General features: G+C 33.5%; 92 protein-coding genes and 5 tRNA genes (2 of these 97 cut by a window edge). 22 read left to right on the top strand and 75 right to left on the bottom strand.

Annotated features, from left to right (window positions below; genetic code table 11):
* The 12 genes from G6042_RS10240 to G6042_RS10185 form a co-directional block, all read right to left on the bottom strand.
* Positions 1-3,284, bottom strand: the 5' portion of a protein-coding gene (locus G6042_RS10240) for a gliding motility-associated C-terminal domain-containing protein (RefSeq protein ID WP_169524335.1). It extends 169 nt beyond the left edge of the window; the window shows 3,284 of its 3,453 coding nt (coding positions 1-3,284); its start codon is at positions 3,282-3,284; its stop codon lies beyond the left edge, outside the window.
* A 9-nt stretch (positions 3,285-3,293) separates the two neighbouring features.
* Positions 3,294-4,355, bottom strand: coding sequence for a mannose-1-phosphate guanylyltransferase (locus G6042_RS10235; protein ID WP_169524334.1), 1,062 nt, complete (start codon positions 4,353-4,355; stop codon positions 3,294-3,296).
* 549 nt (positions 4,356-4,904) lie between these two features.
* Positions 4,905-5,507 carry a SprT-like domain-containing protein gene (locus tag G6042_RS10230; RefSeq protein ID WP_169524333.1) on the bottom strand — a complete coding sequence of 201 codons (603 nt, stop codon included), beginning with the start codon at positions 5,505-5,507 and terminating at the stop codon, positions 4,905-4,907.
* A complete protein-coding gene (locus tag G6042_RS10225) occupies positions 5,508-6,344 on the bottom strand; it encodes a BRO-N domain-containing protein (protein ID WP_169524332.1) in 837 nt (278 codons plus the stop codon).
* 49 nt (positions 6,345-6,393) lie between these two features.
* Positions 6,394-7,071 carry an SDR family NAD(P)-dependent oxidoreductase gene (locus tag G6042_RS10220; RefSeq protein WP_169524331.1) on the bottom strand — a complete coding sequence of 226 codons (678 nt, stop codon included), beginning with the start codon at positions 7,069-7,071 and terminating at the stop codon, positions 6,394-6,396.
* A 72-nt stretch (positions 7,072-7,143) separates the two neighbouring features.
* Entirely contained in the window at positions 7,144-9,408 is a 2,265-nt protein-coding gene (locus G6042_RS10215; protein WP_169524330.1) for an aconitate hydratase, read from the bottom strand.
* A gap of 165 nt (positions 9,409-9,573) precedes the next feature.
* Positions 9,574-10,686: an acyltransferase family protein gene (locus G6042_RS10210; RefSeq protein WP_169524329.1), complete on the bottom strand. Its 1,113-nt coding sequence runs from the start codon at positions 10,684-10,686 to the stop codon at positions 9,574-9,576.
* 55 nt (positions 10,687-10,741) lie between these two features.
* Complete coding sequence (locus G6042_RS10205; protein ID WP_169524328.1) at positions 10,742-11,092, bottom strand: hypothetical protein; 351 nt, start codon at positions 11,090-11,092, stop codon at positions 10,742-10,744.
* A gap of 68 nt (positions 11,093-11,160) precedes the next feature.
* Positions 11,161-12,114, bottom strand: a complete 954-nt coding sequence (locus G6042_RS10200) for an AAA family ATPase (RefSeq protein ID WP_169524327.1) — start codon at positions 12,112-12,114, stop codon at positions 11,161-11,163.
* 129 nt (positions 12,115-12,243) lie between these two features.
* Positions 12,244-13,668, bottom strand: coding sequence for a peptidylprolyl isomerase (locus G6042_RS10195; RefSeq protein ID WP_169524357.1), 1,425 nt, complete (start codon positions 13,666-13,668; stop codon positions 12,244-12,246).
* Complete coding sequence (locus tag G6042_RS10190; protein WP_169524326.1) at positions 13,631-14,479, bottom strand: hypothetical protein; 849 nt, start codon at positions 14,477-14,479, stop codon at positions 13,631-13,633. Before G6042_RS10190 ends, G6042_RS10195 begins: the two co-directional genes overlap by 38 nt.
* 3 nt (positions 14,480-14,482) lie before the next feature.
* Complete coding sequence (locus tag G6042_RS10185) at positions 14,483-16,447, bottom strand: peptidylprolyl isomerase (protein WP_169524325.1); 1,965 nt, start codon at positions 16,445-16,447, stop codon at positions 14,483-14,485.
* Between the two features lie 222 nt (positions 16,448-16,669).
* On the opposite strand from G6042_RS10185, the gene G6042_RS10180 reads away from it, so the two are divergent.
* Entirely contained in the window at positions 16,670-18,259 is a 1,590-nt protein-coding gene (locus G6042_RS10180) for a peptide chain release factor 3 (RefSeq protein WP_169524324.1), read from the top strand.
* Positions 18,260-18,325: 66 nt separating this feature from the next.
* Positions 18,326-18,547, top strand: coding sequence for a hypothetical protein (locus tag G6042_RS10175; RefSeq protein WP_169524323.1), 222 nt, complete (start codon positions 18,326-18,328; stop codon positions 18,545-18,547).
* An 85-nt stretch (positions 18,548-18,632) separates the two neighbouring features.
* Here G6042_RS10175 and G6042_RS10170 read toward each other — a convergent pair whose 3' ends face one another.
* The 23 genes from G6042_RS10170 to G6042_RS10060 form a co-directional block, all read right to left on the bottom strand.
* Entirely contained in the window at positions 18,633-20,180 is a 1,548-nt protein-coding gene (locus G6042_RS10170; protein ID WP_169524322.1) for a hypothetical protein, read from the bottom strand.
* A 181-nt stretch (positions 20,181-20,361) separates the two neighbouring features.
* Positions 20,362-26,565, bottom strand: a complete 6,204-nt coding sequence (locus tag G6042_RS10165; RefSeq protein WP_169524321.1) for a GEVED domain-containing protein — start codon at positions 26,563-26,565, stop codon at positions 20,362-20,364.
* Positions 26,566-27,111: 546 nt separating this feature from the next.
* Positions 27,112-27,426, bottom strand: coding sequence for a DUF3467 domain-containing protein (locus G6042_RS10160; protein WP_169524320.1), 315 nt, complete (start codon positions 27,424-27,426; stop codon positions 27,112-27,114).
* 116 nt (positions 27,427-27,542) lie between these two features.
* Positions 27,543-31,853 (bottom strand): DNA-directed RNA polymerase subunit beta', encoded by a 4,311-nt coding sequence (rpoC, locus tag G6042_RS10155; RefSeq protein ID WP_169524319.1) that lies wholly within the window; start codon positions 31,851-31,853, stop codon positions 27,543-27,545.
* Positions 31,854-32,175: 322 nt separating this feature from the next.
* Positions 32,176-35,988 (bottom strand): DNA-directed RNA polymerase subunit beta, encoded by a 3,813-nt coding sequence (rpoB, locus tag G6042_RS10150; RefSeq protein WP_169524318.1) that lies wholly within the window; start codon positions 35,986-35,988, stop codon positions 32,176-32,178.
* Positions 35,989-36,250: 262 nt separating this feature from the next.
* Entirely contained in the window at positions 36,251-36,622 is a 372-nt protein-coding gene (gene rplL / locus G6042_RS10145) for a 50S ribosomal protein L7/L12 (protein ID WP_169524317.1), read from the bottom strand.
* A gap of 56 nt (positions 36,623-36,678) precedes the next feature.
* Positions 36,679-37,179 carry a 50S ribosomal protein L10 gene (gene rplJ, locus G6042_RS10140; protein ID WP_169524316.1) on the bottom strand — a complete coding sequence of 167 codons (501 nt, stop codon included), beginning with the start codon at positions 37,177-37,179 and terminating at the stop codon, positions 36,679-36,681.
* Positions 37,180-37,202: 23 nt separating this feature from the next.
* Positions 37,203-37,892 (bottom strand): 50S ribosomal protein L1, encoded by a 690-nt coding sequence (gene rplA / locus G6042_RS10135; RefSeq protein WP_169524315.1) that lies wholly within the window; start codon positions 37,890-37,892, stop codon positions 37,203-37,205.
* 8 nt (positions 37,893-37,900) lie between these two features.
* Positions 37,901-38,341, bottom strand: coding sequence for a 50S ribosomal protein L11 (gene rplK / locus G6042_RS10130; RefSeq protein WP_169524314.1), 441 nt, complete (start codon positions 38,339-38,341; stop codon positions 37,901-37,903).
* Between the two features lie 67 nt (positions 38,342-38,408).
* A complete protein-coding gene (gene nusG, locus G6042_RS10125) occupies positions 38,409-38,960 on the bottom strand; it encodes a transcription termination/antitermination protein NusG (RefSeq protein WP_169524313.1) in 552 nt (183 codons plus the stop codon).
* 13 nt (positions 38,961-38,973) lie between these two features.
* Entirely contained in the window at positions 38,974-39,171 is a 198-nt protein-coding gene (secE, locus tag G6042_RS10120) for a preprotein translocase subunit SecE (RefSeq protein ID WP_169524312.1), read from the bottom strand.
* Positions 39,172-39,186: 15 nt separating this feature from the next.
* Positions 39,187-39,257 (bottom strand) — tRNA-Trp (locus G6042_RS10115).
* A gap of 65 nt (positions 39,258-39,322) precedes the next feature.
* Positions 39,323-40,510 carry an elongation factor Tu gene (gene tuf, locus G6042_RS10110; RefSeq protein WP_169524311.1) on the bottom strand — a complete coding sequence of 396 codons (1,188 nt, stop codon included), beginning with the start codon at positions 40,508-40,510 and terminating at the stop codon, positions 39,323-39,325.
* A 54-nt stretch (positions 40,511-40,564) separates the two neighbouring features.
* A tRNA-Thr gene (locus G6042_RS10105) sits at positions 40,565-40,636 on the bottom strand.
* A 66-nt stretch (positions 40,637-40,702) separates the two neighbouring features.
* Positions 40,703-40,784: transfer RNA gene (locus G6042_RS10100), tRNA-Tyr, on the bottom strand.
* A gap of 39 nt (positions 40,785-40,823) precedes the next feature.
* Positions 40,824-40,897: transfer RNA gene (locus G6042_RS10095), tRNA-Thr, on the bottom strand.
* A 91-nt stretch (positions 40,898-40,988) separates the two neighbouring features.
* Positions 40,989-41,291 (bottom strand): ribosome hibernation-promoting factor, HPF/YfiA family, encoded by a 303-nt coding sequence (gene hpf, locus G6042_RS10090; protein WP_169524310.1) that lies wholly within the window; start codon positions 41,289-41,291, stop codon positions 40,989-40,991.
* Positions 41,292-41,323: 32 nt separating this feature from the next.
* The gene (locus tag G6042_RS10085; RefSeq protein WP_169524309.1) at positions 41,324-42,220 is read right to left on the bottom strand and encodes a tyrosine-type recombinase/integrase; all 897 of its coding nucleotides are present in this window, start codon (positions 42,218-42,220) and stop codon (positions 41,324-41,326) included.
* A gap of 73 nt (positions 42,221-42,293) precedes the next feature.
* A complete protein-coding gene (rpsU, locus tag G6042_RS10080; RefSeq protein WP_169524308.1) occupies positions 42,294-42,488 on the bottom strand; it encodes a 30S ribosomal protein S21 in 195 nt (64 codons plus the stop codon).
* A gap of 241 nt (positions 42,489-42,729) precedes the next feature.
* Entirely contained in the window at positions 42,730-43,902 is a 1,173-nt protein-coding gene (locus tag G6042_RS10075) for an acyl-CoA dehydrogenase family protein (RefSeq protein ID WP_169524307.1), read from the bottom strand.
* A 30-nt stretch (positions 43,903-43,932) separates the two neighbouring features.
* Positions 43,933-44,814, bottom strand: a complete 882-nt coding sequence (locus G6042_RS10070; protein WP_169524306.1) for a helix-hairpin-helix domain-containing protein — start codon at positions 44,812-44,814, stop codon at positions 43,933-43,935.
* Positions 44,811-45,038 (bottom strand): PspC domain-containing protein, encoded by a 228-nt coding sequence (locus G6042_RS10065; protein ID WP_169524305.1) that lies wholly within the window; start codon positions 45,036-45,038, stop codon positions 44,811-44,813. The genes G6042_RS10070 and G6042_RS10065 overlap by 4 nt, the downstream gene beginning before the upstream one ends.
* 29 nt (positions 45,039-45,067) lie before the next feature.
* Positions 45,068-46,336 (bottom strand): DUF2851 family protein, encoded by a 1,269-nt coding sequence (locus G6042_RS10060; RefSeq protein ID WP_169524304.1) that lies wholly within the window; start codon positions 46,334-46,336, stop codon positions 45,068-45,070.
* Between the two features lie 55 nt (positions 46,337-46,391).
* Here G6042_RS10060 and G6042_RS10055 point away from each other — a divergent pair, with 55 nt between their 5' ends.
* Positions 46,392-48,038, top strand: a complete 1,647-nt coding sequence (locus G6042_RS10055; RefSeq protein WP_169524303.1) for a GLPGLI family protein — start codon at positions 46,392-46,394, stop codon at positions 48,036-48,038.
* A gap of 42 nt (positions 48,039-48,080) precedes the next feature.
* On the opposite strand, the gene G6042_RS10050 is transcribed toward G6042_RS10055, so the two are convergent.
* The 8 genes from G6042_RS10050 to G6042_RS10015 form a co-directional block, all read right to left on the bottom strand.
* Positions 48,081-48,254 (bottom strand): hypothetical protein, encoded by a 174-nt coding sequence (locus G6042_RS10050; RefSeq protein WP_169524302.1) that lies wholly within the window; start codon positions 48,252-48,254, stop codon positions 48,081-48,083.
* A 9-nt stretch (positions 48,255-48,263) separates the two neighbouring features.
* On the bottom strand, positions 48,264-48,833 hold the full coding sequence (locus tag G6042_RS10045) for a zeta toxin family protein (protein WP_169524301.1): 570 nt from the start codon (positions 48,831-48,833) through the stop codon (positions 48,264-48,266).
* A gap of 2 nt (positions 48,834-48,835) precedes the next feature.
* Positions 48,836-50,197 carry a pyridoxal-phosphate dependent enzyme gene (locus G6042_RS10040; RefSeq protein ID WP_169524300.1) on the bottom strand — a complete coding sequence of 454 codons (1,362 nt, stop codon included), beginning with the start codon at positions 50,195-50,197 and terminating at the stop codon, positions 48,836-48,838.
* A gap of 192 nt (positions 50,198-50,389) precedes the next feature.
* On the bottom strand, positions 50,390-52,339 hold the full coding sequence (locus tag G6042_RS10035) for a putative porin (protein WP_169524299.1): 1,950 nt from the start codon (positions 52,337-52,339) through the stop codon (positions 50,390-50,392).
* 75 nt (positions 52,340-52,414) lie between these two features.
* Positions 52,415-54,334, bottom strand: coding sequence for a S8 family serine peptidase (locus G6042_RS10030; RefSeq protein ID WP_169524298.1), 1,920 nt, complete (start codon positions 54,332-54,334; stop codon positions 52,415-52,417).
* Positions 54,335-54,452: 118 nt separating this feature from the next.
* Positions 54,453-55,268: a hypothetical protein gene (locus tag G6042_RS10025; protein ID WP_169524297.1), complete on the bottom strand. Its 816-nt coding sequence runs from the start codon at positions 55,266-55,268 to the stop codon at positions 54,453-54,455.
* Between the two features lie 77 nt (positions 55,269-55,345).
* Entirely contained in the window at positions 55,346-56,854 is a 1,509-nt protein-coding gene (locus G6042_RS10020; RefSeq protein WP_169524296.1) for a RagB/SusD family nutrient uptake outer membrane protein, read from the bottom strand.
* An 11-nt stretch (positions 56,855-56,865) separates the two neighbouring features.
* On the bottom strand, positions 56,866-60,090 hold the full coding sequence (locus G6042_RS10015) for a SusC/RagA family TonB-linked outer membrane protein (RefSeq protein WP_169524295.1): 3,225 nt from the start codon (positions 60,088-60,090) through the stop codon (positions 56,866-56,868).
* Positions 60,091-60,278: 188 nt separating this feature from the next.
* Between G6042_RS10015 and G6042_RS10010 the strand changes: the two genes are divergently transcribed.
* Positions 60,279-60,941 (top strand): ribonuclease HII, encoded by a 663-nt coding sequence (locus G6042_RS10010; protein WP_169524294.1) that lies wholly within the window; start codon positions 60,279-60,281, stop codon positions 60,939-60,941.
* Positions 60,942-60,963: 22 nt separating this feature from the next.
* Here G6042_RS10010 and lipB read toward each other — a convergent pair whose 3' ends face one another.
* Positions 60,964-61,665 carry a lipoyl(octanoyl) transferase LipB gene (gene lipB / locus G6042_RS10005; protein ID WP_169524293.1) on the bottom strand — a complete coding sequence of 234 codons (702 nt, stop codon included), beginning with the start codon at positions 61,663-61,665 and terminating at the stop codon, positions 60,964-60,966.
* 237 nt (positions 61,666-61,902) lie between these two features.
* On the opposite strand from lipB, the gene lysS reads away from it, so the two are divergent.
* From lysS to G6042_RS09990, 3 genes are all read left to right on the top strand, one after another.
* Positions 61,903-63,600 (top strand): lysine--tRNA ligase, encoded by a 1,698-nt coding sequence (lysS, locus tag G6042_RS10000; RefSeq protein WP_169524292.1) that lies wholly within the window; start codon positions 61,903-61,905, stop codon positions 63,598-63,600.
* 131 nt (positions 63,601-63,731) lie between these two features.
* Positions 63,732-64,181, top strand: a complete 450-nt coding sequence (locus tag G6042_RS09995; protein ID WP_211161673.1) for a hypothetical protein — start codon at positions 63,732-63,734, stop codon at positions 64,179-64,181.
* Positions 64,182-64,251: 70 nt separating this feature from the next.
* Positions 64,252-64,611 carry a hypothetical protein gene (locus tag G6042_RS09990; RefSeq protein ID WP_169524291.1) on the top strand — a complete coding sequence of 120 codons (360 nt, stop codon included), beginning with the start codon at positions 64,252-64,254 and terminating at the stop codon, positions 64,609-64,611.
* 59 nt (positions 64,612-64,670) lie between these two features.
* Here the strand turns inward: G6042_RS09990 and hemL are convergent, their stop codons facing one another.
* From hemL to G6042_RS14300, 5 genes are all read right to left on the bottom strand, one after another.
* Positions 64,671-65,957: a glutamate-1-semialdehyde 2,1-aminomutase gene (gene hemL, locus G6042_RS09985; RefSeq protein ID WP_169524290.1), complete on the bottom strand. Its 1,287-nt coding sequence runs from the start codon at positions 65,955-65,957 to the stop codon at positions 64,671-64,673.
* Positions 65,958-65,966: 9 nt separating this feature from the next.
* Complete coding sequence (locus G6042_RS09980) at positions 65,967-66,866, bottom strand: glucosaminidase domain-containing protein (protein WP_169524289.1); 900 nt, start codon at positions 66,864-66,866, stop codon at positions 65,967-65,969.
* Positions 66,859-67,770, bottom strand: a complete 912-nt coding sequence (locus G6042_RS09975; protein WP_394352781.1) for a 1-aminocyclopropane-1-carboxylate deaminase/D-cysteine desulfhydrase — start codon at positions 67,768-67,770, stop codon at positions 66,859-66,861. Before G6042_RS09975 ends, G6042_RS09980 begins: the two co-directional genes overlap by 8 nt.
* A 150-nt stretch (positions 67,771-67,920) precedes the next feature.
* Positions 67,921-69,897, bottom strand: coding sequence for a T9SS type A sorting domain-containing protein (locus tag G6042_RS09970; RefSeq protein WP_169524287.1), 1,977 nt, complete (start codon positions 69,895-69,897; stop codon positions 67,921-67,923).
* Between the two features lie 48 nt (positions 69,898-69,945).
* Positions 69,946-70,290 carry a hypothetical protein gene (locus G6042_RS14300; protein ID WP_235933282.1) on the bottom strand — a complete coding sequence of 115 codons (345 nt, stop codon included), beginning with the start codon at positions 70,288-70,290 and terminating at the stop codon, positions 69,946-69,948.
* A 31-nt stretch (positions 70,291-70,321) separates the two neighbouring features.
* Here G6042_RS14300 and G6042_RS09965 point away from each other — a divergent pair, with 31 nt between their 5' ends.
* From G6042_RS09965 to G6042_RS09945, 5 genes are all read left to right on the top strand, one after another.
* Complete coding sequence (locus G6042_RS09965; RefSeq protein ID WP_169524286.1) at positions 70,322-70,522, top strand: DUF5522 domain-containing protein; 201 nt, start codon at positions 70,322-70,324, stop codon at positions 70,520-70,522.
* Positions 70,523-70,542: 20 nt separating this feature from the next.
* The gene (locus G6042_RS09960; protein WP_169524285.1) at positions 70,543-72,519 is read left to right on the top strand and encodes a urocanate hydratase; all 1,977 of its coding nucleotides are present in this window, start codon (positions 70,543-70,545) and stop codon (positions 72,517-72,519) included.
* A 67-nt stretch (positions 72,520-72,586) separates the two neighbouring features.
* Complete coding sequence (locus G6042_RS09955; RefSeq protein WP_169524284.1) at positions 72,587-73,120, top strand: DUF4136 domain-containing protein; 534 nt, start codon at positions 72,587-72,589, stop codon at positions 73,118-73,120.
* A gap of 152 nt (positions 73,121-73,272) precedes the next feature.
* Entirely contained in the window at positions 73,273-75,033 is a 1,761-nt protein-coding gene (locus G6042_RS09950; RefSeq protein ID WP_169524283.1) for an aromatic amino acid hydroxylase, read from the top strand.
* Positions 75,034-75,099: 66 nt separating this feature from the next.
* Positions 75,100-75,408 (top strand): rhodanese-like domain-containing protein, encoded by a 309-nt coding sequence (locus G6042_RS09945; RefSeq protein ID WP_169524282.1) that lies wholly within the window; start codon positions 75,100-75,102, stop codon positions 75,406-75,408.
* Here the strand turns inward: G6042_RS09945 and G6042_RS09940 are convergent.
* The 12 genes from G6042_RS09940 to G6042_RS09885 all read right to left on the bottom strand — a co-directional run bounded on the left by G6042_RS09940 (position 75,403) and on the right by G6042_RS09885 (position 91,294).
* Complete coding sequence (locus G6042_RS09940; protein ID WP_169524281.1) at positions 75,403-76,086, bottom strand: DUF4230 domain-containing protein; 684 nt, start codon at positions 76,084-76,086, stop codon at positions 75,403-75,405. The two genes, G6042_RS09945 and G6042_RS09940, sit on opposite strands and share 6 nt — an antisense overlap.
* A gap of 98 nt (positions 76,087-76,184) precedes the next feature.
* Positions 76,185-79,301, bottom strand: coding sequence for an Ig-like domain-containing protein (locus G6042_RS09935; RefSeq protein WP_169524280.1), 3,117 nt, complete (start codon positions 79,299-79,301; stop codon positions 76,185-76,187).
* 76 nt (positions 79,302-79,377) lie between these two features.
* Entirely contained in the window at positions 79,378-80,832 is a 1,455-nt protein-coding gene (locus tag G6042_RS09930) for an SUMF1/EgtB/PvdO family nonheme iron enzyme (protein WP_169524279.1), read from the bottom strand.
* A 75-nt stretch (positions 80,833-80,907) separates the two neighbouring features.
* On the bottom strand, positions 80,908-81,555 hold the full coding sequence (locus G6042_RS09925; protein WP_169524278.1) for a response regulator: 648 nt from the start codon (positions 81,553-81,555) through the stop codon (positions 80,908-80,910).
* 1 nt (position 81,556) lies between these two features.
* Positions 81,557-83,266 carry a tetratricopeptide repeat-containing sensor histidine kinase gene (locus G6042_RS09920; RefSeq protein ID WP_169524277.1) on the bottom strand — a complete coding sequence of 570 codons (1,710 nt, stop codon included), beginning with the start codon at positions 83,264-83,266 and terminating at the stop codon, positions 81,557-81,559.
* Positions 83,267-83,547: 281 nt separating this feature from the next.
* Positions 83,548-85,461, bottom strand: coding sequence for a tetratricopeptide repeat-containing sensor histidine kinase (locus G6042_RS09915; RefSeq protein WP_169524276.1), 1,914 nt, complete (start codon positions 85,459-85,461; stop codon positions 83,548-83,550).
* Between the two features lie 51 nt (positions 85,462-85,512).
* Positions 85,513-85,791, bottom strand: coding sequence for a hypothetical protein (locus tag G6042_RS09910; protein ID WP_169524275.1), 279 nt, complete (start codon positions 85,789-85,791; stop codon positions 85,513-85,515).
* 124 nt (positions 85,792-85,915) lie between these two features.
* Positions 85,916-86,464 (bottom strand): DUF6252 family protein, encoded by a 549-nt coding sequence (locus G6042_RS09905; protein WP_169524274.1) that lies wholly within the window; start codon positions 86,462-86,464, stop codon positions 85,916-85,918.
* Positions 86,465-86,558: 94 nt separating this feature from the next.
* Positions 86,559-87,983, bottom strand: a complete 1,425-nt coding sequence (locus tag G6042_RS09900; RefSeq protein WP_169524273.1) for a PD40 domain-containing protein — start codon at positions 87,981-87,983, stop codon at positions 86,559-86,561.
* A 69-nt stretch (positions 87,984-88,052) separates the two neighbouring features.
* Complete coding sequence (locus G6042_RS09895) at positions 88,053-89,867, bottom strand: outer membrane protein assembly factor BamB family protein (protein WP_169524272.1); 1,815 nt, start codon at positions 89,865-89,867, stop codon at positions 88,053-88,055.
* A gap of 29 nt (positions 89,868-89,896) precedes the next feature.
* The gene (locus G6042_RS09890) at positions 89,897-90,268 is read right to left on the bottom strand and encodes a hypothetical protein (RefSeq protein WP_169524271.1); all 372 of its coding nucleotides are present in this window, start codon (positions 90,266-90,268) and stop codon (positions 89,897-89,899) included.
* Between the two features lie 75 nt (positions 90,269-90,343).
* Entirely contained in the window at positions 90,344-91,294 is a 951-nt protein-coding gene (locus G6042_RS09885) for a GSCFA domain-containing protein (protein WP_169524270.1), read from the bottom strand.
* Between the two features lie 152 nt (positions 91,295-91,446).
* Between G6042_RS09885 and G6042_RS09880 the strand changes: the two genes are divergently transcribed.
* Entirely contained in the window at positions 91,447-91,911 is a 465-nt protein-coding gene (locus G6042_RS09880) for a hypothetical protein (protein WP_169524269.1), read from the top strand.
* A gap of 82 nt (positions 91,912-91,993) precedes the next feature.
* Positions 91,994-92,476, top strand: coding sequence for a nuclear transport factor 2 family protein (locus tag G6042_RS09875; RefSeq protein ID WP_235933268.1), 483 nt, complete (start codon positions 91,994-91,996; stop codon positions 92,474-92,476).
* 80 nt (positions 92,477-92,556) lie between these two features.
* Here G6042_RS09875 and G6042_RS09870 read toward each other — a convergent pair whose 3' ends face one another.
* The 3 genes from G6042_RS09870 to alaS form a co-directional block, all read right to left on the bottom strand.
* On the bottom strand, positions 92,557-93,351 hold the full coding sequence (locus G6042_RS09870; RefSeq protein WP_169524268.1) for a hypothetical protein: 795 nt from the start codon (positions 93,349-93,351) through the stop codon (positions 92,557-92,559).
* 201 nt (positions 93,352-93,552) lie between these two features.
* Positions 93,553-94,341: a hypothetical protein gene (locus tag G6042_RS09865; RefSeq protein WP_169524267.1), complete on the bottom strand. Its 789-nt coding sequence runs from the start codon at positions 94,339-94,341 to the stop codon at positions 93,553-93,555.
* A gap of 80 nt (positions 94,342-94,421) precedes the next feature.
* Positions 94,422-97,058, bottom strand: a complete 2,637-nt coding sequence (gene alaS, locus G6042_RS09860) for an alanine--tRNA ligase (protein WP_169524266.1) — start codon at positions 97,056-97,058, stop codon at positions 94,422-94,424.
* A 273-nt stretch (positions 97,059-97,331) separates the two neighbouring features.
* On the opposite strand from alaS, the gene G6042_RS09855 reads away from it, so the two are divergent.
* The 6 genes from G6042_RS09855 to G6042_RS09830 all read left to right on the top strand — a co-directional run bounded on the left by G6042_RS09855 (position 97,332) and on the right by G6042_RS09830 (position 100,996).
* The gene (locus G6042_RS09855; RefSeq protein ID WP_169524265.1) at positions 97,332-98,312 is read left to right on the top strand and encodes a peptidoglycan DD-metalloendopeptidase family protein; all 981 of its coding nucleotides are present in this window, start codon (positions 97,332-97,334) and stop codon (positions 98,310-98,312) included.
* Positions 98,313-98,361: 49 nt separating this feature from the next.
* Positions 98,362-98,694, top strand: coding sequence for a MerR family transcriptional regulator (locus G6042_RS09850; RefSeq protein ID WP_169524264.1), 333 nt, complete (start codon positions 98,362-98,364; stop codon positions 98,692-98,694).
* Between the two features lie 49 nt (positions 98,695-98,743).
* Positions 98,744-99,325 (top strand): LemA family protein, encoded by a 582-nt coding sequence (locus G6042_RS09845; protein WP_169524263.1) that lies wholly within the window; start codon positions 98,744-98,746, stop codon positions 99,323-99,325.
* A 9-nt stretch (positions 99,326-99,334) separates the two neighbouring features.
* The gene (locus tag G6042_RS09840; protein WP_169524262.1) at positions 99,335-99,778 is read left to right on the top strand and encodes a TPM domain-containing protein; all 444 of its coding nucleotides are present in this window, start codon (positions 99,335-99,337) and stop codon (positions 99,776-99,778) included.
* Positions 99,775-100,599: a TPM domain-containing protein gene (locus tag G6042_RS09835; protein WP_169524261.1), complete on the top strand. Its 825-nt coding sequence runs from the start codon at positions 99,775-99,777 to the stop codon at positions 100,597-100,599. The genes G6042_RS09840 and G6042_RS09835 overlap by 4 nt, the downstream gene beginning before the upstream one ends.
* 94 nt (positions 100,600-100,693) lie before the next feature.
* Complete coding sequence (locus G6042_RS09830) at positions 100,694-100,996, top strand: heavy metal-binding domain-containing protein (protein ID WP_169524260.1); 303 nt, start codon at positions 100,694-100,696, stop codon at positions 100,994-100,996.
* A gap of 114 nt (positions 100,997-101,110) precedes the next feature.
* Here G6042_RS09830 and G6042_RS09825 read toward each other — a convergent pair whose 3' ends face one another.
* Positions 101,111-103,888, bottom strand: coding sequence for an outer membrane beta-barrel protein (locus G6042_RS09825; protein WP_169524259.1), 2,778 nt, complete (start codon positions 103,886-103,888; stop codon positions 101,111-101,113).
* A 232-nt stretch (positions 103,889-104,120) separates the two neighbouring features.
* Between G6042_RS09825 and G6042_RS09820 the strand changes: the two genes are divergently transcribed.
* Positions 104,121-105,536 carry an AAA family ATPase gene (locus G6042_RS09820; protein WP_169524258.1) on the top strand — a complete coding sequence of 472 codons (1,416 nt, stop codon included), beginning with the start codon at positions 104,121-104,123 and terminating at the stop codon, positions 105,534-105,536.
* Between the two features lie 76 nt (positions 105,537-105,612).
* Here G6042_RS09820 and der read toward each other — a convergent pair whose 3' ends face one another.
* Positions 105,613-106,923 carry a ribosome biogenesis GTPase Der gene (der, locus tag G6042_RS09815; RefSeq protein WP_169524257.1) on the bottom strand — a complete coding sequence of 437 codons (1,311 nt, stop codon included), beginning with the start codon at positions 106,921-106,923 and terminating at the stop codon, positions 105,613-105,615.
* A 99-nt stretch (positions 106,924-107,022) separates the two neighbouring features.
* Here der and G6042_RS09810 point away from each other — a divergent pair, with 99 nt between their 5' ends.
* Positions 107,023-107,529, top strand: coding sequence for a hypothetical protein (locus tag G6042_RS09810; RefSeq protein ID WP_169524256.1), 507 nt, complete (start codon positions 107,023-107,025; stop codon positions 107,527-107,529).
* Here G6042_RS09810 and era read toward each other — a convergent pair whose 3' ends face one another.
* The 9 genes from era to G6042_RS09765 form a co-directional block, all read right to left on the bottom strand.
* Positions 107,530-108,414, bottom strand: a complete 885-nt coding sequence (era, locus tag G6042_RS09805) for a GTPase Era (RefSeq protein ID WP_169524255.1) — start codon at positions 108,412-108,414, stop codon at positions 107,530-107,532.
* A 32-nt stretch (positions 108,415-108,446) separates the two neighbouring features.
* Positions 108,447-108,893: a KTSC domain-containing protein gene (locus G6042_RS09800; protein ID WP_169524254.1), complete on the bottom strand. Its 447-nt coding sequence runs from the start codon at positions 108,891-108,893 to the stop codon at positions 108,447-108,449.
* 111 nt (positions 108,894-109,004) lie between these two features.
* Positions 109,005-109,259, bottom strand: coding sequence for a GIY-YIG nuclease family protein (locus tag G6042_RS09795; RefSeq protein ID WP_169524253.1), 255 nt, complete (start codon positions 109,257-109,259; stop codon positions 109,005-109,007).
* Positions 109,260-109,302: 43 nt separating this feature from the next.
* Positions 109,303-109,375 (bottom strand) — tRNA-Met (locus tag G6042_RS09790).
* 56 nt (positions 109,376-109,431) lie between these two features.
* A complete protein-coding gene (locus G6042_RS09785) occupies positions 109,432-110,388 on the bottom strand; it encodes a glycoside hydrolase family 5 protein (RefSeq protein ID WP_169524252.1) in 957 nt (318 codons plus the stop codon).
* A 7-nt stretch (positions 110,389-110,395) separates the two neighbouring features.
* Positions 110,396-111,628, bottom strand: a complete 1,233-nt coding sequence (locus G6042_RS09780) for a glycoside hydrolase family 27 protein (RefSeq protein WP_169524251.1) — start codon at positions 111,626-111,628, stop codon at positions 110,396-110,398.
* Between the two features lie 76 nt (positions 111,629-111,704).
* Positions 111,705-112,763, bottom strand: a complete 1,059-nt coding sequence (locus G6042_RS09775) for an IPT/TIG domain-containing protein (protein WP_169524250.1) — start codon at positions 112,761-112,763, stop codon at positions 111,705-111,707.
* Positions 112,764-112,777: 14 nt separating this feature from the next.
* Positions 112,778-114,370: a RagB/SusD family nutrient uptake outer membrane protein gene (locus G6042_RS09770; RefSeq protein WP_169524249.1), complete on the bottom strand. Its 1,593-nt coding sequence runs from the start codon at positions 114,368-114,370 to the stop codon at positions 112,778-112,780.
* Between the two features lie 12 nt (positions 114,371-114,382).
* A protein-coding gene (locus G6042_RS09765; protein WP_235933265.1) for a SusC/RagA family TonB-linked outer membrane protein crosses the window boundary here: on the bottom strand, positions 114,383-115,343 show its final stretch. Its footprint extends 2,168 nt past the window's final position; 961 of the gene's 3,129 nt are visible here — the last part of the coding sequence; the start codon falls outside the window, past its right edge; it ends in the stop codon at positions 114,383-114,385.

Below are 115,343 nucleotides of genomic sequence, written 5' to 3'. Positions count from 1 at the left end.
ATTTCGATTTTTTTAACTCCAAAACCTGTTAAATCAAAACTATCATTGGAACCATCATTGTTTGGCGTAATGACATTTGGAATTTCACAAATGGTTCTAATTACATCAATTTCTTTGGTAGCCGAACAACCATTTAAATCGGTAATAGTTAAACCGTAAATTCCGGTTTCGCTTCGAGTAATCGTTACTTGACTTTCAATACTCGAAAAATTATTTGGTCCAAACCACGAAAAATCATAATCAGTTTCTACAGCTGCATCGTTATTTTGGATTTCATAGCTCAAAACATATTCGCTGTTGATGCAATTTTGAAATAATTCAAATTCTGGTAATTCGTTAACGAAAATTTCTATCGATGATGCTTCGGATGGACAATCGTTTAAAACCACATTTACAATATAAATTCCATTGTTCGCACTCGATATATTTTCAATTACAGGATTTTGTTCTGATGATGAAAAACCATTTGGTCCAACCCAATTATACGTTCCGTTTGAAATACTTGTTGCATATAAATTCAGCTCTTTTGTTTCACAAATAATAGCATCGGAACTTGCTGTTGGAACATCTGGAATTTCCTTTAAAGTGATATTGATTATCGCTTCGTCAAACAAATTACAATTGCCATCAACGCGATAAATAAAACTGTAAGTACCAAAAGCAACATTGGTTGAATTCCAAAGATTTGCCGATAATGTTCCGCTGCTAGAAGTTTCTGTCCAAACACCATTTGTGTCAAAAGTTCCTTGAAGTAGCGTGTTTAAATCAACTGTATTTTGAGTACCGCAATAACTGAAATTTCCGCCTTGACCAGCGTTGGGCAAAGTTGTATCAGCATTTATGGTATAAGACAAAACTTGGTTCAAACACGAATTTGGATTATCTGGATACGAAATTCTAACATAGTAAACGCCATTGTGAGTTACTGGATTAAAATTTGGAATTACGAGCGAATTTGCCGTACTTAAAATGATTGTTGTATTGTTACCTTTCCACCATTGGTATTCAATAAATTCAAATGTTGGCACGACTAAAACCACTTCCTCTCCATTACAAAAAACCGAATTACTTGTAATTTCTAACGGACTTGGATTCAGCATTTCAAATTCGGCATTTACCGTATTAAAACATCCATCTTCCACTTCAAAAACATAAATTGCGGGTTCTAAACCTGTGAAAAAACTAGAATTTCCGTTTTCAACTATAAAGGGTTGGTTGTTTTTTGAAACAATTCTATAAATAAGTGGATTTAAACCTTCGGCTTCAACTACCACTTCAAAATTAGTTCCGCATGAAACCGAGTAAATATCGATAATTCTTGGAACACCTTTGAATTCAAATGTATCCAAAACTCGAATGCAATCAACAGTTTGAGTACTATTTTCAGCATAGGCTTTATAAGATTTCACAATTCTAAAATCGCCTAAAGTTGCTAAATTATAGGTAACTTCATCATTTTCAAGTTGAATAGAATTGGAAGTATTTGGCAAACTTCCTTCGATATATGAAACTCCTGTAAACGGATGTTCCCACGAATTTGTGTTAGGATTAAATTTTTGCAACCAAAACTTAACTTCTCCTGTAAGATTAGTGCTGGTGTGTTCTAAACCAATATTAAACGAACCACAATTAGCTTGAACATCAATTTCTGTATCATCAGTATAACCCAAAATTGTTGCGGTTATTTGATGTGTTGTTTGACAATTATCTATAACTTCAAAAGTATAATTTCCTGGTGGCAACATATCCAAAACCAACATTGAACCATTTGAGATCAAACTGTTAGTATAATTAAATGGTAATGTAACAGGAAAAGCACTTGGCGCAGTCATTAACCTAATTGAAGTCATTTGTCCTGAAACTCGCAATGTTCCAATATTATCTTGACAACCTTCGAGCACTGAAACTGTTGGCGGATTTGATATTGGCGTAACTTCAATTGTCATGGGTTGAACTTCACCACATAAATCGGTTACAGTAAAAGTATATGTACCTAAAGACAAATTTAAAAAAGCTGCATAATTGGCAGTATTGATTAAACTAGTATAATTTTGAGGCATTGAAACTCCATAAGCTGGCGGACAAGAAAGCATCGTAATTTGTTGAATTCCAAAAATAAAAGCAGAACTTCGCTGACAATTTCTATCAAATAATATATAATAAGGATCAATTGGATCATCAATATTGACAATAATCGTAATTATTTGTTGTGTTCCACAAAGATTGGTTGCACTAAAAACATAAGTACCTTCGGTAAGGTTTTCAATAATTATTTCGTAATTTTCAATTTGTGACGTATAATTTATTGGCAAAGTAGAAGTAAAACTACTTGGCGCTGATGTTAAAATTAAAGCGGAAACACCAACAAATCGAACTTTCTTATGCTCACAATCTTGATTACTAAGTTGATAATTAATGCTTGGCGAAAGATTTTGAACCGTTCCATTTAAAACATAAGTTGTACCACATCCATCTGTTATCGAAAAAGAATAAGAATAAGGTTGATTTGTAAAATATGGAATTATAGTTGTAAAATTATTTCCTGAAGTAACCGTTTCATTCGTAACAATTGGAGCACCAGTTGGAGGAACAACAGTAGTTACAACCTGAATAGGAAATTTAATTACACCATCTTCAAAAACTTTGGAGAAATTAAACCCAATTCTAACAGAATTACATGAAGCCATAGTTGGTGCAATTATCGACACATTCAAATCAGTGTTTTTGTCAAACATGGTAAACGTTCTTGTCACACCTTGATTACACGCATCAAAAGCTCTAACTTGATAAACTCCAGCCGTTAAACCTGTAAAAACATTGGAAGGTTGCAATGGTTTAATAACTGGTCCAGAAAAAATTTCATATTGAACTGCCGTTCCAGTGGTGACATTAACAGTGATTGTTCCATCAAAGCCACAAACTTCATCTTCGCCAGAAACCGTGTATGTTAACGGAACTAATTGATTGGTAATCGTTACATCTTGTTGTTGCGTGCCTGAGTCGTTACCTAATGATTGTGTTGCAATAACTCGATAGGTTCCAGTTCCTAATCCGCTTAAACTTCCTGTTGATTGAACCGAAACTGGTGTTGTAAGATTGGGTAATTTATAAATAGAATATAAAATGGTTGCTCCAGGTGTTGTATTAGATACTGTAATTGTAATTGTTCCATTAGTCGTACACGTTCCGTTTTGTGCCACAACCGACAAATTAAAATTTGACAATTGACTAAACACAAACTGTGTAAAGAACAATATCAATGCTGTAAGCTTAATTTTTCCCATTAATCTATTTTACAAATCGTTTGCTAAGGCTGTAATTCTTTTAATATCTTGCTCTTTACTTTTTGGATAAATCAAAAGAATACCTTCTTTATCCACTATGATATAATCGTGCAAACCATCTACAACGATAAGTTTATCAGCATCTGAACGAATGATATTGTTAGACGCATTTTCTATCACGACTTTAGCATTGATTACACCATTATTGTTTTCGTCTTTGGTCAATTTTTCATGTAATTGTCCCCAAGTTCCAAGGTCATTCCAATCGAAAGTTGCAGGCAAAACATATACATTATTTGCTTTTTCCATCACGGCATAATCAATCGAAATGTTTTCTGCCAAAGCATAATTTTCATTGATAAATTGCTTTTCGTTTTCGGTATTATAACTTTCAAATCCTTTTTGGAACAAAGCATTCATTTGCGGTTGAAATTTCTCAAATGCTTCTGCTATTGATTTTGCGCTCCAAATAAAAATTCCGCCGTTCCAAAGAAAATTTCCTTGCTCAAGAAATGATTTCGCAGTTTCATAATCAGGTTTTTCTCGAAATTGACTAACCTTTTTTATCGGATTATCATCTGTTTTATCAAATTCAATGTAGCCAAAACCAGTATTTGGGAAAGTAGGATGAATACCTAATGTCATCAACGCATTTTCTTTTTTACAAAAATCAAAACACTGTTGCAAATTTGATGCAAAAGCCGTTTCATCTTCAATCCAATGATCGCTTGGCGCTACAACCATCAAGGCATCAGGATTTTGCTTTTTAATTTTTAGCGAAGCATATAAAATACATGGTGCTGTATTTCGCATTGCTGGTTCGAGCAAAACTTGTCTTTGCGTTACCATTGGCAATTGTTCTAAAACCAAATCGTTGTATTTTTCATTGGTTAAAATCAAAATATTCTCAGCTGGAATTAATTTTGCCAAACGACTGAATGTTTTTTGGATTAAGGTTTCCCCCGAACCCAACATATCGTGAAATTGTTTTGGAAATTCTGTTGTAGAAACTGGCCAAAATCGCGAACCAACGCCACCAGCCATCAATATTGCGTAATAATTTTTATTCATAGTGATTGTGAGAAAAAATCAATCTCTTATTTTTTGCTATAGTTACAAATATATCTAATTCTATAAGGATTTGATAAAATAATAGAAGTAAAATTAATCTATATGTTTTTCAAAAAATTAACCAATGCCTTAATCAATGTAATCAATATGTTTAATAAAAACACTAATTGAAATACATAGAAAAGAATTGCACTTATTGTTAAACACAAATTTATCTTATCGCTATTGTCAAAAAAAGGAAATTCGGATGTTTCAAAAATCAAATAATAAGGAAAACATAAACCTAAAACACTCAATAAAGTTCCCGAAACATGAACAATAATAAATGGTTTTATTAAATCAAATTAAATTTTATCAAAAATCCAATAAACTAAAAAAAATAAAAATGCGACTATAGAAATCAAATAATAGAGATGATTGTAAGCAACAACATAATACGTATCATGAACATTGATATCCAAAATTTCATCAGTTGACAAAAAACCTCCAATCAAAAATGCAATTGATAGTAAAAGAAGTGAAAAATATAATTTCAAATTTTTCATCATCTTACCCTGGAATTATTTCTACCTCAGCATTGGCATTAAACAAAAAAGTTCTGCCTGTTTTTACTTCAAGACATTCATAGCGTTTTACTCGAAGCGCAATTTTTTGAAAAACTCTGCCATTTTTTATTCTGAATAAACTTCCGCTTGGTACTTCATGAATATAATGAACATCGGGTTTTCGTTCGTCAAATTGTTTCAAAGCAAATGCCAATCGCGCATCGGTATCACTACTTGCTGTTGGGTTTCTAAAGTGATTGGCTACCAAAGGCAAAACCGAATGTGGAAAAATTTCTGGTCGGATAAAAGGTATCATCAACCGCTGGAATGTATTTTTCCATTCATCGCCATGAGGTTTTATCATTCGACCGTATTTTTCAAAGGCTACCAAATGGGCAATTTCGTGAACCAAGGTGATCAAAAATCGGTATTTATTTAAACTTCCATTTACGGTAATTTCGTGTTTTCCGTTTAGGTTTCTACGATAATCACCATGACGCGTTTGTCGTTCGTTCACGATTTTTAAATGAACGGAGTTATTTTTGATTAACTCAAAACAAGGAAGAACAGCGTGTTCCGGTAAATATTTTGCTAAAACTTCGCTCATTTATTTATCGATCTTCTTATTTGAGTTCAATAACGATTTGGCATTGAGTGAAGAAACTACTTTTTTCCCTGTTTTGGCTTCCAATTCTTTCATGGCAACTTTGGCTACATTTCCGCCTTGTTTAGCCACTTTTTTGTTTTCTTCAAATGTTTCTGGATTTACAGCTTGAGAAATATCTTTAGTCGAAGCTTCGGCTAACATATTTAAAATCAATTCTGTATTTGTCATATTATCTCGAAGATTTTCTTTTTTCAATCCTTTCAAGATTTTATATTCTTTAGTCGTTTTTCCCGACCAAGATTTTGAAATTATATCGGTTAAAGTAGCAAACTGTTGTCCTTCTTTTAAGCCTCTACTTTTCCATTCATCTGTAAGCTCTTTACGAATTTCAATACTTTTCAATCGATGATTTATCCAATTTTCTGAATAACCTAACTGTAAATATTGTTCTAAAGCTCTATCAATTGTAAGTTCAGGATCTTGAATTTCGTCTAATCTTTCTGAAGCAATTTGAGCTAACCAAAGTTTAAACGGTTCTGCTTTTGGTGATGGAATTGATTGAATTAGTCTAAAAAGCTGTTCAGTATCAGCAACATCTGTTAATCGCATTTTTCCATCTGGAGCTTGCATTTTCAACTGTCCGATTTTTTCGGACACTTGACTTCCTTCTTTTTTAAGTTTAGATTTTAAATCACTCCAATATTTCCTTGAACGATCCGTTTCTGTTAAAACCTCAATTACATCAATAATAGAAACAAACCATTTTTCTTGCTCATCGTCCCAAATGGTTCTTACTTTTTTTTCTTCAAATAATTGTATGGCGTTTACTTGAGTCATAATTAAATGATTTATATGAAGCTACAAATTACAAAAATATTTTTAACAATTAAGGCGTTGTTGATGAAACTTGTAAAACTTTTCCGTTGTAAAATTTATGTCCTGTCAAAGCAAAGTTAAAAATATAATCTGACATTTCTTTCGGAGAAATTGGCGCTTCATATCCCGGAAATGCTTCTTGCAACATTTCAGTATTCACAGCACCAAGTGCCAAAACATTAAACGCAATTCCTTGTTCTTTATATTCTTCTGCTAATAATTCTGAAAGTGTAATTACGGCACCTTTACTCGAACTATAAGCTGCTAATCCTGGAAATTTCATACTGCCTTGAATTCCGCCCATCGAACTAATGGAAACGACATGACTTCCTTTTTGTAAAAACGGCAACGCAATTCTAGTCAAATTTGCCACTCCAAAAACATTGACTTTATATACATTTTCAAAATCAGCTTGCGATAATTGAGCAAAAGGTTTGTTGACTAAACTTCCGGCATTATGGATAATTACATCCACTTTTTTCCATGAGTTTGTCAAGAAATTTTCGACCGAAGTCAAGTCATTTTCATTAGACAAATCAACCGACAAACAAGTTATGTTTTCGTTTTCGATTAAAGCTTGAGGTATTTTTCTGGAAATAGCCAGAACTTGATGTCCAGCATTGGCAAACTGCAACGCTAATTCGTAACCAATTCCTCTTGATGTTCCGGTAATGATAATATTTTTCATTCAGCTAAAATAAAAAACCCTTTCAAAAGAATGAACTTTGAAAGGGTTTAATTTTTATAATTCTTTAGAAAATTATGCTTTTCCTGCTGCGATAAGATTTAAAGCTGAACCAGCTACAAACCAGCCAATTTGACTTGCGTTGTAGGTATGATTTGCTAAAATAATATCTTTTGAACCATCCGCATGAACGAATTCTAACGTTAATGGTTTTCCTGGTGCAAATTCAGTTAAATCTAAGAAATTGATAGTATCATCTTCCTGAATTTTATCGTAATCTGCTTCGTTAGCAAAAGTAAGCGCCAACATTCCTTGTTTTTTCAAATTGGTTTCGTGGATACGAGCAAATGATTTTACTAAAACTGCTTTCACACCTAAAAATCTTGGTTCCATTGCAGCATGTTCACGAGATGAACCTTCACCATAGTTTTGATCACCTACAACAATACTTGGAACTCCAGCAGCTTTATAAGCTCTTTGAACTGCTGGAACAGCATCATAAGAACCTGTTAATTGATTTTTAACCGAATTTGCTTTTCCATTGAAAGCATTTTCTGCACCAATCAACATATTATTCGAAATATTATCCAAATGTCCACGGAAACGTAACCATGGTCCAGCCATAGAAATATGGTCTGTTGTACATTTTCCAAAAGCTTTGATTAATAATTTTGCTCCGGTAATATTTTTTCCATCCCAAGCATCAAATGGTGCTAAAAGCTGAAGTCTTTCCGAAGTTGGAGAAACTACTACTTCAACATTGCTTCCATCTTCTGCTGGTGCTTGAAAACCTGCGTCTTCTACATCAAAACCTCTTTTTGGCAATTCATCACCATTTGGAGGTAATAATTTAACTTCTTCACCATTGTCATTCAACAACGTATCGGTAATTGGGTTAAAATCCAAACGTCCAGAAATTGCCAATGCCGCTACCATTTCTGGCGATGTTACAAAGGCATGTGTATTTGGATTTCCGTCAGCACGTTTTGAGAAATTTCTGTTGAACGAGTGAACGATTGTGTTTTTTTCTTGCTTGTCTGCGCCTTCTCTATCCCATTGACCAATACATGGTCCACAAGCATTAGTAAATACTTTAGTTCCCATTTTTTCAAAAGCTTCTATAATTCCGTCACGCTCAATGGTATAACGAATTTGCTCTGAACCTGGATTAATTCCGAATTCTGCTTTTGGCGTAATATTATTTGCAACCGCTTGATTTACAATAGAAACCGCACGCGACATATCTTCATAAGAAGAGTTTGTACAAGAACCGATTAAACCCCATTCTACTTTTAATGGCCAATCATTTGCGGCAGCTTCAGCTTTCATTTTAGAAACTGGCGTTCCTCTATCTGGCGTAAATGGTCCGTTAATATGTGGTTCTAATTCTGATAAATTGATTTCGATTAATTGGTCGAAGTATTGCTCAGGATTTGCATAAACTTCAGTATCACCTGTTAGATAATCGGCAACTTTATCGGCAGCATCAACTACATCTTGACGACCAGTTGCTGCTAAATATCTTCTCATTGAATCATCGTATCCAAAAGTTGAAGTCGTTGCTCCAATTTCGGCACCCATATTACAAATGGTTCCTTTTCCAGTACACGACATATTGAGAGCACCTTCGCCAAAATATTCAACAATGGCACCTGTTCCACCTTTTACCGTAAGAATGTCAGCAACTTTTAGAATAACATCTTTTGGAGATGTCCAACCGTTTAATTTTCCAGTTAATTTAACTCCGATTAATTTTGGAAACTTCAATTCCCAAGACATTCCCGACATCACGTCAACAGCATCAGCACCACCAACTCCAATAGCCAACATACCCAAACCACCAGCATTTACTGTGTGCGAATCGGTACCAATCATCATTCCACCTGGAAAAGCGTAATTTTCTAAAACAATTTGGTGAATAATTCCCGAACCTGGTTTCCAAAAACCAATTCCATATTTGTTTGAAACAGAAGAAAGGAAATCAAAAACTTCTTTTGACTGAGAATTAGCTACTGCTAAATCTTTCTCTGCACCAACTTTTGCTTGAATTAAGTGATCACAATGAACTGTTGTTGGAACAGCAACTGTCTTTTTCCCAGCGTGCATGAACTGTAATAATGCCATTTGAGCTGTTGCATCTTGACAAGCAACTCTATCTGGAGCAAAATCTACATAGTCTTTACCTCTAACGAACGATTGAGAAGGATTTCCTTCCCATAAATGTGAATATAAAATCTTTTCAGAAAGTGTAAGTGGACGACCAACTATATCGCGTGCTTTATCAACACGTTCAGCCATAGTTGCGTACACTTTTTTAATCATTTCGATATCAAAAGCCATAAATATTTAGGTTATAATGTTTGCAGTGCAAATTTACGAAAACGTTATACTATATAAAACTTTTTAACTGAATAAGTTATAAAAACAACACTTATTGCGAAAAGAACAATTTATAGTATCGTTTTTTATTAAAATCTAATTTTAAAGAATATAAATTATCAAAATTTAATTTTTATCCCTAAAATCCATAATTGGTTTTTCATAAAATCGGTATAAAATTGAGCTAAAAAGAATGGTTGTAAACAAATAAAATGCAGTAAAAAGAAACAATTGAGATGTTGTATCTTCTTTCTCTACAAAAACATACTTCATTATATATAAAATCACACTATAGTGCAACAAATATATCGAATAAGAAATTTTACTGATAAAAGTTATTGGCCGATTAAAAAACGATTTTTCTTCTTTCCAATTTGATAAAAAAGGTAAAAAACAAGCTATACCAATGGAAAGCAATGGCAAATAAAGTACATTCCAAAAAAAAGGATTTTCCTCTATTAAAAGATTAAAATAGCCCAAACAATGAAATAAAAACAGACAAATAATAGTTCCTAACGTAAAAAAACACCATCTATAAACCAGCCAATTTCGGGCATAATTTAGACTTATCCAGCTTGCAATTACACCAATAAGAATGCTATCAACACGATAAATCACAACTGCTTTTAGAGTTTTATTCCAATAGTTCATATCTCTTTCAATCGTATTGACTGAATAATTTACTTTGGTATAAATAAACAACAAAACCAATACTAAAACAGAAGATATGTATAATTTTCTCTTTGCTACGCTTTTAAAACCGAAAGCAACTAGCAGAAGAAAAAAAGGCAAAACAAAATAGGCAAATTCTTCAACAGACAAACTCCAAGACTCGGGAAAAAACATCAATAATGGTGAAGAAAAATTTTGAAGAAAGAAAAAATACTGCCAACTTGCTTTTACTTGATACCCAAAATAGGTAAAAATAGCGAGGTTAATCAATAATACGAGATAATAATTAGGCAAAGTTCTAAACCAACGTCTTTTTAAAAAAACAGCAATATCTTTGATACTAAAATCGTCTTTTTGGTACAGTTGATACAAAATATTTCCTATCAAAAAACCACTTAGAACAAAGAAAACCTCAACACCAAGAAAGCCAGAAAGCAATAAAAGTTGATGAATAGTAGCGTTTCCATTTGGAAAAATCCAAAGACAATGACCCAAAACAACCATTGTAATTGCAGAAGCTCGCATCAAATCGAGACCAAAAACTCTTTGCTTTTCATTTTTCATCATTTCTTAGCTTGACACTAAAATAATAAAAAAATATAGCAATTGCAATTTCTTGCAACTAAAAAAGCTTTGGCAAAAATTTATAAACTAATAAAAACGAGGAAGCAAACATCAAAAAGCAAAACAATAGTCCAACCGAGAGTAATTGCAACGCTTCGGAAGTAACGGAAGGAAAATCATGAAACTCCGAAATCACTGCGAAAACCATGTAAATTGAAAAAAGAGAAATCAAGCTAGCTAAAGTAAAAGCAATATATTTATTTTGAAAAATAATTTGAAAAATCAAAACCATCATTACAGCAAAAGCAAACGAGTTAAAATATTGAATGCCAAACCAATTTTCCAAAAACCAATACGTACTCAAGCCTAATAAAAGTAGTTCAGGTAAAATAGATAAAGCTTTTTTCATTTCTCTGTTTTATTACAACAGAAAACGGAAAAATATAAAATTTAGTATTTTGAGGTTTACCTTTTTTTTTACAAAAGCTTGCTAACGATTACTTCTTCTGTAATTCCTTCGGCATCTGCTTTGTAGTTTTTAATAATTCTGTGACGAAGAATTCCAGTAGCAACCGCTTTTACATCTTCAATATCGGGAGAAAATTTACCATTGAAAGCCGCATTAGCTTTGGCAGCCAAAATCAAGTTTTGCGAAGCTCTTGGTCCTGCACCCCAATCCAAATAATTTTTCACAAAATCATTTGAAAGCGGATTATTTGGACGTGTTTTACTAACCAAACTTACAGCATACTCAATTACATTATCAGTTACAGGAATTCGACGAATTAATTGTTGGAAATCGATAATTTCTTGAGCAGAAAACAATGGATTTACAGTTACTTTTTCATCAGAAGTGGTGCTTTTTACAACCTGAACTTCTTCGTCATAAGTAGGATAATCTAATTTAATAGCAAACATAAAACGGTCGAGCTGTGCTTCTGGCAACGGATAAGTTCCTTCTTGCTCAATTGGATTTTGGGTTGCCAATACAAAATAAGGTAACGACAATTTATAATGTTGTCCGGCAATTGTTACAGCGCGTTCTTGCATCGCTTCCAGTAAAGCAGCTTGCGTTTTTGGTGGCGTTCTGTTGATCTCATCTGCCAAAATAATATTAGAAAAAATTGGTCCTTTTATAAATTTGAATTGACGATTTTCATCTAAAATTTCACTTCCAAGAATATCCGAAGGCATCAAATCGGGTGTGAACTGAATGCGTTTAAAATCTAATCCTAAGGCTTGAGAAATAGTATTTACCATCAAGGTTTTTGCCAAACCTGGAACTCCAACCAACAAAGCATGTCCACCAGAAAAAATGCTCAACAAAATTTGATCAACCACTTCTTCTTGACCAATAATCACTTTGCTAATTTCTTTTTTTAGCTCTATTCTTTTTTGAACTAATCGTTCTATTGCTGCTACGTCTGACATTGTCGATACTAGATTTTAAATATTAGATATTTGATATTCCGATTTTAGACACTTCGACTGCGCTCAGTGTGACAATTTGGAATTTAAAATATTGGAATTTATACACTTTGATAAGCTCAGTGCAACATTCTATTTTTTCAACCAATTGTTAGTAAACACACAATCTTTGTATTCGCCATTAATCTTAATATAGGTTTCTTTGATTTTTTCATCACTCCATTTTCCAATGGCTTTGAACTGTTTTTCTTTTAAGGCTAAGGCTTTAATCTTGGTATAATCTTTAGCATAATCGGCTGTATGTTCTTCAATTCTATTAGTAACTGTGATGATTTTATATTTTTTTCCTGATCTTGGATCATCATCAAGTATTGGCGATGTTACCGCGCCACTTTTTAAATTAGAAACTTCGCTATACAAGCTTGGATCCATTTTGGTCAACTCAAATTTTGTATCTTGAGTTTGCGGATTGATTAAAGTTCCACCGTTTGCTCTAGTTTCTTTTTCGTCAGACATTGTTCTGGCTGCTTCTGCAAAAGTAATTTCGCCATTTTCAATACGTTTTTTTATTAACGTAATTTTTTCTTTGGCCTCTTTTAAAGCTTGATCAGAAACTTTTGGCATCATTAAAATATGACGTAATTCTACTTCTTGACCTTTAATTTTTTCTACCATAATAATATGGTAACCAAATTCGGTTTCAAATGGTTCCGAAATTTCTCCTTCGTCAAGCGAAAAAGCTACATCTTTAAACTCTTTAACGAATTGAGTTTTTCTATTTATTTTGTAAAAACCTCCGCTCGAAGCTGAACCTCTATCGTCTGAATAAATTACGGCACGAGTTTTAAAACTTGCACCTGCTAGAACTTCTGCTTTAATTTCTTTTAATCGATTGATTATTCGCTTTTTTTCATCATCGGTAATTTTTGGCGCAATTACAATTTGGGCAACTTCCATTTCGGCTCCAAAAACGGGTAACTCATCTTTTGGAATAGACTTAAAAAAAGTTCTAGTTTCTTCGGGAGTAATTTCAACTTCGTCAACAATTTTACGTTGCATTTCAGCAGTAAGTTTGTTCACTTTGATAATTTCAAATAATTCTGTTCTTAACTCATCCTCAGTATTTTTTTTGAAATACTCAAGTGCTTTGTCCATTGTTTTTAATTGTTCCAAAATATAAGCCAACTGATCGTTCAATTTTTCTTTTATTTCTTCGTCTTTTACAATAATACTATCTTGAACTGCATGGTGAGCAAAAAGCTTATCTTCCATGAGTTTGCCTAACATTTGGCAACGTGTAATATCTTTTACAGAAGCATTTTGGGAAATCTCAAGAAACATTTTGTCAATATCAGAATCTAATATGGTATAATCACCAACAACAGCAACAATTCCGTCAACTTTTAATCTTTTTGGAGTAGTAGAAACTTTTTTTGGTTTCACGCTGTCTTTTATAATTTCTTGTGCATTAGTAAAAAACACGCAACAAAAAACGGCAGCTACTACTAAAGTTAATCGGTTATTTATAAATTTCATAATCCTTGTTTTTAATGGCATCATCGGTAATTTCTTTTTCAATTTTTTTAATCAATTCTAATTTTCTTTGATTGACAATCACTTCTTTCAACGTTGGTTTTATATAACCAAATGGCGAAGCTTGTTTTTCATCAATAACATCAGTCACTTTTATTAAATACAAATCTTGATTGTCCAAAATCTGTAATTGCTTTCCAGCTCTGATTATTTCATCTCTATTATCTGGATTTACAACGGGCAATTTACTGTAAACTTGTTCCATTGCAACCCAAACGCTATCATTAAATGCAAACTTTTTAAACTGTAAACTATTAGTTTCCCAAAACTTTTTATCTTTTTTGTTGAAGTTAAAAAATTTATCTCTAATCGTTGCAAGCTTTGGATTGTCTTTATCGATGGTGATGTATCGCATTCGAACCAACGTTCCATTTGCTTTAAAATTGGCTTTATTTTCTTTATAATATTTCTTCAATTCTTCTTCAGAAACGATGGTATCAACCGTTTGTTTTACCATTTCTTCCAAATAAGCTTTGGTATATAAATCAATTTTATACTGCTTAATTAAAGCGTTGTATTCCTTTTGTTTGTTTTCGCTCAAATTACGTTCGGCTGCTTCGAAGAGTAATTTTTGGGTTGCCCATCGATCGATGTAACTTTGGACCATCAAAATACTGTCTTGTTTTGATGTTCCTGCTGGAACAAGGTTCAAAAGGTCTGATTTATACAAATAACTTTTTCCAACTCTAGCTACTGATTCCGGCTTTTGTTCTTGATTGAATAACTGACAAGAACTCAAACTCAGCAACAATATGGCTAGCAGAAATCGAATCATGTATTACTTTAATTCTTTTTTTACTTTTTCAAAAACATCATTATTAACCTTAACTTTGAATTCTTTTTTCAAAGTATCAACCCAATTTTGTTCCAAATATTGTTGATATTCATTGGTTAACTTTCCTTTGCATTCTTCTAAAGTTTTAACTCCTTCGGGTAAAACTTTATCGACAACTGTGATGAAATAATATTCGCCATCTTTAACAATATCCGAAACACCTGTTTCTAATTTTAATCCTTTAGGCAAAACTGGATTTCCTTCTTCAAATGTTCCCGAATTACTCATTACATTAACAACTTCTTTGGTGTTGAGCTTATCTTTTATTTCTTGTGCAGAAGCTTTCTTTTTAATTAAACCTTGCACTTTTTTGATAATATCTTGTTTAGTCGATGAATAAATAGTGGCTTCAACACGTTTTTTCCAAACATGCTTTGCTTTTGTTTCATCATAAAACTTTTGCAATCCGATAGTATCATTCTTTGAACGTTCCCAAATTTCTTTTTCCATTAAATCAAAAAGTAATAACCCATCACGATATTCTTCCATTACAAATGAAAATTCTGGAAACTCATTTTCAAGATTATCGTCGTAATATTTTTTTAATTGCTCGTCAACAAATCGCTCAAAAAGAACATCAACCGCTTTATTGATTGGTTTCACTGCAATTCCAGATTTTTGTTGTTTTTCTACAAAATCTAAAAAGGTTTTTCCAGAAACCGACGTATTTTCAATTTTTAAAACTGGTGCTGTAAAAGTATCCGCATTGGTTGGATACACCCATTTACCTTCATAAAAATCATTGGTTACTAATTTAGCAACAGTAGCAAATTCTTTGGTTTCTTTTTTAAACTTATATTTTTTTCTAAGTTTTTCGTTCAGCGAAGCTGTAATTTTTTTTGAACGATCGTCGCGACCAACTTTAGTTTCAAGCTCTGACTTCATTTCTTCCAAAGTTCTAACCGGATGTCTTTCGATTAATTTAACAATATGCCAACCAAATTTAGACTGAAATGGCTGCGAAATATCGCCTGAATTTTTCAATGAAAAAGCTACGTTTTCAAATTCTTCCGAACTCAATTGTCCTGAAGAAAACTTGTTTAAAACACCTCCTTTTCCCGATGATGACTTGTCTTCAGAAAATTGCTTTGCTAAATCTTCAAATTTTTCGCCTTGATTAATTTTTTTATAAATATCATTGATGGTATTTTTTGCCTTATCTTGATCAGCATCTTCTGGCTTTGGATTTAAAGTCATGATATGAGCAACGGTAACTTCTCCTCTATTTGGACGAATGTCGTTTACTTTTAAAATATGATATCCAAAACGAGTTCTGATAATTTTTGAAACTTGACCTCTTGGAGTTGTGAAAGCTGCATTTTCAAATGGATAAACCATTCTAAAAGCAGAAAAATAACCTAAATCACCTTTGTTTTCTTTTGCCGATGGATCTTCAGAAAGTTGAAAAGCCAATTCTTCAAAGCTTTCGCCTTTATCAATTCGATGTTTAATATCCTGAATTTTTTTATACGCTTTTAGCGTATCTTCTGGTGAAGCATTTTCGTCAACCAAAATTAAAATATGTGCAGCTTTTACTTCCTTTTGTAAACGATTATAACCTTCTTCTATTAATTCCTGAGTGATTTTTGTATCGTTAAAATAGTTTTTTGCTAGCTGAGAACGATAGGATTTCAATTCGTTTTGATAGGTCGAATTGTTTTGCAAACCTAATTTATAAGCTCGATTTACTTTTAATTTGTAACCTACAAAAAGTTCCAAATATTGGTTTAAGTCTTTTTGAGACTCATCTTTTACCAAATCTAAATTCTTTTTGTAAACCCTCGAAAATTCGTCAGTATAATAAGGTTTGTCATCAATAGTGAACAATACTTCATTTGTATTTTTTTGTGCATTAGCAGTGAAAGCCGAAAAAAATAAAAATCCGAAAAGCAGTTGTTTTAATTTCATTCTTAATTTCTTTTATCTAAAAAGTTTAATTCTAAAATGTTGTTTATTTTTTCAAAGTAACAATCAACAAAAGTAACAATTCAATCACATTATACAAGAAAGTGACTTACTATTAACAAAAATTTATTAACACATTTTTTGCTTTATAAAATCTTATCGTGTCTATAATTTTAATTACTGAAAAAATAAGTAGTATTTTTGCAACCAATTTGAAAAAAAATCATGAGTTTTTTAAAAGAAATACAGCGCAGAAGAACCTTTGGAATTATTTCGCATCCCGATGCCGGAAAGACAACTTTAACTGAAAAATTGCTACTTTTTGGTGGTGCAATTCAAGAAGCGGGTGCGGTAAAAAACAATAAAATAAAAAAAGGTGCTACTTCCGATTTTATGGAAATTGAGCGTCAAAGAGGAATTTCGGTGGCGACTTCGGTTTTAGCATTTAATTATAAGGACAAAAAAATCAACATTCTGGATACGCCAGGTCACAAAGATTTTGCGGAAGATACGTTTAGAACTTTAACCGCTGTTGATAGCGTAATTGTAGTGATTGACGTGGCAAAAGGTGTTGAGGAACAAACCGAAAAATTAGTTGAAGTTTGTAGAATGCGAAACATTCCTATGATTGTTTTCATCAACAAATTAGACCGTGAAGGAAAAGATGCTTTCGATTTGATGGACGAAGTAGAACAAAAACTTGGATTGAGCGTTACTCCGTTGAGTTTCCCAATTGGAATGGGTTATGATTTTCAAGGAATTTACAATATTTGGGAGAAAAACATCAATCTTTTTAGTGGCGATAGCCGAAAAAACATTGAAGATACCATTGCGTTTTCAGACATTGCTAGTCCTGAATTAGAAAAAATAATTGGCGAAAAACCAGCTACAAAACTTCGCGAAGAATTAGAACTTATTGATGAAGTTTATCCACCTTTTGACAGAGAAAAATACCTTGACGGAACGTTGCAACCTGTGTTTTTTGGTTCGGCGTTGAATAATTTTGGTGTTAGAGAATTATTGGATTGTTTTATTGAAATTGCTCCTTCGCCACGACCAAAAGAATCAGAAACACGATTGGTAAAACCAGAAGAAGAGAAAATGAGCGGTTTTGTATTTAAAATTCATGCTAACATGGATCCAAAACACCGCGATAGATTGGCATTTGTCAAAATTGTTTCGGGAACATTTGAGAGAAACAAACCTTATACGCACGTTCGTTTGAACAAAAACCTAAAATTCTCTAGTCCGAATGCGTTTTTTGCTGAGAAAAAAGAGATTGTTGATATTTCTTATCCTGGTGATATTGTTGGACTTCACGACACTGGAAATTTCAAAATTGGTGATACGCTTACCGAAGGTGAAATAATGAGTTTTAAAGGAATTCCGAGTTTCTCTCCAGAACATTTTAGATACATCAACAATGCCGATCCGTTAAAAGCAAAGCAATTAGACAAAGGAATTGACCAATTAATGGACGAAGGTGTTGCACAGTTATTTACACTAGAAATGAACGGTAGAAAAGTAATTGGAACTGTTGGCGCACTACAATATGAAGTTATTCAATACCGATTAGAACATGAATATGGCGCAAAATGTAGTTATGAAAACTTTCCAGTTCACAAAGCCTGTTGGGTAAAACCAAACGATGCCAAAAGTGAAGAATTTAAAGAATTCAAAAGAATTAAACAAAAGTTTTTGGCACACGATAAATATGGTCAATTGGTTTTCTTAGCTGATTCGGATTTTACTATTCAAATGACACAATCGAAATTTCCAAATGTAAAATTGTATTTTACTTCGGAATTTGAATAATTTAAATGATAAAGATTTTTCAGTTGGAAAATGATTGCTATATTTACAACCTGAAACGCAATTTTTATGAAAAACATTTTTAGAATATATTTACTGTTGTTTTTTCTTTTATCCGATTTTATAGTTTTTGCTCAAGATGATGAAACTGACATCAATCCCTGTGTTGAATGTGAAGATGACACTCAACCAGCTCCAATAAACTCAAAACTTATTTGGTTAGCAATAGCAGGAATTCTTTTTGTATTGTATAAAAGAAATCAATTAAAAAAATTATCTGACAATAATTAAAAAATCATACCCTATTAAAAATGCCCAAAAAAAAATATAGTTTTTTTGGGCATTTTTAATTTTGAAAATTGTTACATACTAGATTTTATCTTAATTGTTGTACTTCAAAAGTAGTTTTACCTCCATAACTATCAATCGCTACTGATTGAGCCGTTCGAATAAAAACTTCAACATAATCGTTTTCTGCTAAATAAACCAAACAATCAACTGCACGAGCAACCAGTCCGTGTTCATGATGGTCATAAGTTGTTTCCTGATAAAAATTCCCATTAATATTGATTGAAATACCATAACGGCTATTATCATTTTGATCATTTTGTATGCAATAGGCAGCTTTAATTCTATAATAACCCGCTTTGTCAGCTCTATAAAGACTATTCGTGGTATCAAATTCGCTGTTACTATCAAAATCTACAGCATTGAAAAGAATTTTTTGCCAATTAGTATCTGCTAAAAATGATTGATTTGCTGATAATTTTGCTTTAGCTATTGACATAGTTGGTAAAGAAAACGTATTTCCCGATAGCGCTAATCCATCACCTGCAGCATAAGTAGTGCTATTCACCCAGTTAGTTGCACCTACTCCATCTGTTTGAAGAACTTGTCCAACTGTTCCTCTATTTGTTGGTAATGAGTATCTTTCTGCAGTAGTATTACTGATTTGTAAGCCACCATTTACCCTTAAAATTTTATTGTCAAATTCTCCATAAATTAATGCCGCATCTGGACCAGTGTTAGAAAGCGTAGTCAAATCTGATCCGTGAACATACAACTTATTACTACCTGTCTCATTGTAACCAGCATTGGCACCAATGAATACGTTATTACCACCTAGTACCTCAAAACCAGCATTAGCTCCTAAAGCAACATTATATTTTCCCGAAATATTGCGTCGTAATGCTGCAAGACCTACACCAGTATTAAAATCATCATTTGTTTTCACCAAAGCGTTTCGCCCAATAGCTACATTACCATTCCCTGAAACATTTTCATTTAATGCACCCACTCCTATTGCTATATTAGCTTGTCCTGTGGTATTTCTAACCATTGTTTGGTCTCCAATAGCAACATTAAGTTGCCCAATAGTATTGACAGGCAAAACATTTGTTCCAATAGCTGTGTTTCTTGTTCCTGTTCCCGCAGGGTTTAAAGCATTCGCTCCAAAAGAAGTATTCCTATTACCACTAGTCGTATCCGGATTTCCAATAAATCCTGCTCTTACATTATTCCTTTTAAATACTATATCAGTGTTATCTGTAGTACCTATAAAATTAGTATTCGGATTTGTTGCTGCATTACCAGTAACATTCCAATCTAAATTGCTACTTCCGGTTTGAATTTGTATCCAATTTGCAGTACCATTATCCCAATAATAAAAACCTGACGGTTTGTTAATGGTTTTATATACTGTTGCCGTAGTTAAATAAACCAGCATTCCTTGTTGATTTAAACCAGGATCTGATATCGGAAATGTTACTATCTTTGGAATAAGAATTCCATCAGTATTTGTTGGCAAAGCTGGGTTACTTGCTTGTATGTCCAACTGAGCATTTGGCGATGTTGTTCCAATTCCTACTTGTGCTAACGATAAAGTAGAAATAAACAATAGTAAAAAACTAATTTTTGATTTCATAAATTCTCAACTTGAATATTTTTTTACAAAAATAAGCAAAATTGTATACATAAAAACTATTCTATGTAAGTTTATACGGAATTTATTAATTTAAACGATTTTCTATGTTATTAAACGGCATAAAATTTAAAAAAAAAGCGAAACTCTTAGAATTTCGCTTTTTATGAATTATGTTATATATTTATTTGATTATTTTCTTGGTAACGGTCATACCATCAACCGAAGTGATTTGAAGCAACAACACTTGTGTCGCCACATCAACTTGTAAATTAGTTTGAGAAGCATTGATATCATCTTGAGTAGTTAACAATCTTCCTCTAAGATCAAAAACTTTTATAGAACTCATTTCAACATTTCCTGTATTAACCACAAACTGACTATTTTCGTTTTTATAAACCACAACTTGATTTTCATTGAAAGTTGGCTTATCAACTCCTAGTGCTGAATTTGCATAAACTACTTCAAAACGCTCAGAAAATGTTCCTGCATTGGTTGTAAAATTATACGCTCCGCCATTGGTTAAATTATGTATTGTTCCCAAAAGATTGTCTTTTAGATAAATTTCCTGTCCATCGGCAAAAATTCCGGAAACATGGTCTATGGCAATACTATGATTTCCGGCTGTAGCTACTTTATAACTTAACGGTACTTCATCTGTATCTTCAAACGACGGTCTTCCCTGAATGGCATAACCTTCACCGTCAATCAAACTCGCTAAATACATGTCTGTATTGATATTTTTTCCATCAATTCCTCGGTCAACTTCCAGCGTTGCTGCGGTGGAATAACCTACCGATATTTGACTTATCGGATTTGAAGCACTTAATAGGTTTAACCAAAGTAATCCTTGTGTTTCATTGGTTGAAGAAGTTCTGAAAAACTGGTCATGGTTGATTTGACTTCTTCTCATGGCATTAGTGAAATATAGTTTTTTGCTGTCGTCGCTATCTTCCTCAATTGCTTCGGGTGATGCCTGTACAAAAAAACCTTGCCCAACGTTTATCGCCCATTCATCAAAATCTACACCATCAAAATATTCGCTGTTACCTCCTACATTTCCACCTGGTGCTTGATTTCCCGCATAACTAAATTCGTTAATTGTTGCATAAGTAGTTTCACTTGCATTATTGGTTTTTCGCCAGAAATAAAGTGTTTTTGTGGTATTATCATCATTAGCATTCAAGAAAGCTGCTATATTGATTTTTGACGGATATGGATTTCCAACAGCATTATAACCTGCTCCAGCTAACGACATTTCTACAGTAATATCACCACTATTTGGAACACCTGTAAATTGACCCGCAAAAACCGCTGGAGCTGTAGGATGATCCCAAGGTACACGAATTAAATATCCTTTTGCGGTAGCAAATTGAATATTGCTCGTATCAGTTCCATTGATACCATCATTAGTATTGGCAGATGTCATTGGTGCTGGATATTGCAAATTAGTTAATGTAAACGGAACAGCACTATATGCATCAGTTGCAGTATTATAGGTATAAAAACGATTTTTTAACGTTGTTGGTGAAAACGCATAAATTTCTTGTCCTGCAACCGGCGATGACCATAAGGTATAATCTAAACGTTTTATTGCTGAGCTATTTCTTTTTACCGTGATGTTACCTGTGTTGGTATTAGTTGTACCGTTTTGCAGTAAAACCGCACCGCTTTCTATGGTTACTGCGGTTGCGCTTCCTGTTTGGTTGTGTAAAGCACCAATAACAGTAACGACATCTTCGTTGCTAACGGTTAATGAACCATTGGTTTGGGTTATTGTATTATTTCTAACAATTAATGATTTTGCGGCAAACTCGCCGTCTTCATTTGTGATGTATTCGCCTTCTATAATGGCATCAATAGTTTCATCAGGACCAGCAGTGTTTGACCATGCTGTACCGTTCCAGATTACTGAGGTTCTTACCGTTATCTCGTTAGAACTAACTGTTTCGCAAGCTCCGTTTATAGCACGAACCACGTAGTGATAGGTTGTGTTATCATTTAAACCGGTAATGGCGTGAGAATACGTTTCCGGTTGTGGATTTTCTGCTGGCATAATAAATGATGGGAAATTGCCTGTAACTGAAACATTTTCAATGCTACTATCTGTTGATTTTAGACTAATACCATCGATTGATACTGGTTCATAAGAACGAATACTTATCTTAATAGAACTTTGGGTTGCTGTAAATTCTTTTTCATATTTAGTCCACTCACTTGCAGCAGGAAGTTTTGGATTTCCAGAATCTATATAGATTGAACCACTTGTTCCTTGTATGGTATAATTTTTTAAACCATTGGTATTAGCTGCTAAATAATCTTTATACCAAAAAGAGAATTTATATGTTTTACCTATTTCCACAGATGCGGTTTGTTCAAGTCTATAAGTAGCCCCACTACCTTCGGGAACTGTTCTTTTTACATAATTATTTCCTGAATAAGGTGTGTCAGTATTTATAACGTAATATTCATTTCCGGCTCCTTCCCAATCAGTTCTATCTCCTGTTTCAAAGTCACCGTTTTTTACTAATTCAGGAGCTTCTGTTCCTCCAACACTCCAAACATCCAACTCATAACTCGTTGCACCAGTAACGGCGTTCCAGTTGGCTGTAAAAGATTCATCTGTAACGTTTGTTGCAACGGTTGCTGTTGGTGTAGTTAATGCGTTTATGGTTAATGTACCGCTTGTTGTCCAAAAATTATTATTTGTACCACCATAACGGTATTCTGTGCTTCCTGTTTTTTGGAAACGTGATGCGTAGTAGTATGTTCCCGCAGGAAGATTTTCTCCGTTTAGATTTGCTGTATATTCATAATTATTACCGTGTTTTGCATTATATGTTGCAGCAATCCAAGTCCAACCTTCATTACTTGGGTTATTATCTGTTGTGCTGTAACCTATCCAAGCTTGTATCTTTGAAGCATTTCCATTTTCAGTATTTGGTTCTACGGTTGTTAGTCCATCTTCATAAACTCGTGCATATACATTATAATCATCACATTGGGTTATTGTTCCTGATAGTGGATGCTGTACATTACACCAATCTACAAGGTTTGAGGTTATAGTAAGCGTACCGTTTTTATAAGTGCTGCCATTCCAGTTTCCTCCGTTGTTGCCAGATTGTATTCCGCCGTAAGTATAAGGTGCATTTTCTCCCATTTGGAAACGTGCCGCATAATAATAAGTACCAACAGGAAGAGGATTGATATTCATATTTGCTGCATACTGATAGTTACTATTGCCATCTGTTCTGGAATTAAAACCAGCAGGTATCCAAGTCCAATTTTCACCATTTGGATTATCAGTATCGCTCACATTGCTGTAACCTACCCAAGCAGAAATTTGGTTTTGATTTCCTTCTGTATCAGTAACTCCGGGTTCGTATGCTTTAATAAAAACATCAAAAACTTCTCCTTCGGGAATTGTTCCGGACATTGGCCAATCTAATTTAGAATGGTCAACCGTATTATACACGTTACCAGAAAGTGAAACTTCGTAAGTTACTGAATCTCCGCCACCAGAAATCAAAACACTACCGTTATAACTGTTTACCGACTGACCTGCTTTTAAACGTACCCAAATGTCTTTGCTTGAACCGTCATAAGCGGTTAAGGTAATATCTTCTGCATAGCCCGAATTTTCATTTTCTGAAATTTCAAATGCACTATCTACTAAAAGCTCTACATCATCTCCATTTAAGTTTGTACCACTTACCTCAAAACTCTGTGGTGCAGAAGCTCCGTTTCCTACAACGTAGTTGAAACCTGATAAAGAAGTTGGAGAAACGGTTAATGCCGGTGGTGGTGCTTGAATGTTTACCGTGTAGTCTTCAACTTCGCCATAGGATGCAGATACACAAGGAGTAATACTGTTTCCTGCGACATTCCATTGATAAATCACTCTCATTCTATGTACACCTATATTACCAGTAGGAATTGTAATCGGTACAGAAACTGTTTGATTTTGTGCTACATTGCTTAGTGTACCAACTCTTTCCCCTGTCTCAAAAATTTTGTTATCATTGAAATCAATCCAAATAGCAACACCGTGATTTCCACTACCAGAAGAACTAGTTAAACTCGCATTATAATTCGTGTTTTCTGTTAAATTGGTTAACAAATGTGTAAAATTACCATAACCTCCAATACTAAATCCGCTACCATTATTGGTAATAGTTTCCAGCCCGAAGTTGACAATAAAATCAGAAGTACCAGAAAACATAGGTGTACAATAAGTCAAACTCACAACAACCGATGCAGATTCTTTGGTGATTTCTCCACAAGTGACTTTACAACGGTAGCTTGTATTGGCTGTGATATTGGTTGCACTATATGTTGCATTTGTTGCCAAACTAATATCTGACCATTCACCGTTTGTTAAACGTTGCCATTGGTAAGAAAGTCCCGAAGCAGCAGAAGCACCTGTTAAAGACAAATTTGTTGAACCACCGGAAACGATTGTTGTTGCACTTGCTTGTGCTGTTCCTGCGGAAAATGTTTCGGGGTTGCAAGGTGCAAGAGCTGTTGTAAAGTTATTGTTTTCTCCGTAACTCGTAACACCATTACTGTTGGTTGCATACGCACGGTAAAAATATTGTGTATTTGGGTACAATCCTGTAATGTTGCTGTCATAATTTGCTGTTCCTGCGCCTTCATTTGTTTTAGTTTCTAAGGCAATAGTTGGACTTTCAGTTGTTCCCCAAACGACACCTTTTGCAGTAATCGTTCCGCAAGTGGTACTTACAGAAGTTCCACCGAAAGATACGCTGTTATGAGTAATCGTCGTAGCGGTTTTGGTGGCTACTGAAACTGTGCCGTTTGTTCCTGTACCTGAAACAGAACGTGTTGCAGTTGCCTGTGTTTGTACAGGTGTTGTTGATGTAGCTGTTATACTTATGTTTCCGCTATATGCCGGAGTTGTTACCGTTGGCTTGAATTTTACATAAATGGTTTTACTTGCCAAAGTTCCTCCTGCGTGAGTAAAACTTAGAGTAGTAGTATATTCTTCATTATCCGCAGTTTCACTATAAGTAAAACCGTTTAATGTCGCCAAAGAAATAGTTCCTGCTTTTAGAACTGTTGAACTTGATATGGTAAATGTTCGGTAGTTTGAAAGTACATTAACACATTGGTCACCAAAACCACTCGACATATTTCCTACTGTCAATGTTTCATTAACCGCAGTAATGGTTAAACTGTTTGAATTTAGAGTACTTGTAGAAACAGACAATTCATCACTATTGATGGCAATATTGAAATTAGTAACACTTGTATCAAAATCGGTTCCGTCATAAGCTAATGTAACAATAGCAGAAGTAGGACTGCTATATTGAACATTTGAAATCGTTACTCCGGCAGGAGCATTATTTAATGTAAAGTTTGATTGTAACAGTGAATTATCACTAAAAGTCTCATTTGCCAAAGTCAAAGTAACCTGACCTCCATTTAAAGTAGTATTTTCTGAAAGAGAACCTGTTATAGTTAAACTAGGCGGTTGATTTGTAGTAACAGAACCTATAAGCTCAGTAGTATTAAAACATATACCGGTTGTATTATATTCATAAACCGCAAAATGATAGGTTGTTCCTGCTGTTAAACTTGTTAAATTAACAGATGTTCCAACTCCTTTATAAACAACATAATTACCTGTCCCGATTTGTGTATCCACCGAACCAAAAGCGGCATTTGCCGTATAGTTAGTTCCGCTTATCGGGTCTGTATTTACAGCCGAACCTGCTCTAGCGACTACCAAAACCTCATTACCATTTCCTCTTGACCAACCAATAGTAGCTGTATTTTGACCTATTGCCGAACCTGAAAAATTTGTAGCTTGGGTTAAAGGAGCTGTACATGACGGTGTAGTTTCGTATGTAATTACTACAGATGTAATATATGAAGCATTACTTACAGCAAGTTTAATTGCAAAAAAAGTGTAATTTGTACTCGTAAAAGCTGTTGAACCCCAAGACGTCCCGGCAGAACCTACTGCAGTACCGGAAACAGTGTAATTACCTGATGTATTATTTACTAAACGGGATGTTCCTCCCGATAAATTATAATTTCTTGCCGTACCATATTGATTAATTGTTATTCCTGTAATTCTTCCCGGAAGCGCAGTAGTATTATAAATAACTCCATTACTAGCTTGAAGTTGAAGCCTTGCTTGATTAGACTCTTTAAATAATGCTTTTCCTCCAAAAGAAACACTATTTTGCGTCCATGTTCGTTCCATTCCACTATCATAATTTCCAGCTGTAATACCTGAAGAACTCTGTGTAATCGTAATCGTCTGCCCGCTGGATACTCCCGCAAAAGCAAAAATAAACATCACGGTAAAAAGCAATTTCCCAATAGCATTTTTACCCAAACAATAAGTAGTTTTATTCATAGTTAGTTAATTTTTGGAACCCGTTTTGTGCGAGCAACAGTGCTTGACACAAGAAAAAATATAGTTTTTTGAAAACATCACACTTTCAATAGATTACTGAAAATCAGACGAAAGTACAACCTGACAAAAGTACATTTATTTTTTAGTTCTGCAAATTAAAACCGTGAGTTTTAATACAAAAGGGTAAAATCATAATGTTTAATTAACATTTAAGATTGGTATTATTCTTTTATCGTTGCTTTGTTTAAAACATGTTTTAGTTATGGGTTGTTTTGGTTATACTATTTATGAGATGCCTCGTTGCTCAGCATGACAAGATTGTGGGTACTTTTTGCTACAGCGTAAAGGTTATGAAATTCAGGTTGGAAAATGGCACACGGACAGAACAGCTAAAATGGGTTTTAATCTGTTTAAAAACATAAAGGTCATATACAATTTACGACAGAGAAAACATAGGAAAGATTTATTGAAAATTGCTGTTATCATAGATAGGTATAACAAAAAACCTCTCATTTCTGAGAGGCTTTTGATAAAAATTTTATAATTCTAAGCTTGTCCTGCCGGACCAAAGTTTAAAGGAATTTGAGGTTGCTCTGTATCCTTTATTTCTCCGTTTACCGCTTCAAAACGATGGATATTATCATTTAATGCTTTAAGAAAACGTTTTGCATGTTGTGGTGTCAAAACAATTCTTGATTTTACTTTTGCTTTTGGCACGCCAGGCATAATGGTAACAAAATCTACAACAAATTCAGAAGCTGAATGGTTGATGATAGCCAAATTGGAATAAATTCCTTCGGCTGTTTTTTCGTCAAGCTCAATGTTAATTTGACCTTGTTGCTGTTGATTATTATCGCTCATTTAATATTAGATATTAGATTTTAAATATTAGATTTTATTTTTTCTTTCAATTTAAAAAAGCCACTAATTTAAAATTTAAAATAGTGGCTTTTATTTAATTACTACTAATAATTAGATTAGTAGATGTATTCTTCTCTTTTAGACATGATTTCGTTGAAATCTTCTTTAGAACCTACAATAGTATGGTCGTAATCTCTCATACCTGTTCCTGCAGGAATTCTATGTCCAACGATAACATTTTCTTTCAAGCCTTCTAATGTATCTACTTTACCTGCAACAGCAGCTTCGTTTAATACTTTAGTAGTTTCCTGGAACGATGCCGCCGAAATAAATGATTTCGTTTGAAGCGAAGCTCTAGTAATACCTTGAAGTACTGGAGTTGCTGTGGCTGTAATTACATCACGAGCCACTACTAGGTTTTTATCGTTACGTTTCAATAAAGAATTTTCATCTCTTAATTCACGTGGTGAAACGATTTGACCTGGTTTCAATACATCAGAATCTCCTGCATCTTCAACAACTTTCATTCCGTATAATTTATCGTTTTCTTCGATAAAATCACTTGTATGAATAAGTTGCTCTTCTAGGAATAATGTATCTCCTGGATCTTCAACTCTAACTTTACGCATCATTTGACGAATAACCACTTCAAAGTGTTTATCATTGATTTTTACCCCTTGAAGACGGTAAACCTCTTGAATTTCATTTACCAAATACTGTTGAACAGCCGATGGTCCTTGAATTCTAAGAATATCTTCTGGTGTAATTGCACCGTCAGACAATGGCATACCTGCTTTTACGAAGTCATTTTCTTGAACTAGAATTTGGTTAGAAAGTTTAACTAAATACTTTTTAACTTCACCAAATTTAGATTCGATAACGATTTCACGGTTACCTCTTTTGATTTTCCCGAAAGATACAACACCATCAATTTCTGAAACTACCGCTGGGTTTGAAGGATTACGAGCTTCTAACAACTCAGTAATTCTTGGTAAACCTCCAGTAATATCCCCAGCTTTAGAAGAACGACGAGGAATTTTCACAAGGATTTTACCTGCTTTAATTTTCTCTCCATCTTCTACCATAAGGTGTGCACCAACTGGTAAGTTATACGAACGAATTAATTCGCCGTCTTTACCATAAATATGTAGTGTTGGAATTAATTTTTTGTTTCTTCCTTCAGAGATTACTTTTTCTTGGAAACCAGTTTGCTCATCGATTTCAACCATGAACGATTGTCCTTGCTCTAAATCTTCATAAGCTACTTTACCGGTAAACTCAGAAATAATAACTCCATTATATGGATCCCATTTACAAATATCAGTTCCTTTTTCTACTACATCACCATCTTTTACATAGATGAATGAACCGTAAGGAATGTTATGAGTACTTAATAATATATCGGTTTTAACATCGATTAATTTTAATTCAGTAGAACGAGAAATTACGATATCAACTGTATTTCCTTCGCTATCTTCACCTTTAACTGTTTTTAAATCTTCGATTTCAAGTCTTCCGCCAAATCTTGCTACAATGCTAGATTCTTCAGAAACTCCACCAGCAACTCCTCCAACGTGGAAGGTACGAAGTGTTAACTGTGTTCCTGGTTCACCAATTGATTGTGCTGCAATAACTCCAACAGCTTCACCTTTTTGTGTCATTTTACCAGTAGCTAAGTTTCTTCCGTAACATTTAGCACAGATTCCTTTTTTAGCTTCACAAGTTAATGGCGAACGAACATCTACTCTTTCTACTGGAGATTCTTCGACTGCTTTTACAATGGCTTCTGTAATTTGCTCACCTGCGTGAACTAATACTTCGTTAGTCAACGGATTGATAACGTCTTGTAAAGCAACACGTCCAAGAATTCTTTCTCCTAATGTTTCAACGATTTCTTCGTTTTTCTTTAAAGCAGAAACTTCAATTCCTCTTAATGTTCCACAATCTACCGAGTTTACAATTACGTCTTGAGAAACGTCATGTAAACGACGAGTTAAGTAACCAGCATCAGCCGTTTTCAAAGCCGTATCCGCAAGTCCTTTACGCGCACCGTGAGTAGAAATGAAGTACTCCAAAATTGAAAGACCTTCTTTAAAGTTAGAAAGAATTGGGTTTTCAATAATTTCACCACCACCAGCAGTTGATTTTTTAGGCTTAGCCATCAAACCACGCATACCAGTTAACTGACGAATTTGCTCTTTAGATCCACGCGCTCCAGAGTCAAGCATCATATATACCGAGTTGAAACCTTGTTGGTCTTCACGGATATTTTTCATAGCTAACTCAGTTAATTGAGCATTGGCAGAAGTCCAAATATCAATAACTTGGTTATAACGCTCGTTGTTGGTAATTAATCCCATGTTATAGTTCATAGAGATACCTTCAACTTGCTCTCTTGCATCAGCAATTAATTTTTCTTTTTGCTCTGGAATTCTAATATCACCTAAACTGAATGATAATCCACCACGGAATGCAAATTTATATCCCATGTCTTTCATGTTATCAAGGAAAGCTGCCGTTGTAGGAACATCAGTTACTGCAAGGATTTTTCCAATAATATCACGTAAGTTCTTTTTAGTCAATACTTCGTTGATATATCCAGCTGCTTCAGGCACTACTTCGTTAAATAATACTCTACCAGCAGTTGTTTGAATAATTTTATAAACCAACTCACCATTTTCATTGAAATCTTTTGCTCTAATTTTCACACGAGCATTCAATTCAATTCTTCCTTCGTTTAAAGCAATATTACACTCTTCAGCAGAATAGAACGTTAAACCTTCACCTAAAATTGGGTGTTCTGGAGTTGATAATCTTTCTTTGGTCATATAATATAGACCAAGAACCATGTCCTGAGAAGGAACCGTAATTGGCGCACCATTCGCAGGATTCAAGATATTGTGTGAAGCCAACATTAATAATTGTGCCTCAAGAATAGCTTCTGGTCCAAGTGGTAAGTGAACTGCCATCTGGTCACCATCGAAATCCGCGTTGAATGCCGTACAAACTAACGGGTGTAATTGGATTGCTTTTCCTTCAATTAATTTTGGCTGGAAAGCTTGAATACCCAATCTGTGCAAAGTAGGAGCACGATTCAGCAATACTGGATGTCCTTTAATTACATTTTCTAAGATATCCCAAACTACTGGTTCTTTTTTGTCGATTATTTTCTTAGCCGACTTAACTGTTTTAACAATTCCTCTTTCGATTAATTTACGAATAACGAATGGTTTGTACAATTCAGCAGCCATATCTTTTGGCAAACCACATTCGAACAATTTCATTTCTGGTCCAACAACAATTACCGAACGAGCAGAATAATCCACACGTTTTCCTAATAAGTTTTGACGGAAACGACCTTGTTTACCTTTCAATGAATCAGAAAGGGATTTTAATGGTCTGTTTGATTCTGTTTTAACCGCAGAAGCTTTACGAGTGTTATCAAATAATGAATCTACTGATTCTTGTAACATACGTTTTTCGTTTCTCAAAATAACTTCTGGAGCTTTGATTTCCATTAATCTTTTTAAACGGTTGTTACGGATGATAACTCTTCTGTACAAATCGTTCAAATCAGATGTTGCAAAACGACCTCCATCAAGCGGCACTAAAGGACGTAATTCAGGTGGAATAACTGGAATTACTTTTAAAATCATCCATTCTGGACGGTTTTCTCTGTTTAGATTTGCTTCACGGAAAGATTCTACAACTTGTAATCTCTTTAGCGCTTCAGTTTTTCTTTGTTTAGATGTTTCATTATTAGCATTGTGACGTAATTCATATGACAAAGCATCTAAATCTGTACGCGCTAATAAATCCATAATACATTCAGCACCCATTTTGGCAATGAATTTATTAGGATCGTTATCATCTAAATATTGGTTTTCCATTGGAAGTGTATCTAAAATATTCAAATACTCTTCTTCTGTTAAAAAGTCTAATCTGTTTAATTCTTCACCATCTACATTTTTAGCAATACCAGCTTGAATTACTACATATCTTTCGTAGTAAATAATCATATCTAATTTCTTAGATGGTAATCCAAGGATATAACCAATTTTGTTTGGCAACGAACGGAAGTACCAGATATGAGCAATTGGCACAACTAGATTGATGTGTCCAACTCTATCACGACGTACTTTTTTCTCAGTAACTTCAACTCCACAACGGTCACAAACGATTCCTTTATAACGGATTCTTTTGTATTTACCACAAGCACATTCAAAATCTTTTACTGGACCGAAAATTCTTTCGCAGAAAAGACCATCACGCTCTGGTTTGTGTGTTCTATAGTTGATAGTCTCTGGCTTCAACACTTCGCCTCTTGACTCAGCCAAGATAGACTCTGGAGAAGCTAAACCAATTGAAATTCTATCAAACCTTTTGATAGTATTTTTATTGTCCTTATTATTTCTATTATTCATCATAGTTTTTACTATTGATTTATTTCTATTAATTGAACTTAGATTTATAGTTCGTAAGTGATGAGTGATGAGTGATGAGTGATAAGCTATTGAAAATACTCTTTGCTAATTACTATTTACTCTTTACTAATTACTAAAAAAACCATTAAGTTACTACCTCGAATTACTTCTCAAAACTTCAAGTCTCTTTCACCTTGAAGTGCTAGTTATACAATTTAATATTGCATAAAAAATCGGAACGGTTTACGGGTATAAATCTTTAAAAACTTATTAAAAAATATTATAGAAAGCGTTGCGATGCAACGCTTCTACAATAAATCATGATTTATTCTTCTAATCTGATGTCTAATCCAAGACCTTTCAATTCATGCATTAATACATTGAATGATTCTGGTAATCCTGGTTCTGGCATAGTTTCTCCTTTTACGATTGCTTCGTAAGTTTTAGCTCTACCAATTACGTCATCCGATTTAACAGTCAAAATTTCTCTAAGCGTACTTGATGCTCCATAAGCTTCAAGTGCCCAAACCTCCATTTCTCCAAAACGCTGACCTCCAAACTGAGCTTTACCTCCAAGTGGTTGTTGCGTAATCAACGAGTATGGACCAATTGAACGAGCGTGCATTTTATCATCAACCATGTGTCCAAGTTTCAACATATAGATAACTCCAACAGTTGCTGGTTGATGGAAACGTTCTCCTGTTCCACCATCATATAAATAAGTATGACCAAAGCGTGGAATTCCAGCTTCATCTGTCAACTCATTAATTTGGTCTAATGTTGCTCCGTCAAAAATTGGTGTAGCATATTTTCTACCTAATTTTTGTCCAGCCCAACCAAGAACGGTTTCATAAATCTGCCCAATGTTCATACGTGAAGGTACACCAAGTGGGTTCAATACGATATCAACTGGCGTTCCATCTTCAAGGAAAGGCATATCTTCGTCTCTCACGATACGAGCAACGATACCTTTATTTCCGTGACGTCCTGCCATTTTATCACCAACTTTTAACTTACGTTTTTTAGCGATATAAACTTTAGCCAATTTCAAAATTCCAGCTGGTAATTCGTCTCCAACTGTAATAGTGAATTTTTCTCTTCTTAACGCACCTTGTAAATCGTTTAATTTGATTTTATAGTTATGGATTAAGTCATTAACTAAAATATTAGTTTCATCATCAGAAACCCATTGACCTTTTGTTAAGTGAGCAAAATCTTCAACTGATTGTAACATCTTTTTAGAGTATTTTTTACCTTTTGGAAGCACTTCTTCTCCTAAGTCATTCATTACTCCTTGTGACGTTTTACCATCAACGATTTCGAATAATTTTTCGATTAATCTGTCTTTTAATTCAACAAATTTAGTTTCGAATTCCATTTCTAAAGCCGTCAAATCGTCTTTATCTTTGGTACGTTTCTTTTTATCTTTTACCGCGCGAGCGAATAATTTTTTATCTAAAACTACACCGTGTAATGATGGAGAAGCTTTTAACGAAGCATCTTTTACATCACCCGCTTTATCACCGAAGATTGCACGAAGCAATTTCTCTTCTGGAGTTGGATCTGATTCTCCTTTAGGTGTAATTTTTCCGATTAGGATGTCACCAGGTTTAACTTCGGCACCAATTCTAATCATTCCGTTTTCATCTAAATCTTTAGTAGCTTCTTCAGAAACGTTAGGAATATCATTAGTTAACTCTTCGTTACCTAATTTAGTATCTCTAACTTCTAATGAATAATCATCTACGTGGATTGAGGTAAAAATATCATCACGAACTACTTTTTCTGAGATTACGATTGCATCCTCGAAGTTGTAACCTTTCCATGGCATGAACGCTACTTTAAGGTTTCTTCCAAGTGCTAATTCTCCGTTTTGAGTAGCATATCCTTCACAAAGTACTTGACCTTTTGTAACTCTGTCACCTTTTCTAACGATTGGTTTCAGGTTGATAGATGTACTTTGATTTGTTTTTCTAAATTTGATTAATTGGTATGTTTTTTCGTCAGCATCAAAACTTACCATTCTTTCTGCATCAGTTCTGTCATATTTAATGGTAATGATATTAGCATCAACATATTCAACAGTTCCGTTACCTTCAGCATTAATCAATACTCTCGAATCTGAAGCAACTTGTCTTTCAAGACCTGTTCCAACGATTGGAGATTCTGGACGTAATAATGGTACGGCTTGACGCATCATGTTTGATCCCATCAACGCACGGTTCGCATCATCATGCTCCAAGAATGGAATTAATGAAGCCGAAATAGATGCAATTTGGTTTGGAGCAACGTCAGTATAATGAACAACATTTGGTTCAACTACTGGGAAATCGCCTTCTTCACGAGCAATTACTTTATCAGCAGTAATTGTTCCTTTTGCATCCATTTCAATGTTTGCCTGAGCAATCATTTTTCCTTCTTCTTCTTCTGCACTTAAATAAATAGGTTCAGAAACTAAGTCAACTTGTCCGTTGGTAACTTTACGGTAAGGCGTTTCGATGAATCCCATTCCGTTTACTTTAGCATAAACACCAAGAGATGAAATCAATCCAATGTTTGGTCCTTCAGGAGTTTCAATTGGACAAAGTCTTCCGTAGTGCGTATAGTGAACGTCACGAACCTCGAAACCAGCTCTTTCTCTAGAAAGCCCACCTGGTCCAAGTGCTGATAATCTTCTTTTGTGTGTAATCTCTGCTAATGGATTGGTTTGATCCATAAATTGAGATAACTGGTTAGTTCCAAAGAAAGAGTTGATAACCGATGATAATGTTTTAGCATTAATCAAATCGATTGGTGTAAACACCTCGTTATCTCTAACGTTCATTCTCTCACGAATGGTTCTTGCCATACGAGCCAAACCAACACCAAATTGTTGAGAAAGTTGTTCACCAACTGTTCTAACACGACGGTTTGACAAGTGGTCGATATCATCAATCTCAGCTTTTGAATTGATTAACTCAATCAAATATTTTACGATAGTAATGATATCTTCTTTAGTTAAAACTTGTTTTTCCATAGGAATATCAAGGTTTAACTTCTTGTTCATTCTATAACGACCTACTTCACCTAAGTTATAACGTTGGTCAGAGAAGAATAATTTATCTATAATACCACGAGCAGTTTCTTCATCAGGCGGTTCTGCATTACGCAACTGACGATAGATGTGCTCAACAGCTTCTTTTTCAGAGTTTGTTGGGTCTTTTTGCAACGTGTTGTGGATAATAGCATAATCTGCTTGGTTATTATCCTCTTTGTGTAACAAAATAGATTTTACATTAGAGTCAATGATTTCTTCTACATTATCTTTATCAATAATAGTATCACGATCTAATATAATTTCATTACGCTCGATAGATACTACTTCACCTGTATCTTCGTCAACGAAATCTTCATGCCATGTATTCAAAACACGTGCAGCAAGTTTTCTACCGATGTATTTTTTAAGACCTGTTTTTGAAACTTTGATTTCTTCTGCAAGATCAAAAATTTCAAGAATATCTTTATCACGCTCAAATCCAATAGCACGGAAAAGAGTCGTTACTGGTAATTTTTTCTTTCTATCGATATACGCATACATTACGTTATTGATATCGGTAGCAAATTCTATCCAAGAACCTTTGAAAGGAATTACTCTGGCAGAATATAATTTGGTCCCATTAGCATGGAATGATTGTCCAAAGAAAACTCCAGGTGAACGGTGTAACTGAGAAACCACAACTCTTTCAGCACCATTGATAACGAATGTACCACTTGGTGTCATGTAAGGAATTGTTCCTAGATATACGTCTTGAACGATAGTTTCAAAATCCTCATGCTCTGGATCTGTACAGTAAAGTTTAAGTCTAGCTTTAAGCGGAACGCTGTAAGTTAAACCTCTATCGATACATTCTTCAATCGTGTAACGTGGCGGATCAACGAAGTAATCTAAAAATTCTAATACAAATTGGTTTCTTGTATCAGTTATTGGGAAGTTCTCCATGAAGGTGTTGTATAAACCTTCGTTGCCTCTTTCGTCTGATTTCGTTTCTAATTGGAAGAAATCTTTAAAAGATTTTACCTGAACATCTAGAAAATCTGGATATTGAGGTATATTTTTTGTTGAGGCAAAATTCAATCTTTCAGTCTGATTTGTTATCATCAATGGACAAAATTTTGATTTAAAAAAAGTAATTTTTGTGTAAAAACACTGTTCAATCTCTACTTTCCTTTTTTTGATAATCAATACCTCTTAAAAATAGACCAGGAAAAATTGTCTATTTTTTTCTTCGTGTTGATTAAAAGCTCCTTCGTTATTTGAGCTATGCAGTAATAAAATTTATATAATTTTATTATACGAAAAATGGTTTAGGTCTTTGAGGATTAACTCAAGACCTAAACCTAGTTCTAAAACCGGTGTGTTATTATTTTAACTCAACAACAGCTCCAGCTTCTTCTAAAGATTTTTTCAAACCTTCAGCTTCTGCTTTAGAAACTCCTTCTTTAATGTTAGAAGGTGCACCATCAACGATATCTTTTGCTTCTTTCAAGCCAAGACCTGTTAATTCTTTAACCGCTTTAACTACTGCTAATTTAGAAGCACCAGCATCTTTCAATACTACTGTAAATTCTGTTTGCTCTTCAGCAGCACCAGCATCACCTCCACCAGCAGCAACTACTACAGCTGCAGCAGCTGGCTCGATACCATACTCGTCTTTTAATATTGTTGCTAAATCGTTAACTTCTTTAACTGTTAAGTTAACTAATTGTTCTGCGAATTGTTTTAAATCTGCCATTTTTTCTATCGTTTAAAATGTTCTTTTAATTAAATATGTTTTTTTAGTCTGCTCGATTATTCAGCCGCTTCACCTTTTTGTTCAGCATTATTCAATAAAGCCGAAAGTACTCGTTTAGCAGGAGATTGAAGTAATCCGATGATTTCACCGATAACTTCTTCTTTAGATTTAAGAGATGCTAAGCTATCTAATAAGTTATCTCCGATGTAGATTTCGTTATTAATGAAAGCACCTTTTAAAAGTGGTTTATCAGATTTCTTACGGAAATCTTTAATGATTTTTGCAGGAGCATTTGCTACTTCAGCAATTAAAATTGATGAATTTCCTTTTAATACTAATGGTAAATCTCCATAATCATTAGCAGAAGCTTCCATTGCTTTTTCAAGTAATGTGTTTTTCACAACTTCTAATTTAATTCCAGCTTTAAAACAAGCTCTTCTTAAGTTTGAAGTAGTTTCTGCATTTAATCCAGATGTATCTGCAATATATACAATGTTTGCATCAGCCAACTTTGCAGTTAAATCTTCTATCGCGATTGATTTTTCTTCTCTAGTCATAATAAAATATGTTTAACTACCAATTATACTGCTTTAGGATCTAAAGCGATAGCAGGACTCATTGTACTAGACAAGTGGATAGACTTGATATAAGTACCTTTAGCTGCAGTTGGTTTCATTTTGATTAATGTTTGAATAATTTCGTGAGCGTTATCAACGATTTTGTCAGCTTCGAAAGAAATTCTTCCGATACCAGCATGAACAATACCTGTTTTATCAACTTTGAAGTCAATTTTACCCGCTTTTACTTCAGCAACAGCTTTACCAATTTCCATAGTAACTGTTCCTGTTTTTGGGTTTGGCATTAAACCTCTTGGACCTAATACACGTCCTAATGGACCTAATTTACCCATGATAGCTGGCATAGTGATGATTACATCAACATCAGTCCAACCGTCTTTAATTTTTTGAAGATAATCGTCTAATCCTACGAAATCAGCACCAGCTGCTTTAGCTTCTGCTTCTTTATCTGGAGTTACTAAAGCTAATACTTTAGTATCTTTACCAGTTCCGTGAGGAAGAGTTACAACACCTCTTACCATTTGATTTGCTTTTCTTGGATCAACTCCTAGACGAACAGCAATATCTACAGACTCATCAAATTTTGCAGAAGCAACTGTTTTCAATAAAGACGAAGCATCTTTTAATGAATACAATTTGTTTTTCTCAATTTTTGAAGCAGCCTCTTTTTGTTTTTTAGTCAATTTTGCCATTTCTTACCTTATTTTAGAGGAGAATCTCCAGTTACAGTTATACCCATAGATCTAGCTGTTCCAGCAATCATGCTCATAGCAGATTCAATTGTGAAAGCATTTAAATCAGTCATCTTGTCTTCAGCGATTGCTTTAATTTGGTCCCAAGTGATACTTCCCACTTTACGACGGTTTGGCTCGCCAGAACCAGATTTTAATTTAGCAGCGTCCAATAACTGAACTGCAGCAGGTGGAGTTTTTACAACAAAATCGAATGATTTGTCTTTGTACACAGTAATTTGTACTGGTAACACTTTGCCAGGTTGATCTTGTGTTCTAGCATTAAATTGCTTACAGAACTCCATGATATTAACCCCAGCAGCTCCCAAAGCAGGTCCAACCGGTGGCGACGGGTTCGCAGCACCTCCCTTAACTTGTAGTTTAACTACTTTACTAATTTCTTTAGCCATTTCTTAAAAATTTTACATCTCTCAATTGGAAGCGATTGATGCGGTTTATTATATATGTAACAAAAAATTATACTTTTTCAACTTGCATAAAACTTAATTCAAGTGGTGTTTTTCTACCGAAAATTTTCACCATTACCTCAAGTTTACGCTTTTCTTCATTGATTTTCTCAATAGTTCCATTGAAACCATTAAAAGGACCATCAATAACTTTTACTGTTTCTCCAACAACATAAGGAATATTTTGAGTATCCGTATTAACAGCCAACTCATCAACTTTCCCTAGCATTCTATTTACTTCAGACAATCTTAAAGGAACAGGATCACCTCCTTTAACCTCACCTAAAAAACCAATAACACCAGTTATCGATTTTATGATGTGTGGTATTTCCCCCATAAGATTAGCCTCAATCATAACATATCCAGGAAAGTAAACCTTATCTTTTGAAATTTTCTTACCATCTCTAACTTGAACAACTTTTTCAGTAGGAACAAGAACTTGTGAAATGTAATCAGCCATACCCAATCTTGCAATTTCAGTCTCGATATAAGATTTAACCTTATTCTCTTGACCGCTTACTGCCCTAACTACATACCACTTTTTTGTATTAATATCAGCCATTCTTTATATTAATTTAAGGTTTCAACCAATTGAAAAAACCCTCTAAAGCTTTTGCAAAAAACTCATCAACACCCCATGTAACTAGAGCCAATACAATAGAAAAAACAGCTACTATAATAGTGTAACGCTGCACTTCTGACCATTCCGGCCATGTCACATTTGATTTAAGTTCTTCAAATGCTTCTGATATATAATTAACAACTTTTGTCATCGTCTTTAAGATTTGCACGGGCGGAGGGATTCGAACCCCCATCAACGGTTTTGGAGACCGCTATTCTACCCTTGAACTACGCCCGTATTTATTTTTTAAAAAACCAGTAGACAACCAAACGATTATCTACTGGTTATATAATTTATATAGATTACTCTACAATTTCAGTTACCTGACCAGCACCAACTGTTCTACCTCCTTCACGGATAGCGAAACGTAAACCTACGTTCATTGCAATTGGGCTTAACAATTCAACATCAATAGTTAAGTTATCACCCGGCATTACCATCTCTACACCTGCCGGCAAAGAAATAACTCCTGTTACGTCAGTTGTACGTACGTAGAACTGTGGACGGTAGTTATTGTGGAATGGAGTATGACGTCCACCTTCTTCTTTTTTCAAGATATATACCTCAGCTTTAAACTTTTTGTGTGGTTTTACTGAACCTGGCTTAATAATAACCATACCTCTTTTGATATCAGCTTTATCAATACCTCTCAACAATAAACCTACGTTATCTCCAGCTTCACCTCTATCAAGGATTTTACGAAACATCTCAACTCCAGTAATTGTAGAAGTTAATTTTTCAGCACCCATACCGATGATTTCAACAGGATCTCCAGTATTAGCAACTCCAGTTTCGATACGACCTGTAGCAACAGTTCCACGACCTGTAATTGTAAATACATCTTCAACTGGCATCAAGAATGGTTTAGCAACGTCACGAACTGGCTCTTCAATCCAGTTATCAACTGCTTCCATTAATTCGATGATTTTTGGAACCCAGTTTGGATCGTTATTCAATCCACCTAAAGCAGAACCTTGAACAACAGGACCATTATCTCCATCATATTCGTAGAAAGACAATAAGTCTCTGATTTCCATTTCAACTAACTCTAAAAGCTCAGCATCATCAACCATATCTACTTTGTTCATAAATACAACAATTCTAGGAATACCTACCTGGCGACCTAAAAGGATGTGCTCACGTGTTTGTGGCATTGGACCATCAGTTGCAGCAACTACAAGGATAGCACCGTCCATTTGAGCAGCACCAGTAACCATGTTCTTAACGTAATCCGCGTGACCTGGACAGTCAACGTGCGCATAGTGACGGTTAGCAGTTTCATACTCAACGTGTGAAGTATTAATAGTAATACCTCTTTCTTTTTCTTCTGGAGCGTTATCAATTTGATCAAATGATTTCGCTTGACAATATCCTGCGTCAGATAATACTTTAGTAATAGCTGCAGTTAATGTAGTTTTTCCGTGGTCAACGTGACCAATCGTACCAATGTTAAGGTGTGGCTTGGTACGACTAAAATTTTCTTTTGCCATTTTAATTAATTTTTAATCTTAGTTATTTATTAGTGTTCAAATTTTACAATTTTGAGCCAATGACGGGAATTGAACCCGTGACCTCTTCCTTACCAAGGAAGCACTCTACCCCTGAGCTACACCGGCTTTTGTGAGTTCAGAAGTTAGACTTCAGAAATTTTAAATTCATTTTCTAAATTCCAATTTTCATTGTGGGGAGAGCAGGATTCGAACCTGCGAAGATGTAATCAGCGGATTTACAGTCCGCCCTCGTTGGCCGCTTGAGTATCTCCCCGAACCATTTTTATTTTTTTTCCAATACTAAAAAGAACTGAGCCGATAGAGGGACTCGAACCCACGACCTGCTGATTACAAATCAGCTGCTCTAGCCAGCTGAGCTACACCGGCAAACTCAATAAAAAAAGTCCGCTATTTCTAACGGACTGCAAATGTATGGATTTTATCAATTAATCAAAACATTTTTTGAAAAATTTTTTACTTATATGTGTGCTCTTACTTTTTCTTTTCTTTTTACCAACAATCTTTCTAAGGATTCAGAAGCTAATTCAACTCCTTCTTCAAAAGTTTTACATTGTTTTTTTACCATAAAATCATCTCCAGGAACGTGAATTTTTACCTCTACAACCTTATTTTCCTTCTCACTAGTTTTTTCTACTTTCAAAAAAACGTCAGACGAGACAACTTTATCATAATATTTTTCAAGTTTTACTAATCTTTCGTTAATAAAATCTACTAATTTTCTATCAACATTAAAATTTACTGCATGAACATTTACCTTCATAATATTATTTTTATTGATTAAACATTTTAGAATTACTTGTTATTTCTAGGATGAGCATTTTTATACACTTTTTTTAACTCTGCTAAACTATTGTGTGTATAAACTTGTGTCGATGCCAAACTTGAATGTCCCAATAATTCTTTTACTGAATTTATATCTGCTCCATTGTTAAGCAAATGTGTCGCAAATGTATGTCTTAATATATGCGGACTTTTTTTTACTTTCTCTGAAACAGTACTAAAGTAATCATTTATTATTCGATACACAAATGTTTCATTCAATTTAACTCCTTTTAACATTAAAAAAAGATTTTCTGTATCTATAATTGTTTCTAATGCGTTTCTCTGTTCAAGATAACCTTTAATCTCTTCAACTATAACTGACAACAACGGAATTATTCTCTCTTTATTTCTTTTTCCTAAGACTTTTATGGTAGCGTTTTGAATATCAACACTAGAGACTTTTAAATTTATTAATTCAGCTCGCCTAATTCCTGTTGTGTAAAACAAATCGATAATTAATTTGTCTCTAATTCCATCAAATCCTTCAGGATATTTTATTTGATTTATAGCTAAATCCAATTCTTTTTCAGAAAATGGAATTTGAATTTTTTTAGGCGTTTTTAGTGCTTTATGTTTTAATAAAGGACTAACTTCTATTTGTTTTGTTTTTAAAAGAAACTTATAAAATGCTTTTAATGAAGAAATTTTACGATTAATAGTTACATTTTCAGCATTGTTTTCTGATAATAGAATTATCCATGATCGTATTAAAGAATAATTTACTTCTACTAAATTTTCTTGTTCAAATTCTTCTTTGATGAAATCATGAAACGAATTCAAATCGGTTATATAAGCATTGACGGTGTGTTTGGAATATTTTTTTTCCAAAAAAAGATAATCGGTAAAGCTTTTTTTAATTTTTTCCATAAAAAAACCATCAGTCCCAAAGTTATAAAAACTTTTGACCTGATGGTTATATTATTTTTTAGAAAACTACCTACTAGCTTTCTAAGCTATCCTTTAATCCTTGGATGTATTGAGCTTTTTGAATTTGCGCTCTTCTAACAACTGATGGCTTAGTAAACGCTTGACGCGCTCTAAGTTGTCTTACAGTTCCGGTTTTATCGAATTTTCTCTTGTAGCGCTTTAATGCTCTATCAATGTTTTCTCCGTCTTTAATTGGTATAATCAACATAATTTGGACACCTCCTCTCATTTAGGCTGCAAAAGTACTATTATTTTTTAGTTTTGAAACTATTTTTTACAAATATTTTAGCCCAGATAGAAACGGTTATCCTTTTTTAATGAAATTATAGTTTTTCTCACAAAAAAAGAGCGACCAACGGAAGCTCCTTTTTTTTGTGTTTAGAAAAACATAATTTTATAAAAAAGATAATAGTGAATAGCTGGATAAGCTTCTTATTATCTTCTCGAATTTATTTTTTTACTGCTGGTTGATAATTTTGTTTATCGATTATCATTTTGGATAAAATCTCTTTCAAGATTTCGGATGTTCCGCCGCCAATTGGACCAAGACGACTGTCTCTTAATAATCTTGCTAGTGGATAATCTTCCATATAACCGTAACCTCCAAGCATTTGAAGGCAACTATAAATGGTTTCGTCGGCAACTTTTGTAGATTTTAATTTTGCCATTGTGGCTTCTTTAACTACATATTCGCCTTGGTTTAATCGAGCAACGGCTGCATAATTAAATAGTTTACAGTGTTCAACATCGGTGGCGTGTTCGACCATTGTATGTCTTAGTGCTTGAAATTTGTTTATTGTAGTTCCAAATGCTTCGCGCTCGGACATATAGTTTATTGTATAATCGATGGCATATTCAGCTCTTGCATGTGCATTTATCGCCATGATTAATCGTTCTAAAGCAAAATGTTGCATGATATATGGAAATCCTTTTCCTTCTTCACCCATTAGATTTTCTAATGGAATTTCAACATTGTCAAAAGAAATTTCGGCAGTATCTGAAGCGCGCCAACCTAATTTATCGAGTTTAGTTGCGGTAATTCCTTTCAAATTGGTATCCATTAAAAAGATACTTATTCCTTTATTTCCAAGTTCGGGAGTTGTTTTTGCTGCTACTACATAATAATCGGCATAAACTCCATTGGTAATGAATGTTTTTGAACCGTTGATTACATATTTATCACCTTTTTTTATTGCGGTTGTTTTCATTCCCGCTACGTCGCTTCCGCCAAAAGGTTCGGTTATACACAAAGCTCCAATTTTTTTACCTGAAATACTTGCTGTTAAATATTCTTGCTTAATTCGCTCGTCGCCTTCGGCATTTAGATGCGTCATTGCTAAATAGGAATGCGCCCACATTGCTGCAGCAAAACCAGATGATTTTACTTTTTGAAGTTCTTCAAGAAAAACGACAGTGTAAAATAAATCTAGATTTAATCCGCCGTAAGCTTCTGGATAAGCAATTCCGAAAAAACCCATTTCGCCAAATTTTTCCCAAATAAATCGCTCGATGGTTCCTGTTTTTTCCCATTTTTCAATGTGAGGCACAACTTCTTTTTGCAAAAAGTCTTGTAAACTTGCTCTGAACAATTCGTGCTCTTCGGTAAAGTATAATGAATTCATATAAATAATGCGCTTTTATGTTCTATTTTTTTAGAATTCCAAATATAAGGCAATTATTTTTAATTTTTCAACAGGAAAACCTTTAATTTTTGTTAAATCCTCAATTTTAATATCACCATTCATAGTTCTATAAGTCACTATTTCTTTGGCTAAATTGTATTTAAAAAAAGGAAATTGAGATAACTCTTTGATGGAAGCCGAGTTAATATTTATCTTTTTTATTGAATTTGTTGAGTTAACATGAAAACTTTTGCTCAAATTTTCAATTACTTCGGGCGATAAACCCCAAATATCATTCATCTGTTCCATACTAACGAATGCTCCTAATTTTTCTTTTTGTTCCAAAATCCTTTTGGATAATCCTTCGCCAATTCCATACACTTTAATCAAATCTTCTTGTGAAGCTTTATTGATATCTATGGAAATTTTCTTTTCTGCTTTGGTAAAATCCTTTTTTTCAAATGAATTGGTATAACTTTTTTTATTTTTTACCCAATCTGGAAATTTGAAATAAGGCGAAATGGTTTTCAGCAAACTATCTGAAACTTTGGTTACTTGCTGAAATTCTTCGGCAGAATTGACAAATTTATTTTGCTTTCGAAAAGCTAATAATCTATCGATTTCTGCTACCGACATTCCGAGTTTGTATCCTTTAAAATCGGTTATAAAATTGGGATTAAACGGATAAATGGTTGGTTTAAAATTGGATTTCAGAATTTTTAAGCTATCTATTTCTTTTTGATAGGACAACCATTGTGCTTTTTCTTTTGGAGCGTTTTCAACGGAATTAAAATTTTTAAAAAAATAAATTCCTTGGCAAATAAAAATCAATGCAAATAAAAAAATTATTCCAATTCGTTGACTTTTGGAATAACTTAATATCGATTGCTTGAAAGTTTCATTTGTATTCATAAATCAAAAACCGATGTTCTTTTTCCTCGAATTAAATCTTTTAATCGTATCCAAAATGCTAGCGTTAAATAGACACCAAATCCTAATCCAACGGTTACAAATGAAATGTATATAAAAAATATTCGAACATTGGAAGCTCGCATTCCTAGTTTATCTGCCAATCGTGACGACACGTGAAAACCGTGTTTTTCGAAGAAGTATTTTAGTTTTAGTATTGGTGACATTTTTTTTTATTTTTTACCACATAAAAAAATCATCCTTTTAAAAGTTGAATTCCTATTCCACATTCTAAACATTTACTTTTATCGCAATATTCATTTTTTAATTGCAAAAGCGATTGTGTTTCAAAAGCATTTTTTGATTTAATGCCAAAGGTAGCAAACTTTTCGATGACATTATTTTTTTCAGGATGAACCGCATTCATCGTTTCTAAAATTGTTTCCGAGATTTCTTTTCCTTGGCTTTTTGCAAATGAAAACTGAATAGGAACAATTGTATTGATCACCAACAAATCAATAAATGACTTAGAAAATGACTTTTTCTTCCTTGGACTTTCTTTGTCAAATTGATAATGTGTTTGCCAATAATTTGAAACCGAAACATTAAACAGTTGATAAAAATCTTCCATGTTTGAAACCGAAATTATCTTGGAAAATAAATTTTGTTGCACATGATATAACATCGCTAATTGTGCCAATCGAATGGTTGGAAAATTATCAGGTCGATGTTTAAAAAACTGAACTGGCGTAATTATTTTCTTTTGAAACTGATGTTTTTGAATACAATAATCAAATCTTTTCTGGATGTCTTTCGTATAATTTTCCTCTGCTTCTGTTGGAATTAAATTTGCCATTCCAAACAATAACGCTTCTAAATTTTCGACTTCAAAACTCTCTTTTCTAATCACTGAAAACGGTATTGACTTTGCCATTTTTAAAAACGCTTCGCCATTAGTATTCAAACCAAAATTTTTAGCAAGCATACAAAACAACACAGCTTCCCAATCGTTTTCGGTTTCTTTTAGCAATTCCAAAATGGGAATTTCTTTTCGCTCCAATCGTTCAAAAAACAAACGTTCTTGCCAACTGTTAAATGAAAAATCATCAATAGAAGCAATTTCGTTTTCACAATAAATCCACGTTTTTTTTGTTTTTAGTTTTAAATAATTCTCCAAAACTTCTTTTGAAACATATTTTTTAAGTTCCAATGTTGGAATTTCAGTATTATCTTTTCTAAAAATTGGCGCATCGTTTTCCCAAACGACATGAAGAATTACATTATCATAATTTGCATCTTTTTCATGCTGATGCAAATACCAATCGGACGATTTTACATGAATTTCAATATTTCCAGCCCATTTTTGTTCGTTCAAAATAATTTGAGCATTAAAAAAATCAGGTCCAGAAAGTTGCAAATATTGCCCAGAATTTATGATGGTGAGTGAATCTCCAGTAGAAGTTTTTAGGTTTGAAAAATCAAACTTCTTATATTGCCAGACATAATGGAGAAAATCTTCTTTCATGTAAAAAAGCTAAAATACTAAAGTAAGAAAATCACTTTAACAAAAAACAATTTCTATGAAAAAAAATATACTAATTCTCTTTCTTATCTTTTTCAATGTAGTTACATCTCAAAACTATAAAATTACTTTTTTAAGAAGTTCAAACGGAAATTTGATTGAAAATCAGGATGCTATTTGGGTTTTTACCAACAGTAATCATACATTAATCAGTTCAGAAAAAATAATAAATCACAAAAGTGAATTTCCTTTTGAGCAAACTTTCATCAACCGAAGCAATGACTTTTTTCAGCAAATGACTAATTTGAATGAAAGGGAAATTATTTCCACAAAAGATAGCACATCATTGAAAAAACAAACTTTTGAGTTTTTATCAGAAACCAAAAAAATATTAGGTTACCATTGCAAAAAAGCTAAAATCATTATCAATTCCAACACGATTGAACTTTGGTACACTGAAGACTTGGAAGTAAATGGTGCGCCAACTATTTTGGGACAAAATCTTGGATTGGTTCTCGAAATGGTTCGCAACGGAAATTTTGTTATTGCTGCAACCAAAGTGGAAAAAATCAAAAGCTTTCCTGAGGTTTCACTTCCAAAAAAGAATGTTGACGTTTTAACGTATAAAGATTTGGTTTGGAAAAGTCGATTTACCACAATTGAAGTTTTCAAAGAACAAATAATCAATTTTTCAAGCGAATCGAAATCAAATGATACCATCTTGAGATTTGCCAACGGAACGATTGCTGTTAGAAAAGTAAAATTTCCAGCGATAAAATCAGGCAGTCAAATTTTTGCTGATGTAACCGAACAATCTAATGGCGATGCTTATGACAGAACGGGTTCGTTTTTTATCATTCCAACCGACAAAGAACTCTCTTTTTTAAACGGATTACAAAATGGTGTGAAATCGCTACCTATTTATTCTAATGGAAATGGAAAGGATTATCAAGGTGTTGTTGTTACAAAAAACTACAATCCAATTATTGAAATGATGCGTTTCTTCACTCCTTTTGGTGTTAAGCAATATAATTATTTGGAGTTAAAAGATAAAAATTGGCATGATAAAGTGATATATCGTCAGGATATTTCGGATTTGGCTAGTTTGTTGAGTGAAAAAGAAGTTTGGATTGGCATCAACATTGGCAATTATGACAAAGGCGGACACAAAGTTTCGGCAAATATTACTATTCATCCGGAAGAAAATTCGGTTAAAGCGAAAGAAATTATTCCGCTATTTTGTACCAATAACGTAATGGAAATGGCTGGACAAGAATATGGCACTATGTTTAATAACGAAAAAGGTCTTGAAGTAAATTTCACTCTTTATAAGCCAATGAAAAACGTCAAACTACGTTATATTACAACTGGTCATGGTGGTTGGGAAAACGGCGATGAATTTGTTCCGAAAAAGAATTCCGTTTATTTAGATGGAAAAGAAACTTTCAGTTTCACGCCTTGGCGACAGGATTGTGGTTCGTATCGATTGTATAATCCAGCATCGGGGAATTTTCCAAATGGATTATCATCGTCAGATTATAGCCGTTCGAATTGGTGTCCTGGAATGGTAACGTTTCCAATTTATATCGATTTGGGTGATTTAGAAGCTGGAACACATGTTATGCAAATCAAAATTCCACAAGGTTTGCCTGAAGGAACGAGTTTTAGTTCGTGGAATATTTCGGGTGTTTTGATTGGAGAATGATTTCACACGAATTTCACTAATTTTCACCAAATAAAAAAAGAATTATAGTTTGTGTAGTTCAGAAGCTTTAACGGTGATTACTTTTCCATCGCGCATAATGACAACCGATTGGTTTTTCTCGATTTTGCTTTGAATAAGTCGTTCATAAGATAACTTCAATCCTTTCATAACTTTTTTATGAAAATCATCTGTCTTATTTACATCTTTTTTACTCATATTTTAATTCTAAAAATTAGTAATTAGATTCCATTTGTTATTATCAAATACTTCAATCTCTTCATTAATCAATCCTTTAGCAATAATCTCGGGATTTTCTTCATTGTCAAAAAGCATCCAACTGTCGCACAAAGGTATATAAATTTTGAATAAGTTTTCAATTCCGCGAGAATATCTTCTTGCTATTACTTCTGTTGGAATATTATGTCCACCTTCAGAAACTCTAACCGCAACTCTATTTATTGCCATTTCAATAGTTGGCAACCAAAAGAAAAGTAACTTTACTTTAAATCCGTTTGTTTTGGCTTGAATTAATTTTTGCTTGTATGTTTTGGTTGATAAAGTTGTTTCAAAGGCAAAATTTTCATTTGATTTTAACAACGTTTCAATTCTTTCGAGCATAATTCTTCCGGCTTCAAAGGCTACTTTTTCGGGTTGAAATGGAGAAAGTCCTTTGGCAATTTCGTCGGCGTTGACAAACTCTTTACAATCTAAAATCTCGGGCAAAATAGTAAACGAAGCTGTTGTTTTTCCAGCTCCGTTACAACCTGCAATGATATAGATGTTTTTTTCTTTCAAGTTTATTTTATCGAACTAATGATATCGTGTTTGGTAATGATATGATGTTTACCGTTTCCTAAATCGACTAAAACCGCTTGATTGTCTTTGTTGATTAATTTTGAAATCTCTTCAATTGGCGCATTGGCGTTTACAATTGGATAAGGTTTTCCCATAATTTCGCGGATTGGTTTTTCGGCTATGTTTTTATCTTCAACATAACTACGGAACAAATCGGTTTCATCGATACTTCCCACAAAACCTGTTGTATCAATAACCGGAATTTGAGAAATATTATATTTTTTTAATCGCTCAATCGCATGCGAAACTAATTCTTCCGTGCGAACGATTACCAATGGCTTGTCTTTGTGATCTTTGATAACGTCTTCAGCTTTGGTGATTTCTTCATCAAGGAAACCTCTTTCGCGCATCCAATCGTCGTTGAACATTTTACCAACATAACGGCTTCCGCTATCGTGAAAAAGAACTACAACAACATCTTCTGGCTTGAAATGTTCTTTTAATTGATGTAAACCTTTGATGCATGAACCAGCTGAATTCCCAACAAAAATTCCTTCTTCAAGAGCAATTTTACGAGTATAAACCGCTGCGTCTTTATCGGTTACTTTTGTAAATCCGTCGATTAATGAAAAGTCAACGTTTTTTGGAAGAATGTCTTCTCCAATTCCTTCAGTAATATATGAATAGATTTCGTTTTCGTCAAAAATTCCAGTTTCGTGGTATTTTTTGAAAACAGAACCATACGTATCAATTCCCCAAATTTTGATGTTTGGATTTTTTTCTTTTAGGTATTTTGCAACACCAGAAATGGTTCCACCTGTTCCAACGCCAACCACAAAATGTGTAACTTTACCTTCGGTTTGTTCCCAAATTTCTGGACCAGTTTGTTCGTAATGTGCTGTTGCGTTTGATGGATTGTCGTATTGATTTACGTACCAAGAATTTGGAATTTCGGTTCCTAATCTTTTTGAAACGGAATAATACGAACGCGGATCTGTTGGTTCAACATCGGTTGGACAAACGATTACTTTTGCGCCAACGGCACGAAGTATGTCCATTTTTTCTTTGGATTGTTTGTCGGTGATTACAAAAATACATTTGTAACCTTTTACGATGGCTGCTAATGCTAACCCCATTCCGGTGTTTCCAGATGTTCCTTCGATGATAGTTCCGCCTGGCTTTAATCTTCCGTCGGCTTCGGCATCTTCGACCATTTTTAGTGCCATTCGGTCTTTTACTGAATTTCCTGGATTGAAGGTTTCTACTTTTGCCAAGACTAAGGCATCAATTCCTTCTACAACTTTGTTAAGTTTTACTAATGGTGTATTTCCAATAGTTTCAAGTATGTTTTTTGCGTATTTCATTTTTAAATTTTGAGAAAAGAAATAATAGACTTATAGATAATAGACTTTTATTTCTTTACAAAGGTAATGCTATTTGTATTGTTTCCAAAAATTCGGATAGTTTATCGTTTAACCCTGATTGAAGCGAGCTACCGTGTAGCGCGAAAAGCAGGAATTACTTTTACTGATGAGTTCTACCGATTCGTTCCTTATTTATTGGAAGAAATTCCAGACTAATCCGAAGCGAATCATGAAGTCGCGATAAGGATAATTTGGCGCAGTGTAGTATTTTCTATCGGATGAAAACATGGTGTTGAAATGCTCAGCTTTGAGGAAAATTCTGGTTTGGCGAATTCTTGCGTTGATGAAGAAATCGACCATTGGGAAATCGCCAATTTTTCTATCGGTTTGTACGAAAGCTTCGGTCACAACTGGGTTGTAGTCGTTCATGTAATACTTGGTAAAGTAGTTTAGCGTGAAACCAGTTTGCAAAAACAATGCTTTTTTAAAGAAATAATCAGTAAAATATAGTGAGTTTCGTGTGGTAATTTTTGGCACGTTTAACACGCTGTTTTCTTGATCAACTTCTTGGTACAAAATGGTGTTGTCGAGTGCTAATTTCCACCATTTGAACTCGCGACTTAGGTTTACCGAAAGGTAGTTTATGGTTTTGTCGTATTGTTTTGGGGAAATTATTTGCTGCTGGACATCAGTTGCATCGTTGCTGAAATACAAATAATCTTTGATTGACGTTACTTTTAATGATGCGGTAAACCACTGTGTTTTAGCTATTGCTTGAAGATTATTTATTTTTTCGTTGTTGAAATCGTTTGCCCAATTGTAGTTTACAAAACTGCTTTGGTAGAGATTGTAAACGTGATCAGGAATTTTATTAAGCATTTGGTACTGAAACTGGAACTCGTTTTTCTCGTTGAGTTTGTAGTTTAGTTTTGCATCAAAATTAGACAATGCTTGATTTGAAATAGAGTTGGAATAGGCGAAAACTCCGTTCCATTTGTTTTTTCTGTATTCATATTGTGCGCCAACGGTGTTGATTTCATCAGATAATTTACTTGGAACGGTTCCTGAATCAAGGATTAACACTTTGTTGTAAAAATAGTTATATCTGAAATCTTCGACAAAGAACTGAAATTTTCCTAGTGTTTTGTTTTCATATATTGCTCCGAGTTTATTGTACATTCGGTTGTAGCGAGTATGGTCATTTATGTTTGCGCCAATATAAGAATCTCCAAAGCGATTAATTCGTGTTTGCCCAATTGTTGAAGCAAGTGTTTTTTGATTGTACTCAAAAAATTTGGTTTCGTAGTTGAACTGATGCGTCAAGTAAAGGTTGTTTTGGGCTTCTTTGGAATTTATTCTGAAATTATGGTTAAAGAAATATCGTTTCCCTTTCATGAACGATTTGGCATCACGAAGATATACTTCTAGTCGCGCTCGGTTTTCAAAATCGGGATCGTCAATTTCAAATTGGTCTAGCGTTGTAATTCCGCCGTTTTCTCCGTTTAGAAAATCTTGTCCTGTGAAATGAAAATTGAGATAATATCTTTTATTTAAAGTATTATAACTAGTTGTAAAACGAAAATTTCCTGTGCTTGATAGCTGATTTATATATTTCCCTAAAGAACGTAAACCTCTAAAAGCAACGGAGATATTGAACCTTTCGGATGTATTTACTGCAATTAAAGCGTCGACAGATTGTCCTTGCTCCATTGTAGTTTTAAAATACAATTCGGTTATTGGTGTTGCAACAGAATAATATTTAATATCATTAGGTTGCATGTAATTGAAGTGCTTTCCTGAGAAACCTATTTCAGGAAATGACGAATATTTTTTGTATCCGTAATCAAGCGTTGTATAGGTTTGTCCTTCGTTAGAAAAAGGTAATAACCCAAAGATGTCTTTACGAAGGTAATTGTATTCGTATTCTTTTTTTATGGTTAAAGATGTATCAACATAGGTTGTGTCTCTTTGTAATGTTATAATACGGTATTGGTCAAAGGTAGATGTCTTGAAATTTTTATCATCTTTGAATGTCGATGTTGTATCGCTTTCACGTTTTCCACCACCACCCATACTCAAAGCTCTTTGTGAATAAAGACTAACTGAACTTATTAAAAAGCAAAACAAAAAAAAATTTCTCATTACAATTACTTAGTACCGCAAATGTAATGAGAAATTAGAGATAAAAAAAACTTACCTAAATAGGTTAAAGAAATACTATTTTTTTACTACTTTTTGAGTAAAACTTCCATTTTCAGAAGTTAGATTCAACATATATAATCCTTTAGTTAATGAAGCTGTTTCAATTTCAAAGCTGTTTAGATTAGAAACGTTCTCTTTTCTTATTAATCTTCCTTGTATATCATACAATTCATACCTCGAAAATTGATTTGAATCACTGGTTACAAATATAACATCATCTACAGGATTAGGATAAACTGCAATTTTTTCTTTAGACAAATTATTATTGGAAAGGTTTGCTTGATCAAATCCAGACACTATCAAACTATAGTTTTGTGAACCTCCAGACAATGTTCCTTTGTGTGTTACTTGAATTGTATAAACACCTGAAGCATTTTCTACTTCAACTTTTTCAACGTTATCTACAGTATTATCACCTTTTATTGCAGGAGCGCTAACATCTGACAACTGTAATTTCCACGGAAAATTAACTTCTTCTCCCTTAATTATTCTTAAATCAAGATCATTTACTAATGCTGGAGAAGGAGAATTCAATTGACCATTTTTAGTTGTCCCAGGAACGTCCGTCCAACAAATTGTTGCTTTTAATTTTTTAGGAGTGTTAACAGTTACTTGAATATTATATGTTCCTGCTTGACTTAATGTTAACTCATTAACAATAGAAGTTGGCACTGTAGCTACTGAATTATTCAATACAATAACAGACTCTCTAGTATCTAATAATCCCCAACCAAATTTAGGATCTGGACCAACAGAAGCTGCGTCATCTAGAGCAGTATGACAAACAAGTCCTTTTAGTGTCGCTGAACGCATAAACTCTGAAGGATGTAAATCATTGTAATGCTCTTGCAGGAGAATTAATCCTCCAGCAACACTAGGTGAAGCCATAGAAGTTCCTGAAGCAGTATCATATGATGTATCACTAGCATTTGAAGTTGAATATAACCCTGTACCGTCTGCTGCAATATCAGGTTTAATTCTTCCGTCATCAGTTGGACCTTGGCTACTTCCATTATTTATGACTAAAGAAGTCATTACACCAGTTACAGGATGAACATTTGGATTAGCATTAGCAATAATCAATGGATTTTTTGAGGTCTTGTTTCCAGTTAATTTATCGTAACCAAAAGATAGTCCACCATTGTATGTCGTAGTACCTTCATTACCAGCAGACATTACAGGTAAATAATAAGGATAATCATAAACAATCTGATCCCAATTACGAGCAGCATCTCCATAACATCCCATATACCAAGCTCCAGGAACATTCATACTTCCATCATTATTATATATAAAAATCCCATAAGAATGATTAGAAACCAACAAACCGTTATTAGTAACCTCTGAAATAACTTCAGCAGAGTCAGCATCCCAAGTATATGATTTTATAGAAACCTTTGGAGCCATTCCCTTAGCTGAAGGAGTTGCACCTCTTGCACCAACTGTACCTGCAACATGGGTAGCATGAAAGTCTGCAGATAATCCTGATGCATCTGGAGTTGTAACCCTGCTTACTCCATCAAGAACAAACTCATTATGAGTTTGTAGCACGGAACCACCATCCCAGACACCAACGGTAAATCCATTACCTTCTAAAGAAAGACCTAAAGAAGCACCAGGATACAAATGATTAACTCTAATAGCTCTACCCGCTGCAGCATTATCTGTAGACATTAAAAGAGGTTTACCATCAATAACATCTAGTATTCTATAAAGAATTCCATCCTTTTTAAATTGTTGCTTTATATCAGGATTTAAAGCTAAGAAATAATTAACTCTTGACTGACGAAGCACATCATCATTATTAATTTCATTTAATAATTGTATTGTTTTTTCAGAATCATAAGAAGCTATTATCTTCTTTTGTTCTTGTAGAGTTTGAGCAGTAGTAATTCCAAAAACAAGAGAAATTACAAAACATAATTTTATTTTCATTACTTTTTTTTTTCAAATTTAATAATTAATAATCTAAAATAAAACATAAAATTAATTGAAGATAAAAAAAGCCGACAAATAAAAAATTTGTCGGCTTTAAATGACATACTATATCACCTTATGGTAAAGTAAACTCTACAACGTCATTAGCACCAAAAGTACCATTTTTAGCAATTTGAGTTCCTTCAACAGTAAAGTCTGAATTCATATTAACTAAACGATAGTATCCAGCACCATATCCACTGTTCATACCATCGCTATATTCATCATAAACAACAAAAGTATAACTACCAGATGGCAAACAAAGATCAATATTTGGCTTTAAATATACACCAGAGGCTGCTTGATCTGTATAAGGTCCACCAGAAGCAATAACAGCAAAATCACCATCATATAATTCCCAAGTTGTCTCAGAACCATAACGGTCAGTTGCAATTTGAATTCTAAGAGGATTTTTATCACAAATCTCTTTAATTTTCAACACTAGACGCTTACTATTAGCCGTTAAATTATTATTCGCCAAAGAACCACTAAGTGATGATGCCACAATCAAACCTGGCTGAGGTTTAATCTCTATTGCTATAGTTCTACCTGTTCCAATATCGAAACCTTGTATTTCAATAGGAAAAGAAGCTTCTTTAGAACCTGCTGGAATAGTCACTGAAGCAGGAACTGAATAATAAGACGGATTAGCAGTAGTAGTAGTAGGATTTGTTGGTACACCAACTACAGTTGCCGCAGATATAGGCGCTGTGATTACATCTAACTCTAAAACTCTATCAACCGAAGAAACCTGCGAAGCATATACTTTTGCTTGTTTAACAACCGTTTCCCCACCAACAACTAAAACAGTACTGTTATTTTCAAAACTAACGAAATTTTGACTTCCAATCACATCATCACTTGAAGATTTATCTTCACAAGACGACACCATTGCTCCTATAAAAATAATAGAGAACAATGAAAATAACTTTATATTATTTAATTTCATATTATAAAAATTTGACATTATTAATTTTGTTCAGTAATACTAGGATTATTATTAAGCTCTATGATAGGAATCTTGAAAATCATACGCGTTTCATCATAGTTAATAGTCTGACCATTCAAAAATGTGTGATTAGTTCCTCTAGTTACTGATGCTTTATTTCTCTTCAAAGCAAAATAACTCTTACCTTCACCCCATAACTCAATTCTTGTTTGAAGATGTATTGCTTTTTTCAACGCATCGCCAGAAAGTGGATCAACGTAAGCATTTGCATTTGCAGCACCTCCAAGACGACTAGCCAACAACTCTTTAAGTCTATTTTTTGCAGAAAAATCATCACCTGTCATTGCAGCAGCTTCAGCACTTAGCAAATAAAACTCCTCAACTCTCATATATATATAATCAGTCTCAACAACTTGTTGTCCCATAGCAACCCTTCCTTGGTGGAAAAATTTATTGGTTGGCATTAAAAGAGTAGATGCAGCACTTGAAAATTGTGTTCTTCTAACATCATTAGCCGGAATTTGAGCATACAAAGCATTGTCTATTGCTTTTCTATCTCCAGCACCAGCATAACTATAAGTAAACACATCCATTATACCCCACCAAGAAACAAGACCATAACCTAAATCTGGAGTAACATCAAATCCCCACATCCAAGAAGGAGTATTAACATTATTAAAACCAGAACCTGCACCAGGAAATGCTAATTGAGCTGTAGTTGTTAATGGATGACCAGAATTAGCTATAATATCATCAGACAACACTTTCGATTCATTATACATACCCATAGCTGCGTATGTGTAGGCTAACAGACCTTGTGCCACAGGTTTATTAATCTGATATTTTTGAGTTCTTTGAAAATCACCCAACAAATCAATAGCTTGATTTAAATCATCAATAATCAAAGCATAAATATCTGCCGCTGGTTGTTTTGCATACAAACTTCTTTCTCCATCATACAAAGGCAAAATAGCTTGATTTGGATTATATTCTCTTTGAAACAATTGTGTAAGATAAAAATAAGCGTAAGCTCTAGCAGCTTTAGCTTGTCCCATCATGTGCTTGTTTTTAACAGTTGTCTGTATAGCATCATTACCTCCCAAATTTTGAATAACAATATTAGATAAGTTTACAACTTTATACAAATAAGTCCATGTAATTTGATTTTCTTGTTGAGTAAAATCATTAGTAGACAATAAATTAGTAAAATTAGCATACCAATTATAAGCATTATTTGACAACGCCATATCACTGCTAAGCATATCCGTCCAAATATCAATACCTTTATGACCAATATCATAATGTCTTGCTGCACCAGAACCCAATGCTGCAAATGGTCTAGCCATATATGTATAAATACCTGTTAGAGTACCTTCAATCAAAGCTGGATTAGCATCAGCATTATTTGCAAAATCTTCATCTGTCAAAACAGAAGTATCTCTAACTGGATCCAAAAAATCCTCACTACAACCTACTAAACCAGTGGTTGCTATAGCAAAGAAAGAATAAATTAAAAATCTTTTTTTCATATCATTTTTTTTTAAAGTTCAACTTTTACTCCAAAACTAAAATTAGTCAGAGGATTATATCTATAAATATTAGATGTACCTGTTTCTGCTGTAGAAGGATTAAATCCTTTTCTTGAACTTAAAATCATTAAATTATCAGCTGAGAAATAAATATTTAAGAAATTCACACCTGTCTTTTCAATAAATCTCTTAGGAAAAGTATACCCTAATTTAACATTATTAAGAGACAAAAAGTCTGCCTTAGTAATAAAACGAGAAGAAATAGAGTTACCTTGACTATCTGCCCCGTAAAGATCTGTTAATCTAGGAACATTAGTTACATCACCTGGTTGTTGCCACCTATTTCTAATATCAGTATGCCAATTATCTTTACCTATTTGCTCACTTTCCATCAACAAAGAATAAAAATTATCATAAGCATAACCTCCAAAGCTATAACTAAATTGAGTCGTTAAATCAAAGTTCTTGTATGCAGCATTTAAACGAAAAGCTCCTCTAACTTTTGGCATAGCCGATTTACCAATATATTTCTGAGTGGCATTAGCATAAGAACTAGTAACCGTCTTTTGAATATTTGAATTTGGAAAATTTTTCAACTCTGTTGCCATTTGCGTAATATTTCTATCACCAGCATCAAAAATACCATTTCCATTTACGTCATCATAATACATATTCCACATCGGAGCTCCAGATGCTGGATCAACACCTGCCCATTCACGCATGTAAAAATCAAAAATAGATGCACCTTGTGTATATGCAAAAGTAGCACTAGGATAATCAGCAGTTTTAGTAACACCCGTTAAGTAATCAATAGGCATCTCAGTAATTTTATTTTTCAAAAATTCCCCATTTATACCTAGAGACAACATAAAATCTCCTTCATTCTTTGGTTTAATAAAATTTAACGCTACATCAAACTCTAAACCACTATTACGCAATTGCCCACTATTATAAAAAATAGTTTGAAACCCTGAAGATGGAGCAAGAGTCTGATTAAAAAACAGATTATCAGTGTTTTTCACATAATAATCAACATTCAAATCTAAAAAGTTATTAAACCAAGTACTCTCAAATCCAACCTGAGCAATCTTAGACGTCTCCCACGTTAATGCTCTATTAATCTCTTCAGAATTAACATTAAATGCATACTCATCAGTACCATCAATATTTGAAATTTGCCATCCATATCGTAAACGAAGTCCAGTATCACCAACAACACCATAACTTGCTTTAAACTTCAAGAAATCAATAAAACTAGCTTTCTCCATAAAACTTTCTTTAGATGCAATCCATCCTAAACCAACTGAACCAAAAGTACCCCATTTATCATCTCTAAAACGCGAAGAACCATCACGTCTAGCTGATGCTGTTATATAGTATTTTTGATCATAATTATAACTCACTTGACCAAAATAACTTTCTAATGTATAACCCAATGTAAAAGACGAAGGCTTTCCAACTATTTGAGTATATTGATCTAAATCCGTTGATCCAAAAATAACCGCATTTTGTTTTTGTGCATTAAACTCATTTCGCGACCATTTAGTTGATTCGTGAGCTGCAAAAAGCTCCAAACCGTGTTTTCCAAAAGTTTTAGTATAACGCAATAATTTAAGGAAATTCTGGTTAATATCTTCACGATCTGTTCTAGAAAGATAACCCAATGGTCTACCAGGATTACCTGAAATAGCAGTAACGTTATCCATTCTAATAAAATCCCAATTTTCATATTGAGCACCAAAACGAGTCTCAAACACTAAATCCTTTGTAATATTAACATCAAAAGTAAAATTTCCTGTAAGAGTATGAGCATAATCTCTATTCAAATCGTATGTAGCATCAGAAATACCATTTGTCAAATTCGAAAACCTTCTTTGATTAGTATCACCATAGTCATAAAAATAATCCCCAGTATTAGGATTCAAAACTTTATTACCATTAGAGTCTCTTAAGAATATTGAATAAATAGGTGGTGCTGTAGCCATAAGAAAAACACTACCAGTATCAGCTGTCTGTCCATTTTGTGTATATCTTGACCCAGAATAAGCAACATTAGCCCCAACCTTCAACCACTCAGTAGGCTTATGTTCAAGATTTATCCTAGTTGAATAACGCGTGTAGTCCGAGTTGATTGCAAAACCTTCATCCTTAACATAACCAAATGAGGTAGCATACTTTGTTTTTTCAACCCCACCACTAAACTGAACATTAGCTTCTTGTCTAAATCCTGTTCTAAAAGCATAATCAGCCCATTTCTCAGGAGTATATTTTCTTGTAATACCCGAATTAAACTTCCCAGTTGTTGGATCAATTAATCCTGATCCAGGTGTATTCCACATATTAAGCGATGGATTAATCCCTGTACCCCCAAACAAATTATTATTTGCAAAAGCAACAGGATCAGCAACACCATTTAATGTACCTGTATTTTTCACAGCCTCCCACGACAACTCAGTATATTCTTCTGGAGAACTAATTACATCATATTGAGGCAAAAAGAACGTATTAATACTACTTCTAAACTCAGCAGAAACAACAGATTTACCAGCTTTACCTTGCTTAGTATTTACCAAAATAACACCATTAGCTCCTCTAGATCCATAAACCGAAGTAGCTGCCGCATCTTTCAAAACCGTCATACCAGCAATATCAGCAGGATTAATCGAGCTAATATCACCCGTATAAGGAACACCATCAACCACATACAACGGATTTCTATTTCCATTTACAGAACCAAAACCTCGGATACGAATAGTCGCATCAGAACCTGGTTGCCCCGACCCAGTAATTACAGTAACACCAGCCACTTCACCTCTTAAAGCCTGAGACACATTTGAAACGGTTTTCGCCGCAATATTCTCTGTCTTAATCTTTGTTGCAGTACCCGTGTAAGCCTCTTTAGTCGTCTTACCATAACCTAAAACAATAACCTCTTGAAGCTCTACACCTTCTGACAAAACAACATTATAACTATTAGCAGCACCAACAGTTATTGCCTTTTTGTCATAACCAGTATAAGACACCTCTAAGACATCTCCTGATTTTGCTTTGATAGAGTACTTACCATCAAAATCGGTTTGCACACCGTTAGTTGTACCTTTAACAACAACGTTTGCTCCAGGTAATGGCCCAAGTTTATCGGTAACCACACCAGTAACAGTTTTCTCTTGCGCGAAGGAAAACTGCATTGAAAACGCTAATAATAGCGTAAAAATCCATTTGAACTTCGATCTCATATTATTTTTATTTGAGTTAGTTATTCCGCAAACTTCTTAATTTTTTCTTAAATAAACAAATATTACTTCGGAATAATACACATTTAACTAAAATTAATTCTTAAGAAATCTTTAATTTTGAACTAACTTATCTAATGATGCTTAAAAAAAGAATAGGTTGCGTCAGTTTTTATATTTTTGCAAAAAAAATGTTAAACCAAAGATTTTCAGATTTTAACTTAGAATGCGGTACCGACGAAGCTGGTCGAGGTTGCCTAGCAGGACCAGTTACTGCAAGCGCAATAATCCTCCCTGATGAATTTCAACTAGACACTTTAAATGACTCGAAACAACTCTCTGAAAAAGTACGAAAAAAACTAAAACCTTTGATTGAAAACTCTTGTGTAACATTTGCAGTTACACATATATATAATGAAGAGATTGACGAAATAAACATACTAAACGCTTCAATGAAAGCGATGCAGGAATCCATCCTTAAACTTAAAACAACTCCTAATTATATTATAGTAGACGGCAATCGTCCTATTTTTTCAAAATTAGGATTACTAAAAAATAAAAATGGAAAGGTTTTCACAACTGAAGAAATTGATTTACTAAAAAACATACCCAACAAAAGCATTATTAAAGGAGATAGCAAATATTTAAGTATTGCCGCTGCTTCTATTTTAGCCAAAACCTATCGGGATGAATACATGGATAAAATCCACGAAGAATTCCCGATGTACAATTGGAAGAAAAATAAAGGCTACCCAACTATTGAGCATCGGGAAGCGATTAAAAAATATGGCGTAACGAAATACCACCGAATGAGTTTTCGATTGTTACCAGAACAATTGACTTTGGATTTATGATTGAAGATTAACAATTTTAGATTTAGGAAGTAAAAATCACTGCTTCAAATAAATCTTGAAAATGTCTTAGAATTTTTTCTTTAACTTCATTTTCATCAACATGCTTTCCAAGTTCAACATGCATTGAAGTAACCGCTTTTCCTTTTATACCACATGGAATGATATTATCGAAATAACCCAAGTCAGCATTAACATTTAAAGCAAAACCATGCATGGTAACCCAACGGGAAGCTCTAACTCCCATGGCGCAAATTTTTCGGGCAAATGGCGTTCCAACTCCAAGCCAAACTCCAGTTTCGCCTTCGCTTCTTGCACCTATTATATTATACTCGGCTAACGTTAGAATTATTGCTTCTTCTAGAAGTCGTAAATATTTATGAATGTCGGTAAAGAAATTTTCTAAATCCAGAATTGGATAACCTACAATTTGCCCTGGTCCGTGATAGGTAATATCGCCACCACGATTTATTTTGTAGAACGTTGCTCCTTTTGCTTCTAATTGTTTTTCGGAAAGTAGAAGATTTGACATATCGCCGCTTTTGCCTAATGTATATACGTGAGGATGTTCTACAAAAAGAAAAAAGTTAGGCGTTGGAAGTTGTGAGTTTGCATTTCGGTTTTGAATCTTTGCATCAACTATTTGTTTGAAAAGTTGCTCTTGATAATCCCAAGTTTCTTTGTAATCTTTATTTCCTAAATCTTGAAGTTGAACTTTTTTGTTCATGATAACCGAAATTATGTTTTGAAAAGAAATGCAAAGTTACGAATAGTTTAGTAATTAGCCCTGATTGAAGAGGAAATCCTTTTTATCTCGTTCTTAAAACGAGATAAAAAGATTGTAACGGAAAGCAGGAAAATGAAATCCTGAATAACCCAAACGATTCGCTCCAAAAAACATTAAATTTTGAACTTGAAACTTGATGCAAAATGAATTATCTTTGCACGCTTAAATACAAATTATATGCAACTTTCGGAACAAGAAATCATTAGAAGAGAGAAATTACAGTCGCTTCGTGACTTAGGCATCAACCCTTATCCTGCGGATTTATTCCCTGTAAATCATACTTCGAAACAGGTTAAGGAAAGCTTTGAAGAAGGTAAGAAGGTTGTAGTTGCTGGTCGTTTGATGAGTGTTCGTGATCAAGGAAAAGCTGCTTTTGCTGAGTTACAAGACAGCGAAGGTAGAATTCAGTTGTATTTTAATCGTGATGTGATTTGTCCTGATGAGGATAAAACGAAATATGTTCAGGTTTTTAGAAAATTGACCGATTTGGGCGATTTTATTGGAATTAAAGGCGAATTGTTTTTGACCAAAGTGGGTGAAAAATGTATTCGTGTGGATGATTTTACTTTTTTGAGTAAAACCTTGCGTCCGCTTCCATTACCAAAAACCGATGATGAAGGAAATGTTTTTGATGCTTTTACCGATGCTGAATTGCGTTACCGTATGCGTTATGTAGATTTGGTTGTGAATCCGCAAGTGAAAGAGGTTTTCATGAAAAGAACAAAACTGTTCACTGCTATGAGAACTTTTTTCAACAATGCTGGTTATATGGAAGTTGAAACTCCGGTTTTACAATCTATTCCTGGTGGTGCGGCAGCTCGACCTTTCATTACGCATCATAATAGTTTGGACATTCCATTATACATGAGAATTGCTAACGAATTGTATCTGAAAAGATTGATTGTTGGTGGTTTTGATGGTGTTTATGAGTTTTCTAAAAACTTCCGCAACGAAGGAATGGACCGAACGCACAATCCAGAATTTACTGCAATGGAAATTTATGTAGCTTACAAAGACTACAATTGGATGATGACGATGACAGAGAATTTATTGGAATATTGTGCATTACAAGTAAATGGAACGACCGAAGCTACTTTTGGCGAACATAAAGTAAACTTTAAAGCGCCATATGCTAGAGTAACGATGACTGATGCAATCAAACAATTTACAGGTTTTGACATTACTGGAAAAACCGAAGCCGAATTATTTGAAGCGGCAAAATCGATGGGTATTGAAGTCAATGAAACCATGGGTAAAGGAAAGCTGATTGATGAGATTTTTGGCGAAAAATGTGAAGGTAACTTTATTCAACCAACGTTTATCACTGATTATCCAAAAGAAATGTCGCCTTTATGTAAATCGCACCGAGATAATCCTGAATTGACAGAGCGTTTTGAGTTAATGGTTTGTGGAAAAGAAATTGCAAATGCTTATTCGGAATTGAATGATCCAATTGACCAACGCGAACGTTTTGAAGCACAAATGGCTTTAGCCGAAAAAGGCGATGATGAAGCAAACGGAATTATTGACGAAGACTTTTTGCGCGCTTTAGAATATGGAATGCCACCAACATCTGGTTTAGGAATTGGAATGGACAGATTAATCATGTTTTTAACCAATAATCCGTCGATACAAGAAGTGTTGTTTTTCCCTCAAATGCGTCCAGAGAAAAAAGGACCGGAACTAACCGAAGAAGAAAAACACATCATAGAAATTTTAAAAAATAACGAAGGAATTCAGATTGGTGATTTAAAAGAAAAATCGGGTTTAAGTGGCAAAAAATGGGATGCTGCCAGCAAAGGTTTGTCAAAACACGGCTTGATGAAAGTTGTGGTTGATGGCGATGCTAAAATTGTGGAATACTTAGGAAAATAATCGTTTTTTAGAATAACAGAAAAAGGGAATTAATTGATGATTAATTCCCTTTTTTATTAAACTTTTGTTAAAGATTAAACCTTTTGAAACTTAACTTATCTTACTCACATAAACTTTAAAATAATCAAAAAATGAAAAAAGTATTTTTAGCTGTATTAATGTTAGTTGGAATAACGACATTTGCACAAGGAAAAAGAGAGCAAAAGGAAAAACTTACTACAGAACAACGCGTTGAACTTCAAGCTAAAAAAATGAAACTTGATTTAGATTTAAACGACAAACAAGTTGCTGATGTAAAGAAACTTTTATTGGAACAAGCCAAAAAAAGAGAAGCAAAAAAAGAAGAATTTCAAGCCAAAAAAGATGATGCTAAAAAACCAACATCGGATGAAATTTATGCTATGAAAAACAAAATGCTTGACGAGCAAATTGCCAACAAAGCTGAGATGAAAAAAATCTTAACTCCTGAACAATACAAAAAATGGGAAGAAAACCGTGAAGAAGGCAAATCTAAAATGAAAAAACGATTTGCAAAAAGAAAAGGCAACACTGAAGAAAGTCCGAAATTGGAAGAAAAATAAAAAAAGATTTTGAGTTAAGCCGAAAATAATTTAGCTTTGGGACATTAATTCACCAAATAAAGGAAGTAAAATGAAAAAAATTATTGCAATAGTAACGCTTACACTTGCCTTTTCTATGAGTGCAAATGCTCAAGATAAAAAAACAGTTTCTAAAGCTGAAACAACAATTGAAGCTACATCACCAGATATTGCTGCTAAAAACGATGCTTTAGCATTAATAAAATTCTTGAACTTACCTGAAAATCAACTTGACATGTACACAAAGTTGTTTTTTGTAAAGCACGACACTTTAAAACAAACAGGTTTGAGTGCTGAAAGAAAAGCTGAATTAAAAAGAGTTATCGATGCTAAATTAAGAGCTACGCTTACTCCAGAAAACATGGAAAAATTAGACAAAAACGAAGCTCTTTTGAAAAAATTGACTGAGTAATTTTCTAAAATTATATTTTAAAAAATCCCGTCTTGTTTAAAACGAGACGGGATTTATTTTTATAATGATTTTGCCACTTTGTTTATGGCATTAATTGTAAAATCTAAATCTGCATAAGTCAATGCATCGGTTATAAACCACGTTTCATAAGCTGAAGGCGCAATATAAACTCCTTCGTTTAGCAAACCGTGGAAAAACTTTTTAAAGGTTTCGTTATCACCATTTTTTGCTGTTTGAAAATCGAAAACTGGATTTTTATCAAAATGTACTGAAATCATAGAACCTACTCTATTTATCGTAAAATCGATATTATTTTCTGTTAGTACTTTTTGAATTCCTTGATGCAAATAGACTGTTTTTTCTTCCAATCGGGTGAAAATTTCAGCATCGTTATTTAAAACTTCTAACATTGCTTTTCCTGCTGCCATTGCCAACGGATTTCCCGACAATGTTCCCGCTTGATACACAGGACCAATTGGCGCTAAGTAATTCATTATTTCATTTCTTCCCGCAAATGCACCAACAGGCAAACCACCGCCAATTACTTTACCAAAACAAACGATATCCGCAACGACATCAAATAATTCTTGCGCTCCGCCTTTTGCTAATCGGAAACCGGTCATTACTTCGTCAAAAATTAATAATGCGCCGTTTTCATCACAAAGTTGTCTTAGCGACTGTAAAAAGCCTTCTTTTGGTGGCACACAACCCATATTTCCCGCAACTGGTTCAATAATGATTGCTGCAATTTCATTTTTATTAGCTTCGAATAATGCTTTTACATTTTCGATGTCATTATAACTTGCTAGCAAAGTATCTTTAGCCGTACCTTGAGTAACTCCAGGACTATTTGGCACACCAAACGTACTTAAACCACTTCCAGCAGCAATCAAAAACGAATCGGAATGACCATGATAACATCCTGAGAACTTGATAATTTTATCTCTTTTTGTAAAACCTCTTGCTAAACGAATAGCACTCATACAAGCTTCGGTTCCTGAGTTTACAAAACGTATTTTATCAATATTAGGCACCATTGAAACGGCAAGTTGCGCAATTTCTGTTTCTAATTCAGTAGGCATTCCAAAAGAAGTTCCTTTTTTGGCTTTTTCGATTACAGCATTTACAACAGGTTCAAAAGCATGACCTAAAATCATTGGTCCCCAAGAATTGATATAATCAATTAATTTATTATTGTCTTCGTCAAATAAATAGGCACCTTTGGCACTTTTGACAAAAATTGGTGTTCCGCCTACTCCTTTAAATGCTCTAACAGGTGAATTTACTCCACCTGGAATTACTTTTTCTGCTTCAGCAAAAAGCTGACTGCTTCTTTGGTATATCATTTTTTGAAATTATTTGACAATTATACTTTGTCCTAATGAAAGTGTATTATCAGTAAGGTTGTTTTTTCTTTTTAAATCATCAATCGAAATATTAAATCTTTTCGAAATTGAATACAATGTATCGCCTTTAACGACAGTATATTTTGAAGCATCGTTGTAGGCAATAGGTTCCGATTTTGAAGTTGGAATGTATTCTTTTCCTAAAACCTCAGCATCGTATTTTTGCAATTGATAACGTTCTATCAAACTAATTAATTTATCGGGATATTTTGGATCGGTTGCATAACCTGCTGCTTTTAATCCTTTTGCCCAAGCTTTGTAATCATCTTTTTCTAATTTGAATAAATCGGCATATCTCGGACGACTTACTAAGAAATAAGAGTGGTCGCGGAACGAATGGCTAGGATCGTTATATTTTCTAAAACATTCGTTTTCTTCATCATCGGTGTGACGAATGCTATCGCCAGTCCATTCTTTGTGACATTTTATACCAAAATGATTGTTTCCTTGAACACTTAAAGGTCCTGTTCCAGCTCCAGATTCTAGAATAGCTTGTCCCAAAGTAATACTGGCTGGAACACCGCTTTTCACCATATTATCTTTAGCAATTTCTTTGTAACTATCAATATATTTCAAAACCAATTCAGTAGTCACTTTTACTCTTGTCGTTGCTTCTAAAACAACTGTTTCACCTTGAGAATTATTCACTGAACTTGAATTTTCTGAAGGCTTTTTTGTTTCAATTTTTCTTTGCGTTTGAGAAGTCGATTGAGGTGTTTTTCGGGCAGTTTGTGCTGTTGTTGTTCGCGATTTTGTTGGAGCCGATTTGGTAGTTCTAACAACAGGTTTATTTGAACTACAAGCGACTACAAAAATGGACAACAACACTAAAAAAATTCTTTTAAACATCTATATTAATTTGGGTTATATTCTTTTTTCTCAACACTGCATTCATTCCGTTTACACCTTGTAAACCGCCGGTATGAATGAGTAAAATTTTTGATTTTGGCGGAAAATATTCTTTTTCAATTAAATCGATTACTCCAAATGTCATTTTGGAAGTATAAATTGGATCCAAAGGAATATTGTATTTTATATAAAAATCGTTGATAAAATGGATTAATTTTTCGTCAATTTTTGCATAACCTCCAAAATGGTAATCGGTTATCAATTCCCAATTATCCTTATTTGCAAATTTACGAATATCTTCTTGTAAAAAGTCACCTTTTAACGCTGGAAAACCCAAAACTTTTTGACAATCTTTTGAACTATTAATTAATCCCGATATTGTTCCACCTGTTCCAACTGCACAACAGATAAAATCAAAATCATCATCTTTTTCTGTTAGAATTTCTTGACAACCTTTTACTGCCATATCGTTTGTTCCACCTTCTGGAATGAAATAAAAATCACCAAATTTTTCTGTTAGTTTTTCAATAAAATCTGGATTGTTTTTAATTCTATACTCTTCTCTTGAAATAAAGTCAAAAATCATTCCAAATTCTTGAGCTTTTGCTAATGTTGGGTTATCATCAACTTGGTCTTTTAGCTCTTCGCCACGAATAATTCCTATAGTTTTAAAACCGTTTTCCTTTCCTGCTGCAGCTACTGCTATAATATGATTGGAAAAAGCTCCACCAAAAGTCAACAAAGTAGTTTTACCTTGATTTTTAGCTTCGATCAAATTGTATTTCAACTTTCGGAATTTATTCCCAGAAACATAGGGATGCAACAAATCTTCCCGCTTGATAAAAAGCGAAATTTCGTTTTTAAAGGTGGTGATTTTTTGGTTCTTACTATTCAAATTTACAATTGAATTTATAATTTTCAAATTTAAACGAAAAGAATTGATTTAGAATCTATTCCATAAAAGCTCAACCAAAACAAAGTAATACTCATAAAAAATCCTGAAAATAATTGATTTTCAGGATTTTTTATTTAATTTATTTTGAATTTCTTATTACTATTTTGTGCTTTTAGATATTAATACTTTCTGCGAAAAATTACCTTTATTCGTTTTAACATTAACGATATAAACCGCTTCTGCAATTCCAGATGTTGGCAATTTATATTCAGTTTCTGTATTTAATTTCTTTTTCTCTAAAATTCTTTTTCCAGTAATATCAAATAGGCTAATTTCTTTTACTTCCAATAAATCCGGATTAGTTACAACTAAATTTTGCAGACTATTATTTTGATAAATCGTTATATTATTTTTAGTTGGATTATCAACACCTAAAGTTCCGTTTCTAAATGTAATCTCAAAACGATTTTCATAAACACCTTGAGGAAGTGATATTTCAAAAGAACCATCCATTATATCATGATAAACTCCAGTTAGTCCATCATATAGATAAACATGCTCTAAATCATCAAAATTAATAATATTTCCAACCGAAACTTTATACGTTGACGCTGCACCCGAACCAGCCTTCAAAGAAAAAGGAATTCGTTTATTGATATCAAATGGCAATGTTGAAATCACAATAGGTTCTGTTTTACCAACAATAGACAGATAAACATCACTATTCAAACTTTCGTTAGTAACAGCTTCCATTGCTAAATCATATCCATCCGTTGTATTTGGATTAAAAGCAATTGTTACTTCTTTAGTATTCAAATTGTTAATATTGGTATGAATTTTAATCTGAGGAACTTGTGCTTTAGAAAATTGTGTATAATCAACACCTGCAACATTTGGAATTTCATCCCAATATCCATTTTCAACAGATGATGATTGCATTGTTCTTTCAAACTGAGAATTATTAGCTGCACCTTCTTTCACAAAAACTCGATATCTGTTTCTCATATAAGCCTGGTTCAAAGCTGTTCCTGTACCAATTCCTTTCACAAAAAAACCTTGACCTATTGGAGAATACATTCTTTTGTAACGCTCTGTTCCTGCTCCACCACCAACTGTATTTACCGTTCCATTAAGATTTAAAGTATTCCAAGTTGCATTATTATACGTTCCAGGACCAAATGCATTAGGATTATTTGGAACGTAAGTACCATATCCTCCAACATATCCTAAAATGGCATGTGTGTTAGCTTGAGTTTTCGTATGTTCCCAAAAGAAAGCTTCACCCGTAATTGTTCCTGAATTAGGAGCAAAAGGATCAGGCAATCCAGGAGTTATTGCTCCGGTCACATAATCCACAGTATAACCGCTATTTTCCAACAAAAATAAATTCAAATTTATTGCTGACGAATAAGGATTTCCTATCAATGTTAATTTTTCATTACTTACATCTAAAGAAATCGTTCCGTCATTAGGCCTACCTCTAAAATCATAGCGTTGCGCAATAGTTAGAGGATCTAAACCATCATAAGGATTATTCACCGTAGATTCGCCAACATCAGTTAAATCACTACCTGAAACTCCTTTCATAGTAAAACCTTCTCCTGGCTTAACTGTATAAGTATTCCCAACAGCAATCCAATCTGCATAAACAGCTGCTCCATTCACAATTGGGGTAAATCTATAAATCCAATGAGAAGCAATAGAAAGTGGTGAGGAAATTCCATTCAAATTAGAACTTGGCAAAATAATAGCAGGATTACTATCTCTAACCGAAGTTGGTCGGTGCAATAATCCTATCCCAAAGTTCCCATACGTTGGTCCTGCAACCGGATTACCAACAGGTGAACCCCAATAATTGTATGCATAATTATTTGAAGTACCTTCTTGATATACCGAAAGACTACCATTCCCCGAATTTGTTGAAACACCAGTCGTTCCTTGTAAAAATTGACCTTCTCTTCTCAATAAAATCCTTCCATTATCAATTGGTGCTGTAACATCTTCCTGTAAATTAACATCCTGTTTTACATACACAAATTGATTTCCAACATACATATAGTTATTAGAACCCACAAAAAGCTGCGAATAACTATTCAAACCACAAAATAAAACTAGCAATCCTATAACTTTTTTCATACAACGAAAATTTGTTCAAAAGTAATAAATTTCAAAACAATATCTTACTCAAAAGAAAGATTTTTCAGATTTGACGTATTTAAAAAAACCATACAATCTCCTATTCGACAAATAATTACTATCATTATCATTCAAATAAGCTTCTCGCTCAAACGAAATATTGTAATATGCTTTCTTCCAATTTCTATACAAAATCAACCGAATAAAAAACTCCAAAAAATACCATACAAAAAAAGGCAGAACCAATAATTCAAGTTGCTGTCTAATGTGAATTCGCTCATGATTAAGCAAAATCCAATTCGCTTTATCTTCCTTTTTTTTCAAAAAAATAAAAGGAAAAAATGTAAACCCGCTAAATCCTTTCGGAATTAAATATTTAGAAACAATTATCAACATTCACTATAAACCTTTAAATTTGTCAACTATGAATAACCAAAATAACGAAAAAAAACCAATAGAAGGCGAAGATTATTATCTAACGCCCGAAGGTTATCGATGTTTCACCGAAAAATACCACCTAAAACGTAGCTATTGTTGTAAAAGCGGTTGCCGACATTGCCCATATGGATTTGATAAAAAAACTGGAACTATAAAAAGCACAAAAAACAATAACACTAAACCATAAACAACAAACTACAAACAAAAATGACTTTTCAAGAACAAATACTACAAGGAATTCCTGCTGTTTTACCTAAAGTTAAACCGTATGAAAAAGAAATAAATCACGCACCAAAGCGCAAAGAAATCCTTTCGGAAGAAGAAAAAAAATTAGCTTTAAAAAACGCTTTACGCTATTTTGAACCCAAACATCATGCCGAATTACTTCCTGAATTTAAAGCTGAACTCGAAACCTACGGAAGAATTTATATGTATCGTTTGCGTCCCGATTACAAAATGTATGCGCGACCAATTTCGGAATATCCAGGAAAATCGGAACAAGCAAAAGCTATCATGTTGATGATTCAAAACAATCTGGATTACGCCGTGGCACAACATCCACACGAATTGATAACCTATGGCGGAAACGGAGCTGTTTTTCAAAACTGGGCACAGTATTTATTGACCATGAAATATTTGGGCGAAATGACCAATGAACAAACACTTGTTATGTATTCTGGCCATCCAATGGGATTATTCCCTTCGCACGAAAATGCGCCACGAGTTGTCGTAACCAACGGAATGGTAATTCCAAATTATTCAAAACCCGATGATTGGGAAAAAATGAATGCACTTGGCGTTTCACAATACGGACAAATGACTGCTGGAAGTTATATGTACATCGGTCCACAAGGAATTGTTCACGGAACTACAATCACAGTTTTAAACGGATTTAGAAAAATTAAAAAATCACCAAAAGGCGGATTATTTGTAACTTCTGGATTAGGCGGAATGTCTGGAGCGCAACCAAAAGCCGGGAATATTGCAGGTTGCGTAACGGTTTGTGCCGAAGTAAATCCAAAAATCACTCACATTCGTCATTCACAAGGTTGGATAAATGAAATTATTGAAAACATTGATGAATTAGTTCCAAGAGTTAAAAAAGCACTAGCAAATAACGAAATTGTTTCCATTGCCTATCTCGGAAATGTAGTTGATGTTTGGGAACGTTTCGACCAAGAAAATCTGCATATCGATTTAGGTTCAGATCAGACCTCACTACACAATCCTTGGGCTGGAGGTTATTATCCAATTGGATTTACTTTCGAAGAATCTAACGATTTAATGGCAAATAATCCTGATAAATTCAAAGAAGAAGTTCAAAAAACATTGCGCCGTCATGCAGCAGCAATCAATAAACATACTGCAAAAGGAACGTATTTCTTTGATTATGGAAATGCATTTTTACTTGAAGCTTCTCGTGCTGGCGCAGACATTATGGCTTCAAATGGAATTGATTTCAAATATCCAAGTTACGTTCAAGACATTATGGGACCAATGTGTTTCGATTACGGGTTTGGACCATTCCGTTGGGTTTGTGCTTCGGGAAATCCTGAAGATTTGGCAAAAACTGACAAAATTGCCTGCGATGTATTGGAAGAAATGATGACAACTTCTCCTGAAGAAATCCAACAACAAATGGCAGATAACATTCAATGGATAAAAGGCGCACAAGAAAATAAATTGGTCGTTGGTTCACAAGCCAGAATACTTTATGCCGATGCCGAAGGAAGAATTAAAATAGCCGAAGCTTTCAATCAAGCGATTGCTCGTGGCGAAATTGGCTATGTCATTTTAGGACGCGATCATCATGACGTTTCCGGAACCGATTCGCCTTATAGAGAAACATCAAACATCTATGACGGTTCACGATTTACAGCCGATATGGCCATTCACAACGTTATTGGTGACAGTTTCCGTGGTGCAACTTGGGTTTCCATTCACAATGGCGGCGGTGTTGGTTGGGGCGAAGTCATTAATGGCGGATTTGGTATGGTTCTTGATGGAACTAAAGAAGCATCAAAACGTTTAGAATCGATGCTGTTCTGGGATGTAAACAACGGAATTTCAAGAAGAAGTTGGGCACGAAACGAAGGTGCAATTTTTGCCATTAAAAGAGCAATGGAGACGCAACCTTTATTAAAAGTTACCATCCCAAATATAGTTGATGAAGATTTATTATAGTTTCAGGTTTTCAAGTTTCAAGTCAAACTTTATAGCCTGAAACTTGAAACTTGAAACAAATAAAATTATGAAAACACTTAAATTTCTACCGTTACTTCTACTCTTCGTTTTTGCTTCGTGCAGTTCAATAAGAGTGAATCAAGACTACGACAAAAATGCCGATTTTAGTCAATACAAAACCTATGCTTATCACAAAAGTGGCATTGACAAAGTAGAAGTTTCTGATTTAGACAAAAAAAGAATTCTACGTTCTATTGATGAAGCTATGGCAGCAAAAGGCTTTACTAAAAGTGAAAATCCAGATGTAATCATCAATTTTTTTACCAAAGAAAGAGAACAGGTTGATGTAAATCAATTCAATGCTGGCTGGGGTTATGGCTGGGGTTGGGGTTGGAATCCATGGATTTGGGGCGGAAGAACTTCAGTTAATCGTTATACCGAAGGAACTTTGACTATTGATGTTATTGATGCGAAGAAAAAAGAATTAATTTGGCAAGGCCAAGGCGAAGGAGTTTTAACCAAAAACGTAGATAAAAAAGATGAAAAAGTAAAAGAATTTGTATCTAAAATTCTTGAGCAATATCCGCCAAAGAGAAAATAAACAGTTTCCAATTAAGCTGTAAATAACAGTTGGCAGATTTTAAAATCACAAACCGTAACATCAAAAGTTGCGGTTTTTTTTATGATTTTTATCACACTTATAAAAAATGGAATTTGTACTTTTGACAAAGTGAGAAACAGAATAAAATTACCATGGAAGCACATTTTGAAAGCAACCCTTTAATTGATCGATTACCAAAGCATTTAAAGCAATTTATCAAACCGCAAGATTATGACGATTACACTCCAATTAATCAAGCTGTTTGGCGTTATGTAATGCGTAAAAACGTTGATTATCTTTCAAAAGTTGCTCACGAATCCTATTTGGAAGGTTTGAAAAAAACGGGTTTAGAAATAAACAATATTCCAAATATGTATGGAATGAACCGAATTCTAAAAGAAATTGGTTGGGCTGCAGTTGCCGTTGATGGTTTTATTCCGCCAAATGCTTTTATGGAATTTCAGGCCTATAATGTGCTTGTAATAGCTTCCGATATTCGTCAATTGGAACACATTGAATATACGCCAGCACCAGATATTATCCACGAAGGTGCAGGTCATGCTCCAATTATTGCCAATCCAGAATATGCTGAATATTTACGTCGTTTTGGCGAAATAGGTTGCAAAGCCATTTCATCGGCTAGAGATTATGAAATGTATGAAGCCATTCGTTTACTTTCTATTCTAAAAGAAGCAGAAGACACACCAGAAGAAGACATCAAAAAAGCAGAAGAACAAGTTGATTTTCTTCAAAATAATATGGGCGAATTATCCGAAATGGCTCAAATTAGAAACCTTCATTGGTGGACAGTTGAATATGGTTTAATTGGAACGGTTGAAAATCCAAAAATATATGGCGCAGGATTGCTTTCATCCATTGGAGAAAGTGCTTGGTGCATGACTGACGAAGTAACTAAAATTCCTTATGATATTTCGGCTATCAACCAAAGTTTTGATATTACAAAACCACAGCCACAACTTTATGTAACTCCCGATTTTGCTCATCTAAGTTTGGTTTTGGAAGAATTTGCCAACAGCATGGCATTGCGAACTGGTGGATTATCGGGTATAAAAAAATTGATAGATTCCAAATCATTGGGAACAATCGAATTGAGCACAGGAATTCAAATTTCAGGAGTATTTACTAACGTTATTGAACATGAAGGCAAACCAGTTTATGTACAAACCACTGGAAAAACCGCATTATCTTATCGTGAAAAAGAATTAGTTGGTCACGGAACGGAATATCACGCTGAAGGTTTTGGTTCACCTATTGGAAAACTGAAAGGAATTAATTTGGCTATCGAAGATATGTCGCCACGTGATTTGCGTGCGTATGACATTTATGAAGCCGAAAAAGTAACGCTCGAATTTGAAGGCGATATTGTAGTTTCGGGAGAAATTATTACCGGTTCAAGAAATTTACAAGGCGAAATTCTTTTGATTAAATTCAAAAATTGCACGGTTACTCACAAAGATACTGTTCTTTTCCAACCTGAATGGGGAATTTATGACATGGTTGTTGGCAAAAAAGTAATCTCGGCATTTTCTGGTGCTGCCGATGTGAATAGTTTTGACATGATTACTCACGTTCCATCAAGCAAAACGATAAAAGCAAAAAAATCTCCAGAAAGAGAAGAACTTGAAGGTTTGTACCTCAATATTAGAAATTTAAGAGAAGGAAAACAAGCCGTTTTATCTGCCGAAAAAACATTTGAAATAGTAAAAAACAATCATCCTAAAGATTGGCTTCTTCCATTGGAAATTGCGGAATTATGCGACAAAACCAATAACAATGAACTTCTTAACCAAGTGCTTATTCATTTAGAAAAAGTAAAACAAACTCGACCGGAAATTGCTCATTTAATTTCAGGTGGTTTGGAACTTTTTATGGAAAAAGTAATACTTGATTAGTGTTAGGTAACTTTTGTTACAACTCAAGTTATTAATCCGATTTACCTTTGCTTAAAAATTAAAACTATGGGATTATTAAGCATGTTAGGTCTTGGTGGAAAATCAGAAACTATCAAGAATTTTGTATCAAAAGGTGCCATTATTATTGACGTAAGAACCGTTGGTGAATTTCGTGATGGTCATATCAAAGGTTCAAAAAACATTCCTTTGGACAACATTTTTTCAAAAGTTAATGAAATTAAGCGTTTTGAAAAACCAATCATTGTTTGTTGTCGAAGCGGAATGCGAAGTGCTCAAGCAGCGTCAATCTTAAAAAATAACGGCATTGAAACGCTAAACGGTGGAAGTTGGCAAAACGTAGAAAAAAATCTATAACGCTACTTTTTTAACCGAAGTTTTAGTCAATTCTTCTCCATTGTATTCCAATTTCCAACCCATTGTATTGGTTAGAACTAAAATGTTGTAAAGTTCGCTAATCAATCGGTTTTTGGCATTGGTTTTAAGTGTTGACTTATCAATTTTTTTGGCAAGATTGGCTCTAACAATTTTATTTACTTTGTTATAATCATCGCCAGTAAAAGGATTTAGCGTACTTTGTTCCACATCATAATATTCGATGTTTGGACTAATTTTGATTTCTTCTTTGGGAATATTTAAAACGGAAACGGTTTTATTTTTTTCATCTAAATCATATTTTATCTGACGTAAATCATAAGCAACGGTAACATCGGCATTGACAATAATTAGTGCTTTTTTCTCGAAAGAAACTAAATCCATCAGGTATTTTTTTTGATCTTTATAAGTCAAAACTTCAGAAAAATGACCTTCGGTTACAACCAATTTACCCACATTTTTAATTTGTTTTTCAATCAAACTAGAATTATATTCAACTGTTGAACTTTCGCTTTTGGAAGTAAAAAATTTATATACAACTACAGCAATTACAATAAAAAGCAACAAATAAATCAATTTTCCTGAACGACCAATTGCTTGAACTATTGGAATTAATACATTTTTTAAAACTGTTTCGTTAGAATTTCTTCGAGTTGCCATTGGTTATAAATTTAAAACGAAGATAGAAAAAGGAATTATAGAAATGAAAAAACCGCCTCAAAATCGAGGCGGTTTTAACTAAGTCTAAAATAATGTTATCATTTTTTAATCACTTTACTGATTTTAATTCTTCCGTCATCCGCTTTAATTCTTAAAATATAAGTCGCTGTTGGCAGATTAGATAAATCAATAAAATCTTGCATTGAATTAAATTCTTTGACATAAAGTACTTGACCAATCATGTTGACCACTTCAACATTTTTTATTTGTTTTGTACTTTCAATATTCACAATATCTCTAGTAGGATTTGGATAGATTTTTATATTATTCTTTTCAAAATCATCAATTCCTAAGCATCCGCCAAGAGACATTGTTACCGCCAATCTTGTTGGACTTTCACATCCTGTAACTGTTTGAGAAGCATAATAAGTTGTTCCTGAAACCAAAGCAGTTCCATTTGGAATTACATTTCCAGCTGTTGGAGCATCATACCAAATTATGTCCGAACCGTTAACCAAAATTAACCCTACCGTTTCTCCTGAACAGAAAGTTTGATTTGCAAAACCTGTTGGCGCAGCTATTGTGTTTATTGAAGCTGTTACTGCAACTCTAGAAGACGTACAAGAACCATTTGTTGCTTCAACATAATAGGTTGTAGAATTTGAAATACTTGGTGTTATGAAACTTGTTCCAGTTCCAACCAAAGTTCCACCTGTTGGCGCATTATACCAATTCAATGTCCCAATATTAGAAGTTGCATTCAATGTTAAAGTTCCTGCATCGCATCTACTCGCTGGCGTTGTTGATGTGATTGTTGCTACAGCAGAAACTGTTGCATTAACAGCAGTTCTAGCCGAATTACAACCTCCATTAACCACTTCAACATAGTATATTGTTGTTGTATTTAAAGATGGAGTTGTAAAACTTCCACCTGTTGCCACTAATGTTCCACCAGTTGGAGCGTTATACCAATTAATTGTTCCAATACTTGCTGTTGCTTGCAATGTTACACTTCCATTTCCACATCTACTTGCTGGCGTTGTTGAAGTTATAACAGGAATTTCGTTAATTGTTGCTGTTACAGATGTTCTTGCTAATGATGTACAAACTCCGTTCGTCGCTTCTGCAAAATACGAAGTTGTTGAAGATAAACTTGGTGTGGTAAAGTTAGAACCAGTTCCAACTAAATTTCCACCAACCGGAGCATCATACCAATTTACAGTTCCTGATGAGAAAGTTGCTGATAAAGTAACCGATCCATTTCCACAACGTGAAGCTGGAGTAGACGATGTATTTGTTGGTCTATTAGTTACAGTAACTTCTACAGGAGTTCTAATTGATGAACAACTTCCATCAATTGCTTGAGCATAAAAAGTTGTTGTTGAACTCAAGCTTGACAATGAATAATTACTTCCTGTTGCCAATAAAGTTCCTCCTGTTGGCAAGTTGTACCAATTAACTGTTCCTGAACTTGCTGAAGCAGAAATATTAAATGAATCACCACTACAAATACTCGCTGGAGTTGTTGATGTTATTATTGGACTAACGTTTACAGTTGCCACAACCGATGTTCTCACAGAAGAACAAGATCCATTTATTGCTTGCACATAATAAGTCGTAGTCGTTGTAATGTTTGGCGTAATAAAACTTGTTCCAGTTCCAACTAAAGTTCCTCCAGTTGGTGCATTATACCAATTTAATGTTCCAGCATTTGCGGAAGCAAAAAGAGTAACGCTACCTGTATCACATCTATTTCCTGGAGTTGTAGAAGTTATACTTGGTGTAACATTTACTGTTGCTGTTACCGCAGTTCGCGCTGAATTACAAGTTCCAGAAGTTGTTTCAACATAATAAGTTGTTGTGGCACTAATACTTGGAGTTGTAAAACTTGTTCCTGTTCCAACTAAATTTCCATTGGTTGGTGCATCATACCAGTTTAATGTTCCGCTTGAAGCCAGTGCTTGCAACGTTACACTTCCTGCATCGCATCTGCTTGCTGGTGTTGTTGATGTAACCGTTGGTACGGCATTTATCGTTGCTATAACTGCAGTTCTTGGCGAAGTACAAAATCCGTTTGTTACCTGAACATAATAAGTTGTAGTTGTGGATAAACTAAATAAATTTAATGTTCCACCCGAACCCAATAATGTTCCACCCGAAGGTAAATCGTACCATTGAATTGTTCCTGAACTTGCAGTTGCAGAAAGCGAAATATTTCCAGTTCCACATCGAGCAGCTGGAGTTGTAGCTGTTATTGAAGGTGTATTATTTACAGTTGCAATAACCGAAACTCGAGTTGATGTACATGAACCTACCACTGATTCAACATAATAGGTCGTTGTTGCTGAAATACTTGGTGTTGTAAAACTTGTTCCTGTTCCAACTAGATTTCCTCCTGTTGGTGCATCATACCAATTTAAAGTTCCTAAAGTTGCTGTTGCTTGTAAAGTTACTGTTCCTGCATTGCATCTGCTTGCTGGAGTTGTTGAATTTACTACAGGAATTGCAGTAACGGTTATATAATCGGTAAAAGTAACTGTATCACTTCCGTTATAATTAGTTGCTTTAAATACTACCGTAAAAGTTCCAGCCGTATTGAACGTAAATGTTGGATTTTGAACAGTTGATGTACTTGGTGTTGCACCAGTTATTGTCCAGTTCCATACAAACGGAATATTAGTAGACGTATCTGTAAAGGTAACCGATTGACCTACACACAAAGCCGTTGTTGAAGCAGTAAAACTCGCCACTGGTGGTTCTGTTGGACAAATTGGTGTTGTTTTATCTATTGTAAATCCATCTCCTTCTCCTCCAAAATAAGCATAAAATTGTGCAGGAAATCCACAAACAGTACTTTCTAAAGTTTCTACTCCTGCACCATCTGAAACCCCACCAAAATAGGCGAAGAAAGATGGCGGAATTCCACAAGTTGTGGCACTTAATTCATCTGTTGCTGCACCATCTGAAACTCCTCCAAAATAAGCATATTGGAAGTTTGAAAATCCGCAGGTTGTTGCACTTAACTCATCGACACTTGCTCCGTCATTGTTTCCTCCAAAATAGGCATAAAAATGCGATGGAGTTGAACAACTTGTTGTGCTAATTTCATCTAAAGATGCTCCATCTGAAACACCTCCTTTATATTGTGAAAAAGCGTTGAATTGTGTCAAAAGAAATGTTAAGCAAACAACTAAATATATTTTTGTTGTTTTCATCTAATTTGATTTTTAAATTATTATAATTCATTGTATTGCAAATCAAAACTATTGAGATGCAAATCAAATTAGAATATTATCTTACACCACGACCACCATAAATTGGATATCTAGCCGCATCAACTGCTGTATTTCTGTTAGAAATTCTAGCTTGTGTTGCAGAATTAACATAATCACCTCCTTTAGAACAAATACCAACTGCGGTTGTAGGTGAAGGCCATGTTGCTTGATTAGAGTCGCCATTTGCTGTTAACGTTCCATCACCCAGAGTTCCATTAAATGCAGTACCTGTTGCATTAGCAGTAGTAACACATCTTTCTACTAAATTTCCACTCATTTCCATAACTCCATAATATGCCGCTCCTGAAGAAGCTCTACCAGAAGTTCCTGTTGCAAAAACTCCAACTTTTAATGGTCCATAAACACCACTAATACTTCCTACTGCCACAGCACAAGCACCGTTTATAGCCGGCGTGTAAGTTTCATTTGCTTGAAAAGAGTTAATTAATCCAGGAGAAAAACTATTTATAGGTGCAATATCCGTTGTTCCCCAAGCATATTCTCCAGCAACTCTTGGTTGTGTTCCTCTACATATTTTCTCAAATTCCATTTCTGTCATTGGTCTTAAAGCCGCCCAATCTAAATAAGCCGACAAATCAGCATAACTCATTCCGCTGTTAGCAATTGCCTGACCATCATCACTATTATTCTCTTCACCTGCAGTTGCATCACAAGCATAAACGGCTGGAATTGCAGCGTTGTTTCCTGGTGTCAAAATTCTTATTCCGTTACGGTAATTAAATCCTGTAAACATTGCATATGTACCAGCTTCACTAATTGGATCGTTGAAGGTTCTTGATTTTTGTTGATCATAGGTTAATGAATTTAAAAACTCCACATATTGTTGTTGAGAAATTTCATACTTCATAGAATAAAAAGCATTATATCCCATTGGAAAAGTTGATGGTACTGCTGCTGAACCGCCACCAATTATTGATGATGTTAATCCAGTAGATTGAGATGTTGAAGTTATTAAAATACTATTGTACGACGAAGCACTTACACCATCTCCTATTTCAAAATTTCCTTGAGGAATATTTACCATTTCAATACCAAAAACTTTGAAGTTATATGGCCCAGCTCCAAGTCCAGTCATTTTTAATGTGATGGATGTAGCAGCAATATTTCCGCCACCAAGAGCACTTCTTCTGATGAAAACTCCTTTACCATCGGCAACTGGATCTACCTGAAGTGGAGAAGCTGCTGAATGATCTCCTGCAACAGTACTTAAATTGGTGTGTGCCCATAAACGTGTATTACAATCTTGATATTTTACAAAAACCCAAACTGCATCCCAATTAGCAGGTGCAACATTTGCATTCCAACTATTATCCCAAGAAATAGTAAAAGTTATGTTATTTCCAGAAACGGATGTTCCCGTAATCTCTAAATTATTTGCTTTTGAATTGATAGCAAATAATAAAAATAATGCCGAAGCAATTTTTAAAAAGTAATTTTTTGTTTTCATCATTATAGATTTTTTAGTTATGAGACAAATCTATATGATAACTTAAAGCGACAAAATAAGGCAATTGCCTTATTTTAATTATATTAGATTATTGCTTTTTGCTTTTTGAATGGCTTCGAGTTTATTGTGCACTTGAAGTTTAGTATAAATATTTTCAATATGCTTTCTAACCGTTGATGGAGACAATATCAAATTATCAGCAATTATATTATAATTCAATCCTTTACTTAACTGTTCTAAAACTTCTATTTCACGAGTGGAAAGTTTAATTTCTTCTTGTTCTTTTTGAGCAAATTCAACTGGATTTCTTAACAATTTCAAAGTTTTTAATGCAATGGAAGGATTCATCGCAGCGCCACCGTTAAGCGTTTCGATAATTCCTTGATGTAAATCTTTTGGATTAACTTCTTTGAGCAAATAACCGTCAGCGCCAGCTTGAATTGCATTGAATATATTTTCATCGTTATCAAAAACGGTCAGCATGATAATCTTTAGTTGCGGATATTTTGATTTCACCATTTTTGTTGCTTCAATTCCATTGCATTCAGGCATTTCGATATCCATCAAAATTAAATCGATGTTTTTATTTGCTTCTAATTTTGTTAGCAAATCTTTGCCGTTTATGGCAGTAAACTTGAGGATTAAATCATCAAAAAAAGAGAGTTTCTCTGCAACTGCTTTTTGCAGAAAAACATTATCATCGACTATAGCTATTCTTACTGACATGTTATTTTTTATTAAATTTTAAAACAACCGTTGTTCCTTCTTTGAGTTGTGAAGTTACTAAAATTTCACCATTTAATTCTTTGGCGCGCTTTTTTAAATTACTCAATCCGTTTCCTAAATTGGTTGTTGCTTCATTAAAACCAATTCCGTTGTCTTTGATTATGATTTCAATAAACTGATTTTGACACAAAACCTCAACCGAAACTTTAGTTGCTTTAGCATGTTTTAAAGCATTATTTATTGATTCTTGAATAATTCTGTAACTGTTAATTCCTTCAACAGAACTCAACGAAATTGGTGCAAAATGATCTTGGCAATTGAATTCAAAATCAATTCCGCTGGAAGCAATTTGCGCATTTTCGATGAAATTAGAAATTCTAATTTTTAAATCTTCAAACGATATTTCGTCTTTGTTCATTGCCCAAATCGTGTCCCGAAGTTCCGCAATTGTCTCTTTAGTAAATCCGCTTAAACTGGTTAATTTATTGATAATTTTTTCGTCTTGATTTTTCAATCCATATTTCAAATTATCGATAGTAGAAATAATAAAAGTCAGCTGAGAACCAATATTATCGTGCAAATCTCTGGAAATTCTGAGACGTTGTTCTTGCAATTTATTTTGGGTTTCAATTTTCAATAAAGCATCTTTCAACTCGTTTTCTTTTTGCAATTGAAGTGTTTTTTGCTTTTGTTTAGAAAACAACAAAAATCCCAATAGAATTGCGATTATTGCCAATGAAAATCCGCCCAAAATCCAAAGATTTTTCTCTGCCAATTTTGCTTTTTGGATTAAAATTTCTTTCTCTTTTTGTTCGGTTTCATATTCAATATCGAGTTCCGATTGTTTATTTCTAACATCAGAATTAAAAATACTATCTTTAACTTCGATATGGTTTTTAAACGCTTGAAGTGCTTTTCTAAAATCTTCATTTCGTTCATAAACACTCGATAATTCTTTGTAATTATCTTGTGTCAAATAAGGAAAATCGTGTTTTTTACTCCATTCGATTGCTTGCTTAAAATAGCTTATCGACTGTTTATCATCTTTAATTTGTTTAAAATAAAACCCATAATAATTCAGGTTTTCGGCAATTCCATAAACATCTTTGATATCGCTTCTAATTTTGTAAGCATAATCCAAAAGCGTTTTGGCTTCACTGGGTTTATTCTGCATCAATTTAACCAAAGCAATTTTGTTGGCGCTGTATGGAATTCCTGGATTATCTTTTAATTTTTCTTTAATTTTCAAGGATTTATTATAGAAAAAAAGTGCGCTATCTAGTTGATTTTGCATTTCTTTCAAAACTCCATAGTTGTCATAAATTCCACTCAAACTGAATTCGTCTTTTATCGATTCCGCCAGTTTCATTCCTTTTTGCATATACATAACAGCTGAATTCATATCACGAAGTTTCAACTGATAACCATAAACTGCAAATGAATTAGCCTGTTTGTCTTTTAAATTTAACTGTTGATACAATCGGGTTGCTTTCAACATATACGCAGTATTCAAATCGTATTTTCCTTGAAAATAGTACATCAAACTAAGATTTGAATACGAATCGGCTATGCCAATTTTGTATTTAGCTTTTTGAGCTTTAGCTAGATTATCTTGATAAATTTTCAGGAATTTTGTGGTGTTTGCAATTTTTGATTGATATGGAAGATTGTTTACTGAATCGATTTGTTTTGTTATGTTATTTTGTGCCAAAGCGGTTTGACTTTTAAAAATTAAAAGAAAAAAAACGACCAATATTGTATTGATTTTTATCATCATTGGGCAAAAAAACTACACCTGCTAAAAAAAGTCCTTTCCAAACCTGAAGTATTGTGCTTGACTCAATATGGTTTGAAAAGGACAACAATAAAAACAACCGTTTTTACATTTAATACAGTATTAAACACCACATTTAACTAAACAAAGATGGTTGTAATGGTTGAAAAAAAAAATACGGCAAATGCCGTATTTTTTTAAGTAATAATTCCGATGAATTAAACTTTTTTACACTTTTTAGGAATAGTAATTTTTATTTTAGTTCCTTTATTTTCATTAGATTGAATATCAAAAAACCCATTAACATCTGAAATTCTTTTTTTCATATTCACTATTCCATTTCCTAGTGAAACCTCATCAATATTGAAACCTTTACCATCGTCATTAATTAAAATTTCAATATCGTCTTGGTTTGGTTTGATGTCTATTGAAATAGTTTTCGAATTAGCATATTTCATGCTGTTATTTATCGCTTCTTGAATGGTTCGGTAGATATTCATTCCTTCCACCGAAGAAAACTTGCATTCTTTCAATTGACTATCAACAGTAAAATTAAAGCTGATATCGGTTTTTGCAATTTTGGCTTTTTCAATGAAATTATGAATTCGAATTTGCAAATCTTCAAAGGTAATTTCACTTTTATTCATTGCCCAAATGGTATCGCGAAGCTCGATTATAGTTGACTTTGCAAAATCACTAATTCCTGAAAGTTTATTATCTAATTTACTATTTGTAATGTCAAAAGCATATTTTATATTATCAACCGACGAAATAATAAACGTCAACTGCGAACCAATATTATCGTGTAAATCTCTTGAAATTTGCAATCGTTGTTCTTGTAATTTGTTCTGAGTTTCAATCTTTGCAATTGCCGATTTTAGTTCAAATTCTTGCTTTTGTTGTTTGTTTTTTAATTTCTGTTGACGATAAATTAAGTAACTAATTATCAACAGACCAACTACAATAAGCGACAAAATTATAAACTGAGTATTTTTCTTTTTAATTAAATTTTCGCGTTCAACTACTTTAGATTTTACTTGTAACAATTCTTTTTCTTTTTTCTCGTTTTGGTATTTTGCTTCAAGTTCGGCAAACGTTTTAGCTCGTTTAGCATCAAAAACCGAATCCCGAAGTTTTATATATTTTTCATGATCTTCGGTGGCATGTTTATATTTTTTTGCTTTGGTAAAAAACTTAGCTCGCTGAGCATATAAATCTCTGAGTTTTTCGGCACTTTTACTTTTACTAGCAAAATCATGCGCTTTGACAAAAAGTTTTTCGGCTTCAGAAAAATTATTCAATTCTGATTCTATGGTGGCAAGATTGGTAAATAATGTTGCTCTTTCGTAAAAAAAACGTGTGTTTAAAATATTTTTTGAAGCATCTGATTTCATTTCAGAAATTTTCAAACCTATTTTTAACCAATGTTTAGCTTCTTTGTATTTCTTTTGTTTTAAAAGTGTATTCCCAATATTGTTGTATGTACTTGGAATGTTTAGTGTGTCTTTGCCTTTAAAATAGTGAAAAACTTTTTTGTGATAAAATAATGCGCTATCAGGTTTATTCCAATCGTCATAATTAATTGCGATTGCATTTAGCGTTTGCCAAATTGCACCAGCATCTGCATCTTTTTTTTGGAGCAACATTTTTAATGCCTTTTTTCCAAAATAAATTCCTTTTTCATAACTTTCATAATCGTGATAATCCCTAGAAAGCTGTGTATTGAAGTAAGAAATCCATCCATCTTTTTTTTCTTTTTCGGCTTTTTTTAATCCTTTTAATGAATACTCAATTGCTTTGTCATATTTCCCTTGATTATTATAAACATTATTCAAGTTGCTATAAACGGTCATAAGCGAATTCAAATCGCCTTTATTTTCAAGAATTTTTATTGCTTTTTGTCCATAAAAAACAGCACTATCATATTGATTTAAATCGGCAAAACGAGCATTTTTACAGAAATAAAACTGAGCTTGATCGTCTTTACTTTTGATTTTACTTTTGGCTAGATTAAAATAATAGTTAGACGAGTCCTTTGAAGAATATGCTTTAAACAATACATCTTTCAATTCTTGTGAAAAAGAATAGAAACAATTAAACAGTATTAATAAAACAAGTGTACTTTTTTTCATCTTAGTATTTTGCACTATAAATGTATCAAATTTGTTAAATAATATGGTTCATTATTCTTTTTTTTGATAATTTTCTTCAAATAACTGAAAACTTAGTTCAAAAACATCTCGATTTATTTCATTCACAATTTGATTTAATCGGTCTCTAAACTCAACAGAAATATTGATTTGACAATTCTGCATTTCTTGTTGACTATTTAAATCATTTATTAATTGATTTAACAGTTTCAATTTAGATTTGTATTTATTTCTATCAATAACTATTTTATTTGCTAAGCAAAATATAACCAATAGAAGCAACAAAAATACTATAGCCAATAAATATTCCATCTCATATTAAATTTACAGTACAAATTTGTACAAAGAACTTTAACAAAAGAATACGACAAATGCCTTATTAACAAAAAAAGGCCTAGTTTAAAACTAGGCCTTTTTAAAATTAAAATTCAGAAAATTAGTTTCCAGTTGTAAAATCTAAATTGAATGCACCATTTGTTACCGCTTTAGTATCTGTTCCTTCTTGATTTTTACCAGTAAAATTGAAAGTTCCTTTAATTGTAGTATCTGTAATTTCACTAATAGTAATTGAACCGACAACACCTGAATCTTCATAAGGTGCAGCCCAAGTTGTAAAGGTTGATGCCGCAGGATTTGACAAATTAATTTCTGTTTCCGTATAAGTTCCAACAGCAGAAATTGTTGTATCAGTGCCAATTTCGAAAGTTCCAGGTTGACCATCAACTCCGTTTAAAATTAATTGAATTGCGTTTCCTTCTTCGTCACTTCCTTGAATAGCAATCATATAAGCTCCACCACCAATTGCGTTTTTTGATGCAAAGCTTGCTATTTCCATTGATTTGAAATTAGAACCTCCAACTTTAGCTTTTATAGTTCCATTTGCAGCAGAACCTCCGCCACCACCATTATCATCACCGCTACAAGAAGAAAGTAAAGTTGCCATTACAAAAGTTAACATTAATCCGAATTGTTTCATTGTTTTCATAATATTTGTTTATTAAGTTATTGGACAAAATTGCTTCACAAACGAATAGCAATCAATAAGGCATTTGTCGTATTTTGACACTTTTTAACAAATTTTATTCTTGTTTTAGTACTGATTTAGGCAAATTAATCGTTTTAATAACCTGATTTCCATCTTGCATGGAGATAAAATATAGCTGTTCCGAATGCTCGTCATAAAAAGGCAATCCGTCAAAATCATTAGAATTTACTTTACTACCTAAATTAATGGGTTCTGACCAATTCTTCCACGTATCATCTAATCGATACGTTATAAAAATATCATAATCGCCATAAGTACTAAAACCGTTGCTGCTAAACAATAAAGTCTTATTATCCGACAGAAGATGGCACATGCCTTCATCGGCAGCAGAATTAATTATTTTACCCATATTTTGAAGAAGTCCAAAAGTTCCGTCTTCTTTTTTATGAGTAAAATATAAATCGGTTCCGCCTTGAGTAAAATCGGTTTCGATTGCCATGATTAACGTTTTACCATCACTTGTCATCGTGGCATCGGCAGTATCATCATAATTATTATACGCTGCAATTTTTACAGCACCAAGCGATTGATAACCGTCTGTTGTTGGCGCAAACAATTCAAATCCGGAATTAGTATTTCCTTTGGTTGTTGGGTTTCCACCTTTTAAAAGATAATTTGCACCAGTATGTTCAACGTAGTTGTAACTGTTATTCGAATTTAATGTTTTTTCAAACGTTTTATTGCTCCAATTTCCGTTTACATCTTTGGTAAACGAGTAGATTTCGTCTTTTCCATCTTTGCCATGAGTAATAAATAATTTCTTTCCGTCATGAGAAATCGTTGGGTTTACTGGTATTGATTCGTCCAAAAAAAGCACTTTAGAATCTGGTAGTTTTTCAAATTTAGAATATGTATTTACATTGACTAAAATTGGATTTTCTGAATCAGAAATTCCAATAGCGTCAATTTGTTTTTGACCTGGAATTAGAGCAAAATTAAATTCTACTCTAACGGCAACTACATTGGCAACAGCTGTTTCAAGAATTGCATATTCTATTGCAGGATTTACATTTACATCTGGCGATTTATGAATTTTTCGTCGTTTTCTACCAAAATAATAACTTCTATCCGAGTGCAAGGTTGATTTATAACTTGGTGTTTGCCAGTCTTTTTTTCGATACCAAACCGTTTGATATTTTCCGTTTCCAGTATCAACTCCAATTTTCACCACACAACCTGCGTTTAGATTTTCAAAAATAGCAACTTGTTTTACGGTTTGCGGTTTTTCAAAAGCTACTTCTACAAATTCATATCCATCGAGCGCATTTTTTGGTATCCAAGCATTTGGTGAACTTCCGCCTTGAGGAAAAGCATCGGGTTTGCCCAGAATTCTTTTAATTCCGTGTTGTTTTCCGCCTAAATCGGTTGAATATTTTATCACTTTATGTGCAAATTGAACTTGCTGCGAATAGCTTGAAAAAACAACAAAAAGACAAAAAATAGCGTATCTTTTTTTCATAATTTATTGTGTTAAAAAAAGGACTACAACACGTGCAGTCCTTTTGCTTAAACTCTCCAAAAAAAAATATTAATTATTTACTCTAATTTTCTCGGCTTTTTTTCCTTTGAAAGCAAAAATATATTCGCCATCGCCCGAAATATCAATTCCAGCACCATACGTTGGACTTCCACCTTTTCCTTTTGATTCTACTGAACCTTTGGTTTCGCCATTAGTCATATCGATACCAAAAATTCTGTTTTTGGAATTTCTTTGATCTCTAAGAAAATAGTTTCCGCCAATTTCATAGAAATAATCTACACCTTTGATTTTTTCTGAAGCATATGCTCGCGAACCATCTTTTTTATTGTAAGAAGCCAATCCTTTTTCTGAAAGTACAACTACTTTATCATTAAAATCAATAACATCTGTAGCCTTACCCACTTTAGCATCGTTATGTTTTACATCAAATAATTGATTTCCAGAAGCAATATCATATCCATAAAACTCATCACCATCACCAACAAATACTGATTTATCTTCGTGAACTATTAAATCGGTAATTCGTTTATCAAATTTTTCAGAACGCCATGACGTTTGTCCAGTTTTATCGTCAATCGCTAAAACGCCATTTTTTTGTGCTTTATAATCCCAATAAATGTAGGCAACAGTTTCTTTATAACTTCCTCCCATTGGATTTGACCTTGTTTCTTGACGAAGTTCTTGCACTTGTACTTTTCCACCAATCTGAAGGAGTATTTTGCCATTGGCTCTGTACAAATTCGGCATACTGAATGCTCCTGTAATTTTCTCCGAAGCCCAAAGTAATTTACCACTTTCCAAATCATGTTTTTCAACATATTTCGTTCTGTCACGCGTTCCAAACATCACTAAATAAACGGCATCATCGGTAAAAACTGGATCGGCAATTGTTCTGTAATATTTTTTATTTAATGTACTAGAGAACAATCCTTTTCCGCCGCCATCCATATCATTTTCATAAATTGCTTCCCAAAGTTTTTGCCCGTTGTTGATGTTATAAACCTGCAATCCGTTTAAATACATGTATAATTTATCGCCTTTAATCCAAAGGTCAACAATAGCTCTTCGTGTCACCAATTCTTTCTCGATTGTTCCCATAAAAGTTGCATCCCAAAGCACATCACCATTAGTTGCATTGATTTTCACTAACTGATTTTTAAATCCGGCAAACAAAGCTCCAAGTGCTGTTGGTTTAAAATTAATCATGATGATTTCGTTTCGTTTTGCATCATAAATGTATTTTCCAACACCACCTTTAAAACGATTGGTTTCCCAAATTTTTTCGCCAGTATTAGCATTTACTAAAATAACCGAAGCTTTTTGTGAAATTAAAAACGCATCCAATTCGAAGATGTATTTTACCGTTTCCAATTCACCTTCATCTGTACCTTCAACATTTTTGGTTCCGCCTTTTGGCAAAAGATTTTGATATTGTTCAGAATTCCACAATTCTTTTCCAGTAGCAACATCAATTACTGCTACTCTATCGGTTCCCAATTTTCTTTCGTCAAAAAGAAATAAATAACCGCCTTTTCCTTCACCTTTGTGAATAATATACTGGTATTCACATTTGTTGGTTTTGTTAGTTGTAATTTTTTTATAATCGCCACTCCAAACGGTTTTTCCATTAGCATCTAAAACCGTAGCCGAATTATCATCGGTTCCAAGAATATATTCACCACTGTTTACCGCAACGGCAAGTCGTGTTGCTTTGTTATCAAATTCTGACTCCCAAACGGTGGCAAAACTTCCCGATTTTTTTCCGGCCGATTTACCTTTGCCAAGTAATTTTCCTAATTGAGCATTTGCTGGTAATGTGAAAGCTAAAAGTAGCGTCATCATTACTAAAGATATTTTTCTCATTTTGATTTGTTTTTATTGTTTTTTTATTGTTAAAAAGTTAAGGTGTGACGAATTTTATGTCGCTGTTGTTTTTGAAGTTTGAATTGGAATTTATGTTCCAAAATATAATCGGACATGAAATTGATGAAATCAATGTTTTTGATATCGCTTTCCACTTTAAAGAAAGTTGACACTTTGCCGCTGTGAACAATTCCAATATCAACGGTCATTGTTCCTTTGACATCGGCAAATTTTTTGTTCTTTTTTTTGACAAATTCGGGAGATTTAAAAAGTTCATCGACTTCTTTTATTACCGTTTCGGCAATAATTTCTTCGTCAGTGTGAACTGGACGTTGCGCTTGAACATTTTGACAAAAAAACACAATGCCAAAAATGCACATAATGGTTTTTAAGGTTTTCATAATTTAGGTTGTTAAATACTAAGCAAACCTATAGTATAAACCTAAGCCAAGAAATACGTCAAATGTCGTATTTTGTTAAAACGTGATGTGAGGAAATTGGGCTTGCAGTTTTGTAATCTTTTGATTAAGAGCAAGTAAAAATTGCTGATGCGCAGGCGTATTTGGATTAAATGGTCGATGTTGCAATCCTTTTTGAATGTTACAAACTTCTTGCATGGTTTGAAATTCTTTTTCGTTTACATAATTTTCAAAGAATTTTATCCAAATAAAATCAATGGCTTGCTGACTTGGATGCAACATATCATTGGCATAAAAACGATAATCACGAAGTTCGTCCATCATGATTTCATAGGAAGGAAAATAGTTAGCAGTTGTCGGTTGTCGATTGACAGTTTTAAAAACTGCTGAAAGTAAATGTGCTTTACTGACATTGTTTTCAAAAAAACCGTCTTTACTGTGTCGAACAGGTGAAACGGTAAAAATGAATTTTGCGTTAGTGTTTACCGAAGTTATATTTGAAATGATATTTTGCAGACTTTGCTCGATTTGCTCCGCCGAAAGCAACTCTTTTTCAAACTCTTTTTGAGGTACTTTATGGCAATTGGCAACAATTTCATTGGTTGATTTTAATTTGTAAACCCAAGAAGTTCCAAGCGTAATTAAAACATGAGTTGCTTCGGAAATTTGTTTATTTGTTACATCGATGAGGTTGTTTAATTGAGCTAGCAATTCGTTTTTATCTGTATTGGACAATTCTGAATGCACTTCGTAGCAATGCCATAAATCGTTGTGAAATAAAATATCATTTTCGGTGAAATACGTTTTTGAAACACAACGACTGATTATTTTTTCGAGCGAAACCGGATTGAAAATAATTCCAAAAGGATTTACCGTGTTTTGAAACTTAAAATAGTTGAATTTTTCACCAATGTTTTCGGCAAAACAAGAACCAATAGATATTAATTTTGAACGGTAATCTATTGCATTTGAATATTTAGAAATAGGAATTGGCGTTGAAAATTGCATTTCTTTTTTTGGTAAATATAAGGAATTTGAAAATCTAATAAATAAACCTTTTCCAAAGTTTGAAAGTTTGACTAAGGTGATAATTCATAGCACGAAAATATTAATTATATTTGTTTGAAAAGACTAAAACTTATGCAAATTCGAGCTTTAAAATGAAAAAAATCAAAATAGTATTCTTAGTCATTTTATTTCTTTTGATGTCTTATTTTGCATTTCAAAAAAGAGAACTAAATCTTAAAGGCAATTGGAATATAGAAAAATTAATTCTTGATGGTCAAGAATACAATTCTACAGCGATAGAAAAAATGTTACAGCAAAACTCAGGAATTTTTATTGATGATTGGGGTGATACAATTCACCTCTCAAAAGGTTCGGATAAAGTTAGTGCACATTTTAAAATTATTAAAAAAATTAATGACAATTATGTGGTTAAACTTTATTCTAAGGAAAAATCACTTAATGGAAATTTTGACATGACTATTGACACACTACATTTAGGACCAATGTCATATAGAGTTCATGTAAGATTACAATCGAAAAAAACAAAATTATTTTTTAAAAAAACAAGAAATATTGGACCATGGAAACCTGAATTTCCAAGAAAAGGTCAAGTTTAATTCAATATTATAAATCTAACAATTTTTAAAAAAGCCTTTTAAGATTTACTAACTTTGATGAAATTAACTCAATAACCTAAAAATGAAATTCAAAACTGTTCTAGTATTGATTGTTGTGTTTTGTTGTGAAACTGTTTTGGCGCAGCAACCTAAAATTAAGCCTTATGTTCCAGTTGACGAAGTATTGCAAAAAGAAATTGAAGCAATGGACAAAGCGTTTTTTGATGCTTATAATTCGTGTGATATGAAAACTCAAGCCAGTTTTTATTCCGATGAAATTGAGTTTTTTCATGATAAAGCTGGATTGCTAAAAGACAAAGCCACGTTGCTTTCAGCCACCGAAAAAAATATTTGTGGCAAAGTAACTCGACATTTAATTCCTAACAGTATTGAGGTTTATCCCATTGCCGATTATGGTGTAATTGAAATTGGGTATCATTGGTTTTTTAACAAACAAGAACCCGACGAACCAACAAAAGCGAGTAAGTTTATTATTTTTTGGAAAAAAGAAAATGACACCAAAGCTATAGGATGGAAAATCACAAAAGTTGTTAGCCTGCATTAACTTAAACTCACAGTCAAATGATTTCATAAAAAACCTCGCTTAGCAATAAACGAGGTTTTTACTATTTACAATATTGCGAATTAATAATATTCATATAGGTATTGATAAACTCCCGAAAAACTTCCTGTAGCATAACGCGATGTTGGGAAATTATTGTTGTTGTATTCTAACTCAAAATCCACTTGAGTATCGATTACGTTTGGAGAAAAATAAGTAGTTTGTTGCAACAAATTGTGGTTTAAACCAAATAATCCGTTATTGATGAACGAATACAATTTAATAGCTTTGTAACCCGTTACATTTTGAAATGGATTTTTCAAGTTATCATACACATAATCAATAGTGTAATTCATATCTGTTGATACATAATCCTTTTTAACCACTTCGCCATTCAATAAATAAAACGTAGTGGTTTGATTTGTTGAATTCTCTTGAACCGAAGTATTTCCGTGAAAAGTTTGAACAATTACTGTTCCTGCCAAAGTATAATTGAAAACCGTTCTAAAACCATAATTTCTAGAAGGTTCAACTTTTACAACCTCAGCCAACTGATTAGAACTATTGTAGTTTAAGGTTGTTATAGCCAATAATTGATTGTCATTAGAATAGGTTTTGATTTCGGTTATTAAATCGTTTGTGTAAGCATATTTGTCATAGCCAACACCATTGGTTTGTCCTTGAATATCAAAAGCTACTTTAGAAAGTTTTGTTCCTTTATAGTAAAACTTGTGTACTGCATTTTGACCTAAATCAACCGATTGGATTTTTTTAAGCAAAGTCACACTTCCTGACGAATCAGAATCTGATGAACACGAAGTTAAAGCTAGAGAAATAATGGATAGAAATATCCAAAAATAAGAATTCAATTTTTTCATTTTGCATTAGCGGTTTTGAGGCATCAAAAACATTGGGGATACTTTTGATAGTTCAAATGTAACTACGCTGATTATAAAGCCAAAAAACTTTCGATGAAAGGTTTTAATTTCAGATTAATGGCAGATTTTAATCTATTTAAACTAAAAAACCCTTTTAAAGTTTATAATTTTAAAAGGGTTTTGTTTTTTATTTACTGAAACTTATTGATAAACAAACCCATAACAAGGCAAATCACTGCATGACGTAATTTGATCGTTAGAACAATAAAAAATAGGGTAATTAGCTGAATTATAAGTAATACCATAATCAACAACCTCACAGTCGATATTATTTCCTTCTTGAATTCTTTTTGTGCAATTATTCTGATTACCGTTATGCAACATGAAATAAAAGCCATCTGCTAATTCTCCGAGTATATTCAACTTATTGTAACCAACAACTTGACTCATTGGATTATTACCAGAATCATATTCATAAGTTGTAATCAAATCGCCAAAACTAAACGTAGCTTCTGTTTTAATTATTTCGTTGTTTTCAAAATAATTCAAAACGCTATAATCAAAATTGTTTTGAGAGGTTAAATTACCTGAATAGTACTTGACCAAAACAGTTCCATCACTATTGTAAACTAATTCTTGTTTAGTTCCATAGTTATTGTCATAGAACAAAAGTACAGAAGAAATCAATTCATCGTTTGCATTATACTGAAAAGTCTTTTTTGAAACTAAACTCAAATTTCTGTTGAACTCTCTAATTTCTGTAATTAAATTTCCTGTGTAAGTATATCGCTTTATCCCATGTTTTGAAACAACTTTAGAAATTTTATTACCTTCATAATAATAATCATAATTTACGAATCCAGTCATTCCTGAAACCGTAAATCTCTTCAAAAAACCAACTGGAACATTCTGATTTTCTTGTTCAGGATTTGAATTACATGAAGAAAAAATTAAAATTAGAACTGTAAAATAACAAATTAGCTTTTTCATAGAACATCATTTTTATACAAATAAAATAAAAAACTGACAAAATCACAAATATTTGTCAGTTTTATTTATTGATTGTAATTCTACTTCAAAAACTCAACCGCTTTCTCCAAAGATTCCTTAATTCCATTTACATTTTTACCTTTTCCAGAAGCAAAAAATGGCTGTCCTCCGCCGTTTCCATCGATGTATTTACCTAATTCTCTGATTACATTTCCAGCGTTTAATCCTTTTTCAGCAACTAATTCTTTTGAAATATAACAGTGAATATTTGGCGCATTATCTTCAACAGAAGCTAAAAATACGAATGAATTTGGTTTAGAAGTCCCGATGGCTTGCGCTAAATCTTTAGTTGCACTCATGGATAAATCAACTTGTTTTGACAAAAAGTTCATTCCGTTTATTTCTTGAAAATCAGCAACTAACATGTTTTTTAATCCGTCAACTTTTTCTTTTAGCAATTGCTCAATTTGTTTTTTCAACTTGGCATTATCATCTTGCAATGAAGCAACCGATTTCAAAATATCTTGAGGATTTTTCAACGTTTCTTTTATTTCTGCTAAAGTTGATTCTTGATTTTTGTAGAAATCTTTCACAGCATCGCCAGTAATGGCTTCAATACGACGAATTCCTGCCGCAACAGCACCTTCAGAAATGATTTTGAAATGCCAAATTTCAGCAGTGTTTTTTACGTGAATTCCACCACACAATTCTTTGCTTTCGCCAAATTCTATCATACGAACGTTATCGCCATATTTTTCGCCAAATAAAGCCATCGCGCCTTTATCTAAAGCTTCTTGAATTGGAATACTTCTATATTCTTGCAATTGCAATTGTGCCTCAATTTGCTCGTTTACACTCGCTTCTACTTGACGTAATTCTTCATCAGAAACTTTAGAAAAATGTGAAAAGTCAAAACGCAAATAGTTTGGATTTACCAACGAACCTTTTTGCTCTACATGCGTTCCAAGAATATTTCTCAAAGCCAAATGCATCAAATGCGTCGCTGAGTGATTTTTAGACGTTGACGTTCTTAAATCGGTGTTGACTTTTGCCATAAAATTTTCGCCAACATTATGTGGCAATGAAGTTGCAAAATGTACAATCAAATTATTTTCTTTTTTGGTATCAATTATTTCCACAACACCTTCATGAGTGTACAAATGACCTTTATCGCCTACTTGTCCGCCGCCTTCAGGATAAAATGGTGTAGCATCAAGAACAATTTGGTATAGAATTCCGTCTTTTTTAGAATCAATTTTACGGTAACGTGTAATTTTTACCTCATTTTCTGTTTGATCATAACCAACGAATGTTTCCACGTTTCCATCAATTAAAACCTTCCAGTCATCAGTAGTTACTTCTGAAGCTGCACGAGAACGTGCTTTTTGTTTTTGTAATTCAGTTTCGAATTCGGTTTCGTTAAACGAATAGTCTTTTTCTTTTAAAATTAAAGCCGTTAAGTCTTTCGGGAAACCAAAAGTATCGTACAATTCAAAAACTTTTTCACCCGAAACTTCTTTTCCAGATGTTTCAGCAACTACTTTATCTAATAATTGTAATCCTTGTTCTAAAGTTCTCAAAAACGAAGCTTCTTCTTCACGAATTACGTTAGTAACCAATTGTTGTTGCGATTTGATTTCTGGAAAAAATTCGCCCATTTGGTTTGCTAAAACTTCTACCAATTTATTGATAAACGGTTCTTTGGTATTCAAAAAGGTAAATCCATAACGAATCGCACGACGTAAAATTCTACGAATTACATAACCTGCGCCAGTATTAGATGGCAATTGTCCATCGGCAATGGCAAAAGCAACAGCACGAACGTGATCTACAATTACACGAATGGCAATGTTCGTTTTGTTTTGTTCTTCTGATATATTTTTTACTTCGTTTGAAGTGTATTTTAATCCTGTGATTTGTTCTACTTTTTCAATTAGCGGCGTAAAAACATCGGTATCATAATTGGAAGTCACATTTTGCATTGCCATACACAAACGCTCAAATCCCATTCCGGTATCAACGTGTTGTGCTGGTAATTTTTCTAACGAACCATCGGCTTTACGGTTGAATTCCATGAAAACGTTGTTCCAAATTTCAACAACCTGTGGATGATCGGCGTTTACTAAACTTCTACCAGAAACTGCAGCTCTTTCAGCATCAGTTCTTAAATCGATATGAATTTCAGAACACGGACCGCACGGACCTTGATCGCCCATTTCCCAAAAGTTGTCTTTTTTATTTCCAAGAATGATACGATCTTCTTGAACGTATTGTTTCCAAATATCGAATGCTTCTTGGTCAAACGGTACATTCTCTGCTGGATTTCCTTCGAAAACAGAAACGTACAAACGGTCTTTGTCTAACTTCAACACTTCGGTTAGAAATTCCCAAGCCCAAGCCAATGCTTCTTTTTTGAAATAATCGCCAAACGACCAGTTACCAAGCATTTCAAACATAGTATGATGATAAGTATCAAAACCTACATCTTCCAAATCGTTGTGTTTTCCTGAAACACGAAGACATTTTTGGGTATCTGCAATTCTTGGACTTTTTGGTGTTCCGTTTCCTAAAAAATATTCTTTGAATTGTGCCATTCCTGAGTTGTTGAACATCAAGGTTGGATCGTCTTTTAGGACAATTGGCGCTGATGGAACTATTAAATGTCCTTTTGATTCAAAGAAATTGAGGTATGCTTTACGAATGTCTTGTGATTTCATTTTAGATTGTTAGATCTTTGGATTATTGAATTTAAAAAAATGGTTTACTGTTTAGCCCTGATTGAAGTGGAAATCCTTTTTTTGATTGTCCAGAAGCGATAGCGGAAGGAAAATTAAAAAAAGATTGCAACGAAAAGCAGGAAAATGGTTTACTGAAAAAGCCCAAAAGTTTCGCTGTTAAAAATAAATTTAGCTTATGACTGAAACATTTGTTAAATTTGTTCGTATAACCATTGTTTTAAAAACCAGCACAAAAATAGTATAAAATAAAAGATGGCGAAAAAAGTAAAGTATTATTTCGATACCGAAAGTTTAGCTTACCGAAAAATTAAACCAAAAAAGACCAAGCAGTTGGGTTATATTGGTTTGTTTTTGTTGTCATCGGCGTTGTTTGGATTTTTGTGTTTTGTGGTTTTGTTAAATACGCCTTATTTTGAAACGCCAAAAGACCGATTACAAGCTAGGGAAATTGAAACGATGAAGCTTCGTTATGCTATTTTGAATAAAAAAATGGAGCAAATCGACGAAGTTTTGGAAGATATTGAAGAGCGCGACAACAATATTTATCGAGCTTATTTTAATACTTCTGCTATTCCGACTGAGCAACGAAAAGCGGGTTTTGGTGGTGTAAATCGCTACAAAGAATTGGAAGGTTTCAACAATTCGGATTTGGTGATTAACACGTCAAAAAAAGTAGATATTATCTCGAAACAATTGGCAATTCAGTCAAAATCGTTGGACGAAATTTTAGCTTTAGCAAAACAAAAAAACAAGTTATTAGCCGCAATTCCAGCTATTCAACCTGTAAAAAATGAGCAGATGAAACGCATGGCTTCGGGTTATGGTTATCGAAGTGATCCGTTTACTAAAGCAAGAAAAATGCACCAAGGAATGGATTTTACTGCGCCAACTGGAACACCAATTTTTGCGACTGGCGATGGCGTTGTTAGACGTGCTGATAACACGGCTTCGGGTTATGGAAATCACATTGTTATTCAACATGGATATGGTTATGAAACGCTATATGGTCATTTGAGCAAATACAAAGTAAAAGCCGGACAACGGGTTAAACGTGGTGATGTTATTGGATATGTTGGCAGTACTGGACGAAGTGAAGCACCGCATTTGCACTATGAAGTTCATAAAGACGGTAAACCGGTTAACCCGATTAATTTTTATTATGGAACGATTTCGGCAGCAGAATACTCGATTATTTCTAAATTAGCTAATCAGGAAAATCAGTCGTTGGATTAACCATTTCGGGTTACGAGTTGCGGGTTACAAGTTTAAAAAAATAAATACTATGCAAATAGAATTACAAGAAGGAAAAAGATATTACAGCATTGGTGAAGTTGCCAAAGCATTTGATGTAAATGCATCGTTAATTCGTTTTTGGGATAAAGAATTCGATATTCTAAAACCAAAGAAAAATGCTAAAGGTAACCGAATGTTCACTCCCGAAGACGTAAAAAATCTACAACTGATTTTTCATTTGGTAAAAGAACGCGGATTTACATTGGAAGGTGCGAAAACGCATTTAAAAGAAGGCCAGCAAAAAACACTTGATAAATTTGAGATTATCAATAAACTCGAAGCGGTAAAAGCACAACTGACTGCTATAAAAAATCAGTTGTAACATTTTAAAAAAATTAAAAACTAATAATAAACTTAAAAAAATAAAACTTATGAGAAAATTTTTGCCTTGGATAATTGGAATAGGTGCAGTTGTTATACTTGCAATGTGGTACTTTGGAATACAAAACACTGCCTTAAGATACAATCAAGCTACTGAAAAAGAATGGGGAAATGTAAACACAGCTTACCAAAGAAGAAATGATTTAATTGGTAACTTAGTAAATACCGTAAAAGGTGCTGCCGACTTTGAAAAAGGAACTTTGACTGCTGTAATTGAAGCAAGAGCTAAGGCTACATCAATCAATATTGATCCAACAAATATTACTCCTGAACAATTAGCAGCTTACAATCAAGCTCAAAGTGGTGTTTCTTCAGCATTATCAAGATTATTGGTTACTGTTGAACAATATCCAGATTTAAAAGCAAATCAAAATTTCTTAAAATTACAAGACGAATTAGCTAGTACTGAAAATCAGATATTAACTGCAAGAACTCGTTTTAATGAATCAGTAGAAGCTTATAATGGCTATGTATTAAGTCAACCTAGAAATCTTTTCTTAGGCAAATACAAAGAAAAAGCTTATTTCAAAGCAGTTGAAGGTGCTGAAAAACCAGTAGAAGTAAAATTCTAATTTAAGACAATGTCAAAAGTAGAAGATTTTTTAACCCAAGAAGAAGAGCAAGAAATTGTTGAAGCTATTCGCGTGGCCGAAAAAAATACTTCGGGTGAAATTAGAGTGCATTTAGAAAAAAAGACTTCCATTGATGCGTTTGAGCGTGCGATGGAAGTTTTCCATTTATTGAAAATGGACGAAACCGAACTCAAAAATGGCGTTTTAATTTATCTAGCAGTAAAAGATAAAACCTTTGTGATTTGTGGAGACAAAGGCATCAATGATGTTGTTCCAAATGATTTTTGGGATTGCACTCGAGACATTATGGTAAAAAACTTCAAAGAAGGAAATTATAAGGAAGGTTTGGTTGAAGGAATTCAAAGAGCTGGCGAACAGTTACAAAAATATTTTCCTTATCAAGAAGGCGATAAAAACGAATTGTCAAACGAAATATCCAAAGACGAATTATGAGAATTACGAATTACGAATTAGGAATTAGGAATTCTAAAATTTTCAGAACAACGTTTTTGTTTTTTTTACTATTTACTTCGCTTTCTGTTTTTTCACAATTTACTATTCCTGAAAAACCTTCCTTTCAAACTTCAGTTTATGATTACGCTAAAGTTTTAAGTCCAAATGAAAAAATTCAATTGGAAGAAAAACTCATTCGCTATTCTGATAGTACAACAACTCAAATTGTAGTTATTACCATTGAAAGTTTAAAAGGCGAAGACATTGGAATACTTACTCCAAAATGGGGACATGCATGGGGAATTGGCGGAAACGAAAAAAATGATAATGGTGTTATTATTCTTTTGGCAAAAGAAGAAAGAAAAATTTGGATTTCGGCTGGATATGGATTAGAAGATAGATTAACAGCAGGAATTGGTGGTGAAATTACCCGAAACATTATCATTCCAGAATTTAAAGCTGGCAGTTTTTATAAAGGTTTAGACAAAGGTACTGATGCCATTTTTGAAGTATTCAAAGGAAAATACAAAGGCACAAGAAAAAAAGACAAACAAGGCGATTTTCCAATCTTTCCAATAATTATTGTGGTCATTATTTTGATTGTCGTTTTATCCAACAACAAACGAAATGGTGGTGGCAATTCAGGAAATCGTGGCGGAGGTTTTGACTTAGCCGATATTATAATTTTAAGTAGTCTTGGACGAAATAGTGGCGGCGGAAGTTTTGGTGGCGGTTTTGGTGGTTCTTCTGGCGGCGGCGGATTTGGCGGCGGATTTGGCGGCGGCGGATTTTCTGGTGGTGGAAGTGGTGGAAGTTGGTAGTTTCTGTGCCAAAAATTTATTATTAAAAGTGAAAACAAACATCTTAACACAAATTGTTTAAAAGAAAAAAACAAAAACTTTGAATATTGACCACATGATTTTAACAACTACAAATTCCGTTGAAGATTATAAAATTTTAGAATATCTAGGCATAGTCACTGGAACAGCTGCCAATATGCAAAAAAACACTATGACATTCAGTATGCAAAAATACTATGATGGAATAAGTGAAAGCATCATTGAAGTAAAAGAAAAAGCATTTATCAATCTAAAAGCCAATGCAGAAAATTTGAATGCAAACGCAATTATTGGAATAAAGGTGGAAATCGATTTTTCTACTGCTGGAATCATTATTGTAACTGCAACAGGAACTGCAGTAAGCATCATTAAAAGATAATTTAGAAATTATTATCGTTTGGAAACATCAATTTACTACATAAAAATTTGTAACAAATTCAACAAGATTTAAAAAAGAAAATCCGGTCTCAAAAAAAGACCGGATTTTTACTTTTTAATCCATAAACATCATATTGTCGTTTTTCTTCTTTCCGGCAAACTTTTCGAGTTTGTAGGTTAGTGAAAACATTACATATCGTCTTAAAACCGTATTCTCTGCATCTACGATTGCCGTTGGCGTAATGGTTCGGGTTGAGTTTAAGTTTTGGTTTAATAAATCATATACTTTTACTTTGGCTAACAATTGATCTTTGAAGAAATTATAGCCTAAACTTACGTTCCATAAGTAGAAATCTTTCTTATAACCATCGGCTATATTTGAATTATACGTATAGCCAAAATCAGAACCTAAAACGAAATGTTTCGGCATATAAGACGTGATTTCCAATTTTGCATTGTGAATGAAATTATCTGCTTTATCAATTACATAGTTTTTAAAATCGGTTTTTGAAAAAGTATAACGATAACTTGGCGCAACGGTAATCATTTCATCAATACTCCAAGTTAAATTGAACCTTGGATTAATATTTAAACCTTTTGATTCAAACAAAACAGCATTAGTCAAACCTTTATTGTAATCATAGTTAAAGCTTACGCCAGCACCAAAACGAAGCGTTCTTTTCTCTTTTTTATACGATTTATTCCAGTTAACACCAAGATAAGAATTATGTGTAACATCAACGTTTTGATAGGTTGTCGTTGATTTGAAATTATCATCATAAACTGTAGAAGAAACCACAGCGTCTTTACTCAAATTAATCCCCGAATAAATATAATATCCTGAACGTGATTGATAGTCATAATCATTAAAACTGAAATACAAATTATGTCTCAATGTTGGCTTTAAATCATCATTTCCAATAAATGTACTCAACGGATTGGATAAATTTTCAACAGGCAAAACTTGATTGGCTTGCGGCATTTGCACTCCAAAATCATAATACGAATAAATCGATTTTGATTTACCCATTCTATGACTGATGTAACCTTTTACTCTTGGAAAAACATACGTTTTATTTCTGTTAGTTTTAATGCCAAGGTAATTAGAATTAGCATCAAAGTTGATAAATTCGGGACCAAAATTAATTCGTCCATTAGTTTTCGATTTATCCAAAATCAATCCGGTTGAAGGAAAATAAGTTGTTGTTTTTGAATTCACTTCATTGGATTGCAAGTCGTTAAAATCATCATAACTATTTGTTCCAGTGTTAAAATCGAATGTATTCAAATCATTTCCAATTTTTCGAAGTGTCAATTCTGAAGTTAAACTCAATCGAAGCGAATCGGTTAATGGTTCGCCATATCGAACTTCAACTTTCATGAAATCGTTTTTATTGTTTTCAAAACGATTTTGATTTCTAATATCATCTGGCGTTGTATCGGCAAAAAGTGTAGCCGATTTTGTATTTACATATTCGTCACGTTTTTGAAATTCTGCTTCAAGATTAACCGACAAACCTCTTTTTTTCTTTTTAAATTGTTTACTAAAACTTGCGTCAAGTCCAAAATTTGAATTATCGTTTTCGTTATAATCATCGTTGGTACTTGAGTTTAATTCGGCTAAACTTTCATCGGTAGTAATTTGATTACGAGACGATTTTCCATATCCTTTACTCGTTTGAAATCTTGGATTAAGATAAATTGTTGCCGTTGAATCTAACGAAATTTCAAAATCTAACGAAATATTATGTCCATCGCTACCATTTTTTGTAATCGAATTGGATTTTGTTAACGTATTTCCTGTTGGAAGAAAATTTATTCTATCGGTTCTGTTGACGTTTTCACTTTCGGCGTTGGTAAAATAGTAACTTCCGCTTTGATCAACTTTCTTAAACCATTTGTCTTGATAATTTATACCTATCATATTAGAACGCGTAATTCCTCGATTTCCACCAAAAGACATGTTGTTTATTCCAAAACTTCCATCGTCATTCCAATAAACCGAACTATTTCTTCCTCCGCCCATATTATCAAAAATTTCATCCATCGAAAACCCAATGGAATTGATATTATTGGAAGAAGCTAATGCACTAATTTTTCTTTCACCTTTAAAATAATTGACCAACATACTGGATTCGTAACGTTTATCCGAACCCAATCCGCCCATAATTTTACCAAAAAAACCTTTGTTCTTGTCTTCTTGAATGGTTAAGTTAATCGTTTTATTCTCTGAACCCGAAGCATCGCCTGAAATTTCTTCCGACTTAGTTTTGGTATCAACTACTTGCACTTTTTCAATGATTTCGGCAGGAAGATTTTGGGTAGCAATTTTTCCATCTTTACCAAAAAATGGTTTTCCGTTAACCAAAATATTGTTTACTTCTTTACCATTAACGGTGATTTTCCCTTCGGGAGTAATTTCAACGCCAGGCAATTGTTTTAGTAACGCTTCGACATTAGCATCTGCACCAACTTTAAATGACGACGCATTAAATTCTAGCGTATCTTTTTTAATTCTGATAGGCGGAATTTCCGATTTTACTACAACTTCGTTTAGCTGATTGGTTGCATCTTTTAATTCGATTGTACCAAAATCTTTATCGGCAGTTAAACCAGTTACATTTTCTACAAAATCTTGATAACTGATAAAAGAAACTTTAAGATTTAGCGCTTTATCACTTTTTTTAACTTTGATAGAAAAATTTCCCATTTTGTTGGTAATAGTATAATCTACAACCGAAGAGTCTTTGACTGAAGTTAAGTAAACCGTTGCCGATTCGATAGGCAATTTAGTGTTTGGATCAACAACTTTTCCTTTAATTATGAAGGTGTTTTGAGAAAAAAGAAAAGAACTATAAAATAGTGCACAGAGTAAATAGAACGTTTTTGGCATAAAAAAAATTAGCGGTTAGGTTAGTATGAAAACTAAATAACGGCTAATTAATTATTTTATTGTGAAAGGTTAAAAATTCTGACGAAAATTTAACAAAAATTTATTTTTCTCTGATGTAAATATCGATTGGAAAACAAAGTAATAGCAAAACTAGACTATGTAAAAAAATATCTTATATCTCGCCAAAACTAACAATTTTAACTATCTTTGGCGGAATATATCTTTATTTCTTATGAATAAAATAGTTGGTAGAAATCATGAAATAAGTTTACTAAAACAAGCATTAAACAGCGATAAATCAGAGCTATTAGCTATTTATGGCAGACGACGTGTTGGCAAAACGTTCCTCATTCGAGAATTTTTTAAAAGTGAAATTATTTTTGAGGTATCTGGCTTATACAATGGAACGATGAAAGACCAACTCAATAATTTTTCAAGAGAAATATCAAAAAAAGCAAAGAAGACTGAAAATAAAAATGCATCCGATTGGTTTGATGCTTTTGCTCTATTAGAAAATTACTTAGACAAGCAAAAATCAACTAAGAAGAAAGTCATTTTCATAGATGAATTCCCATGGATTGCCACCGCAAAATCTAAGTTTTTGACAGCATTTGAAAATTTCTGGAATCGCTATTGTACACAGCGAAGCGATTTAATAGTCGTTATTTGTGGTTCAGCGGCTTCTTATATGATTCAAAAAATTATTCAAAACAAAGGCGGACTTCATAATAGAATCACACAACAAATCAGAATGTTACCATTTAATCTGTATGAAACGGATTTATTTCTTAAAAGTCGTGGAATTCGCTATACCAATTATGATGTTACTCAAATATATATGGCAATTGGTGGCGTTCCACATTATTTAGAAAAAATTCAAAAAGGGTTGAGTGTTGCTCAAAATATTGACAATTTATGCTTTACAAAAGATGGTATTTTACGAAATGAATTTTCTCAATTATTTACTTCACTATTCAATGATTCTGAAAAACATCTTAGCTTAATAAAAATCTTAGCAAAATCTAATAAAGGAATAACCCGAAAAGAATTGCTAGAAAAAAGCAAAATTTCTAGTGGTGGTGATTTCTCTTTAAAATTAAACGAATTAACCGAATCTGGATTTGTAAATGAATATATTTATTATGGTAACAAAAAACAACTAACACTTTATCGTTTATCTGATGAATATTCTAAGTTCTACTTAAAGTTTATTCAAGACAATAAAAATAATGGTATTGGTACTTGGCAACGATTACAGAAAACCCAAAGTTATCTTTCTTGGTCAGGATTTAGTTTTGAAACTATTTGCTTAAAACATATCTATCAAATAAAAAAAGCACTTCGAATTGATGCTATTTTTTCTACAAGCAGTAGTTGGTTCAATCAAAATGCTCAAGTAGATTTACTAATCGATAGAGATGATAATATCATCAATATATGTGAAATAAAATTTTACAGCACGCCTTTTATGATTGATAAAAAGTATTATCAAAACCTAAAAAATAAAATAGCTGAATTGGAAAAAGAAATTGCAACTCGAAAAAACATTTTCTTAACCATGATAACAAGTTTTGGTCTTATAGAAAACGAATACAGTCAAGAATTAGTTCAAAACACTATAGAAATAAAAGACTTATTTCAGGAATAACACATTTATAATTCGCCAAAACACATTAAAAAATGCAGTTTTGGCGAAGTATAAATAGCTGTCAGATAAAATATTTTTATTTTTCTCTGATATAAATATCGATTGGAACTCCAGAAAAATCCCAGTTTTCACGAATTTTATTTTCTAAGAAACGCTTGTATGGTTCTTTTACATATTGAGGTAAATTGGCAAAAAACACAAACTGTGGTGTAGGTGTTGGCAATTGCATACAATATTTAATTTTCACATATTTTCCTTTCAATGCTGGCGGTGGATATGCTTCGATTAATTTCAACATATAATCGTTGAATTTTGAAGTTGGAATACGTTGTTTTCTGTTTTCAAAAACTTTAACTGTTTCTTCCAATGCTTTTAATAAACGTTGTTTTGTTAAAGCAGAAACGAATAAAATTGGCACATCAGTAAATGGTTCTAATTCTCTTCTAATTTTAGCTTCATAATCACGAGTTGACATCGTATCTTTTTCAATCAAGTCCCATTTATTTACCAAAATGATAACTCCTTTTCTGTTTTTTTCTGCCAACCAAAATATACTTTGATCTTGACCTTCAAATCCACGAGTTGCATCGATTAAAAGAATACAAACATCCGAATGCTCGATAGCACGAACGGAACGCATCACAGAATAAAACTCTAAATCTTCTTTTACTTTGGCTTTTCTACGAATTCCGGCTGTATCAACCAAATTAAATTCAAAACCAAAACGATTATACGTAGTATCAATAGAATCTCTTGTTGTTCCAGCAATATCGGTTACAACAAATCGATCTTCGCCAATTAATGCGTTGATAAATGATGATTTTCCTGCATTTGGACGACCAACAACGCAAAATCTTGGCAGCGGATTTTCTTCTTCGGTTGCTTCTGGCAATTCAGGTAAAACTCTAACTAATTCATCGAGTAATTCACCTGTTCCGCTTCCGCTAATACTGGCAATGGTAAAATATTCGCCCAAACCAAGATTATAAAATTCTACAGCGTCTTTTTCACGCATAGCGTTATCTACTTTATTTACAGCAAGTAAAATTGGCTTGGTTACTTTACGAAGTAATTTTGCCACTTCGGCATCCATTGGTGTAATTCCTTCTTCTACATCTACCACAAAAATGATAGCATCGGCTTCATCAATTGCTAATTCTACTTGACGACGAATTTCGCCTTCAAAAATATCGTCTGAACCTTTAATATAACCACCAGTATCGATTACCGAAAATTCTTTTCCGTTCCATTCACTTTTTCCATAATTACGGTCACGAGTTACACCGCTAACCGAGTCAACGATTGCTTCTCTTCTTTTAATTAATCGGTTGAAAAAAGTTGATTTCCCTACATTTGGTCTTCCAACGATGGCTACAATATTGTTCATAATCATTTTAAATATGGTGCAAAGGTACTATTAAAGAGCACAATTTCAATTATTTTATTACTTTTAGTATTCTATTTAAAATCAAAAAGCTCATTTTTTATGGATACTCAGCATGAGATTCGATTGCGTTTACGCTTTTTTAAAGATATTTCGGAAAATATTGAAATCGTCCGACAAAAATTTATTGACTATTCTAAAACAAAGTCGCCTGATTATTTGATTAAAATCAGAGACAATCATGTTCAATTTACCATTAAAGGAGAAAAGCAAAAATATTGGTCACCTCATTTAACATTGGAACTAGAAGAAAAAGAAGGCGATGAAAAAAATACCACTCACATCCGCGGATTGTTTGGTCCAGCGCAAACGATGTGGACCTTTTTTATATTTCTGCATTTTGTTGTTGCAGGTGTTTTTATCATTTTTGGAATGATGGCTTTCTCTAACTTTTCCTTAAATGAACCTTATATCAAAAATATTATCGTAATGTTTTTAATGGTTTTTATTTGGTTTCTACTCTACGTAATCGCTCGACAAATAAGAGAAAAAGGTCATGAGCAAATGAATGAACTTGAAAAGTTATTTCTGGAAATTATTGAAAGTTAACTATTTCTGGTTGTAACCAAATCTACGCAACTGATAAGCATTGCTTCTCCAGTCTTTGTTGACTTTTACATACAATTCGATGTGGATTTGTTTGCCAAAAAACTTTTCTAAATCTTCACGCGATTGCATACCTACTTTTTTCAACGCCGAACCTTTATGTCCAATGATAATTCCTTTTTGAGTATCACGTTCTACCATAATTACGGAGCGAATTCGGATGATTTTTTCGTCTTCCAGAAATTCTTCGGTCTCGATTTCTACAGCATAAGGAATTTCTTTGTCGTAGTTCAAAAGGATTTTTTCACGAATAGTTTCGTTTACAAAAAAACGTTCTGGTTTATCAGTCAACGCATCTTTTGGATAATATGGTGGCGATTGTGGCAGCAATTCCAAAATTCTAGCAAAGACTTCTTTTACATTGAAATTTTCTAAAGCCGAAATTGGGAATATTTCTGCATTTGGCACTTTACTTTTCCACAAATCAATTTGCTCTTCTAATTGTTCCTGATTGGATTTATCGATTTTATTCAAAAGCAATAAAACTGGAATTTTAGAATGGATGATTTTGTTAAAAAAAGCTTCGTCTTTTAGTTCTTTTTCGCCAATTTCAACCATATAAATAAGGACATCAGCATCTTCAAAGGCAGATTTTACAAAATCCATCATTGATTTTTGCATTTCATACGCAGGCTTTATTATTCCTGGTGTATCGGACAAAACAACTTGAAAATCTTCGCCATTTACAATTCCAAGAATTCTATGACGTGTTGTTTGTGCTTTGGAAGTAATAATAGACAATCTTTCACCAACGAATGCATTCATTAGTGTTGATTTCCCGACATTTGGGTTTCCAATTATATTTACAAATCCTGCTTTGTGTGACATCTAATCTGATTTAATTTTGCAAAGGTAATTATTTATTCTTCGGTTGCTTCGGCTGCTTTTCTATAAATAAAGTTACCGTAGATATGTCTTTTTGCAAAACGATTTGGCGATTCGGCATTAATCATTTTGATGTAAACGTTTTTTGGAACACCAATATATTCATAAGAAACACCATTTACATAAGTCACATAAAGGGTTTGCTTTTCTAAGTAAAAGTCAAGAATGTTATAATTGTTGATGGTTTCTTGATATTCTGGAAGGTTTTTTTCTACTGTTTCAGCCGAAATACTCACTAGAAAATGATAAGCAGTAATGATGTTTTTACTGGTTTCTTCTGCGTTTTTTCTTCCCTCTTCGTCATTTACAAATTTATCAGGATGATTGTCTTTCATCGTGTTTCTGTAAATGGTTTTCAACTCTTTCAACGTTACATTTTTATCAACATTTAGTAACTTTCTGTACTCAACAACTCTTTTCATGATTTATTTTTGACTTAAAAAAATAAAAGCCACTCATTTCTGAATGGCTTCTTTTGTAGCGGGAACAGGACTCGAACCTGTGTCCGCCGCGGCGGATTTGAGCCCAAAAATTTATAAATTAGAAACAATTTCTTTTATAAATTCTCTGCCTTTTCCTGTTTTTAAGAGTTTTTCTCTTTTTAAAGCTTCAGTTTTTGACGAGAAAAATTCAAGATGTATTACAACCCAAGGTCTGAATTTAATTGTATAGCCTTTTTTACTCAAAAAATTATGAGACTTAAACCGTTCAATCAAATTGGAGGTAAAACCCACATAGGTTTTCCCATATTCTTTCGAGTATAAAACATATACAACAAACTCATCCATTTCAATATAAATAAAGCCACTCATTTCTGAATGGCTTCTTTAGTAGCGGGAACAGGACTCGAACCTGTGACCTTCGGGTTATGAGCCCGACGAGCTGCCTACTGCTCTATCCCGCGATTTGTGAGTGCAAATATACAACGATTATTGATAACTGCAAGTTATTTTTAAAAAATTATTTTTCTGTGTTATATTTTCTCAAAAACTCTCTAATTTTAAGTCCTGATTCTTTTAAATCTTCGTCTTTCCAGTTTCCTTTTGAACTAGCTGATTTATTTAAAATTGAACATGTTTCATCTTTATCGGAAACTGACCAAGTAATCCAACTTATTTTTCTTTCTTCCATCCAATCAATATATTCTTTCCAAGCTTTTACATTCAATGGTCCATCGCCAGTAGCTTCCATTCCTGCTGACTCGGACACGAAAATTGCCAAACCACTTTTTATAGCTTCGTCGGTTCTATCACGCAACCATTTTTCGTGAGTTGCAGCATAAAAATGAACGGTGTACATTAAATTATCAAATCCTTTAATTGGATTTGCTGCTGGCAAATGAATATCTTGATCCCATCGTGGACAACCAACTAGAATTATGTTTTGCTTATCATTTTTTCTAATTACTTTGATAATTTCCTCTGAATAGGCTTTTACTTCTTCCCAAGTTTCATCATCAGGCTCGTTGAAAATCTCATAAATAACATTTGGACTTCCTGCATATTCTTTTGAAATTTCATCAAAAAATAGTTTTGCTTCCTTCAAATTAATATTGTGACTATGCCAATCGACGATTACATAAATATCATTTTTGATTGCGCCATCAATTATTGCTTTTATCTTTTTCTTAGAAAATTCAGGTTGCTTGATGTAACTGCTATCGCCAAGTTCAATTCCCATTGCAGCTCGAACCACATTGCATTTGAAATCATCTTTTAACCATTTAACCGATTCTTTGTTATAGAATCTTGGCCATAAACTATGCCAACCATAACTCATTCCGCGAAGCATAATTGGTTTGCTGTTTTTGTCCACGAGTTGTGTTCCTTCGACTTTTAGTTGTCCGTGGTTTTTTACGAATTGTGCATTTGACACAATTGAAAATAAAAGAATTAATAAAGATATTTTAGTTTTCATAGAAATATTATTTAGTCAATTTTAAAGTAATTACATCATGGGAAGCTAAATCGGCTATAAATGCTTTTTTTGTTGTTCCAACGTCCTTATTTTTCCACAAATCTTTTAGCTTGTAAACAGTTTTTGATGGATTTAATTCGTGACCAAAATCGATGTCTTTGATTGTATTTTTACTCCAATCAAAATTTACTTTTTTAGCAACATCGCTTCGGTTTAAAAATGTAATTGCCCAATTACCGTCGGATAATGGTTTTACCCAAGTTTCTAATCCGTTTTCATCAGCATATTTAAATCCTTGAATTCCCAATGCGTCTTGATTAACGGCAATCAATTCTTTGTTTATTAAAATCGACAACGTTTCTTTGGACATTTTTCTAAAATCGTTTCCAGCAATTAGAGGCGAAGCCATCATTGCCCACATAGCAAAATGCGATTTATCTTCAGCAAAAGTCATTCCGTTTCCAATTTCCATCATGTCAAAATCGTTCCAATGATCGGGTCCAGAAAATTTACGAATATCTTTTCTCATATCGATAATTTTCATAAAACCCCAAGAAGACCATGTTCCGTGATTGTCTTCGCAATCAAAACACGGACTAATATCGCCTGAAATTCTCCATAAATTTCCAATAGGTTTTCCCCAATTCCAAGGTTGATTATCACCCCATTCGCATAAGCTAAAAACGATTGGCTTTCCAGCTGTTTTCAAAGCATTACTCATGGTTGTATAGGCTTCTTTTGCATTAATTCCTTCAGTGTTACACCAATCATATTTTAGAAAATCAATATTTAAACTAGCATAAAATCGTGCATCTTGGTACTCGTAACCACGCGTTCCTGGATAACCTGCACAAGTTTTTGTTCCAGCGCAATTATACAATCCAAATTTCAATCCTTTTGAATGCACATAATCAACAAGCGCTTTCATTCCTGACGGAAATTTTATTGGATCAGGAACTAAATTTCCGTTTTTATCGCGTTCTCTTGTCATCCATCCATCATCAAGAACAATATAAGTATAACCTGCGTCTTTCATACCAGAAGCAACCATAATATCGGCTGTTTCTTTTACTAATTTTTCGTCAATATGAGTTTCAAAAGTATTCCAAGAATTCCAACCCATTGGCGGTGTATTTGCCAATCCTTCAAATTTTCCTGTTTCTTGTTTGTGTGTATTTCCTTGACTAAATGCAATTAGCGAAAAGGAAAACATTAGCAGTGTTGTTGTGATTTTTTTCATAAAAAAATGGAAAAAAGAAACCCTGATTTTATTCTCAGGGTTTCTGCAAAACATTATAACCAAAACTCAATTTATTTTAATCTACTGTATAACTGTAATTATCTATATATATGGTATTTGCAATACCATCACCCGCACTATTTTTAGAAAAATTTTGGAAAGTACATAAATTTTGTAATGCTGCTGGATTCCCCAGCTGTGCCCAAGTAAGTTTAACTTCCTTCCATTCAGTTGTTGTATTAATCAAGTGAGTTTCGTCCCAAACTCCATTAAAACAAAATTTCATAGTTCCAGGCACTTCAGTTCTTATTGCAAATTTAATCCCCGTATATCCTGATAATTGATCTACCCATGTCCAATTTCCTTGAATATTATCCCATGCTCCCATTGCTTTTTTAATAAAGGTTGTTCCTTGGAAAGCTTTTGAGTAATCCGACACATATTCATGATTATTCCAAGACTCAATATCCCAAGGTAAATAAAAAGCATCGTCAAAAATTGCTGTTCCAATAGCCGTTTTCCATTCTCCTAAACCAGAAATTGTTTCTACTGTTACATATTTTCCTTGTGAACCTGATGGAAGAGTTACCACGATTTCAGTCAAAGAATTTGATACGACTTCTGCTTGAACATCTCCAACTTTTACAATTGGATCCAAAAAGAAATTCCCATAGATTGTAATTTGACCTCCATCGGCAGCATTTATTGGATGAAAGCTATGAAATATTGGAGCTGGTGGAGCAACAACAAAGTCATATTCTGCAGTACCAAAATCAGTAACTACTTTTAGCTTATTACTTGCATCTGCATAAGGTGTATTAATATCAATAGTTACAAAAATAGCAGTATCAGTAACAAGATTTGGATTAAAAGCAGCTTCAAAATCATTAAAATAAATCTTTTTCACAGTCTTTAAACCAGAACCTTGAATAATATACATATTGTTAGCATAGCCAACATTAACAGACTCCAATTGAGATGGAACACCATCTTCATCTAAAGTTGGACTTACTTTCTCAATAACAGGTGGAGTATTTGCTCCGCTACCTGTATCTTCATTGCTACATGAAAATGTAAACAAAGACAATGCGATCAATAATGACCAAACAATTTTGTTTAATTCAATTCTTTTCATAATCAATATTTTTTTTAGTTAAAAACATAAGGTACAGGTGGATCTAAAAGTTTTGGATTTTTAGCCACATCATTCGATGGATAAGGCAAAATAAAATCTGCTTCTTCTGGAGTGAAATAGGCAGGATTATTTTGATCTCCTCTATTTTGAGCTGACATAATAGCTATAGCTTGTGAACGAGGAATTCTACCAAGATCATACCAATAATCACCTTCAAAAGCTAACTCTTTTCTTCTCTCAGTAAAAATATCGTTAAAAGTAATTGAAGACAAACTTGACAATCCAGCGCGATTACGCACAGCATTGAACGAATTGAGTGCTGCTGGATCAGAAGTGCTTGCTCCACCAGCTAAAACCGCCTCAGCATGAATTAACAATAATTCTGAATAACGCATAATGTAAGTACAATTTTCCATCATTGCCCATGCATCAGCCTTTCCTGTAACATCTCCATTAACAACTCCTATACAGTATTTCTTGATTGCAGCTCCAGCATTTTGACCACCAATTTGATCTGCTGGTGGCACAACTAATGGTCCAAAATTGGATCCATTTTTCGCTAAAATTTCTGGATATGTAGTTCCAGGAAACATTATAGTTTCTCTTCTTCTTAAATCATTAGAATCGTATAAACCTAAAATATCTTGCGAAGGAGAAAACACGCCACCATAAGAAGCGTTTGATGTAGAAATAGTGCCATTACTAATTCCGAATTGTGTATTACAATTACTTGCATTACCATATACACCGTTTACTTTCCATTGTAATGAAAAAATAGACTCTTCGTTATTATTATTTTGGTAAGTAAACAAGTCTGCAAATGATTTTGATGGCAACTCCGCACCACCCAAAAGTTTAAATTCTCCAGAATTTATTACCTCTTGTGCTAATGTTCTTGCTTCCTGATAATTTCCATTATATAAATGAACCTTGGCTAACATAGCCTTAGCAGAACCTTTTGAAACTTTTGCATTTTGAGGATAATTCCCACTTCTAGTTTTTTCATATAATCTATTGATTGCCTGTTGATAATCCCTTCTAATCAATTCATAAACATCCTCAACTCTGTTGGTATTGATTAATGGATTTGTTGCATAATCAAGACTGTTTTCGATAATTGGCACTGGTCCCCAAAGTCTAACCAAATAGAAATAAGCCGTAGCTCTCATAAAATAAGCTTCTCCAATAGTATTTTGCAACACTTCTTCATCCACTTGTGGTCCAACTCTATCTTCCAAAAAGTTAATTATTGAATTAGCCTGAGCAACATTTGCCCAAAGTGATCTCCAACCTGCTAAGAGTTCTTGGTCGCTACCTGTAATAGAAAAGTTACGCATAGCACTTACATCAGAAGAAAATGACATCATGTTTCCAGAACCAATTTCTCCTATTGCAAAAAAGAATTTGTTATGAAACTGAAACCATGTTCTATTGTACATTGCATTTGTAGCCGTTGCTACTTGAACATTAGTTTCATAGTAATCGTCAAGCAAAATAGAGTCTTCTGATGGACGATTAGTAAAATCATCCGAACAAGAGAGTAATGCCATGCTTGTAAAAAGCATCAACACCAAGCAATTTTTAATTAATTTAATAGTATTTTTCATTTTGCATTTTTTTTAAAATTCAACGTTCAATCCAAATGAGAAAGTTCTTGGCGAAGGATATCTTCCATTATCTATACCTGATAATAATACATTTTGGTTTAATGAACCTATTTCTGGATCATAACCAGAATATTTTGTAAAGGTGAAAAGATTTTGAGCAGAAGCATAGACCTTAACACGAGACAATTTTGCCTTTGAAATAAGTGAACTTGGTAAACTGTATCCTAAAGTTACATTTTGAATTCTCACATAAGAACCATCTTCTACATAACGATCAGAAATTTCTAAGTTAGTATTACTTAACGCTCCGATTGGTCTTGGAATATTCGTATTTGGATTATCAACTGTCCAGTAATTTAATGCATCTGTTAGTGCATTTTGATATAATTGAGAGTTACTTGTTCCGTTTCTATAAGTTAAATTCATTATGTCATTTCCAACTGAACCTTGTAAAAACACTGATAAGTCAAAGTTTTTATATCTAAAAGTATTGGTAAATCCAAAAGTAAAATCAGGATGAGGATTTCCAATTACAGTTTTATCTCGCTCATCAATAGCTCCATCATTATTAACATCAACATATTTAACATCACCTAAATAAGTTTGCCCAGGAGCAGAACCAAATGTTTGACCGAATTGAGCTGGAGCATTAGTAAATTGATCTACAGAAGTAAATAAGCCATCCGTTTTGTATCCCCAAAACATTCCAATAGGCTGACCAACTAAAGTATTGGTTACAGTAACTGGTAAAAACCCGTTTGTATTTACTTCTTGAGTTAATGGTAAACCATCAACAATTTCATTTACGCGATTTTTGTATTTTGAAATAATTAAGTTTGAAGTCCAGTTGAAGTTACTCGAAGATTTAGTATCAAAATTTAATGACAAATCAAATCCTGTGTTTTGAACCTCACCAATGTTTGAAAATGGAGCACTAATACCTCCTAAAAACGAATCTCCTCCTGTTAGATAG

This window comes from Flavobacterium solisilvae, from assembly GCF_012911605.1.
Classification (GTDB): domain Bacteria; phylum Bacteroidota; class Bacteroidia; order Flavobacteriales; family Flavobacteriaceae; genus Flavobacterium; species Flavobacterium solisilvae.
The sequence above is the reverse complement of the archived record's forward strand: the minus strand, read 5'-3'. Positions and strand labels throughout refer to the sequence as shown.

Coding starts and splice junctions, on each gene's coding strand:
- G6042_RS10235 (WP_169524334.1), bottom strand. CDS start 4,355: ATGAATAAAAATTATTACGCAATATTGATGGCTGGTGGCGTTGGTTCG.
- G6042_RS10230 (WP_169524333.1), bottom strand. CDS start 5,507: ATGAGCGAAGTTTTAGCAAAATATTTACCGGAACACGCTGTTCTTCCT.
- G6042_RS10225 (WP_169524332.1), bottom strand. CDS start 6,344: ATGACTCAAGTAAACGCCATACAATTATTTGAAGAAAAAAAAGTAAGA.
- G6042_RS10220 (WP_169524331.1), bottom strand. CDS start 7,071: ATGAAAAATATTATCATTACCGGAACATCAAGAGGAATTGGTTACGAA.
- G6042_RS10215 (WP_169524330.1), bottom strand. CDS start 9,408: ATGGCTTTTGATATCGAAATGATTAAAAAAGTGTACGCAACTATGGCT.
- G6042_RS10210 (WP_169524329.1), bottom strand. CDS start 10,686: ATGATGAAAAATGAAAAGCAAAGAGTTTTTGGTCTCGATTTGATGCGA.
- G6042_RS10205 (WP_169524328.1), bottom strand. CDS start 11,092: ATGAAAAAAGCTTTATCTATTTTACCTGAACTACTTTTATTAGGCTTG.
- G6042_RS10200 (WP_169524327.1), bottom strand. CDS start 12,114: ATGTCAGACGTAGCAGCAATAGAACGATTAGTTCAAAAAAGAATAGAG.
- G6042_RS10195 (WP_169524357.1), bottom strand. CDS start 13,668: ATGCCATTAAAAACAAGGATTATGAAATTTATAAATAACCGATTAACT.
- G6042_RS10190 (WP_169524326.1), bottom strand. CDS start 14,479: ATGATTCGATTTCTGCTAGCCATATTGTTGCTGAGTTTGAGTTCTTGT.
- G6042_RS10185 (WP_169524325.1), bottom strand. CDS start 16,447: ATGAAATTAAAACAACTGCTTTTCGGATTTTTATTTTTTTCGGCTTTC.
- G6042_RS10180 (WP_169524324.1), top strand. CDS start 16,670: ATGAGTTTTTTAAAAGAAATACAGCGCAGAAGAACCTTTGGAATTATT.
- G6042_RS10175 (WP_169524323.1), top strand. CDS start 18,326: ATGAAAAACATTTTTAGAATATATTTACTGTTGTTTTTTCTTTTATCC.
- G6042_RS10170 (WP_169524322.1), bottom strand. CDS start 20,180: ATGAAATCAAAAATTAGTTTTTTACTATTGTTTATTTCTACTTTATCG.
- G6042_RS10165 (WP_169524321.1), bottom strand. CDS start 26,565: ATGAATAAAACTACTTATTGTTTGGGTAAAAATGCTATTGGGAAATTG.
- G6042_RS10160 (WP_169524320.1), bottom strand. CDS start 27,426: ATGAGCGATAATAATCAACAGCAACAAGGTCAAATTAACATTGAGCTT.
- rpoC (WP_169524319.1), bottom strand. CDS start 31,853: ATGATGAATAATAGAAATAATAAGGACAATAAAAATACTATCAAAAGG.
- rpoB (WP_169524318.1), bottom strand. CDS start 35,988: ATGATAACAAATCAGACTGAAAGATTGAATTTTGCCTCAACAAAAAAT.
- rplL (WP_169524317.1), bottom strand. CDS start 36,622: ATGGCAGATTTAAAACAATTCGCAGAACAATTAGTTAACTTAACAGTT.
- rplJ (WP_169524316.1), bottom strand. CDS start 37,179: ATGACTAGAGAAGAAAAATCAATCGCGATAGAAGATTTAACTGCAAAG.
- rplA (WP_169524315.1), bottom strand. CDS start 37,892: ATGGCAAAATTGACTAAAAAACAAAAAGAGGCTGCTTCAAAAATTGAG.
- rplK (WP_169524314.1), bottom strand. CDS start 38,341: ATGGCTAAAGAAATTAGTAAAGTAGTTAAACTACAAGTTAAGGGAGGT.
- nusG (WP_169524313.1), bottom strand. CDS start 38,960: ATGGCTGATATTAATACAAAAAAGTGGTATGTAGTTAGGGCAGTAAGC.
- secE (WP_169524312.1), bottom strand. CDS start 39,171: ATGACAAAAGTTGTTAATTATATATCAGAAGCATTTGAAGAACTTAAA.
- tuf (WP_169524311.1), bottom strand. CDS start 40,510: ATGGCAAAAGAAAATTTTAGTCGTACCAAGCCACACCTTAACATTGGT.
- hpf (WP_169524310.1), bottom strand. CDS start 41,291: ATGAAGGTAAATGTTCATGCAGTAAATTTTAATGTTGATAGAAAATTA.
- G6042_RS10085 (WP_169524309.1), bottom strand. CDS start 42,220: ATGGAAAAAATTAAAAAAAGCTTTACCGATTATCTTTTTTTGGAAAAA.
- rpsU (WP_169524308.1), bottom strand. CDS start 42,488: ATGTTGATTATACCAATTAAAGACGGAGAAAACATTGATAGAGCATTA.
- G6042_RS10075 (WP_169524307.1), bottom strand. CDS start 43,902: ATGAATTCATTATACTTTACCGAAGAGCACGAATTGTTCAGAGCAAGT.
- G6042_RS10070 (WP_169524306.1), bottom strand. CDS start 44,814: ATGAATACAAATGAAACTTTCAAGCAATCGATATTAAGTTATTCCAAA.
- G6042_RS10065 (WP_169524305.1), bottom strand. CDS start 45,038: ATGTCACCAATACTAAAACTAAAATACTTCTTCGAAAAACACGGTTTT.
- G6042_RS10060 (WP_169524304.1), bottom strand. CDS start 46,336: ATGAAAGAAGATTTTCTCCATTATGTCTGGCAATATAAGAAGTTTGAT.
- G6042_RS10055 (WP_169524303.1), top strand. CDS start 46,392: ATGAAAAAAAATATACTAATTCTCTTTCTTATCTTTTTCAATGTAGTT.
- G6042_RS10050 (WP_169524302.1), bottom strand. CDS start 48,254: ATGAGTAAAAAAGATGTAAATAAGACAGATGATTTTCATAAAAAAGTT.
- G6042_RS10040 (WP_169524300.1), bottom strand. CDS start 50,197: ATGAAATACGCAAAAAACATACTTGAAACTATTGGAAATACACCATTA.
- G6042_RS10035 (WP_169524299.1), bottom strand. CDS start 52,339: ATGAGAAATTTTTTTTTGTTTTGCTTTTTAATAAGTTCAGTTAGTCTT.
- G6042_RS10030 (WP_169524298.1), bottom strand. CDS start 54,334: ATGAAAATAAAATTATGTTTTGTAATTTCTCTTGTTTTTGGAATTACT.
- G6042_RS10025 (WP_169524297.1), bottom strand. CDS start 55,268: ATGGTGTCGTCTTGTGAAGATAAATCTTCAAGTGATGATGTGATTGGA.
- G6042_RS10020 (WP_169524296.1), bottom strand. CDS start 56,854: ATGAAAAAAAGATTTTTAATTTATTCTTTCTTTGCTATAGCAACCACT.
- G6042_RS10015 (WP_169524295.1), bottom strand. CDS start 60,090: ATGAGATCGAAGTTCAAATGGATTTTTACGCTATTATTAGCGTTTTCA.
- G6042_RS10010 (WP_169524294.1), top strand. CDS start 60,279: ATGTTAAACCAAAGATTTTCAGATTTTAACTTAGAATGCGGTACCGAC.
- lipB (WP_169524293.1), bottom strand. CDS start 61,665: ATGAACAAAAAAGTTCAACTTCAAGATTTAGGAAATAAAGATTACAAA.
- lysS (WP_169524292.1), top strand. CDS start 61,903: ATGCAACTTTCGGAACAAGAAATCATTAGAAGAGAGAAATTACAGTCG.
- G6042_RS09995 (WP_211161673.1), top strand. CDS start 63,732: ATGAAAAAAGTATTTTTAGCTGTATTAATGTTAGTTGGAATAACGACA.
- G6042_RS09990 (WP_169524291.1), top strand. CDS start 64,252: ATGAAAAAAATTATTGCAATAGTAACGCTTACACTTGCCTTTTCTATG.
- hemL (WP_169524290.1), bottom strand. CDS start 65,957: ATGATATACCAAAGAAGCAGTCAGCTTTTTGCTGAAGCAGAAAAAGTA.
- G6042_RS09980 (WP_169524289.1), bottom strand. CDS start 66,866: ATGTTTAAAAGAATTTTTTTAGTGTTGTTGTCCATTTTTGTAGTCGCT.
- G6042_RS09970 (WP_169524287.1), bottom strand. CDS start 69,897: ATGAAAAAAGTTATAGGATTGCTAGTTTTATTTTGTGGTTTGAATAGT.
- G6042_RS09965 (WP_169524286.1), top strand. CDS start 70,322: ATGAATAACCAAAATAACGAAAAAAAACCAATAGAAGGCGAAGATTAT.
- G6042_RS09960 (WP_169524285.1), top strand. CDS start 70,543: ATGACTTTTCAAGAACAAATACTACAAGGAATTCCTGCTGTTTTACCT.
- G6042_RS09955 (WP_169524284.1), top strand. CDS start 72,587: ATGAAAACACTTAAATTTCTACCGTTACTTCTACTCTTCGTTTTTGCT.
- G6042_RS09950 (WP_169524283.1), top strand. CDS start 73,273: ATGGAAGCACATTTTGAAAGCAACCCTTTAATTGATCGATTACCAAAG.
- G6042_RS09945 (WP_169524282.1), top strand. CDS start 75,100: ATGGGATTATTAAGCATGTTAGGTCTTGGTGGAAAATCAGAAACTATC.
- G6042_RS09940 (WP_169524281.1), bottom strand. CDS start 76,086: ATGGCAACTCGAAGAAATTCTAACGAAACAGTTTTAAAAAATGTATTA.
- G6042_RS09935 (WP_169524280.1), bottom strand. CDS start 79,301: ATGAAAACAACAAAAATATATTTAGTTGTTTGCTTAACATTTCTTTTG.
- G6042_RS09930 (WP_169524279.1), bottom strand. CDS start 80,832: ATGATGAAAACAAAAAATTACTTTTTAAAAATTGCTTCGGCATTATTT.
- G6042_RS09925 (WP_169524278.1), bottom strand. CDS start 81,555: ATGTCAGTAAGAATAGCTATAGTCGATGATAATGTTTTTCTGCAAAAA.
- G6042_RS09915 (WP_169524276.1), bottom strand. CDS start 85,461: ATGAAAAAAAGTACACTTGTTTTATTAATACTGTTTAATTGTTTCTAT.
- G6042_RS09910 (WP_169524275.1), bottom strand. CDS start 85,791: ATGGAATATTTATTGGCTATAGTATTTTTGTTGCTTCTATTGGTTATA.
- G6042_RS09905 (WP_169524274.1), bottom strand. CDS start 86,464: ATGAAAACAATGAAACAATTCGGATTAATGTTAACTTTTGTAATGGCA.
- G6042_RS09900 (WP_169524273.1), bottom strand. CDS start 87,983: ATGAAAAAAAGATACGCTATTTTTTGTCTTTTTGTTGTTTTTTCAAGC.
- G6042_RS09895 (WP_169524272.1), bottom strand. CDS start 89,867: ATGAGAAAAATATCTTTAGTAATGATGACGCTACTTTTAGCTTTCACA.
- G6042_RS09890 (WP_169524271.1), bottom strand. CDS start 90,268: ATGAAAACCTTAAAAACCATTATGTGCATTTTTGGCATTGTGTTTTTT.
- G6042_RS09885 (WP_169524270.1), bottom strand. CDS start 91,294: ATGCAATTTTCAACGCCAATTCCTATTTCTAAATATTCAAATGCAATA.
- G6042_RS09880 (WP_169524269.1), top strand. CDS start 91,447: ATGAAAAAAATCAAAATAGTATTCTTAGTCATTTTATTTCTTTTGATG.
- G6042_RS09875 (WP_235933268.1), top strand. CDS start 91,994: ATGAAATTCAAAACTGTTCTAGTATTGATTGTTGTGTTTTGTTGTGAA.
- G6042_RS09870 (WP_169524268.1), bottom strand. CDS start 93,351: ATGAAAAAATTGAATTCTTATTTTTGGATATTTCTATCCATTATTTCT.
- G6042_RS09865 (WP_169524267.1), bottom strand. CDS start 94,341: ATGAAAAAGCTAATTTGTTATTTTACAGTTCTAATTTTAATTTTTTCT.
- alaS (WP_169524266.1), bottom strand. CDS start 97,058: ATGAAATCACAAGACATTCGTAAAGCATACCTCAATTTCTTTGAATCA.
- G6042_RS09855 (WP_169524265.1), top strand. CDS start 97,332: ATGGCGAAAAAAGTAAAGTATTATTTCGATACCGAAAGTTTAGCTTAC.
- G6042_RS09850 (WP_169524264.1), top strand. CDS start 98,362: ATGCAAATAGAATTACAAGAAGGAAAAAGATATTACAGCATTGGTGAA.
- G6042_RS09845 (WP_169524263.1), top strand. CDS start 98,744: ATGAGAAAATTTTTGCCTTGGATAATTGGAATAGGTGCAGTTGTTATA.
- G6042_RS09840 (WP_169524262.1), top strand. CDS start 99,335: ATGTCAAAAGTAGAAGATTTTTTAACCCAAGAAGAAGAGCAAGAAATT.
- G6042_RS09835 (WP_169524261.1), top strand. CDS start 99,775: ATGAGAATTACGAATTACGAATTAGGAATTAGGAATTCTAAAATTTTC.
- G6042_RS09830 (WP_169524260.1), top strand. CDS start 100,694: ATGATTTTAACAACTACAAATTCCGTTGAAGATTATAAAATTTTAGAA.
- G6042_RS09825 (WP_169524259.1), bottom strand. CDS start 103,888: ATGCCAAAAACGTTCTATTTACTCTGTGCACTATTTTATAGTTCTTTT.
- G6042_RS09820 (WP_169524258.1), top strand. CDS start 104,121: ATGAATAAAATAGTTGGTAGAAATCATGAAATAAGTTTACTAAAACAA.
- der (WP_169524257.1), bottom strand. CDS start 106,923: ATGAACAATATTGTAGCCATCGTTGGAAGACCAAATGTAGGGAAATCA.
- G6042_RS09810 (WP_169524256.1), top strand. CDS start 107,023: ATGGATACTCAGCATGAGATTCGATTGCGTTTACGCTTTTTTAAAGAT.
- era (WP_169524255.1), bottom strand. CDS start 108,414: ATGTCACACAAAGCAGGATTTGTAAATATAATTGGAAACCCAAATGTC.
- G6042_RS09800 (WP_169524254.1), bottom strand. CDS start 108,893: ATGAAAAGAGTTGTTGAGTACAGAAAGTTACTAAATGTTGATAAAAAT.
- G6042_RS09795 (WP_169524253.1), bottom strand. CDS start 109,259: ATGGATGAGTTTGTTGTATATGTTTTATACTCGAAAGAATATGGGAAA.
- G6042_RS09785 (WP_169524252.1), bottom strand. CDS start 110,388: ATGAAAACTAAAATATCTTTATTAATTCTTTTATTTTCAATTGTGTCA.
- G6042_RS09780 (WP_169524251.1), bottom strand. CDS start 111,628: ATGAAAAAAATCACAACAACACTGCTAATGTTTTCCTTTTCGCTAATT.
- G6042_RS09775 (WP_169524250.1), bottom strand. CDS start 112,763: ATGAAAAGAATTGAATTAAACAAAATTGTTTGGTCATTATTGATCGCA.
- G6042_RS09770 (WP_169524249.1), bottom strand. CDS start 114,370: ATGAAAAATACTATTAAATTAATTAAAAATTGCTTGGTGTTGATGCTT.